Annotated in this window: 73 protein-coding genes and 1 pseudogene (1 of these 74 running past the window's edge); 48 read left to right on the top strand and 26 right to left on the bottom strand. The window is 57.8% G+C overall.

Going from position 1 to position 91,216, the window contains the following annotated elements:
- Positions 1-1,056 carry the 3' portion of a methyl-accepting chemotaxis protein gene (locus tag QPM17_RS20265; RefSeq protein WP_285393317.1) on the top strand. The gene continues 525 nt to the left of window position 1, outside the view, so the window shows 1,056 of its 1,581 coding nt (coding positions 526-1,581); its start codon lies beyond the left edge, outside the window; it ends in the stop codon at positions 1,054-1,056.
- Between the two features lie 27 nt (positions 1,057-1,083).
- Here QPM17_RS20265 and QPM17_RS20270 read toward each other — a convergent pair whose 3' ends face one another.
- The gene (locus tag QPM17_RS20270; protein WP_285393319.1) at positions 1,084-2,640 is read right to left on the bottom strand and encodes a sensor domain-containing diguanylate cyclase; all 1,557 of its coding nucleotides are present in this window, start codon (positions 2,638-2,640) and stop codon (positions 1,084-1,086) included.
- 462 nt (positions 2,641-3,102) lie between these two features.
- Here QPM17_RS20270 and QPM17_RS20275 point away from each other — a divergent pair, with 462 nt between their 5' ends.
- The 4 genes from QPM17_RS20275 to QPM17_RS20290 all read left to right on the top strand — a co-directional run bounded on the left by QPM17_RS20275 (position 3,103) and on the right by QPM17_RS20290 (position 8,453).
- A complete protein-coding gene (locus QPM17_RS20275; RefSeq protein WP_285393321.1) occupies positions 3,103-4,068 on the top strand; it encodes an ABC transporter substrate-binding protein in 966 nt (321 codons plus the stop codon).
- 75 nt (positions 4,069-4,143) lie between these two features.
- Positions 4,144-6,147, top strand: a complete 2,004-nt coding sequence (locus tag QPM17_RS20280; RefSeq protein ID WP_285393323.1) for a HAMP domain-containing methyl-accepting chemotaxis protein — start codon at positions 4,144-4,146, stop codon at positions 6,145-6,147.
- A 106-nt stretch (positions 6,148-6,253) separates the two neighbouring features.
- Complete coding sequence (locus QPM17_RS20285; protein ID WP_285393325.1) at positions 6,254-7,108, top strand: peptidoglycan-binding domain-containing protein; 855 nt, start codon at positions 6,254-6,256, stop codon at positions 7,106-7,108.
- Positions 7,109-7,232: 124 nt separating this feature from the next.
- Positions 7,233-8,453 (top strand): MFS transporter, encoded by a 1,221-nt coding sequence (locus QPM17_RS20290; protein WP_340367310.1) that lies wholly within the window; start codon positions 7,233-7,235, stop codon positions 8,451-8,453.
- Here the strand turns inward: QPM17_RS20290 and QPM17_RS20295 are convergent.
- Positions 8,450-9,379 carry a DMT family transporter gene (locus QPM17_RS20295; RefSeq protein WP_285393329.1) on the bottom strand — a complete coding sequence of 310 codons (930 nt, stop codon included), beginning with the start codon at positions 9,377-9,379 and terminating at the stop codon, positions 8,450-8,452. The genes QPM17_RS20290 and QPM17_RS20295 overlap by 4 nt on opposite strands.
- A 163-nt stretch (positions 9,380-9,542) precedes the next feature.
- Here QPM17_RS20295 and QPM17_RS20300 point away from each other — a divergent pair, with 163 nt between their 5' ends.
- The gene (locus QPM17_RS20300; protein WP_285393331.1) at positions 9,543-10,175 is read left to right on the top strand and encodes a nitroreductase family protein; all 633 of its coding nucleotides are present in this window, start codon (positions 9,543-9,545) and stop codon (positions 10,173-10,175) included.
- Between the two features lie 90 nt (positions 10,176-10,265).
- Positions 10,266-11,153: a LysR family transcriptional regulator gene (locus QPM17_RS20305; RefSeq protein WP_285393333.1), complete on the top strand. Its 888-nt coding sequence runs from the start codon at positions 10,266-10,268 to the stop codon at positions 11,151-11,153.
- 75 nt (positions 11,154-11,228) lie between these two features.
- Here the strand turns inward: QPM17_RS20305 and QPM17_RS20310 are convergent, their stop codons facing one another.
- The 3 genes from QPM17_RS20310 to QPM17_RS20320 all read right to left on the bottom strand — a co-directional run bounded on the left by QPM17_RS20310 (position 11,229) and on the right by QPM17_RS20320 (position 12,679).
- Complete coding sequence (locus tag QPM17_RS20310; RefSeq protein ID WP_285393335.1) at positions 11,229-11,357, bottom strand: hypothetical protein; 129 nt, start codon at positions 11,355-11,357, stop codon at positions 11,229-11,231.
- A 187-nt stretch (positions 11,358-11,544) separates the two neighbouring features.
- Positions 11,545-11,799: an HP1242/YdcH family protein gene (locus QPM17_RS20315; protein ID WP_285393337.1), complete on the bottom strand. Its 255-nt coding sequence runs from the start codon at positions 11,797-11,799 to the stop codon at positions 11,545-11,547.
- A 97-nt stretch (positions 11,800-11,896) separates the two neighbouring features.
- Positions 11,897-12,679: a hypothetical protein gene (locus QPM17_RS20320; RefSeq protein WP_285393339.1), complete on the bottom strand. Its 783-nt coding sequence runs from the start codon at positions 12,677-12,679 to the stop codon at positions 11,897-11,899.
- A 189-nt stretch (positions 12,680-12,868) separates the two neighbouring features.
- Here QPM17_RS20320 and QPM17_RS20325 point away from each other — a divergent pair, with 189 nt between their 5' ends.
- Positions 12,869-13,837, top strand: coding sequence for a beta-ketoacyl-ACP synthase III (locus tag QPM17_RS20325; RefSeq protein ID WP_285393341.1), 969 nt, complete (start codon positions 12,869-12,871; stop codon positions 13,835-13,837).
- Here QPM17_RS20325 and QPM17_RS20330 read toward each other — a convergent pair.
- Positions 13,806-16,289 (bottom strand): YbcC family protein, encoded by a 2,484-nt coding sequence (locus QPM17_RS20330; protein WP_285393343.1) that lies wholly within the window; start codon positions 16,287-16,289, stop codon positions 13,806-13,808. The genes QPM17_RS20325 and QPM17_RS20330 overlap by 32 nt on opposite strands.
- Positions 16,286-17,905: an NADH-quinone oxidoreductase subunit L gene (locus tag QPM17_RS20335; RefSeq protein ID WP_285393344.1), complete on the bottom strand. Its 1,620-nt coding sequence runs from the start codon at positions 17,903-17,905 to the stop codon at positions 16,286-16,288. Before QPM17_RS20335 ends, QPM17_RS20330 begins: the two co-directional genes overlap by 4 nt.
- 100 nt (positions 17,906-18,005) lie before the next feature.
- On the opposite strand from QPM17_RS20335, the gene QPM17_RS20340 reads away from it, so the two are divergent.
- The 4 genes from QPM17_RS20340 to QPM17_RS20355 all read left to right on the top strand — a co-directional run bounded on the left by QPM17_RS20340 (position 18,006) and on the right by QPM17_RS20355 (position 22,269).
- Positions 18,006-18,917 carry a LysR family transcriptional regulator gene (locus tag QPM17_RS20340; protein WP_285393346.1) on the top strand — a complete coding sequence of 304 codons (912 nt, stop codon included), beginning with the start codon at positions 18,006-18,008 and terminating at the stop codon, positions 18,915-18,917.
- An 86-nt stretch (positions 18,918-19,003) separates the two neighbouring features.
- Positions 19,004-20,485, top strand: a complete 1,482-nt coding sequence (locus tag QPM17_RS20345) for a flavin-containing monooxygenase (RefSeq protein WP_285393348.1) — start codon at positions 19,004-19,006, stop codon at positions 20,483-20,485.
- Between the two features lie 102 nt (positions 20,486-20,587).
- Positions 20,588-21,268, top strand: a complete 681-nt coding sequence (locus tag QPM17_RS20350) for a FadR/GntR family transcriptional regulator (protein ID WP_285393350.1) — start codon at positions 20,588-20,590, stop codon at positions 21,266-21,268.
- Complete coding sequence (locus tag QPM17_RS20355) at positions 21,265-22,269, top strand: bile acid:sodium symporter family protein (RefSeq protein WP_285393352.1); 1,005 nt, start codon at positions 21,265-21,267, stop codon at positions 22,267-22,269. The genes QPM17_RS20350 and QPM17_RS20355 overlap by 4 nt, the downstream gene beginning before the upstream one ends.
- Here QPM17_RS20355 and QPM17_RS20360 read toward each other — a convergent pair.
- Complete coding sequence (locus QPM17_RS20360) at positions 22,240-22,884, bottom strand: J domain-containing protein (RefSeq protein ID WP_285393354.1); 645 nt, start codon at positions 22,882-22,884, stop codon at positions 22,240-22,242. The two genes, QPM17_RS20355 and QPM17_RS20360, sit on opposite strands and share 30 nt — an antisense overlap.
- 130 nt (positions 22,885-23,014) lie before the next feature.
- Between QPM17_RS20360 and QPM17_RS20365 the strand changes: the two genes are divergently transcribed.
- From QPM17_RS20365 to QPM17_RS20375, 3 genes are read left to right on the top strand one after another with little or no spacing between them, the layout of a single operon-like run.
- Positions 23,015-25,210, top strand: a complete 2,196-nt coding sequence (locus QPM17_RS20365; protein WP_285393356.1) for a TonB-dependent receptor plug domain-containing protein — start codon at positions 23,015-23,017, stop codon at positions 25,208-25,210.
- A 32-nt stretch (positions 25,211-25,242) separates the two neighbouring features.
- Entirely contained in the window at positions 25,243-26,223 is a 981-nt protein-coding gene (locus QPM17_RS20370) for an ABC transporter substrate-binding protein (protein ID WP_285393357.1), read from the top strand.
- On the top strand, positions 26,216-28,159 hold the full coding sequence (locus QPM17_RS20375; RefSeq protein WP_285393359.1) for an ATP-binding protein: 1,944 nt from the start codon (positions 26,216-26,218) through the stop codon (positions 28,157-28,159). Before QPM17_RS20370 ends, QPM17_RS20375 begins: the two co-directional genes overlap by 8 nt.
- Positions 28,160-28,178: 19 nt before the next feature.
- On the opposite strand, the gene gorA is transcribed toward QPM17_RS20375, so the two are convergent.
- From gorA to gspE, 11 genes are all read right to left on the bottom strand, one after another.
- Positions 28,179-29,540, bottom strand: a complete 1,362-nt coding sequence (gorA, locus tag QPM17_RS20380) for a glutathione-disulfide reductase (RefSeq protein ID WP_285393361.1) — start codon at positions 29,538-29,540, stop codon at positions 28,179-28,181.
- Between the two features lie 32 nt (positions 29,541-29,572).
- Complete coding sequence (locus tag QPM17_RS20385) at positions 29,573-30,238, bottom strand: GNAT family N-acetyltransferase (RefSeq protein ID WP_285393363.1); 666 nt, start codon at positions 30,236-30,238, stop codon at positions 29,573-29,575.
- A 22-nt stretch (positions 30,239-30,260) separates the two neighbouring features.
- A complete protein-coding gene (gene gspM / locus QPM17_RS20390) occupies positions 30,261-30,791 on the bottom strand; it encodes a type II secretion system protein GspM (RefSeq protein WP_285393365.1) in 531 nt (176 codons plus the stop codon).
- A gap of 4 nt (positions 30,792-30,795) precedes the next feature.
- Positions 30,796-32,100 (bottom strand): type II secretion system protein GspL, encoded by a 1,305-nt coding sequence (gspL, locus tag QPM17_RS20395; RefSeq protein WP_285393367.1) that lies wholly within the window; start codon positions 32,098-32,100, stop codon positions 30,796-30,798.
- Positions 32,101-32,166: 66 nt separating this feature from the next.
- Positions 32,167-33,225: a type II secretion system minor pseudopilin GspK gene (gene gspK, locus QPM17_RS20400; protein ID WP_285393369.1), complete on the bottom strand. Its 1,059-nt coding sequence runs from the start codon at positions 33,223-33,225 to the stop codon at positions 32,167-32,169.
- The gene (gene gspJ / locus QPM17_RS20405) at positions 33,173-33,946 is read right to left on the bottom strand and encodes a type II secretion system minor pseudopilin GspJ (protein WP_285393371.1); all 774 of its coding nucleotides are present in this window, start codon (positions 33,944-33,946) and stop codon (positions 33,173-33,175) included. The genes gspK and gspJ overlap by 53 nt, the downstream gene beginning before the upstream one ends.
- Positions 33,946-34,320, bottom strand: a complete 375-nt coding sequence (gene gspI / locus QPM17_RS20410; RefSeq protein ID WP_285393373.1) for a type II secretion system minor pseudopilin GspI — start codon at positions 34,318-34,320, stop codon at positions 33,946-33,948. The genes gspJ and gspI overlap by 1 nt, the downstream gene beginning before the upstream one ends.
- Positions 34,317-34,850, bottom strand: a complete 534-nt coding sequence (gspH, locus tag QPM17_RS20415; RefSeq protein WP_285393454.1) for a type II secretion system minor pseudopilin GspH — start codon at positions 34,848-34,850, stop codon at positions 34,317-34,319. Before gspH ends, gspI begins: the two co-directional genes overlap by 4 nt.
- Positions 34,851-34,852: 2 nt before the next feature.
- Complete coding sequence (gspG, locus tag QPM17_RS20420) at positions 34,853-35,290, bottom strand: type II secretion system major pseudopilin GspG (protein ID WP_285393374.1); 438 nt, start codon at positions 35,288-35,290, stop codon at positions 34,853-34,855.
- 70 nt (positions 35,291-35,360) lie between these two features.
- The gene (gspF, locus tag QPM17_RS20425; RefSeq protein WP_285393376.1) at positions 35,361-36,572 is read right to left on the bottom strand and encodes a type II secretion system inner membrane protein GspF; all 1,212 of its coding nucleotides are present in this window, start codon (positions 36,570-36,572) and stop codon (positions 35,361-35,363) included.
- A 4-nt stretch (positions 36,573-36,576) separates the two neighbouring features.
- Positions 36,577-38,085 carry a type II secretion system ATPase GspE gene (gene gspE, locus QPM17_RS20430; protein ID WP_285393378.1) on the bottom strand — a complete coding sequence of 503 codons (1,509 nt, stop codon included), beginning with the start codon at positions 38,083-38,085 and terminating at the stop codon, positions 36,577-36,579.
- A gap of 195 nt (positions 38,086-38,280) precedes the next feature.
- On the opposite strand from gspE, the gene QPM17_RS20435 reads away from it, so the two are divergent.
- The 7 genes from QPM17_RS20435 to QPM17_RS20465 all read left to right on the top strand — a co-directional run bounded on the left by QPM17_RS20435 (position 38,281) and on the right by QPM17_RS20465 (position 46,094).
- The gene (locus tag QPM17_RS20435; RefSeq protein WP_285393380.1) at positions 38,281-38,937 is read left to right on the top strand and encodes a type II secretion system protein N; all 657 of its coding nucleotides are present in this window, start codon (positions 38,281-38,283) and stop codon (positions 38,935-38,937) included.
- A gap of 8 nt (positions 38,938-38,945) precedes the next feature.
- Positions 38,946-39,608: a transglutaminase-like cysteine peptidase gene (locus QPM17_RS20440; RefSeq protein WP_285393382.1), complete on the top strand. Its 663-nt coding sequence runs from the start codon at positions 38,946-38,948 to the stop codon at positions 39,606-39,608.
- A gap of 154 nt (positions 39,609-39,762) precedes the next feature.
- Entirely contained in the window at positions 39,763-41,355 is a 1,593-nt protein-coding gene (locus QPM17_RS20445) for an FAD-binding oxidoreductase (protein ID WP_285393384.1), read from the top strand.
- An 8-nt stretch (positions 41,356-41,363) separates the two neighbouring features.
- On the top strand, positions 41,364-42,962 hold the full coding sequence (locus QPM17_RS20450) for a glycerol-3-phosphate dehydrogenase/oxidase (RefSeq protein ID WP_285393386.1): 1,599 nt from the start codon (positions 41,364-41,366) through the stop codon (positions 42,960-42,962).
- A complete protein-coding gene (locus QPM17_RS20455; RefSeq protein ID WP_285393387.1) occupies positions 42,959-44,521 on the top strand; it encodes an FGGY-family carbohydrate kinase in 1,563 nt (520 codons plus the stop codon). Before QPM17_RS20450 ends, QPM17_RS20455 begins: the two co-directional genes overlap by 4 nt.
- Before the next feature lie 110 nt (positions 44,522-44,631).
- Positions 44,632-45,474, top strand: a complete 843-nt coding sequence (locus tag QPM17_RS20460; protein ID WP_285393388.1) for a cytochrome c oxidase assembly protein — start codon at positions 44,632-44,634, stop codon at positions 45,472-45,474.
- A complete protein-coding gene (locus tag QPM17_RS20465; protein WP_285393390.1) occupies positions 45,471-46,094 on the top strand; it encodes an SCO family protein in 624 nt (207 codons plus the stop codon). The genes QPM17_RS20460 and QPM17_RS20465 overlap by 4 nt, the downstream gene beginning before the upstream one ends.
- Positions 46,095-46,117: 23 nt before the next feature.
- Here QPM17_RS20465 and QPM17_RS20470 read toward each other — a convergent pair whose 3' ends face one another.
- Positions 46,118-48,043 carry an alpha/beta fold hydrolase gene (locus QPM17_RS20470; RefSeq protein ID WP_285393392.1) on the bottom strand — a complete coding sequence of 642 codons (1,926 nt, stop codon included), beginning with the start codon at positions 48,041-48,043 and terminating at the stop codon, positions 46,118-46,120.
- A 499-nt stretch (positions 48,044-48,542) separates the two neighbouring features.
- On the opposite strand from QPM17_RS20470, the gene QPM17_RS20475 reads away from it, so the two are divergent.
- From QPM17_RS20475 to QPM17_RS20570, 20 genes are read left to right on the top strand one after another with little or no spacing between them, the layout of a single operon-like run.
- Positions 48,543-50,705: a phage tail sheath family protein gene (locus tag QPM17_RS20475; RefSeq protein ID WP_285393394.1), complete on the top strand. Its 2,163-nt coding sequence runs from the start codon at positions 48,543-48,545 to the stop codon at positions 50,703-50,705.
- Between the two features lie 25 nt (positions 50,706-50,730).
- Complete coding sequence (locus QPM17_RS20480) at positions 50,731-51,186, top strand: phage tail protein (RefSeq protein WP_285393396.1); 456 nt, start codon at positions 50,731-50,733, stop codon at positions 51,184-51,186.
- A gap of 9 nt (positions 51,187-51,195) precedes the next feature.
- Positions 51,196-52,674: a hypothetical protein gene (locus tag QPM17_RS20485; RefSeq protein WP_285393398.1), complete on the top strand. Its 1,479-nt coding sequence runs from the start codon at positions 51,196-51,198 to the stop codon at positions 52,672-52,674.
- Positions 52,667-53,182 carry a phage tail protein gene (locus tag QPM17_RS20490; protein ID WP_285393400.1) on the top strand — a complete coding sequence of 172 codons (516 nt, stop codon included), beginning with the start codon at positions 52,667-52,669 and terminating at the stop codon, positions 53,180-53,182. Before QPM17_RS20485 ends, QPM17_RS20490 begins: the two co-directional genes overlap by 8 nt.
- On the top strand, positions 53,179-54,165 hold the full coding sequence (locus QPM17_RS20495; protein ID WP_285393402.1) for a CIS tube protein: 987 nt from the start codon (positions 53,179-53,181) through the stop codon (positions 54,163-54,165). The genes QPM17_RS20490 and QPM17_RS20495 overlap by 4 nt, the downstream gene beginning before the upstream one ends.
- A 20-nt stretch (positions 54,166-54,185) precedes the next feature.
- Positions 54,186-54,347 (top strand): hypothetical protein, encoded by a 162-nt coding sequence (locus QPM17_RS20500; RefSeq protein WP_285393403.1) that lies wholly within the window; start codon positions 54,186-54,188, stop codon positions 54,345-54,347.
- Between the two features lie 5 nt (positions 54,348-54,352).
- Positions 54,353-55,402 carry a phage late control D family protein gene (locus QPM17_RS20505; RefSeq protein ID WP_285393405.1) on the top strand — a complete coding sequence of 350 codons (1,050 nt, stop codon included), beginning with the start codon at positions 54,353-54,355 and terminating at the stop codon, positions 55,400-55,402.
- The gene (locus QPM17_RS20510) at positions 55,399-56,043 is read left to right on the top strand and encodes a phage baseplate assembly protein V (protein WP_285393408.1); all 645 of its coding nucleotides are present in this window, start codon (positions 55,399-55,401) and stop codon (positions 56,041-56,043) included. The genes QPM17_RS20505 and QPM17_RS20510 overlap by 4 nt, the downstream gene beginning before the upstream one ends.
- A gap of 10 nt (positions 56,044-56,053) precedes the next feature.
- Positions 56,054-57,688, top strand: coding sequence for a hypothetical protein (locus QPM17_RS20515; RefSeq protein WP_285393410.1), 1,635 nt, complete (start codon positions 56,054-56,056; stop codon positions 57,686-57,688).
- Positions 57,689-57,695: 7 nt separating this feature from the next.
- The gene (locus QPM17_RS20520; protein WP_285393412.1) at positions 57,696-58,085 is read left to right on the top strand and encodes a GPW/gp25 family protein; all 390 of its coding nucleotides are present in this window, start codon (positions 57,696-57,698) and stop codon (positions 58,083-58,085) included.
- Between the two features lie 12 nt (positions 58,086-58,097).
- On the top strand, positions 58,098-60,278 hold the full coding sequence (locus QPM17_RS20525) for a putative baseplate assembly protein (RefSeq protein ID WP_285393413.1): 2,181 nt from the start codon (positions 58,098-58,100) through the stop codon (positions 60,276-60,278).
- Between the two features lie 7 nt (positions 60,279-60,285).
- Entirely contained in the window at positions 60,286-62,634 is a 2,349-nt protein-coding gene (locus tag QPM17_RS20530; protein ID WP_285393415.1) for a phage tail protein, read from the top strand.
- A gap of 15 nt (positions 62,635-62,649) precedes the next feature.
- The gene (locus tag QPM17_RS20535; RefSeq protein WP_285393417.1) at positions 62,650-63,564 is read left to right on the top strand and encodes a hypothetical protein; all 915 of its coding nucleotides are present in this window, start codon (positions 62,650-62,652) and stop codon (positions 63,562-63,564) included.
- A gap of 20 nt (positions 63,565-63,584) precedes the next feature.
- Entirely contained in the window at positions 63,585-65,303 is a 1,719-nt protein-coding gene (locus tag QPM17_RS20540; RefSeq protein ID WP_285393419.1) for a hypothetical protein, read from the top strand.
- 10 nt (positions 65,304-65,313) lie between these two features.
- Positions 65,314-68,826, top strand: coding sequence for a hypothetical protein (locus QPM17_RS20545; RefSeq protein ID WP_285393422.1), 3,513 nt, complete (start codon positions 65,314-65,316; stop codon positions 68,824-68,826).
- Between the two features lie 12 nt (positions 68,827-68,838).
- Entirely contained in the window at positions 68,839-70,371 is a 1,533-nt protein-coding gene (locus QPM17_RS20550) for a hypothetical protein (protein WP_285393424.1), read from the top strand.
- Positions 70,368-70,958 (top strand): Pvc16 family protein, encoded by a 591-nt coding sequence (locus QPM17_RS20555; protein ID WP_285393425.1) that lies wholly within the window; start codon positions 70,368-70,370, stop codon positions 70,956-70,958. Before QPM17_RS20550 ends, QPM17_RS20555 begins: the two co-directional genes overlap by 4 nt.
- Positions 70,959-70,979: 21 nt before the next feature.
- Positions 70,980-71,657: a peptidase associated/transthyretin-like domain-containing protein gene (locus QPM17_RS20560; RefSeq protein ID WP_285393427.1), complete on the top strand. Its 678-nt coding sequence runs from the start codon at positions 70,980-70,982 to the stop codon at positions 71,655-71,657.
- A 13-nt stretch (positions 71,658-71,670) separates the two neighbouring features.
- Positions 71,671-73,776, top strand: coding sequence for an ATP-binding protein (locus QPM17_RS20565; RefSeq protein ID WP_285393429.1), 2,106 nt, complete (start codon positions 71,671-71,673; stop codon positions 73,774-73,776).
- 3 nt (positions 73,777-73,779) lie between these two features.
- The gene (locus QPM17_RS20570) at positions 73,780-77,496 is read left to right on the top strand and encodes a DNA/RNA non-specific endonuclease (protein ID WP_285393431.1); all 3,717 of its coding nucleotides are present in this window, start codon (positions 73,780-73,782) and stop codon (positions 77,494-77,496) included.
- Between the two features lie 383 nt (positions 77,497-77,879).
- Here the strand turns inward: QPM17_RS20570 and QPM17_RS20575 are convergent, their stop codons facing one another.
- Genes QPM17_RS20575 through QPM17_RS20590 form a run of 4 tightly spaced genes read right to left on the bottom strand, consistent with a single transcriptional unit; the run spans position 77,880 to position 83,576 of the window.
- The gene (locus QPM17_RS20575) at positions 77,880-78,449 is read right to left on the bottom strand and encodes a condensin complex protein MksE (RefSeq protein ID WP_285393433.1); all 570 of its coding nucleotides are present in this window, start codon (positions 78,447-78,449) and stop codon (positions 77,880-77,882) included.
- Positions 78,442-79,869, bottom strand: a complete 1,428-nt coding sequence (locus QPM17_RS20580) for a hypothetical protein (protein ID WP_285393435.1) — start codon at positions 79,867-79,869, stop codon at positions 78,442-78,444. Before QPM17_RS20580 ends, QPM17_RS20575 begins: the two co-directional genes overlap by 8 nt.
- On the bottom strand, positions 79,862-82,801 hold the full coding sequence (locus QPM17_RS20585) for a coiled-coil domain-containing protein (RefSeq protein ID WP_285393437.1): 2,940 nt from the start codon (positions 82,799-82,801) through the stop codon (positions 79,862-79,864). The genes QPM17_RS20580 and QPM17_RS20585 overlap by 8 nt, the downstream gene beginning before the upstream one ends.
- Positions 82,794-83,576, bottom strand: coding sequence for a Wadjet anti-phage system protein JetD domain-containing protein (locus QPM17_RS20590; RefSeq protein ID WP_285393439.1), 783 nt, complete (start codon positions 83,574-83,576; stop codon positions 82,794-82,796). Before QPM17_RS20590 ends, QPM17_RS20585 begins: the two co-directional genes overlap by 8 nt.
- Positions 83,577-83,688: 112 nt before the next feature.
- On the opposite strand from QPM17_RS20590, the gene QPM17_RS20595 reads away from it, so the two are divergent.
- The 4 genes from QPM17_RS20595 to QPM17_RS20610 all read left to right on the top strand — a co-directional run bounded on the left by QPM17_RS20595 (position 83,689) and on the right by QPM17_RS20610 (position 86,230).
- Positions 83,689-83,913 (top strand): addiction module protein, encoded by a 225-nt coding sequence (locus tag QPM17_RS20595; protein ID WP_285393441.1) that lies wholly within the window; start codon positions 83,689-83,691, stop codon positions 83,911-83,913.
- 142 nt (positions 83,914-84,055) lie between these two features.
- Positions 84,056-84,799, top strand: coding sequence for a ZIP family metal transporter (locus QPM17_RS20600; RefSeq protein ID WP_285393442.1), 744 nt, complete (start codon positions 84,056-84,058; stop codon positions 84,797-84,799).
- 49 nt (positions 84,800-84,848) lie between these two features.
- Positions 84,849-85,415 (top strand): CIA30 family protein, encoded by a 567-nt coding sequence (locus QPM17_RS20605; protein WP_285393444.1) that lies wholly within the window; start codon positions 84,849-84,851, stop codon positions 85,413-85,415.
- Complete coding sequence (locus QPM17_RS20610) at positions 85,412-86,230, top strand: SDR family NAD(P)-dependent oxidoreductase (RefSeq protein WP_285393446.1); 819 nt, start codon at positions 85,412-85,414, stop codon at positions 86,228-86,230. The genes QPM17_RS20605 and QPM17_RS20610 overlap by 4 nt, the downstream gene beginning before the upstream one ends.
- On the opposite strand, the gene QPM17_RS20615 is transcribed toward QPM17_RS20610, so the two are convergent.
- Both QPM17_RS20615 and QPM17_RS20620 read right to left on the bottom strand, forming a co-directional pair.
- Positions 86,217-86,378, bottom strand: coding sequence for a hypothetical protein (locus QPM17_RS20615; protein WP_285393448.1), 162 nt, complete (start codon positions 86,376-86,378; stop codon positions 86,217-86,219). The genes QPM17_RS20610 and QPM17_RS20615 overlap by 14 nt on opposite strands.
- 194 nt (positions 86,379-86,572) lie before the next feature.
- Positions 86,573-88,252, bottom strand: coding sequence for a class I SAM-dependent methyltransferase (locus tag QPM17_RS20620; protein WP_285393450.1), 1,680 nt, complete (start codon positions 88,250-88,252; stop codon positions 86,573-86,575).
- A gap of 254 nt (positions 88,253-88,506) precedes the next feature.
- Here QPM17_RS20620 and QPM17_RS20625 point away from each other — a divergent pair, with 254 nt between their 5' ends.
- Both QPM17_RS20625 and QPM17_RS20630 read left to right on the top strand, forming a co-directional pair.
- Positions 88,507-90,732 carry an AAA family ATPase gene (locus tag QPM17_RS20625; protein ID WP_285393452.1) on the top strand — a complete coding sequence of 742 codons (2,226 nt, stop codon included), beginning with the start codon at positions 88,507-88,509 and terminating at the stop codon, positions 90,730-90,732.
- Positions 90,733-90,829: 97 nt separating this feature from the next.
- Positions 90,830-91,140, top strand: a pseudogene (locus tag QPM17_RS20630) (transposase); the annotation flags it as partial.
- Positions 91,141-91,216 lie beyond the last annotated feature (76 nt).

Genomic DNA, 91,216 nt, shown 5'->3' on the forward strand with positions numbered 1-91,216 from the left:
CCATCCTTTGTTGCAATAGCGGGGGTGGCGGCGTTGATCGGGGCAGCCATTACATTTGCTGCCACCAGGCGCCTTGGGTATCTGACAGGCCTCGCACAGAACATCTTTGGTAACACTGTCGGTGAGTATACATATGGCGGTGGCCATGACATCCCGGCACAAGTGGAACTGGCAATTGCGATGCAGCGTGCCCAGATGGATGCCATGCAGACGCGGGTATATGATCTGGTCGAGAAACTCGGTACAGCTATTGTCGATACCGAACACGCTGCGCAGAGCAGCCAGGAAGCCATCGGTAAACAACGCGAAGATACCCAGGGCGTGGCCACGGCAATGAACGAGATGGCTACCACGGCCCAGGAAGTCTCACGCAACGCCAACGATGCCGCCACCTCAGCCGAGGAGGCATCGCGCCAGGCCAGTGAAGGCGGTCAGGTCATGGATGAAGCCAGCCGAGCCATGAAACAGCTTGCCAGTGAAATTCAGGAAGCCGCTGTGGCCGTCCAGCGACTTGAAAAAGACACCGAAGAAATCCGCAAGGTGATTGGTACAGTCCAGTCAATCTCCGAACAGACCAACCTGCTCGCCCTGAATGCTGCTATTGAGGCAGCGCGCGCCGGCGAAGCGGGACGAGGCTTTTCTGTGGTTGCGGACGAGGTACGCGCGCTTTCGGCTCGCGTGAATGATGCCACGGGTGAAATTTCTGATGCGATCGAGCGTCTTGAAGCGGGTGTGGGCAGGACCAGTGATGTCATGGGATCAGGCACCAAGGCGGCATCAGAGGTGGGCGAAAGAGCGGAAAAGGCTCACCAGACTACCCAGAACATCGTTGCGGCAGTAGCGACCATAACCGACATGAACACGCAGATCGCTTCTGCAGCAGAGGAACAGACCCAGGTAGCCGAAGAAGTAAGCCAGGCCATCACCAGCGTTAATGATGGCTTCGCCACAACAGACGCTGCAGCGCGAAAAACCCGGCAGGCCAGTGAGCAGCTGAGCATTCTCGTACAGCAACTCAGCGGCCTGATTCGCCAGTTTCGGGTACTGGGTAAATAACTCGCAAGGGTCTGTTTCTAGGGTGGATCAGCCCATAGGCTCCACCCGATCGCGACCATTCGCCTTGGCTCGTAGCAGTTTTTCGTCGGCTCGTTTCAGAACCGCCATTGGCATCTCATTGTTGCCTGCCTCTGCGACTCCCAGACTGATTGTGACACCGCCCACCAGGGGCAACGAAAAGTTCCTCACTCTTGTTCGCAGAATATTCGCGAGCCGAAGCGCGCCATCCAGCGAGGTTTGGGGCAGCAACAGGACGAACTCTTCTCCACCCCAGCGCGCCAGGCGATCCACCTGCCGCACACGCCTCACCATTTCTTCGGCTACCAACCGCAACGCGATATCGCCCGCATCGTGACCATAGCGATCATTGACCAGCTTGAAGTGATCAATGTCGATCATAATCAATGAATAAGGTTGGCCATACCTGACAGATTCCTCATGGATTTCAAACAATGATTGTTCAAATCGACGCCTGTTCCATAGACCTGTCAACGCATCATGGTTGGCGAAATGCTCCAGCCGTTCGGTATTGCGTTTCTGTTGTGTGATATCCCAGTATTGCCAGAGGTGCCCGAGGTAGATCTCTCCATGGAAGACGGGGACGTAGGTACGCTCAAGAGCGCGTCCATCAACCATCTCAAGCTCGTCGGTGACGGTCTGGCGCGCTTTGAGCGCAGCGTCGATGCCCTCGATAAAGGCGTCAGGTTCTGCAAACAGTTTCTTGCTATGCTCTGCGGCTTCCCCGCAGTCTGCCCCTTCAAGCGCCTCTGGCGGAGCATCAATACCAAACAGATTGCAGAAAGTCTGATTTGCCAGAACAACCCGGCGATTTTCATCTTCCACCACGATTCCGCCTCGCAGATTCCTGAGAAGCGCAGAGAGGCGTTCGCGCATATTTATCAGAGCAAGTTCGTTCTCCACCCGGGCATTGATATCAGTCTGGCTGACCAACACCACATGCTCGCCAGTGACTGGATCAGTCGTACGTTGAAGGTCAAGCCGGTGCCAACGTTCCCCGTATCGGGTAGTTACCGGCGCCTCGAGAGAGTAACTTTCATGATTACCGAGCACCCATTGGTACACACTCTCTTCGTCAACACTGCGCACGAAATACTCTCCAAAATGTCTGCCATCCGAGAGTGTCGCCCGAGCCGCCGGGTTCCGGGACAGCAGATGCCCCTGTGCATCGAACACTGACAGAAGCGTTGGTGTATGACGCAACGCCTCCTGAGCACGCAGGGCCTCGGCATCCCGCTCTACAACTGGTTGCGCTTCAACCAACATCGCCAGGCCATTCTCCAGGGGATATCCGGAACACAGGCATCGCAGAGTGGTGGGACGCCCCTGTGGGTAAAGAGTCCAGGTCTCTACGACTGCCTCGCCCCGTCCGAACCGCTCCAGGTAATCCTGTAACCGGGTAAGTACCGGGCCCGATATCTCGGCCCTGAAATCCCGTGAACGCAGTGCGTCCAGATCTTCAGCCTCCCATAACGCCAGTGCAGCCGCGTTGCCCCAAATCATAGCGACCCGCTCTATATCAAAAATCCACAGTGGCGTTTGCAGGCTGTCGAGCAACGTTGCCATATCAGGCACTGCCTGGCCTGTTTTTTTCCCGTTATCCTTCATTGGCCACCGAATCGACTGGGTACGGAAAAGAACAAGAAGATTGTTTGAAACTCAGTTTTCACAAGGAGTGCCTGTTTTTCGATCATTAATCAAAGAGTAGGCTTCACTAAAATAGGGGTCAACGAGCGCCCTCCCCATTTCCGACTGTGACTCCACTCTGCTGTCCGCTTTCCAGGACGCATCTGTCCGTACTTTCTGACACTAATGATTGCCAATCGATACCATTGTCCTGATCACCAGACAATCTGCGCTCAGTCAAATATTGCCACCACAATTTACAGACAAACAATGCTTTAAAACAAGGAGTTAGATAATTGGCATCGTTTGTGCCTCTGGCATTCTGACAATTATAAAAACTACGCATCATAGACAAGAAAGAACGAGTGTTTTCTGTCACTCTGATAACAATAAGGTACATCCATGCGCTTCCTCCTCTTGGCTCTTTTGCTGGCCAGCCCTCTGTGTTTTGCTAAAACCGTTGTCGTTATTCAAAGCTATCACCTTGATTACACATGGGATGCGGATTATATCGATGCCATCCGATCGGTACTTGGTAATGACCATGAGATCCATGTCTTCGAGCTCGACACCAAACGTTTACCGAAATCCCAGTGGCCAGATAAAGTAGCGAGCATTGAGCAATCCGTTTCCAGCATTAAGCCTGACATCGCCATTCTGGGTGATGATAACGCCTTTTCGCTGATGGCCAGCGGCCTGGTTGAGAAGCAGATACCCGTTGTGTTTCTGGGTGTTAACGGTGGCCCTGTGCAGCACCCCACCCTGAACCATGAGCTGGTCACCGGCATTCTTGAGCGTCCGTTTTTCGCCGAGAGCATTCGCCACCTGCAGAAGGTTCTCAGAGTGGATGAGCGCTTCCTTGTTCTCATGGATGATTCGCCTACCATGCGTAATGCGGTTAACGATTACTTTGGCGAAAAGAGAAGCGCCGAGGTATATGGTTCCCAACTGGACATTGTCCTTACCAACGACAAAGAGACCTGGTTGCAGTCTGTTTTCACAGCCCACGAACAGTACGACGCGATCATCGTAGGTACCCATCACACAATCCGTGATGCCCAGGAGACCTGGATCCCGCCCAAGGAACTGATGGCTGAGGCAACCAGCCGTACCCAGGTTCCCATATTCTCCTTCTGGGACATCTTTATCGGAAAGGGGCAAAGCATTGGTGGCTTTACAATTTCCGCCCACCAGGAAGGCATTACAGCGGCACGACTTGCATCCCTTGTACTGAATGGCGTCAAACCCGATCGCATTCCCCAGTTGAAATCACTGAGCGGTCACTATGTCTACAGCGAGAGTGGCATGAAGGAATGGAATCTGAAGCTTTCACCCATGATTGCCAGCCAATCAACTTTTGTTGAATAAAACCGGCGATCGGCTTCAGATTTACTTCAACACGTCGTTACCCAAGACATCGAGCACGCTCTGCGAGGAAGAAAAGTGGCTGTCAACAAATTCGAATCCATAGAACGTCGACTTGGCGTAAGAGGAAAGCTTCTGATCGCGCCGGTTTTCATTCTCCTGCTGTTTGCGCTGGTGACCTTCTACAGCATCAGGGAGTTTCAGAACCTCGACTCAAGAATGAACACCGTTGCGAGAGATCTGGCGCCGGAAACCGCCGTTGCGACAGGTGTTCTCATCAATCTTTACAGGATGAGGCTCTGGGTCTTTGATTTCTACTCCACTGGCGATGACGAAATTCTGACCCGTTTTGATCAGCTTGAATCGGACTTTTTCAGTGAACTGTCAGACGCAAGCCAGACTATTGGTGATCCGGAACGTGCTCAGCTCGTCAATAAGATTCAGCAATCCACACTGGAGTATGTTGATGCTTTCCGGAACGAGTTGGTGCCTGCCAAACAGCAGGTAAAGGATATTGTTGCCAACAGGATCGACAAGTACGGCCCCGTGGCATCCGAATCGTTGCGCCGTGCGATTGACGGTGTCACCAACCGGGACCCCGACAGCCGGTTGCGTGTTGTCCTGGAACAGTTGATTCACGACACCCTGCTGATGCGCATGGCAACTCAGCGGTTCTTTGTTGACGGCGATCAGTCTTCGGAAAAGGCCCTTTCCTATGCCATTGAGGACGTGTCGGATGGCCTTGAGTTCCTCGATATGGACTCGATTCCGGATTACGTCCGGCAGTACTTTGATACAGCCATAGAGGCACTGGAGAACTACCAGTCATCGGTCGATGAACTGTTGGTCCAGCAGAAGGCAATGATCCGCACAAAAGAAGACAAACTTGACGTATTGGGTCCCCGGATCACGGCTCTTGCACGTGATCTTGAGCAGAAGGTTTTCACCTCACTTGAAGCGGTCGCCGACGAGGCAGAAGCTGAAACCGAGACGTCACTCAACCTCATACTCGCCGCCTTCATCATATCCGTCGTCCTCGGTCTGCTGGTCGCGTTCATTATGAGCCGGCTGATGGGAACCAGTGTCAAACGAGCCAGGGCCGAAATTCTGGGCTATCTGGACAGCATCGGTAATAACCGGGGTGACATCTCTACCCGCCTGACCAAAGGACGCCCGGACGAAATCGGCGACTTCATCACAGCCGTTAATTCGTTTCTGGAAACCCTGGAAGACATTATTTCCCAAATCGTCACCTCATCGCGGCGGCTCAGTACCGAATCTGAATCTTTGTCCGGCATTACCGACAGCACCACCGCAAATGCCGAACAACAGAGAGATCAGGTTACCCAGGTGTCCGCGGCCATGCAGGAAATGGTTTCGACATCCGACGAAATTGCCTCCAATACGAATGACACGGATGAATCCTCGCGGCAGGCAGCTGACCTGGCGGTAACAGGGCAGGCAACCGTTGAAACCGCAGTCAGATCCGTGACCAGGCTTGCGGAACAGGTCGAAGAAGGTTCTAAACGTATTCAGCGCCTCGAGCAGGAATCGGGTGAAATCGGCAACGTACTGGAGGTTATTCAGGCCATCGCGGAGCAGACCAACCTGCTTGCCCTGAATGCTGCCATTGAGGCCGCCCGCGCGGGTGAGGCAGGCCGGGGCTTTTCGGTCGTTGCCGATGAGGTGCGCAGTCTCGCGAAGCGGGTTCAGGATTCCACCGTTGATATTGAGCGAATTGTGTCGAATCTGCAGAGTGGCGCGGCAGGTGCGGTGGTCGATATGAGCAAGGCAAAGCAGATGGCTGGAGAAGCCCGTGAGGAAGCCGAAAAGTCCGGTGTTGCCCTGTCTGAAATCATGGCTGCCGTGAACCGGATTGTGGACATGACAACACAGATCGCCAGCGCCACCGAACAGCAACGGGCGACAGCGGCTGAGATGACTCAGAACGTTGAGGCCAGCAGTAGTGCCATCGACAAACTGACAGATGACATCTCTCACGTGAACCAGTCCAGCAAATCCCTGGCGGACATGGCGGAAGATCTTAACAGCCTGGTACGCCGCTTCAGGACATCAACGTAACTTTCATTTCCCCTTGTGTTAACTACGTCATGGGCGATCTCTTGAATTACTGATACTTTCAATACTCAACAAAAAGTTACGAAGTACATCAGGGAGAGGTCCACCCATGAGCCATTCACGTTCTACCAGGACGCCGGCCGTTCTCGCGGCTACCATAGCGGCGTCCTTTTGTGCAGTTGCTCAAGCCGGCCCTGTGGAGACCATCTACTCCGCGGAAAACGCTCTTTATGGCGCAGGCTATGAGATCGGAAAGGCTGACGGGTGGATGGATAACACCCTGCGTTCCGCAATTCGGCAATATCAGTCCGGTAACGACGAGTTGCAGGCGACTGGCAATCTCGACCCTCAAACGTTATCCGCACTGGGGATCTCCCCGGAAGACAACAGCACCATCAGCGATAATGCCGTTCTTGATCGCCAGGCCGCCATGGCTGCTTTAGGTATGAGCGAAGAGCGTTTCGGTTCGGGCAGTGCCAGCCGCCGGATTGCAGCTGCACCCAAGCCGGAACCTAAACCTGAGCCCGAACCTGAGCCCGAACGGGTAGTACAGCCTGACCCAGAGCCCGAAGTACAACCAGAGCCGGAAATAGCCGTTCAGGAGAAGCCGGAACCAGAACCTGTGGCGTCCGCGCCGGCTGAACCCGAAGTGGTTCCACCCAGGGAACCCACCGCCGAGCCTGAGCTGGCCTCCCAGACCACCGAGCCTGTGGCTGAATCCATTCCTGAACCTGAACTGACAGTGGCAGAGCCTGAGACAAAGGCAGCCCCTGAGGCAGAGACAATGGTTGAAGTCTCAGCCGTTGAGGAATCGTCTGAGGCCGATGTTCAGTTGCCAGACGAACCAACGGCGGCGGGAAATCCTGAGATTTCAGAAGCACCGGACGAGTCCGAACCGCTGGTACAAAGCAGCGGCGGCTTTTTCAGTTCCGTGTTCGATTTCCTGTTTGGCTGGTTGATCTGACCTCTACCCTCTCAACCCCCGATTGATGAATCGGGGCATCCTCTTATTCCGAAACCTGTCGGAATAGCCCACAATGGGTGGCCTTGTTTCAAATCCGCTGAATTACGCCAAGGCCCCCTACTTGATGTCCTCTCAATCGCAGGAAGCGCCCTACTCGCCCGCCCGGATAACGCTGATCGTATTTTCCCTCGCCATGGGCGGCTTTGGTATTGGCACCGGAGAATTCGCCATCATGGGTCTGATGCCGGGTGTCGCACAGGACCTGGGGGTTTCCGAACCGCAGGTCGGTCACCTGATCAGTGCCTACGCGCTGGGCGTTGTGGTAGGGGCACCACTCCTGGCCATTAGCGGCGCCAGGTTATATCGCCGTCATTTGCTGATCATGCTGATGGGGGCCTACGCCGTCGGCAACATCGCCAGCGCCATGGCGCCCGGGTACGGCACGCTACTGGCATTCCGCTTTATTGCCGGCCTGCCCCATGGAGCCTATTTCGGTGTTGCAGCCCTGGTGGCGGCCTCTCTGGTGCCGGTAAACCGGCGTGCCAAGGTCGTCAGCCTGGTAATGATGGGCCTCACCCTCGCGTTATTGATTGGCAATCCACTCGCGACAATACTCGGCCAGAGTCTGGACTGGCGTTATGCGTTTGGCTTTGTCGGCACCATTGCCGCACTTACCGGCGTAATGATCATTGTTTTTCTGCCCCTCAATCGTGACGAGGTGCGGCAGAGCCCTTTTTCGGAAATACGCGCTTTCAACCGCCCGGCAATCTGGTACCCATTGGCTATCGGGTCCATCGGCTTTGCCGGTATGTTCTGTGTCTTCAGCTACATGGCGCCGACATTGCTGGAAGTTACCGGCGTTAGCCCTTACTGGATACCAATCGCGCTTGCAGTATTCGGCCTGGGCGGATTTGTCGGAAATATTCTGGGCGGATGGCTGTTCGACCGATTGGGGTTTCGCAGCATTGGCTTAATGCTGCTGTGGAGTATCGGCATGCTGCTTTTGTACCCCTACGCCACCGAAACCATCTGGACAATGCTTCTGACCTGCTTCCTGGTGGCATTGATGGTGGGCCTTGGCCCTGCCCTGCAAACCCACTTGATGGATGTGGCTCACGGCGCACAAACCCTGGCTGCGGCATCCCACCATGCTGCATTCAATGTTGCCAATGCGCTTGGGCCATGGCTCGGGGGCATGGCCATCAGCGCCGGGCTGGGGTGGCAGTCGACAGGTTATGTTGGTGCCACAACGGCTGTGGCAGGTCTGGCGATATTCATGCTGGCCTGGCGGCAGCAAGCGACAGCAGGCGGCGAAACCGAGGTTGCAGTCAGCCAGGAACGCTAATCGGCACTGCAGGTTTTGCGCTCGTGGCTGGGCAGGTTGGCAAGCACAACGCCAGTCAAAAGCAATACCACTCCACCCCACACGGCCCAGCCATAGGATTCACCATAAAATACGATGCCGAACAACATTCCTGCAGGCGTAATTACGAAGCCTAACTGGCTGAGGAATGTCGGCGATGTTTGTTGCTGTAGGTGGAAGAAGCCTCGATAGCCGATCGCCGTCAGAATAGACTGAACACCCAGTATTGCCCAGAGGCGGGCATCATCAATAACCAACGTCCTTACGTCCCCCAATATCAGCATGGCCATGAATATTAGAACAGCGCCGCCCAGGAGCATTCCAATGGCCAACTGCTCAGGTGTGGCACCTGTTGGCCAATGAGAAGTGCGATAGATGTTGCCGATAGCGAGGGATAGCGGAACCAGCAATCCGAGCAGGAGCCAGGGAAGCGAATCAGGGCTGATACCGGCGGGACTCGGCGACAGGATCCAGACACAACCGGCAACCCCGAAGCCAAGGCCAATCGCCTTCTTTGCACTCAGTGATTCCATACCCATTGTTACGGCGATGGCGTAAGTGGCGAGTGACGGCAGGGCGTAAAGTGTCGCTGTCAGGCCCGCTCCGATTTGGGAAACAACGGCAAACGCCAGGGCATTCGGGACGGCAATCGCGGTAAGCCCGCTGATTCCGAAGTAGCGGGTAAGTGCGCCGTCCAGACGGATCAGCGAGCGCCGGCGAAGCCACGCAGCCAGAATCACGCCGCCACCAAGCGCCTGCCAGAACGCATAGGCCAATGGCGTCATGCCGATGTCCATAGCGGCCCTGGACAGTGGCAGCATCAAGGCAATCACTACACCTACGCCCAGCAACAGAAATGCGGACCTGATCCCCGGCTGGCGGTAGCGAATGGAAGATTGGTTATTCATAACGGGTTCTCCATTGGATTTGGCTCCATCTTCCGGGAACCGCCGCCAGGGATCAGCACACGTTCCGTGAAAACTCCATTGCCGGATCGTGGGTCGATACCGGCGGCCACATCGTGCAGTCTTGCAGGCAAATCACTCACGCAAACACAGAAGGAAGATTTTTATGGATTTTCTGACAGCATTGGAGTGGCGTTACGCCGCAAAGCGAATGACAGGCGAATCGATTCCGGAACCGGTTCTGTCACGTATTCTGGAGGCTACGCGATTGGCGCCTTCTTCTTACGGGCTACAACCCTACACCATCAAGGTAATAAGCGACCGTTCAGTGCTTGCCCGTATCCACGAACAGGCGGCGCCGCAACCCCAGGTAAAGGAATGCTCCCATCTGCTGGTTTTTGCCACCATGTCCGATCTCGACGATTCAACGGTCGACCGATACATGCAATTGACTGCAGGCGAGCGGGGCCTTGAAACGACGGACCTGACCGGCTTCTCGGAAGCCATAAAGGGAACTATCAATAGCTTCCGGACACCCGCTGAGAAAAAGGCCTGGGCAGCCAGGCAAGCCTATATTGCCCTTGGCTTTACGCTGGCGTCCGCAGCCGTTGAGCGGATTGATGCGTCACCAATGGAAGGTTTTGATCCTGCCGCGCTGGATCGCACTCTGGGGCTGGACAAGGAGCATCTCGGCAGCGTGGTTATTGTGGCATTGGGCTATCGTGATGCCGCTCAGGACCCGATGTCGCAGATGGTAAAGGTTCGGAAGCCCCACTCCCAACTGATTCAGGCCTTGTGAACAAGGCGTGGCAGACATAATCCTGCCACGCCCCAGCCCGTGCCCTGTATAATGCGTTCATCAACCAAAGATGTGACGTGGGGAACAGGCATGGACCGCCTCAAAGGTGTCGAATATTTCAAGCGGATCTATGAGCTGGGCTCGTTTACGGCTGCCGCCAACGAGCTCCAGTGCTCGAGTGCGGTCATCTCTAAATACGTTCGGTTTCTGGAATCCTGGACAGGCGCCAAACTGATTAATCGCAACACACGCACAATCAGCTTTACCGACGAAGGTGAACGGTTCTACCGCTACTGTGTTTCAATCACCGGGCAGACAAACGAGTTGCTGGACGCCGTCACAGACACTGACAATCTCTCCGGTGAGCTGGTTGTTGCCAGTCCCGTATCCCTGTCTATTGCGGTTCTCGGCCCGATTTTTATCCGCTTCCAGAAAGAGAATCCCTCGCTGTCCATTCGTCTGCAGATGAGTGACCAGCTCACAGATCTTGTGGGCAGCGGAGTTGATCTGGCCATAAGAGGCATAGAAGCACCGGCCGACTCGTCCCTCATTGCAACCCGCCTGGGCGCCCTTGACCGCATTCTGGTGGCCTCCCCCGGCTATTTGCGCAATGCCGGGGAGCCCACTACTATTGAGCAACTGCGATCACACAAATGCCTGGTATATAGCCTCAGTTCGGACGCCAACCGATGGGAGTTCATGCCGCCAACCGGTTCAGAAGAACCGGTATCCATTGAGGTTACCGGCCCCCTGATAGCAGACAATTCCATGATACTGGTTGAGGCTGCAAAGGAAGATATGGGAATCGCAATGCTGCCCCGTGCGTATATCGAGAAGGAGCTCAGAAACGGTTCACTTCAACAGCTTACGTTGGACGCCTACCCGGTGCCTCGCTCAATTTATGCGATGTACTCAGACCGGCGTTACCTGCCAAGACGAGCCCGGAAATTCATCGATTTCATCAGGCAATCCCTGTAGCAAAGGCTTACTCTCTCAGCCGTGCAAGTATCATCTCCTGCGTTTTTTACAGGACTCCGTGTTGAACCGAAATCCTCAAGCCGTTGCCGAGAACTTCCAGAAAGGCGTCCTTAAACGCTCCTCAACAACTTCGGGCGGATAGCCAACGTCTTTCAGGAGTCGGGGTTCCATGGTCAGGACCAGGTGGAGGAAGTTACGCTTCATTCTCCACCCTTTGTATAGTGATGCTGCTCTGCTCATCTTGATCATCCATTTTTAGGTAACAACAAAAGGGGTAAACCGTAACCGGTCTTTGTTAGTTACCTATTTTATGGACGACCCTGGCCCTGCCCCATACTTGGAAACCACTATGCAGGCTGGTTTCAGGGCCGGGCGGACTAATGAATTATACCTATCCCCCGCCGTTGGACTTCTTCACGAGTGTTTTGTAGAGGTCGTCTTTCAATTGCAGGCGTTGCTGTTTCATCTGATGCAGTCTGTCGTCGCCAATCGGGGCATCCCGGCGCTCCAACCCTTCGATTTCCTGATCAAGCTCTGCGTACTGCCGATAACTTTCCTGAAACTTCGGGTCGTTTTCTCTCAACTCGTCGATCAGTTCGCCGAATTGCGGAAATTCGTTGTGAAGCTCGTGGTTGGAAATACCCATTACCTCATCTCCTTCTCGTCTCGTCGCAGAGTGATTGGTCAGCATGCCATTCCTATTCGGGATTTGTGAATAGCGAAATGGCTCATGGACAGGAAACCTACAAATCCGAATTCAGCGGCTCCAGCCCCAGGGATCTCTTGAACTCCCGGTATCTATCACGGTAAACGATGGCACCCAGTGCCATTGCGGCCTTGGTAGCCATACGATCAAAGCTATCACGAATCAGGCCCGGTATGTTTGTTTTCAGCCTTACACTGGACGTCTCGATCAGTACTGCGCCCATAACAAGCAGAGCATCAATCTGACGGTTCTCACGGTCCCCGTCCATTATGTGCCGGGCCAGAGTCTTTGCGTCATCCAGTATCACCTGTTCCTCCTCATTCAGGCTTTCACCCTCGAATGCCATAAAGGCCTGGAAGCGGCGCGCCCGTTTCAACATAAATGCCTCTTTCACTGCCGGGTCCGGTTCGTCGACTTCTGGTTGGGTGTTGAGCACGCCGTGCAGGCGGAAATCGATCTCACCGGCTGCCCGTTTTTTCTCAAAAACCTGCTGCAGGTCGGCGCGGGCAATGTTCGAAGTCGTTTCCATGGCCTCCGCAATAACCGCGTCAAACGTGGTTTTCTCCACCACATCCAGCACCCTTCGAATGGTGTGGATGGACTTCATGAGATCTGGCCAGAGCCTGGGATCGGCCTGCCAGGGTTCATCCGGCAATCGTGCTTCTATTGCCCGGGCGCTGAAAAAGGCCTTTTCCACATCGCGAAGAGCAATGCCCGGTTCGTTGGCTATCCATTTGACGCCGTAGTCATTGAGGTCTTCAATCAGGCTTGAGGTGAGGATAAGAAGGTAATACTTCATTCCGAGCGGAAGGTCTGTCACCAGCAACACTCCTTCACAACAGGGGGTATCTGTCTACAGGTATAGCTGATAATAGCCCGACTACCAATGTTGCGATCAATGCTGCAAACCTCACCTTTGACAAATCGCTAATAGCTGGGAGCGATCAATAGGGTATAGGATGATTGAAAGAACCTGAGTATTTACCTGTTTACCTGAGGAATAAGGCACATGACGTACGCGCGAATTGTCGGCACGGGCTCCTATCTGCCCGAGAATGTCATGACAAACGAAGACATGGAAAAGATTGTCGACACCAGCGACCAGTGGATTCGTGAGCGTACCGGAATTGAACAGCGGCATATTGCCGTGGAAGGTCAAACCACGGTCGATCTTGCGGAACAGGCCTCTCGCCTGGCCATTGAAGCCGCCGGCTTGCAGCCAACCGATATCGACCTGATCATTTTTGCCACCTCTACACCTGACAAGATTTTCCCGAGCTCTGCCTGCATCCTTCAGGCCCGGCTTGATATCCATGGCTGCCCGGCATTCGACATCCAGGCCGTATGCAGTGGTTTTGTGTATGCGCTATCGGTAGCCGACAAGTTCATCAAGACGGGCAGCAGCAAGCGCGTTCTGGTGGTAGGGGCGGAGCTGTTTTCCCGTATCCTGGACTGGCAGGACCGCGGCACCTGCGTGCTGTTTGGTGACGGCGCCGGCGCCGTGGTGCTGGAAGCCAGCGAGGAAACCGGGATTCTGTCCACCCACATTCATGCCGATGGCAAATATGAAGACCTGCTCCACGTACCCTGTGGCATTGGTGATGGTTTCGACCAGGTGCGCGCTGGCAAAGGCCACGTACACATGAAAGGTAATGAGGTGTTCAAGGTTGCCGTGAATACCCTCGGCAGGATTGTCGACGAGACACTCGAGGCCAACCAGATGCAGAAGTCTGACGTGGACTGGCTGGTACCACACCAGGCAAACCTGAGGATTATCGCCGCTACTGCCCGCAAGCTGAATATGTCCATGGACCAGGTGGTGGTAACGGTCAACAAGCATGGCAATACCTCTGCTGCCTCGATTCCTCTGGCACTCGACGTGGCGGTTCGCGACGGCCGCATCCAGAAGAATGAAATCATCCTTCTGGAAGCTTTTGGTGGTGGCTTTACCTGGGGCTCGGCGCTGATCCGTTTCTGAAGGCTTGCCAGGTTCCGTTGACATAACGCTCTCCGCCCTCATCCGTCAGGCGATGGAGCCAGACCCATTGATTCTCCACCAGCGCCTCCACGTCCGGATTCTGCCGCATAACGGCTTCAATCCGCTCGGCAGGCGCATCGATCACCACGGCAAGCCGGACCGGTTCGTGCCGCCAGTAGGTGCCGTCATGGACAGACTGGAGCGGCAGCCCGATACGCAGATCGGTTCCGTTACCCTCAATCACACCGACGTTGCCGCCAACCACTGAGTGCAACAGCTTGTTACCGGCACCATACACATCCAGCATGGTGACTGAGCCGAAATACTGCATGTTGATCCAGTTCGCGACGATCATGGGCGCCGATAACAGTGCCGCCAGTACCTCGCCATTGCTGTCCTGGTCCGGATCATAGTCATGGAGGAAGACGCGCCCACCCAGGTTTTTTCCGCGGGTACGGGACCGCTTTGCAAAAATAATGGCTGCATTATTGGCAAGCCCCCATTCCGGCCTGACTTCAGTCCAATCCGAGGTTCTGCTCCTAACCTTCTGATGTAACGCGGAATCATCATAACCATTTAGCTTCAGAGCCGTCGCTCTTTCCCGCCGTGTGCGGTTGCCCGCTTCGGCAAACCGACGCTCAAGATCCGCCAGGGCCGGCCTGTGGGAGGCCGGCAGACTGTCGCAATCAAACAGGGTTACCTCATCAGTCACCGTGCAGTGCTCGGCGGCAACAGCCCAGCTGTCGAGGGGGATGGAAATCCCCTCTTCCGCAAGCGCCACGCGCACCTGGGGATCATTGAATAACTGGGCCGCGAGCCGGGCGTTCATACCACCGTTCTGACCACCACAGGCGCCACAGGCGAGGCCGGCGTTGTGAGGGTTATTCTCCGTGTGAGTACCATGGCCGGTAAAAACCAGCAGCGGCGCAAAATTATCAGTTAACGCCATGCCGCGCAGAAATCCGGCCACGAGTTCGACCTTTGTGGTTTCGAAAAGCGGATCTCCGCCGTGAAGGTACACCAGTCGCCCCGCCACCGTGTCCTGACCAGCGGCCTTGCCCTTGCGAGCTGTCAGGTTGAGGGAATCCTTGACCAGCTTCCACGCCCAGGCCAGCCCGGTAGTTTCCACCAGCGTAAAAGTCGACAGGCTGCCATACTTGGCCTTGCGCACGGATTCACGGGTCATTTCCCGTTGATCCAGGGCCCTGTTCAGGGCAGCGTCACTCTCGTTGCTGCCCTGGGTATCGACGACCCGATAAGCAGGCGCCAGCAGACCGGGCAGCTTCGCCATCGGCCGGTAGGGACCGTGGTTCTGGTGAACAATGGGCAGGCCGAAAAAGCCCGCAAAACCGATGGTCTGGACGCCAGGATGCACCTCTTCCAGGTGCCTGCGCATGATTTCTGAGCGAACATCGATACAGAATACAGCCTGGACTTCAGGCCGCTCAGGGGGAGCGTTTTTGCGCTCCTGAGCGCCTTCAGGGTTGCCCAGCGTGCACCATAAAGAGCGCTGATATCCAATTTCGAACGCCCTGTGCCACACCCAGAGCCATTCAGTACCTGCTCCCGATCCGGTCTCGACAAGCGCATGGCGCCGGTTTGCTGCCATATTTTTCTGTTCAGGGCTGGCATGGGCAAATGCGGCCCACTCCCAGACCAGCAGTATGGATACCAGTTCTTCACAAACGCTGGAACTATCCCCCTGCAATCCGGCACGCCAGTCCACACCGCGGCACCAGGCAGCCCATCCGGGAATACGCATCAGCAGGCCGTGGGCGAGCGCCTCCAGAATATCCGCATCGATACCAAGGGCATCGATCGCCTCCCTGGTAGCCTCCAGCCGGTACGCAGGCACTGTTCCGAACCAGCGTCTTACGCCCCGGATTCCGGTGCGGTAGTCCAGCGACACATCTGCCCTCGCTGATTCCAGCCAGAAATCGAACAGGCCTTCCCCGTCGGAACGGGTCGACCAGCGGGACTGCCTGCGGTCAAAAAACGCACCGCATGTGCGGCCGATCTGGTCAACCACAACGGCTGTCGGCGGCTCTCCCTCAACAGCGCCGGGGAGAATGTCCAGAACGGAATAGTCTGGCCGGTTTTCAACGCGCTCAGTGCGGTAAAGCCGTTCGCCAAAGAGCTCTGGCGTGTCGTTGATTCCCGCTTCTTTCAGGCTGGCCAGAAGGTCATCCCGGCTTATCCTTCCGCCTTCCCAGGCTTCGCGATAGAACGCCAGTGGCATCAGCATGGATTCGCCGCGCCGCTGCCTCAACAGGCTGTCCACCCGGGGCGCTTTCAGGTTCCGCAACCCCCAGAACGGGTTGACGGCAATCCACTGATCCAGAGGCCAGACCGGGGCGACCATTTCACAGGCCCTGGATATCGATGCCTGCCAATGACCAGTGGACCTGTCAAAAGAGGCATCGGGCGTAGAACACTGAGCAATACCGTTCATGCTTTCTCTTCCATGGTAAATGGATGGTGAGGAACCCGATTCAGAGTGGCGGGCACATTGAGCGCCTGGGATGCCAGACGTCGGGTGAGCTGATCGAATGGCAGATCAAGATACAGACCCTGGCTGAAATGCCGGTAGAGGGAGGCCATAGCGCGGGAACGCGGGGCCAGCGATACCATGAGCGACAGCAGGGCCAGGGCAGACAGCAACGCAAATCCAACACCCCAGGCAACAGCCGACAGCGCAAAAGTTGCGTGTTCCGGCACGGCGGTTCCCAGCAAGGCGTGAAGAATCGAGTAAACAGGAACAAGAAGCAGTGCAAGGCCTGCAATGCGCACCCTCACCCTGAAGCCTGTTCCCCGTGGCATACCCATGGCGGCACTGGCTACTGCCAGCACAAGCAGTATTCCAAAGACGGGGTTACCCTCAACCAGCCAGGGTTGCCAGGCAAGCATCAATGCGGCCAGTGTCCCGGTTGCACCAGCCCATATCAGTCGACTGCGGATCGGCAACTCAGGAAATATCTCGGCAGCAGACACCCGGACAGTCCGGCCGGCCGCGAGAAACGAATGAGCCTTGTAAACGGAATGAGCCAGAAGGTGCAGCAACGCCAGGGTGTAGGCTCCCATCCCGATCTCGAACAGCATGAAGCCCATCTGGGCGCACGTGGACCAGGCCAGCGCATGCTTCACCGAATAATGGGTCATCATGGTGATGACGGCTATAACGGCCGTGGTTCCACCCACCACCAACAGGATCATGTGTCCGGCGGTAAAACCGTCAAAGACCGGAAACAGGCGCAGCCACAGGAAGCCACCAAGGTTTATGACGCCCGCGTGCAATAGCGCCGACACTGGCGTTGGCGCTTCCATGACCCTGAGCAACCAGCCATGGAAAGGTATCTGTGCACATTTGAGAACTGCGGCCAGTGCAAGCAGGATGGCGGCTGCCGTGAGTGCTGTGGAACCCGAAGGGTTGACCGCCTGCATGGCTGACATCTCCGGCAACCGGAAAGTGCCGTAATGGTGGTACAGCAACATAACGCCACCAATTACAAGGGCATCGCCGGTCCGGCTGACTATGAATTTCTGCACAGCCGCAATTCGTGCCTGGGGACGATCAGGGTAGAGTGTCAGCAGATTGTGCAGCGCCAGGCTCACACCAACCCATGCGCCCGCCAACACCAGCAGATTGTTGGTGAATGCAAGCACCAGGACACAGGTAATAGTAGTGAGAAACCACGGCAGGAATCGATCGCGGCCGGGGTCTCCCCGCAAATAGTTATCGGCAAATCGAAGAATAGCCCAACCAATAAAGGCAACCATCAGCGCCATCCAGATCGCTATTCCATCTGTATAGAGCCCGAACCTCAGGGCAGCCTCCGCCAGGCCAAAGCCGACATCCGGCAATCTCGTATCCACCGCCATCTGCAGTCCAATGATTACCGTGATGAACATTGAAGCAGTCAGTAACCGACTTGCGAGGCGCCAGCAATGGTTGAGTTTCAGGGCATCGCGAGACCGGGCGCTGAACAGGGCAACAGCAAACAGGCAGACCGGAACGGTCAGCCACAGGCCCAATGAAAGAGCAGCCAGTGCAGGCATAAAAGTGTTCATTAGGAGTCCCTCCAGGTTTTCTCCTACTTTGCCCTTTCATGATCGTTATATAAAATAGATATTATTGAACAGTTCATTCTCTTTATGAGAACCTTATGCCATGAAACTGAACTATCACCACCTGTACTACTTCTGGATGGTTGCGCGAACAGGTCATTTGACCCGCGCTGCCAAAATGCTTCACGTCTCCCAGTCCGCACTGTCAGGTCAGATCCGCAAGCTTGAAGACAGTCTCGGTCATGACCTGTTTATCCGGGAAAGCCGGAAGCTGACACTGTCGGAAGCAGGACGAATGGCCTTTTCCTACGCAGAAGAGATATTCCGTCATGGCGAGGAACTCACTGCCCTGTTTGCATCCGGGGCACAACCAAATCGGGAGGTCATGCGGATTGGGGCCGTCGCGACGCTGTCGAGAAACTTCCAGGAGGCCTTCCTGCAACCGCTGCTGGGGCGGGATGATCTTGAACTGTGCCTGCAGAGCGGTCACATTGACGAGCTGTTGCGGCGGCTGTCGGCCCACAGGCTCGACATTGTTCTGTCCAACCAGTCGGTGAGAGGTAGCGAGCAGAACCCCTGGCGCTCACGCCTGATTGCGCGTCAGCCGGTCAGCATCATCGGCCCACCCGGAGCGGATAGCGAAACAGGCTTCCCCGATTTTCTGACAGGCAAGCATCTGATCGTACCCGGCCCTGAAAGCAACATTCGCCAGGGATTCGACCAGCTCTGCGAATACCACAGGATATACCCGTCGATATCGGCTGAAGTCGACGATATGGCCATGATGAGGCTGCTCACAAGGGACAGTGGATACTACGCCGTGTTACCGCCGGTGGTGGTACGTGACGAACTGAAATCAGGCGCTCTGAAAGACTACGGCGTTTTACCCGGTATTTTCGAAGAATTCTACGCCATCAGTATACGGCGCCGCTTCGAAAAACCTGCGCTTCAGGAAATACTGGCGCAACCGGCTGAGAATTTCCTTACAAGCCCCGTGATTGATCATTCTGACTAGCCGGCCTGTCCGAAAAAGTCATCCATTGCATCGCTGTTGGCCCGTATACTGACTGCCAAATCCTCAATCAGCCAGGCGAATTTGCCATGAAACAGTCTCCAGATGCGGCCTACCCCTCCATAGTGATCATTGGTACCGGGTTTGGTGGGCTTGGCATGGCGATACAGCTCAAAACCGCCGGCATAGGCTCGTTTGTCATGCTGGAGAAGGCACAAGGGGTCGGTGGCACCTGGCGGGACAACACCTACCCTGGCGCCGCCTGCGATGTTCAGTCCCACTTCTACTCGTATTCCTTTGAGCCCAAGCACGACTGGTCCAGGAAGTTCGGATTGCAGCCAGAAATTCTCGGCTATATGCAGCACTGCGTTGAAAAGTACGATCTGGCTGACCACATTCGCTTCAACAAGGAAGTTGCCAATGCGGTGTTTGACGACGCCACCAACACCTGGACCGTCACAACCGCCGACGGCGACTCATTTACCGCGGACATGGTGATCACTGCCACCGGCCAGCTAAACCAGCCGGCCTGGCCCAGTATCCCCGGCATGGAGACTTTTGCCGGCAAGATGTTCCACTCGGCCCGCTGGGACCATGACCATGATCTTAACGGCAAAAACGTTGCGGTGATCGGCACCGGCGCCAGTGCTATCCAGTTTGTGCCGGAAATTGTACCCAGGGTGAAATCCCTCACCCTGTTCCAGCGTTCCGCTGCCTGGGTACTGCCCAAGCCGGACCGGCCCTTTTACCCCTGGGAGCAGACACTATTCCAGAGGATTCCGGCTTGGGACCGCCTGTACCGTTACCTGATCTACTGGAAGAACGAGAGTCGGGCCCTGGCATTCACCCGCTTCAACAGCCTGCTGGAAATCTTTGCCTGGCAGGCCAGACGGTTCGCCAAGAGCGAGGTTCGGAACCCCGACAAGCTCAGGCAACTGATACCGGACTACAAAATTGGCTGTAAAAGAATCCTGATATCCAACGACTGGTATTCCGCCGTGGATCAGCCTCACGTGAATCTGGTAACGACAGGCATCGAGCGCATCGTCGAAGATGGTGTTATTACCACTGATGGTGCCGTACACAAGGTGGACACCATAATCGTTGGTACCGGTTTTGCCGCTTCCGAATTCCTCTCTCCCATGAAAATCACCGGCCGCAACGGCGTGTCGCTGAACCAGGCCTGGGCCAACGGGTCCGAAGCCTACAAAGGCATTACGGTGTCCGGGTTTCCAAACCTGTTCATGCTGTATGGCCCCAATACCAACCTCGCCCACAACAGCATTGTCTACATGCTGGAATCCCAGTTCCGGTACATACTCAGTTGTATCAGGACGCTACAGCAAAAACCGGGCGTTGCCATGGAGGTAAAACCAGAGCGATTACGGGATTTTTCCGCCACCATCCAGCAAAAACTGCAAACCAGCGTCTGGGAGTCCGGCTGCCACTCCTGGTACCTGGACAGCAACGGCAAGAACACCGTGAACTGGCCAGGCTTTACGTTCACATACCGCAAGGCCACCCGCCAGGTGGACACTCACGACTACAAGTTTCTCCAGCCCTCCGGATGACTTTCCCGGAAAACCACCCCCTGGGGCGCTCTGGAGGCCGATGGTTGACAGCCTGAATGAATTCATAGGATGATTGGGTCATCTGCTGTCAGGATCTTAAACATGCAACTCGCAAGAATCACCAAAGGTTCCCTGGTGGAAACCGCCATCGAAAGCCTGCGCCACGCTATTGAACAGGGCCACTGGGCTATTGGAGATCGCCTCCCCGTGGAAGCAGATCTGTCTGAATCCCTGGGGATCAGCCGCAACACGGTTCGGGAGGCAGTTCGGGTACTGGTTCATGTGGGCATGCTTGAGACCCGGCAGGGTGACGGTACTTACGTCCGTGCCACCAGGGATGCAGGGGAAACATTGCGCCGGATCGCCCGCTCACAGCTCCGGGACAAGCTCGAAGTGCGCATCATGCTGGAAACCGAGGCCGCCAGGCTGGCGGCGAAAAGGCGCGACACAAAGGATATGGAGAGGATGACCCTTGCCCTGGACAAACGCGGACAGGCCGGCGATTCCATCAAGGAAAGAATCCGTCACGACCAGGACTTCCATGCAGCGCTGGTAGCGGCGTCCCACAACCCTGCCCTCACGGAGCTATACGACTATTTCGCCCATGCAGTGGCGCTGACCATAGAACAGACGGAACTGGATTCTGAGCTACCGGAGCCGTCACAGGAGGACCACGAACTGTTGCTGGCGGCTATCCGCCGACAGGACCAGGCAAAAGCTGAAACTCTGGCAAAATCCCTTCTGCAACCAAGTCTGGATGCCCTGGCAGGCAGGCTTTCATGAAGTTCAGACTCGATACCTTCACGCTTCTGTTACTGGGCGCCATTGTCCTTGCCACTTTCCTGCCTGTGCGGGGCGAGGCCGCTGACATCCTGGCAACTGCAGGCACAGTCGCAGTTGCGCTGCTGTTTTTCCTGCATGGCGCCGCGCTGTCCCGGGAACAGATCATCGCCGGCGCCACCCATTGGCGACTGCACATCATTATTACGGCATTCACATTTGTCTTTTTTCCGCTGGTGGCGCTGCCGATCAACGAGATTAATCGTTTTGCACCCCAGTGGATGCCAGCCGATCTCGGACTGGGTTTTCTCTATCTGGGAGTGCTGCCTTCTGCTGTTTCTTCTTCCATCGCCTACACCGCCATGGCCCGGGGTAACGTACCCGCTGCAATCTGCAGTGCAGCCGCTTCCAACGTGTTCGGCATGATGCTCACCCCCTTCCTGCTGCTGTTACTGGTGAGCACGTCCGGTGATGGCAGCTTCTCGGTGGCGGAGGCGTTACGGGACATCATGCTCCAGTTATTGCTGCCTTTCGCCGTGGGCCATGGTCTGCGGCCCTGGCTTGGCGGTTTTCTGGCAAGGCACGAGACGCTCGCATCCCGATACGACCAGTGCGTTATCTGGTTGATTGTCTATTCCGCCTTTTCTCACTCGGTGGCGAGCGGTCTTTGGCAGAACCTGCCTTTGAATGCAATCTTCCTGACCATAGCGCTGTGTTTCGCGCTGCTGGGATTCTTTATGGTGATGGCAATGTTTGTGGTTCGCAGGCTCGGGTTCAGCCTGGAAGATGAAGCTGCGGTTGTATTCTGCGGCTCCAAGAAAAGCCTGGCGTCAGGGCTGCCCATGGCCAAGGTGTTGTTCTCCGGGCATCCCGGATTCGGCATGATCGTCCTGCCCATCATGTGCTACAACCAGATTCAGGTAATTGTCGGAGCCATGCTGGCGCAGAAGTACCGCAGCAGGATTGAGGCGGCGTCAGCCACCACCTCCCATCCCGCTGAATAGGGTGGCCAGGATAGCCAGCCCGACGATCCAGCCGACAACCGCCGGCCAGAAGTTGACCATCTGCGGTGGTGATTCTTCCTGGGAGGGCTGGTCAACTGCAGCTCTGTCGGCCTGATCCTCATCGTCAGCCTGTTGTTCCGGCGCATCCCGTAGGCCGTACCAGTCGAACCAGCCGGCGAGAAACTGCACGACTGGCGGAGGAAAACTGCCATTTTCAGCCATCGGCCTGATCTGTGGCTCCAGCGCCCTGCCAATTTCCCTGCGCACATGCGGCTGGTCCGCTGGCGGCTCACCAAGTATCGCTTTCCAGATCTGTACGTCCTTGCTGTGGCCAGAGTCGTTGAGGAGAGCGCGGACCTGGATCACCACCTCACGGACAACCTGCTGTTCTGAGGCATCCAGCGACGCTGATTCAGCCTGTGGATTCGGCGCCTTGCGCTGAACCTCAGGCTGCTCCTGTGCCGCCATCGGTTCACCACCGGCTGCCTCCCGGAAGGCCTCACGCAAGCGCTCAAGTTCCTCACCGGAGGCGAACTTTTCCTGCCGTTCATAAGCAGCCTTTATGCGAGCATGGTCGCGGGTAGGCTCTATACCCAATACTTCCCAACAGTTCATAGAGTTACAACTCTTTCATCGGATAAACATTACATTTTTGAGAGACAAACGTAATCTGGTCACTTAGGATAAGAGGTAGGCAGTCACTATAAAAAAACCCCTACACTCGGCAAAGTATAAAACGACACCCATGTCCGTTACGAACTATCCCGTTAAATCTCCGGTGTTTCCCGGAAACGACAGGCTCCCCTCACGCCCGGTTGTTGCCATTCTGGCTGGTGTACTTTTCACCCTTCCAATGGCCAGTGAAGCTCAGGAGGAGGACGCCGGCGTCTACGACCTGGCAGCCCTCGGCAACGTTCCCGAAGCCTTCAACATGGACTCCTCCATTCCCGAGGTGCTGACCACCACCCGGCTGAGGCAACCCAAATCCCGCGTTCCGGGTACGACCACAATCATCACCGGTGACATGATCCGGGACCTGGGAATCATGAAACTGGTTGAGGTTTTTCGCCTGGTGCCGGGCATGACAGTCAATGCCGTTGGCAGCAACCAGCCTGTAACCAGTTACCATGGCACAGTGCACTACGAACAGCGCAGGCTTCAGGTGCTGGTTGATGGCCGCACCTCCTACCGCCCCAACCTGTCAGACATGGACTGGAACTCCATGCCGGTGCCTCTGGACCTGATTGAACGAATCGAAATCAGCCGCGGCCCGAACAGTGCAGCCTATGGCATCAACGCCTTCCTGGGAACCATCAACATCATTACACGCCCGCCGGAAGATACCGCAGGCATTGAGCTAAGGGGCATTTCCGGTTCCCGTGGCTACGGTAGGGCCTTCGGCTCAGTTGGCGACACCAGTGAAACCTACAAGTGGCGACTGGCCTATGAAAAACGCAAATCAGACGGGTTCGACGAGCAGGAAGATGACGGCGTCATCTATCCGTTTCATGATGGTTATGACATCAATACGTTCAACTATGACAGTAACATAGCGCTCAATAACAATTATGACCTCGATCTGCGAGCCGGCGTGGTCGACGGCGTGGATGAGGAAGATTCACGTAAAAACGGCAAGTTCGGCGCGAATGAGCACCCTGATATCATTGTTGATGACTACTACCTGCAGACACGCCTCAATGTCACCACGTCTGAACGCCACTTCTATCATGTTCAGGCATCATTCCAGAATTATGATCGCAGGCAAAGATGGACAGTCTGTATTCCCCAGGACCAGTTCATTGACATTCTCGACCCCGACGTCCCGACTCCAGACCTGCGGCCCTGTACCCCGGAAGATGCCAATCCATTCCTGGCCAATCTGAACGAGGACATCGAAGAGTCCCGCCTGGAGCTGGAGATTCAGGATACCATTCTGTTCAATCCGGACCTCAAACTCGTATCCGGGCTCGGCTACCGCAAGGACACCTATCGCTCCGAAACGTTTTTTAATGGTCGCGGCAACAACTACCAGTCGCGGGTTTTCGGGAATCTTGAATACTCCCCCTTCCGCTGGCTGACGCTGAACTCCGGCGGCAACTGGGAAAAAACAACCACAACGGATGAAGGCTATTTCTCACCAAGGCTTGCTGCTAACTTTATTCTCTCCAACAACCACACCCTGCGGTTTGTCTATTCTCGTGCCGTGAGAACACCCGATGCCTTCGAGCAGAATCCGGACTGGTCCTACCGTCCGAGAAACGTGGCTCCACCCTTTGACTTTCTTGAAGGAGAAAGGGTCCTGGTGGAGAATCTGGTTGATCCCACTACATCCACCTTCGGGAAAGAGCTTGAAGAAGAGCGCATAACATCCCGGGAAATAAGTTATTTTGGACAGTACTACCTGGACTCATCCACCCTTTCTCTGGAAGTCCGGTACTTCAATGACCAACTCCGCGACATGATCAGTGGCATTATCAATGAAGAGCAATGGACCATTGATAACAACGTTGCTCTGGATCAGGAGGGCTTCGAGGTGGAAGCATCCGTGGATTTTCCGGGTACCAGCCTGCGGGTCAGCTATGCTTATCTTGATCAGGACGGTCGTTATACCGGAGCGGATGATCGCGACGCCGGAGACAAACAATACGCCATCGATTTGCTGGGGCGCCTCTCGGTCAGGCACTCGGGGAGTTTTGCGTGGATTCAGGATTTGCCGTTTGATCTGACGTCCTCTGCCGCTTTCTATTTTGCCGACGAGTTCCGCCGTTCCCACTTCGAGCGGGCAGATTTCAGACTTGCCCGGCGCGTGTTTGCGTCCGGCTACAGTTACGAACTTGCCCTGACCATGCAACACTACCTGGACAGGGATCCGACCCTAAGTCCAGACAATACAATCAAAGATCATAACCAGTTCTTTGTTGAAGCTGGCGTAAGATTCTGAAACGACACGGACGACACCAGACCCCGGATGGTATGAACACGACAGAGAATCCGAACATTGCTGCGAAAACAGGTTCGCTTGTAGCCAGCTGGCGTCTGGTTATCCTGGCCCTGTTTCTGATCGTGACCCCAATATCGAATCCTGTCGCTGCCCAACCCACCGAGGGTTCACTGGTCTATCTTGCGGGTTCCGAGAATTCCGCGCTGAACCGCCGAATGCTCTCCCTTCTCCAGGAGGCGCTGGGCAGTCGGACCATTATCAGGACCTTCAGTCCCGGCCAGACATCCCAGGACAGTACAACGCCGGTTATCGCGCTGGGGCCGAGTGCCTTTACCCGTGTCCGCCAGGAAAACAGAAACGTTCCAATTCTTGCGTTGCTCGTTGAACAGTCATTTATTGATGGTTATGTCGAGCAGGCCGGCGGTTCGGTTTCCGGCATCCTTTACAATCCGCCCCTTATCCGGCAGGCGATTACAGGCAAGGTTATTCTGCCCCAGGCTACACGGGTAGCGATGCTGGCCCATCCTGACAAGGTAGAGAGTTATGAACCAACCATTGAACGGCTTCCCGAATACGGGATGGAAGGCAAGATCTTTGTGGTTGCGTCTGATGGAGAACTGATACCGACTCTCATCCGCGCACTTAACTATGGAGACTTTATCCTTGCCGCACCAGACAGCAGCATCTACAACCCAAGAACCATCAAACACATCCTGCTGACAGCCTATCGTCGTAACCGTATTGTCATCGGACCAAGCCAGGCTTACGTGAAAGCGGGCTCACTGGCATCCACCTACACGCCATTGACTGAAATAGCGGAACTGGCCGCAGAGTATATTCAGGACTACCGGGTCAAGGGCCGGTTTCCCCCACCAGCCTATCCCGAAGCATTCGGTATCGAGGTTAACAAACAGGTTGCGCGCTCACTGAACATTCCACTGCCCGACAGAAAAGACATCATCACGTCCGTACAGGAGCAGCTCAGAGAGACCGGGGAGGTTGCCGATGAATAAGCACATTGGCCACCAGACGTCGCTCTCCAGAAAACTCCTGTTACTCGGCGCTGCCCCGGCGATTGTCATGTTCGTGGTGTTGATGGTGTTCTTTACCTCGGCCCGTCTGGATGACGCCCGCAAAGAGCTGGCGGAGAGCAGCCAGATGCTGGCAGACAGCCTTGCTCCGGCTGTGGAGTATGCGGTTGTATCCGGAAACACCGAGACCCTCGAACAGATCCTTTCCCAATCACTCCGACGTAGCCGTGCAGACTGGATCCGCGTATCCAATCTTATGGGTGATGAAGTCGGTTTTGTGACTGGCGGCGGCGAGCCCGTGGCCCCTGATTCGGAGGGAGTGTTCGATGTATTTGAATCGGAAATCCTGCAACAACCGCTGAACCTGAGCGAGGACCGCCAGACCGAGTGGTTTGAACCCGATTATGGCTTCGGCTCCGGCGCCCTGCGTGTGGGCACTGTTGAGGTAGGCGTCAGCAAGGAACAGTTGGCGGCACGGCGCCAGGACATTCTCTGGACATCGCTCGCCGTGGGTTTTTCGCTGCTGATATTCACCCTTCTGATCGTCAATCATTCCCTCAACAGCATCATTTCGCCCATTCGGGGTCTTTCAAGGAGGGTAGCGAAACTGACCAGCAGGGAATATGAAGAAGTTCCGCTCAGCCGGACAGGCACTACCCGTGAAATCAGGGAACTGGAAGAAAGTCTCAACTCGCTGGCGGCACACCTCAGGTCACTGGAACAATCACGGGATGACACCCTGGCATCTTCGGAGAAGGCGCGAGAACGGGCTGAACGCGCTAACCGGGCAAAATCGGAATTCCTGGCAACCATGAGCCATGAGCTGCGCACGCCACTCAATGGTGTGCTGGGGATGATCGAACTTGTCACAGAAGAACCATTGAGTCCCAGGCAAAAAGATTATCTGCAGACAGCTCGTCAATCGACAGAGGACTTGCTCACCGTCATTAATGACATTCTGGACTACTCTCACATCGATCGCGGCACGCTGGAACTGGAAAGTCAGTCCTTTGATCTGAGACAGCTGATTACCAACTGCACAGCAAGCTATCGGCACGTCGCTGAACAGCAGGGGCTGTCTCTTACGACGAAATTTTCTGGACAATGGCCGGATCAGCCCCAGGTAGTTGGTGACGCCACCAGGCTTCGACAGATCCTGTCCGGGCTGATTGATAATGCCATCAAGTTCACGGGCGACGGTTCCATCAATGTTCAGGCCGGCTGGTCCCCGCTGGAAGAAAACTGCATCTTGCTGAACTGCACCGTCAGCGACTCGGGTTGCGGCATTCCCATCGAACGGCTTCATGATATTTTTAACACTTTCGAGCAGCTGGAAACCGGTAATTCCAGGCGCTACGGTGGAACCGGAATGGGGCTTTCACTGGTGCAACGGCTGGTTGAGCATATGGGCGGCCACGTAAACGTGGAGTCCGATCCCGGCAAGGGGTCCTCCTTCCAGTTCGAGTTGCCCTTCGAGCTGGCAACAGCCCCGCCCACGAATGTTGCCAGTAATCCACCGCCGGTGAATGGCAATGGCACAGGAAGGGCACTGGTGGTCGAGGACAACATGGTCAATCAGAGAGTTGCTACTGCCCTGCTCAAACGTCTCGGATTCGAAACGGATGCTGCGGCCAATGGCGAGGAGGCCATGGAACTGGTACAGACCAATCACGCCGGCTACGACGTCATCCTGATGGACTGCCAGATGCCGGTTATGGATGGGTACGAGACTACTCGCTGCATCCGTGAGTGGGAAAAGAGTAATGGCCAGGGGGGTACCCCGATCATTGCGCTTACCGCTGACGCACTACCGGGAACGGAAGCCAGTTGCCGTGACGCAGGCATGAACGACTATCTGGCAAAGCCGGTCAGAAAGGAGAATCTGAGGAAAGTACTCAGCCGCTGGATACAGGTGTGACCAGCGGCCGCAAATCCGTTCACGTCACCGGATCACGCATGGTAACGAATTCCTCCGCAGAGGTCGGATGAATACCTACGGTGCTGTCGAATTGCGCCTTGGTAGCGCCGGCCTTGATAGCAACGGCTATTCCCTGGGTAATCTCGCCGGCGTCCGGTCCCACCATGTGAGCACCAAGCACCCGGTCTGATTCATCATCCACAACCAGCTTCATCAGCGCACGCTCATCCCGACCGCTGAGGGTGTGCTTCATGGGTTTGAATTCGGACCGGTAAATTCGCAGCTTATGGCCGGCCTCCCGGGCTTCCGCTTCGGTCAGGCCCACGGTACCGATGTTGGGCTGACAGAACACCGCCGTGGGAATACTGCTGTAATCCATTTCACCCCCGCCATCACCGAACAGGCGACGCGAAAGGACCATCCCCTGCGCCAGGGCCACCGGTGTAAGCTGTGGTGTGCCGATAACGTCTCCCAGAGCCGTAATGGATGGGACCGCTGTCTGAAAATATTCATCGACAACGACGTGTCCGGAAGCGCTGAGCTGAACTCCAAGTTCTTCCAGACCAAGACCATCCACCAGGGCTCTGCGACCGGTGGCTGCCATAACCAGCCCTGTATTCAGGTGTGAGCCATCTGTCAGGTTGACGACATAATGTGCGTTATCGCTCTCAATGGATTCGATGTTAACGCCAAAGCGAAGGTCTACCCCCTTCTTGCGCATTTCTGCGGCGGTAAACTCGCGAATGTCATCGTCAAAGCCTCGCAGGAAGAGTTCGCCGCGGTAAAGCAACGTCGTCTCCACACCAAGGCCGGCAAGAATGCCGGCGAACTCCACCGCAATGTACCCGCCTCCCCATACAACTGCCTGCCTCGGTAGTTGAGGCAGATAGAACATTTCATTGGAGGTCAGCACGCATTCCTTGCCCGGCACATCAGGAACCACCGGCCAGCTGCCAGTCGCAACCGTAATATGTTTACTGGTGAAAGTCCGATCTCCGACAACAACGGTATGGGCATCCGCCAGCGATGCGGTACCTTCGATAACGGTTACCCCGGCATTCTCCAGCATACGGCCGTAAATACCGTTGAGCCGTTCAATCTCTGCATTCTTGTTAGCCACCAGCCGCGTCCAGTCGAAACTGACCTGGTCGCCCGGGACACTCCAGCCGTAGCCGGCGGCATCCTCTATGTCTTCGCCGGCATGGGAGCCATAGACAAATAGCTTCTTCGGCACGCAACCCACGTTAACGCAGGTGCCGCCAAGGTAGCGCGATTCTACTACCGCTACACGGGCGCCCTTGGCAGCAGACATCCGCGCCAGCCGGACACCACCGGAACCGGCACCAATGATAATCAGATCGTAATCCTGTTGTTCAGACACATCGTCTCCTGGGACAGCAAAAACCTGTCAGTTTATCCCGGGGCCACTGCCGACTCTCCGGCGTGAACCTCCCGATACAATACGTGATCCTCAAAATCTCCCAGCCGGATTGTTCCAAGGCTGCGAAACCCTTCCGATTCGTAGAACGGCAGATAGCGGCTGTTACCGGTGTCTAGCACGAGACCGCTACCCCGGGGATTTTCCGCACACAGTTTTTCCACGGTAGACAGCAAAAGCCGACCATAACCCTTGTGCTGGTATTTGGGATTGACTCCCATCAATGGCAATTGATGGGTCAGAGGCTGCGGCAGCATTGCCTTGATTTTCTCGTGATAGTCGAGATACCGGCGAGTACAGGCAAAGCCGGCAGTGAGCACCATCCGGATGCGCCAGCTTATCTGCTCAGCCAGGTTAAGCCTGAGTTCCGGCTCACCAATAAACGCAACCGCCACAAGCGTATTATCAGTCATTACACCGATGGCATCCTGATCCAGCTCGAAATAGAGATCAATCAGTTCCCTCACGGTGGCCCGAACCCGCTGTTGATATCCCGGCCGGCGATGATCGAACAGGTACTGGAACGTGGGTTCGTTCCGGTAGGCGCTCACCAGTATCGATATCGCTTCGTTGCGGGCACTTGCATCGAGACGGACAATAACCGGCTCCTGACTGTTATTGTCGTCTGTGCCGTCAGTCATCGTGTGTTCTCCAGCGTTGGTCTCAGATTGTTAAAGTCAGGCGTACGGATACCATGCCCGGATCGCTCTGTCGATCCATGGAGGCCTGGTCTATCTGAACACCGTGCCCGACATTTAGCTGTTCCAGCCAGCTTGCCACTTCGGTAAAAGGAGCTCCCTCAAGCCAGACACGTATGGCATTGTTGCCACTCGGTTCGAAACGCTGCAGCGAAAGACCTGCTTCTGAAGCGGTCCGGGTTACCAGCGACATCAGCGCACGGCCATCCTCCGGAGAACTTACCGGGGCACCCCCCTGCTCACCCCGGGCACCGGACAGCCGGTCCAGGGATTCCCTGTTTGCTTCCAGCCAGGCCAGGAGCTCCGCCGAACGTTCCCGCTCGCTGAGCGCCTCGTCATGGAAGTTCACAGCGGGCGCCCAGACTGCAAAGTAGAGAATACCCAGAAACACGGCAATCGCCAAAACCGTCAGCGCCTGCTGGTCCCTGCGCGGCAACTGGTCATATTGGGCGATCAGTTTGCCAACAGCCGGCTGTTCCTTGATTCTGTTCAACATCGCCTTATCCTCCTGAAACCGTCAAACGACCGCGGGCACCGTCCGGTTCGTTGACCACCGAGCCGATCTCGGCTTTCAGCCCCCGATCCATCAGGCCGTTTCGCAGGGTGCTCAGTTTGTTGTAACTGTCGGCCCGAACATCCACCACCAGTTCGCCACGGTTCCTGCTGTAATTGACAGAGTTGAACATAATGGAGCTGGCATCCGGTATTTTCGAATACTGTTCTCCAGTAAACTTCATCAGGCTGATAAATCCGGCGTCAGGCCCCTCTGCCTGCAATTGACGCAACTGCCCCTCAACAACCCGACGGACATTGCCCGCGTGGGTTCTTGAATCATTCGGGAACGCCTGTCGATAGATAGCCATGGCTTCTTCACGGGCCTGGTCGGCCTTTTGCTGGTGGTAAAAGCCCATTCCGACTTCCACCCCGATCTGGATGACAAACCAGACGCTGGCAACCGCGATCAGCGGCTTCCACGGCCCCAGAAAACTGCGCCTGCGGGAGCGGACAGTATATTCGCCCTGGCAAAGGTTTATTGGCTGGCACAGATGGTGATGATGAGCATGCGCCAGCAGCTCCAGGGGCATCAGTTCCAGGATCTCTTCCCTGACCCTCAGGCGTCCCGAAGACTTGAGCTGGCTCAGGTCAGCCTGCTGATGCTCAAATTCAGTCTGGGTACCGTAAACCGTCACCGGCACTTCCGCCACCACGTCGTCGGAAGGCGGCAGGGCCAGCGTCTGGGCAAACATGGCGAGGTTTCGGGCCTGAACGCTGAGCCATTCGCCCTGATCACTCGCCAGCATTGCGGTCTCGCCATCAAGGCAGATGGACCAGCCACCCTCTGTAATCGGAAGCAGACCAGCATCCGGGTAAATCGCTTCAAGCTTCAGGTGTGCCCACCCGCTGAACATCGCAACCCAGTCCGCCATCTGGCCATGGTCCACAGCCGCCACACGGAACCCTTTTTCCGTCCGGTTTCCAAGGGCAAGATGAACCCCCTCAATGTCCTGGGCAATCTGCTCCTCCACGGCATAAGGCAGCGCCTGATGGACAAATCTTGTCTGCCTGGCCGGTATGTCAGCCATACAGAACAACGCCTCCTCGCCCGGGATCAGACCTACGAGCAGTACATTATCGAGATCATTCTGTGCCAGTGTCTGTTCAATTTCCTCCTTCGGGTCCGACGTGCCGCGGGCCTGGGCATCTCCGCTGGCGTCGAGCAGAACCCAGCTGTACAACTGGGCCTCCGGGTTAACATCGGGGGCCGCAAATGGTGGCTGGGGCCTGACATAAAGGCGGTATGACATTCTGAACAGTTTCCTTTTCAACCCTTCGGGGTCTTCGTGATCGGTCTCAGTGACATCAGCCCGCATCTACTCTTGGGAGATGCTGAATGGCTCTTTTGTTATCCGGTTTTTCTGGCCGGTATCCCGGTGCACTGTCTGCATCTCACCTTCCGGACTCCGGTAGACGGTGCTCACCAGATTGGCAACCCGGTCATCGTAGGTAATCCTGGACACCACTTCAAAAAATCGTGTCTGCAGCCCCAACCCGGTGGACTTTAGCCCCAGGCCCGAAAACTCAGGCAGTGCCAGAAAATCCCCGATGTTCTCAAAACGCTCTTCCTGGCGCTTCTCAAGAATAGCGTCTGCCTGGGCCTGTGTCAGTTCCTCATGCAGGGATCGCAACACCGCTGCAGACGCGGTGTTGACATTAATACCCAGACCCGCAACCGGCAAGGCTGTTACATGAGGCTGCAAGGCCTGATAAGCCTCTTCGGTCATGCCATCAATCAGGCGCAGCTCTGAAACCGTGACGAATGGCTGATTGCCTGCCCGGTAGGCTGGCTCCTGCATCAGGTACTGGCCATCTTCGGCGCCATAGGCGCTGACCGTCTGATCGTTCGGATCAATCCAGTCAATCAGGGCGTCGACACTGACGGTGGTTATCTCCAGCACCTGGAGCAGCCGGGTCAACCGGTCTCTGGTCACCTGATCAACCTGGCCGTTACCACGCACCAGATCATTGAGATTGATCCTTCCGCCCAGGCCATCGATCTGAACTTCCGCCACACCGTTGTCGTCAATCGGCAGTATTGCCGCGTTCTGGGCCCAGAACTCGTCAAGACTGTCCACCATGGCGTTGTTTTCCTTGTCTTCCTCGAAATCCCTGACCAGAATCTGGCGTGCAAACGCTTCTGCCCCCAGGGCAACGCTGTGGCCCTGCTGCTGGGCGAGGTAGTGGCTGGCACGAAACACCCGCACGCTTTGCTGCTGGGTCATACCCGCAGCGAGCATGACCACCAGCGCCATTGCCAGCAGCACCATAATCAGGGCCACGCCACCCTGGCGACTGGCCGGCGCACGGAGCATCAGGGGATTAGCCGCCGGCATCACTGCCCCCGCTTTCACCGTTGCCCGGCTGCTCGGCATCGTCCTGTTCGTTTTGCGACTCATTCGCCGCATTGATGGTGCCCTGAGCCTGACTATGGTCGAAATCAGGCAAAGCGAAGGTGCGTACAAGCTCGCCAAAGCGCTCATGTTTCAGGGTTACTTCAATACCCAGCGGTAACGGGATATCAGGACGGGTGCCAGGGTTCATGTCTGCCATGCTGGTGTCGTCGGGCCAGTTGTCGCGCCAGTTACGCTCGCCGTCCAGGAACCGGATCGCAAAATCGGTAACGTCCGATAACAGCACCAGATCCCGGCTGTTGTCCTCCTGCCCCTGGTCAACAGAAACCCAGTAGCGACGACGCAGTTCATCCCCGGTGTATTCCCAGCCAACCCGTTGCAGCGTACTGCGGCGGGTGCCAAGGGGGTTTCGCCACCCCTGGCGGGTGAGCTTCAGAGCAAAGTCATCCTCACGGCTGGTCAGAGCCGGATCAAAGTCCCCATAGATGTTACGTCCGGGCCGGTTAACCACCTGTGAGATATCACGCTCCAATAGCAGCATAGTGCGCTGGATGGCATCAAACTGATCGGCCACCTCGTTTACCCGATCTCTGGAGGTCACCACATTCCCCAGCACCTGCCAGACTCCCAGACCAATAACGGCCGTGATTGTGACCGCAATCAGCATTTCCATCAGCGTAAAGCCGTTGCGGACAACCGGTGGCATTGTACTGGGTTGCGCCAATGCTGAATGGGCTACCATCAGTTTTCACCAATGAACGCAGACAATGTATGTATGGGTGCCGGATCCGCTTCATTACCGCGAAAACGTGCAACAGTGACCTCGACCCGCAGTATGGAGGGCTCCTCGGTACCCAATACTGCGGTTGTAACCCGCCAGCGGAAGGGACCGTAGTCAATGTCATCCGTATTTTCGGAGATCTCCGGGAGGTTTTCCCGCAGTCGGAGTTCATTGATGCGATTATCGGCAACCCAACCTGCCAGGGTTTTATCCCGTATGCGTTCGTAACTGGAGATATACTGGCTGCCAACTTCGGCTGCGGCCGTCGCAATCAGGCCGAACACCAGCAGCGCGACCAGAACCTCGATCAGTGTGAAGCCGCGCTGGCGATTCATGCGTCGTCGTTCCCTTCACTTCCCGGGTAGCGCCACTCCATTGGTGAAAAACCGTCCGAAGCAATGGTGTGCATCCTGGAATCGTCCCTGCCAAGGGTGAACTCCAGCTCAAACGGCGTTGTTTCCCCACTGGAGAAGAACACAACGTCCGGCCGCAGGCGGTCTTCGTCCGAGGCCAGCCTGGGGGTGTCGTTTTCAATATACTCTGTGACCGTTATCCACTCCGGAAGCCCGCGCCGTCGGAACATTGGTTCTGCCGGCACTTTCCACTCCCCGCTGCGGTCTTCCCAGGCCACAAAACGATAGCCATCGTCGTCCAGAACCAGGCCGAGTTCGGTGTTATTGAGCACCGCCTGTTCCGATGCAGTCTGCATCAGGAGATACAGCTCACGCACTTCGTTCTGCATTTCCCGGTCCCGGGAACTGCCACCCATGGTCATGACGGCCAGAGCCGCAAGCAGACCCACTACCACCAGGACAACGAGAATTTCTATCAGCGTAAAGCCTAAATGTTGCGCCCTGGTTTGCACATTCAATCCCTGACATTCCACACGCTGATGTCGGCGTCATCGCCCTCACCACCTTCACGGCCATCGGCGCCATAGGAATAGAGATCATAAGGGCCCTCAGTGCCCGGGCTGATATATTGGTACTCGTTACCCCAGGGGTCCTCGGGAACACTGTTGAGGTAACCCTCGGGGTTCCAGTTCTTCGGCTCAGGGCTGCCACTGGGCTTGGAAACCAGTGCTTCCAGACCCTGCTGGGTGGACGGGTAATGGCTGTTGTCGAGTCGGTAGAGGTCAAGGGCATTGGCAATATTGCTCAGCTGTGTTTCTGCAACTGTCACCCTCGCCTGGTCACTGCGTCCCATGATATTCGGGGCAACGATGGCAACCAGCAGGCCCAGAATGACCATTACCACCATGATCTCGATCAGGGTAAAGCCCCGTTGTGCGGTCTGATATTTCATTGTCTTACTCTTCATCTTTCCATGTCTCTGGGTTTGAAAGTGGGCCGGAGGACAATAGCCGGAACGGAGGCTATCCAACCAGGTTACTCATATTGAGGATCGGGAGCATGATTGCCAGCACAATAATGAGGACAACCACGCCCATTAACAGCAACATCATGGGTTCGAACAGACCCACGATTGCCGCTATCTTCGACTGCAGGGTGTTCTCCTGCATGGATGCTGTCCGCTCCAGCATGCTGTCCAGTTCGCCGCTGGCTTCACCACTGGCGATCATATGCAGCATCATGGGCGGGAAATAGCCGGTCTGGTCCAGCGACCGGTGCAGTGAACCACCCTCACTGACCTTCCTGGCGGCAATTTTCAGCTCCTGGCGCAGGTAGTCATTGGATAATACCTCGCCGGCAATCCTCATGGCATCCACCAGAGGGACACCGCTGGTGGTCAGGATGCTGAGTGTACTGGCATAACGTGCGGTATTGACACCACGAACCATCCCCGCCATCAGAGGCATATTCAGCAGGCCTTTATGGACTTTCAGCCGGAATGCGGGCTTGCGCAGGGACCACCGGAACGCCGCGATACCGGCGATGATCAGTATCAACAGGTAGACGCCGTAGCTGCCCAGAAAATCCGACACCACCAGCATGGCCGACGTCAGCGCCGGTAGTTCCTGCCCCTGCTTCACAAACACCTCGATGATGTCAGGCACCACGTAGGTCAGCAGGAAAACCACAATGGAGATGGCGACAACGCTGAGAATTATGGGGTAGATCGCGGCAAGCTGGATCTTCTGGCGAGACTCCTGCCGGGCCTCGGTGTAATCGGCAAGGCGGTTAAGCACCAGGTCAAGGTGCCCCGCGTGCTCTCCTGCAGCGACCGTGGAGCGGTATAGCCGCGGGAACGCCCGTGGAAACTCCCCGAGGCTGTCGGCGAAGCTGTAACCCTCCATGACCTTGGCCCGGATGGCAATCAACATGCTACGAACCCGGGGACTGGACGATTGCTGGGCCGCCGCCGACAAAGACTGCTCTATGGGAATGCCCGACTGTATCAGCGTCGCCAGTTGCCGGGTGACCAGCGCCAGATCCGCCGTGGCAAGACCACCCCGGCTGCTCAGGGGATTACTGCGGGTCTGTTTTTCGGTGGCAGGCTCAACCGCCAGTGGCGTCAGGCCCCTTTCGCGCAGTTGCTGACGGACGGCCCTTGGCGCGTCCGCCTCAACGACGCCCTGCTTCTGCTTGCCGCGGCTATCAAGAGCTTTGTACTCAAACGCTGGCATGAATCTACCTGCTCCGGTGGGTCACACGAAGGACCTCTTCAACCGTGGTCACCCCATCCAGAATTTTCTGAACGCCATCGGCATGGATACTGGGGCCATGGAGCCGGGCTTCGTGCTCAAGATCCAGCTCCCCTGCCCGTTTGTGGATCAGGGAACTGATCTCCTCATTCACTTCAACCACTTCATAGATACCTATACGGCCCCGGTAGCCCAACTGGTTGCAGTGCTCGCAACCGATTGCGCGATAGATGGTAGGCGGACTGGAGGGGTCCTGCTGCAGGAATTCGCAATGCTCCTCACTGGGTTCATAGGGCTCGCGGCAATCCTTGCAAAGTACCCGCACCAGGCGCTGGGCGACAATACCCACAAGACTTGAGGAGATCAGGAAAGGCTCAATGCCCATGTCCATCAATCGGGTGATGGCACCCACCGCTGTGTTGGTGTGCAGGGTGGAAAGCACGAGGTGGCCTGTCAGGCTGGCCTGAACCGCAATTTCCGCGGTTTCAAGGTCCCGGATCTCACCGATCATCACCACATCCGGATCCTGACGCAGGATCGCCCGAAGCCCCCGGGCAAAGGTCATGTCCACCTTGGTATTGACCTGTGTCTGTCCGATCCCGGGCAGGTTGTACTCAATGGGATCCTCAACGGTCAGGATGTTGCGACTGCGGTCGTTTATTTCCTGCAGCGATGCATAAAGCGTTGTCGATTTACCGGAGCCGGTCGGCCCGGTTACCAGCAGGATACCGTAAGGCCGGTAGATAAGCCGGCGCAGTATTTTAAGATCTCCACCGGCCATCCCCAGGGATTCAAGACGAATGTTGCCAGCCTGTTTGTCCAGCAAGCGCAGCACCACCCGCTCACCACTGGAGGACGGCATGGTGGAAACCCGGATATCGACTTCCCGGCCCGCCACCCGCAGCGCAATACGACCGTCCTGGGGAACCCGCTTTTCAGCAATATCCAGTTTCGCCATCACTTTGATACGGGAAACCAGCAGCGGCGCCAGTGCACGTTTGGGCTGAACCACTTCCCGCAGCACGCCGTCCACACGGAAGCGGACCACCAGGCGGGTTTCGTAGGTTTCAATGTGCACATCCGAGGCACTACTCTTTACAGCCTCTGTCAGGATGGCGTTAATCAGTCGGATAATGGGGGCGTCGTCTTCCTGCTCCAGCAGATCCTCGGTTTCCGGAACCGAATCCGCCAGCGAGGCCAGATCCATGTCGTCGCCAATACCTTCAACCATCTGCATGGCTTCAGCGGAATCATTCTGATAGGCCGCATTCAGGGCGGCATCAAACCTGGCAGGCTCAATGGTGGAAAACCTGGCCCGACCACCACTGATGCGGTTTGCCTCCGCCAGCGCGGAGTGGCCGGCCCCTGGGCGTACCAGGATGACGGGCTCGCCATCGTCGTCACGGGTCAGAATCACGCCGTTGCGTTTTGCGAACGTGAAGGGAAGACGGCCGACCGGAGCATCCTGCGGCTGAAGTTCTGTGTCTGTGTCCACGATCGTCCTCGTTTTGTTGCCGGGGGCCGGAAGGCGAGAGTTCCAGAATCCCTTTTTATTCAATTAATTCAGAAAGGCTACCATAGGATATGGAACCGCTGAATAACTCTATACACTATACTGCCAATAAAACGTTGCAGTCTGATAACCTGTGGGCCTTTTGCCGGCTCTCACCAGCTCTCTTCGGGACAATCAATGCTTTTAACCAGCTCGAGGTTACCACTGTTACTTGCCGCCGTCGCAGGCCTTTCCATGATCACTGTGACAGCCTGGCAGGCATATCGTTTCTGGCAGAACGAAATCGGTGCAACAACAGTCACTGCTTCAGGTACCACTCAGACATCAACAGATGTCCCCTCGGAACCAGACGTCAATCTGGCCTCTCTTGACCTGTTTGGAAAGCCCGGCGCGGTCCAGGGTCAGGCAGAGCCAGACACCGAGAATCTGCCGGAAACCAACCTTCGGCTTTTTCTGAGAGGCGTGCTGGCAGCCTCCGGCGATTTCCCCGGCAGTGCGCTGATTGAAGACGATAAAAGCAGAACCGAAGCCTATCTCGTCGGTGACGAACTCCCGGGCGATGCCACACTTCGATCAGTACGGGCCAACCGGGTCATCATTGAAAGAGGCGGCAAACTCGAGAATCTCTATTTTCCTGAGGATGAAGACCGCTCGGGGGTCTCCCTGGCATCCAGCCAGACATCCGGGGACGATGAAGAACCGGACCAGTCCCGGGTCCAGCCAGCCACCACAGGCCAGTCATCGCAGGGCGCCAGCGGAAACAGCGAACAACGCAGGGAGGAGATTCGCCAGCGGCTGGAGCAGCTTCGAGAACGCCTGAGAAACAACAACTGAGGAACCCCATGGAGACGGCCGCACTGATGCCCCGAAGCCGATGCTCCCTGCTCTCCATGGTCCTGATGGTTACCACGCTGACAGTGGCGGCCCTTGAGCTCAGTGAACGCCTGATGGACTACGTCCAGTCCGAGTTCGGCGACGAAGCCCGCAGCCGCCTGGAAACCTGGCAAAACCTGCACAACATGGCCTCGAACGCAGCCGTCGACCGGCAGCTGAGGCTGGTCAATTCCTTCTTTAACCGCGCCCGCTTCGTGACCGACATGGAACATTGGGGCCAAGAAGACTACTGGGCCACACCGGTTGAGTTGCTGACCACCAACGGTGGAGATTGCGAGGACTATTCCATTGCCAAGTACCTGACACTGAAGTCCATGGGCGTGCCGGATGAACAACTGCGCATTGTCTATGTCAAGGCTCTGGAACTCAACCAGGCCCACATGGTGCTCGCCTGGTACCCGGAGCCGGACGCAGATCCCCTGATACTCGATAACCTGATCAACGACATAAGGCCTGCCTCTCAACGTACGGACCTGGAACCGGTATACAGTTTCAATGGCGACGGCCTGTGGCTCAATCGGTCCGGTGATGACAACAAGCGTATCGGGGATGCCGAGAGGCTCTCTCACTGGCAGGATCTGAACAGCCGGCTCATTGATAGCCTTCGGTGAAACCCGGGATGGCGGCATAAGACACAACAGTTGTCGCCAGGTGACAGTCCGGCCCGGGCGATTGCCGGTACAATCGTCAGCCAATACCGATCACAGAACCCGACTGCCTGCCCCCACCCGGGGACACAGGCGGCACAACGGAGGAATTGCCAACATGCGACGATGGAATGGCTGGGGCGACGACCAGTTCAACCTTGAACTACCCGATGGCGGGCGCCAATTCCTGGAGGAACGCATAGGCAGGGCCGCACCTCTTGATGACAGCTCCCTGGAGTCAGCCTGTGCACAGGTGCCGGCAAGCCGGCTACCGGAACACCCCGCCGTAGTTACCGACGCCGAGGACCGGGTGCGCCATGCCCGTGGCCAGAGCCTGGCTGACTGGCTTGCCATGCGCAGCGGTGATTTCGGTGTCTTCCCTGATGGCGTGGCCTACCCGGAATCGTCAAAGGATGTTGAAGACCTGCTGAGCTACGCCGCAGACCATGGCGTTTCACTGATCCCCTACGGCGGCGGCACCAGTGTTGCGGGGCACATCAACCCGGTAGCCAGCGAACAACCCGTATTGACTGTCGACATGGGGCGCATGAACCGGCTGATCGACCTCGACAGGGAAAGCCAGATTGCTACCTTCGGTGCCGGCACCCCGGGGCCTCTGGTGGAATCCCAGTTGCGTGCGCTGGGTTACACACTGGGCCACTTCCCCCAGTCGTTCGAGCTTTCCACCATCGGTGGCTGGGTAGCGAGCCGCTCCAGTGGCCAGCAATCACTGCGCTACGGTCGCATCGAGCAGTTATTTGCCGGCGGCCGTATTGAGACACTCCAGGGTACGCTGGAGATTCCCACCATCCCCGCGTCCAGCGCCGGCCCCGATATCCGCGAGATGATTCTGGGTTCCGAAGGCCGCATCGGCCTGATTACGGAAGTCAAGGTGCGGGTTACCGCCCTCCCCGCCCATGAAAGCTTTCACGTGGTGTTCTTTCCTTCCTGGGACAAGGCCCGGACCGCCTGCCGCAAGCTGGTGCAGAACCGCACGCAGCTTTCCATGCTGCGTCTGAGCAATGCCACCGAAACCGAGACCCAGCTTGCCCTGGCCGGCCATCCCGGACTGATTGCCATGCTGGAATCCTATCTGTCATTGCGGGGGGCAAAAACCGGCAAATGCATGATGACCTTCGGCATCACAGGCAGCAAGCGCCAGTGCAGCAACGCGCTCAAAGAAACCCGGGCCATCTGCGGCGAGTACGATGGCCTGTATACCGGCAGAAAACTGGGTGACAAGTGGGCCGCCAAACGCTTTACCATGCCCTACCTGAGAGAGGCGCTCTGGAAGCTTGGCTACGCGGTCGACACCCTCGAAACCGCAACTGACTGGGATAACGTGGACAATCTCTTAAAGCTGATTGAAGAAAACCTTCGCAACCAGCTGAATACAAAGAATGAATCGGTTCATGTATTCACCCATCTTTCACATTTTTACACCCAGGGATGCAGCATTTACACCACCTATGTATTCCGTGTAGCCGACAGCTACGAGGAAACTCTGGCGCGCTGGAAAGTACTGAAAGACTCCACCTCCGCCGTCATCGTCAACAATCGCGGCACCATCAGCCACCAGCATGGCGTCGGCAAGGACCACGCTCCCTTCCTGCCGGTTGAGAAAGGCGAACTGGGGATGCTGGCCATTGGTTCGTTGTGCCATGCCTTCGATCCGGCAGGCCTGCTAAACCCAAAAACTCTGGTTGAATAATAATGTCCATGAGCCGAGCACAAAAACTGGAGCAGATCCGCACTGCCCCTGACTTTGACCTGGTGGTGGTCGGCGGAGGCATCACTGGCGCCGGAGTTGCAAGGGAAGCGGCAGGCAGCGGCATGCGCACACTGCTGGTGGAACAGAACGACTTTTCCTGGGGAACCTCCAGCCGTTCTTCAAAAATGGTTCATGGTGGGCTGCGTTACCTGGGGAGCGGCCACTTCAGCCTGACAAGGGACGCCGTTCAGGAGCGGGAAAGACTGATGGCAGAGGCGCCCGGGTTGATCGACCCACTGCGTTTTATCATGCCCCATTTCCGCAAACAGTTTCCCGGCCCACGGTTGTTCCAGATCCTGTTGCGAGTCTATGACCGTATTGCCCACAATCCTTCGCGGCAGCGGCTGTCGCCCACTGAGACCCTGCAGTGGGTGCCGGGACTGGCCACCGGAAACCTGGTCGCAGCAAGCGGGTTCACCGATGCGGTGACTGACGATTCCCGCCTGGTTCAGCGAATCATTGAGGAAGCCGAAGCCGACGGTGCACTCTGTCTGAATTACCTGCAGGCCGACGAAGTCCTTCGTGATGGGGAAAGTTCTGCCGTAACGGGCATTCGTCTCCACGATACCATTTCCAGGGGCCAGCCCCTCACTGTCAACGCATCCCTGGTGATCAATGCCACCGGCGCATGGGCGCGACAGCTGCAGCAGACTGACGATGGCAAAACCCGTATACGGCCACTCAGGGGCAGCCACCTGGTGCTTCCCTACAACCGCCTGCCGGTTTCCTGCTCGGTATCCCTGTTTCATCCAAAGGACCGGCGCCCGGTATTCGCATTTCCATGGCAAGGCACCACGGTGCTGGGCACCACCGACCTGGATCACCACGACAACCTTTCACGGGAGCCTGCCATTACCCGGGAAGAGCTGGATTACCTTCTAGAGATATCGGATACGCTGTTTCCGGCCAGCGCCATTACCGAGAAAGATATCATTGCCACCTGGGCCGGAGTGCGGCCGGTGGTCAGTGAAAAAACCGGAGATACAAAGGGCATCAAGCCCTCGAAGGAAAACCGCGAACACGTGATCTGGTCCGACAACGGACTGATCAGTATTGCCGGCGGCAAACTCACCACCTTCCGGCTGATCGCACGGGAAGTGCTTGAACGGGCGCGTGACCTGATGCCGGGCCTGTCGCTGCGAGATGACTCCGCCCCGGTTTTCTCCCCGCCGCCGCCTCTCCTGCGGCCGACAGACATCACCCACAGAAACTGGGAGCGCCTTCAGGGCTTTTACGGCCCTGCGCTGGAACAGGTTCTGAATGCCGGTTCTCACCAGACCATTGCCCCTTCGGACACGCTCTGGGCGGAACTGGCGTGGGCCGCAGCCAATACCGATGTCGTACATCTGGATGATCTGCTGCTGCGCCGCACCCGGTTGGGGCTGATACTGCCCTCCGGCGGCGAAGCCCTGCTGCCGGAAATACGCAGGGTATGCCAGCCTGTAATGGGGTGGGATAACGATACCTGGAACCGGGAGCAGACCCGCTATCTCGACATCTGGCGGGCCAGCTATTCGCTTCCTGCGGTTAATGGCGAGCAGGCATGAAACCGACCGAGCCGCTGATACTGGCCATCGACAACGGCACCCAGAGTGTTCGCGCGCTGCTGTTCGATACCCGCGGAAACCTGGCAGGCAAGGGCAAGCAGGATATCGAGCCTTACTTTTCCGAACAGCCTGGCTGGGCCGAGCAACACCCGGAATACTTCTGGGAGGCCCTGGGGAAGGCATGTGACCTGCTCTGGCAGAACACCACGGCGGATCCGGGCCAGGTCGCCGGCGTTACCGTAACCACCCAGCGCGGTACCGTGATCAACCTGGACAGGAACGGCGAACCACTGAGACCCGCCATTATCTGGCTGGACCAGCGCCACGCCAGGGTAGACGGCCCCGTAACAGGCCCCTGGGGCTTGCTGTTCAAACTGCTGCGCCTGGAACCCACCGTCGACCGTTTCCGTGAGAAAACCCAGGCTAACTGGATCGCCCAGAACCAGCCGGAAATCTGGTCTGAAACACGCCATTTCCTGTTGCTTTCCGGGTACCTGAATTACCGGCTGACTGGCCAGTTCCGTGATTCGGTGGGCAGCCAGGTAGGCTATATACCCTTTGACTACAAGCGCCACCGGTGGGCAGGCAAACACGATTTCAAGTGGCGGACAATGCCGGTCACACCGGACATGCTGCCGGAACTGGTAAAGCCCGGCGAGCGGGTGGGCGAACTGACTGCCGAGGCAGCCGCCCATCTTGGGCTTCCGGAAGCATTGCCGGTTATTGCCGCGGCCTCGGACAAAGCCTGCGAGATACTGGGATCTGGCGGCCTGAGCCCGGAGATCGGCTGCATGAGTTACGGCACCACGGCTACGATCAACACCACCAGCAGGCGCTACATTGAGCCGGTACGTATGATGCCGCCCTACCCGTCCGCCCTGCCCGGCAACTATTCAACGGAAGTCATGATCTACCGTGGCTTCTGGATGGTGAGCTGGTTCAAACGGGAATTCGGCCTGCGGGAGCAGAAACTGGCAGAGCAGAAAGGCATTGAGCCGGAAGCACTGTTCGACGAGTTGGTCCGCGCCGTTCCCCCGGGTTCCATGGGCCTGATGCTGCAGCCCTACTGGTCCCCCGGCGTACGCCAGCCCGGCCCAGAGGCCAAGGGATCAATCATCGGCTTCGGGGACGTTCACACCCGCTCCCACATCTATCGCGCCATTCTGGAAGGGCTGGCCTATGCATTGCGGGAGGGTAAGGAGCGCATCGAGAAACGCAGCGGCATTCCCATACGCAAACTGCGGGTGGCCGGGGGTGGCTCCCAGAGCGACGCGGCCATGCAACTGACCGCCGATGTGTTCGGGCTGCCCGCTGAACGCCCCCATACCTACGAGACATCCGGCCTGGGCGCTGCCATTGATGCCGCCGTGGGACTGGGCCTGCACCCGGATTTTGAAACTGCCGTCAGCGCCATGACCCGCGTCGGGGATGTTTTTCATCCACACGAGGATGCCCGGCAGTTATACGATCGGCTTTATCGCGAGGTGTACCTCAAGATGTATCCGCAACTGCAACCCCTGTATCGGAAAATACGGGACATCACCGGCTACCCTCAATAACATCCATAAGCCAACATTCTCTTGAATTTAATGCCCAGTCCGGTAAAACTCAGGAGCTTCCACAGAACAATAATTTCCTGGTTCCGACCAAGAGCATTAAGGCACGCCCGATGTCCGTTGCAGACTACCTGATACCTTACGACTTCTCGCCGGTGACAATACTGGGCTTTGTGCTTGTACTGGGATTCTACGGCTACGGACTGCTGAAAATGCCCGAGGAAAACCGGCCCGGCAGCGGGCGGATACTGGTCTTCGTGGTCGGTGTGATGATGTGTTACGCGGTCATGCAGACCCGATTTGATTACTACTCCCAGTATATGTTCTTCGTTCATCGGGGCCAGCACCTGATTCTTCACCACCTGGGACCTTTCCTGATAGCGCTCTCCAACCCCCTGCCGGTGATGCGTTTTCTCTACAGCCGGATCAGCCCCGGAACAAGACGGGCCCTGAAACCGCTAGGGTGGATATACCGGTTCCTGCAGCATCCCGCCATTGCGTCCTTCCTGTTCGTTGGCCTGATCTACTTCTGGTTGTGGCCGCCGATTCATTTTGACGCCATGCTCAGCCGTGACCTTTACTGGATCATGAACTGGAGCATGCTGCTGGATGGCCTGTTGTTCTGGTGGCTGATCTTTGACTCCCGTTCGCCCGTCAACAGCAATGCCCTGGGCTATGGCAAGCGCATCCTGCTGCTGGCCCTGGTGGCGATTCCGCAGATGATCCTGGGTGCCACTATCGTATTTTCCCGGGGCATGGTCTACGACGTCTATGAGGTGTGCGGCCGCGCCTGGCCTATGCCGCCAGAGACTGACCAGTTGCTGGGCGGACTGCTCACCTGGATTCCACCGGCGATGATGAGCATTCTCGGCATATTGATCATCCTGCGCCGCGCCATGCGCGAGGATGGCAAGGTGTCCCCCTATTCCGAAGAACTGAAGGCAAGCCACTCATGACAATCCAGTCTCATTCACGCCTGCTCAGAATGCTGTCAGTAACGGCCATGACTGTGGCAACGGTGATACTGGCCGGCTGCCTTGGCGACGACGAGTCCTGGCGAGGCAAGGACATCAGCGGCCTGATGCCGGAGCTGGCCTTTGAGTTGACAGACACGTCAGGTAACACCATCACCGCCAGTGAAACGAACGGCGAAATCCGGATGCTGTTCTTCGGCTTTACCTCCTGCCCTGACGTTTGCCCCGCCACGCTCCAGAAGCTGGCCCGTGCAGTGAACGATATGCCTGACAATCTGCAGAAGGACACCCGCATCGTCTTCGTCAGCGTAGACCCGCGCAGAGACACGCCGGATCGGATTGAAAGTTACGTCGATTTCTTCAGCGAAAGAGCCATCGGCCTCACCGGTGAAGAAAAGGCGCTGCGGGAACTGAGTAAACGCTACCGTACCACCTTCGGCTACGATGACCCGGATGCGGAAGGCAACTACAACGTCTCCCACAGCGGCGCCGTCTACGTGTTCGACCGCGAGGGAGACGCCCGCCTTCTGTTCAGGCCCGACCTGAGTGTCGAAGACATCCGGGCGGACCTGGTTGCGCTGGCACAGGAAAACAATTCCTGATGCGAATCCCCCGCCATCCGGAGTTATCCTTCGCCTGACAGTTCACCCGCAAGGATCGGCAACTGCACCGAGCCTTCCAGATTCACGAAGGGTATCAGAGCGTCCCTTGACCAGCTTGCGGGATACTGCGGGTGAAACCCGTACACCAATAATGCCAGCTCGTCACCCGGAGCCAGTGCCTCGGCAACGCCGACCAGCTCGATGACCGCCTGATTCTTCAGCCCCCTCACCGGCTTGATCTGATCGTCGATCAGCTGCCAGCGACTGTCGCCCTCGGCGCGCTTACCGAGACCCACAAACACGATGGGGTCGCAACCGGGCGCATAGGGATCCAACTCCAGTTCACATGAGGATCGACCGGCCAGATCCGAGATGGTAAGTCTTGCCGTGGGAATACCACCGAGTATCGCACCGGCCCCTCCTGCCTGACCCAACGGCAACGCTGCAGGCGGCTGGGTCGCCGCTGCGACGGCCTCGTACCCATTGGGAATTGGCAGGTCCGTGACAACCGTTCGCTCCACGACCGCGTCACCCTCCAGAACGCCACCGGCAAGTGCCGGCGCAGGAAATGAATCAGCCGGTACACTGACAGACTCACCGGTATCCAGAGAGAGACAGACCGCCGAATCGGTGCCTTCGAAATAGCCCGCCAGGGGCTTGCCCTGCAGATGGTGCTGCAGCCAGTTCAACGTTGCATCGGAAATCGAGACATCGCCACAGGCAAACTCACCCGCCGCGCCCTGGAAGCCGGGGATCTCCAGCAAACCCGCGGTGGGATCCAGGAACTCACCGGGCTGGGACTCCTCTGGCGCTTCCACTGGCAGAATGTGCCCCGTCTGGTGCGTCAGCAGGCGAACATCACCGCCGCGGGATTTCAGGCACTCGTAATTGCGCCAGGCGTCGTTGAAGTTGAACAGCGTGTCCTTCATCCCCTGGGTGAGCAGTACATCCACTTCCGGATAGGGAGTAGGCACCACGTCGAACGCGGGCGGATTGATCTGGTAATTCAGCAGATCCGGCGTATCGGACACGGACACCGGTTCACCAGAGCAGCGATAGGCCGGGCTGTGATAGTAGAAGAAGTCCAGCCCTGCTTCCGGGAAGCGATTCAGCGTTGCACCCTGCGCAAGAATCTCCCGAATAATCGGGTCGAGGCCGTCATTACCATTCCCGCTGGAGCCGGCTTCTCCTCCGGCCACCAGAACCAGATCCCATCCGGTCTTGATGACATTGCCGGGGTTGAGGCTATAGCGCAGGTCGTACCAGGTAATGTCAGGCACGAGGGCATCCATCCTCTGCTTGGGATCCTGGCCGTGCAGGAGCAGTTGATAACCACCCCCATAGCTGCCACCAATCGCGCCAACCACCAGGTTAGGATTAAGCTCTTTTGGCAGTGAGGGTTCATTTCGGCGCTGAAGGTAGCCCAGATTCTCTTCAGCCCAATCCAGAATCTGCACCAGATCACGCCCCTCGAACTCGGGGTCCATCACCCTGACCGTCCCTGTGCTTTCACCAAACCCACGCTGGTCAATTGAAATAACCGCGAATCCGGATTCCCGGTAGTTTTCGAAACCTTCTGTAGCGCGGGACCCACCGAAACCATGGCCATGCAGCACCAGGGGATGGCCGCGCGCACAGTCGATTCCGCCGATGGGTTCAAGCACCTGGAAAGCAATGGTTTCACCACTCCCGGACTCCAGCTTGACCGGGTAGCTGGCCCCGCCTTCGGCGGTCGTATCTTCCGAGCAGGACACCGGTGCTTCGCAGCGAGGGGGCATACCGCTGCCCGGATTCTCACAGGCCTGCTCCGGGAGCCTACTGTTACTTTGCGCCGCCTGACTGGATCCCTGACTGTCACCACCCAGATCGACGCACCCGGCAACAGTCACAGTCAGAAAAAAAGCAATCAGGGGCAACCCCCATCGACCCGGACGTAAGGTATGAAACATCACTTGCTCTCCTTGTTATTTGTTATAGGCAATTCAAGGAAAACGACGGGATGAAATAAGAATCTGTTCCATTCGTTGCACTAACAGGCCCGAAAAGACAATAAATGGGGAGAATTGGACGGGTTGCGGCTGCGGGCACATCAATATGTATGCAAATATGACCTATACAGACTGAGTCATAGTTAGGTACATTTACTTACAAGGTGAAGGTCAGGGATAGAACAGAAGTCATCACCTGCACCAGGAGTGAACCTGTGGAATGGCTGAATCAAATCCAGCCTGGGGTTTCGCTTAACAAAGGACTGCCCTCTATGACTTCATGCATGGGTCTTGCCCCTGCTTCCTGCTGGCGCTCGTCCGCCCCGTTCTGCATTACTTCTGTTTTTCCTTCATTGTCCATCGGTTTGTTTGCTGTACCCGGTGATTGGTTGTTCCGGGCCTCTGGCTTCGGAGCGTTATCGCTATGCATCCATGCTGACGCACTGTCAAGGAGAAGATCATGTCGAACTATCTGGCGCCGGGTGTCTTTGTAGAGGAAGTCAGTTTTCGTTCCCGTTCCATCGAAGGTGTAAGCACCAGCGTTGCCGCCATTGTCGGACCTACCCGGTTCGGGCCCATGCAGGGCCGACCAGAAGTTGTCACAAGCTTTGCCGACTTCCGCCGGATATACGGCGATATCCAGGACCTGAACCTGGATGGTAACGAGGTGCTGAACCACACCACCATTGCTGCAAAGGCCTTTTTCGACAATGGTGGCAAACAGCTTTACGTATCCCGGGTGGGCAACTTCCCGGATCCTGACAACAGCTTTGGTACGGCCAGCGATGGCGACAATCATGTCATTTTCCGCAGCCGCTTTCCCGGAGCCATGGGCAACTTCACCCTGGAGTTCGACTGGCGCGATAGCGAGAACCTGCTTCACCTGCAGCCGGTCTCCAGCCCCGCAGTCGATGAGGTTCTGTTCCTCGAAGCAACCGGTGTGACCAATGCCGTCAAATCCGGAGATGGCCCCGATGATGGCGTCTTCCCTCTGACCATCCGCGCCCTGGTGCGCCGTATATCGGATACAGCCTACGCCGTTCACCAGAATCTGGGCCAGATTACAGATACCAATGAAGACCCCGTTGACCCCGCCAGTTTCGAAACCAACGGCGACGGCGAAGGCTTGCTGGAAGCCGCCGGCCTGACAAGGGATAACACAGCATCGCTGCGGTTCACCCGGGTCAGTGTCCGGCAGCCGGCATCCGGCAATCTGAGTGGCGGTGCCTTCGGGTCGCTCAGTTTTTCCGCCCCGACGGATCTTTCCGGCTTCTTTGATGGCGATCACTGGGGTGACCGGACAACCCTGCTGGGGACTATCAATGCCGAAGGGACAGAGTTTCAGATCAACAGCGACCTGAACGAGGATGTGGACAGCAACATCGACCTTCCCCTGGCTGCCCTGGCCGCCTCGCCGGATACCGTCAGAGCAGTCATGGTCCAGAGAACCTTCGATATTTCTGTGCTTAACGGCGGGCCGGACGGCGCAGTCATACACACCTACAGCGACATTTCCACCGCCCACGATGCCAACAACAGTCTTGGCGAGCGGCTACCGCAGGAGCCGGACTCGCGTAATGACCAACTGACCAGCCCGGTCGCCTGCCAATTCGCTGAAGACATTGCCGAAGGCGAAGTATTGGCAGCCCTCTACAGCATGTTCGATGATGACGCCATGAACCCCGAAGGTCTATCGGTTGAAGGTCCCCGATACCTGATCAACCTTGAGGGCGGCTCTGACGGCGAGCTGCCCCAGGCACTTCACTATGGCGGCGTGACTGACGAAGTAAACGGCAGTACAGGGTTTGCTGCCCTTGAAGACATTGAAGACATATCCATCGTCATGACTCCCGCAGCGGCTGCCGATCCTGACCAACACCAGGCCGTGGTGGCGGAAATGCAGAAGCATTGCCGTCGTATGCGCTACCGCATTGGTATTGTCGACAGCCAGGAAGCCATGGCGTTGTCTGAAGTTCGGGGCTTCCGCTCCAACTTCAATGACTCGCGGCTGGCACTTTACTACCCCTGGGTGACGATTTCTGACCCCAGGGGCATACGCAAGACCATCAACGTGCCGCCCGCAGGATTCATCGCCGGTATCTATGCCCATACGGATGTCCAGCGTGGTGTTCACAAAACACCGGCCAACACCCCGGTTCTGGGTGCCCTGCACTTCGCCCAGGAGATCAACCAGTTCCAGCAGGAACTTCTGAACCCTATGGGTATTAACTGCCTGCGCTCTTTTCCGGGACGTGGCCATCAGGTCTGGGGTGGGCGAACCCTCTCGGACGACCCCGAATGGAAATACGTCAACGTTCGCCGTTACTTTCTCTATCTGGAACGTTCCATCGAAAAGTCCACTCAGTGGGCGGTTTTCGAGCCCAACGGTGAACGGCTCTGGGAAAACGTCCGCAACACAGTGGATGCCTTCCTCTTTAATGAGTGGCGTAACGGTCGACTGCTGGGCTCCGAGAAAACCGCCTGGTTCGTACGCTGCGACCGCAGCACCATGACCCAGAACGATCTGGACAACGGCCGCCTGATTTGTGAGGTCGGCGTTGCAGCACTCAAGCCCGCGGAATTCGTTGTCTTCCGGATCGGACAGAAGACCGCTGACAGCTGATTGAACCCTCAAGAAGGATCGTGATATGGCACAGTTCAGAGAAACCCCCTACGGCGTGTTCAACTATCTGGTTGATCTGTCGGATGGCAGCGAAACCGATGTGGCCGGCGGATTTTCCGAAATCTCCGGTCTGAATGCCGAGGTAACAGTAGCGGAATATCGGGCCGGTAATCAGAAAACCAATTACGTCACCAAAGTGCCGGCCATTCACAAATCCGGGGACATCACCCTCAAGCGCGGCGTGATCGGGGCAGAAAACCTTTACAACTGGCTTGATCAGGTGCGCTCGGGCGATATCACCGCCAAACGCAACGTCGTCGTCAAACTGATGAGCGAGAACCACTCGGAGTCGGTGGTCCAGTGGAAGCTGGTCAACGCCATGCCGATCAAATGGACCGGGCCGACCCTGACGGCAAAAGGTGGCAGTGACGTCGCCATCGAAGAACTGGTGCTCGCGGTGGAACACATCACCCAGGAATAACATACGTTTATGGAAACCCTGCTGGCATCACGGATTGAGCTTACCCCCCGCCCCTTCCAGAATCGTGCTCCGGTTCTGGTCTGCGGCATGGTGGGTCATTGCCCCGGAAGAGTTCGGAAAGAGCGGCTATTCACCCTTCCTGAAGCAGTCGATGCCATCCGGGCAGCGGGGTTCGGGGACAGGCTCGAGGCGCTGAAGTCGACGGATGAGGCCATTTTCCACCTGCCAGTTCCACTCAATTCCAGCGCAGAGTTCCACGACATATTCCCGGATGCCGCATCCGCAAGTACCGGCTACCACAGCACTCTGGCCGGATCGAACGCCTGGCTTCCGGGCTGTGTGGACGACTTTTTTGCTAATGGCGGCTCGCGTTTATGGGTTGTGGCTGTGCCCGAAGACGGCGGTCATGAAGCATTCCTGCCTCGCACGGACACCGTACTGCACAACATCTCCACGCTACAGGGCGTTGCATCACTGCTGGTGATACCCACAATCGGGCTGCTCGCCCTACCCGACCTGGAACGATTGCAAATCCCGGCACAACTGTCCGGCATACCGGAACCAGACCACGGCGCGGGCGCACCGCAGTTCATGCCCTGCTCCGAACCACCACCCGAGGAAGACACAGCTCCCGAACCGGCGTCCCCGGCCCCTGTGACGCCATTGGCAACAGAGGATCTGCTCAGGCAGATCCTGCCGTGGCTGTACCAGCACCGCCCCGACATACAGTGTCTGTGGTCAGTGCCGTTGACCTATGATCGGGATCGCCAGATTCCCGCTGTCAGCAACGTGGCGCTGGACGCAATTGATGGCATCGCCGCCACCGACAGCGGCCATCGGCTGCGTCAGGTTCAGTTTGTTTTCCCATACCTGAGCAGTGCCAGTGGAAGGCCCGTCAGCCCCTGCGGTGTGCTCGCCGGTGCGCAGTCCAGTGTGGCGCAGGCCCATGGGCCATGGCGATCCATTGCCGGCAGGGCTCTGGTCACGCGGGGTGATCCTTTCCCGCTTCAGTCCATCCCGGCGCAACAGTCACTGCGGGAACGCCCAGGCATCAGTGTGATAACCCGGAGGCCCCGCGGAGTGATGCTGGATGATGAACGACTGGTTGTACCCGCCCTGCACCCGGATGACTACGCCCACTCCCGTTTACGCAGCCGCTTCGACGCATTCCGAAGTGCGGAGGTGATGCGTTTTCTCGGTTATCTGCGTCGTCAGCTTCAACAGCTCGGGGAACGCCTGGTCTTCAAGACCGACTACCGGGACCCCACCCCCAGGCTGGCGCTGGAGAATTTTCTGGGACAACTTCACCGCCTGGGAGCCCTGCGGGGGAAGCTGCCTGAAGATGCTTTCCGGGTAAAACAGCTACAGGTCCAGGAAGGCGCAGCCGTTTTCGAGATCATGCTGGCGCCAGCGCTGCCAATCGACCACATCCGCCTGACATTCACCAATCGCCACGGCGAGTGGCAGGGGGAACTGCAGGATGAGTGAATTCGTCCCCTTCCGATTCCGCGTCAACCTTCATGACAGTCGCTCCGGGGACCTGTTGTGCAGCGGTGCTTTCAGTGAGGTCACCGGCTTTGAACTGACCATGGAGCCACGCAGCATTGCAGAAGGAGGCCGGAACTGGGGAGAGCACCAGAGAAGTGGTGTTACCCGATTCTCCCCGATGGTCCTGAAACGGGGCGTCACCCACGTCAATGACCTGTGGAGCTGGTTCGACGTTACCACCAGGGGTGCCAACTATGGTTACCGGATGCACGGTGAAATTGTGTTGCTTGGAAACCCCCGGAAATCAGGTGACGAATACCAGGACAACCCTGTGATGACATGGAAACTCACCGGCGTGCTTGCAACGCGATTCAAGGGGCCGGACCTGAACTCTACAGCCAGCCAGGTGGCGATCGAGGAACTGCACCTGGTCCATGAGGGGCTGGAGCTTGAGAGACGATCGTCGGACACCGACCCCACCACCGGCCCGGAGGAGTCAGCATCATGAAACAGCCGGAGCGAGGCAAGCTGATACCGGTTTCCGGCAAGGAAAACACGCCGGACCTGGATAACGCCGTAGACGTACAGTTCAACCCGACCAGTCTGAGGGTCGGGCTGTCCAACTCGCTGAACAGCGGTGATCAGCGGGATTCGGAAAAAGCAGCCCAGTATGTGTCTTCCAGCTCCTCCAGCCTGAGTATCGAGCTGATCTTCGACACCACCCTTCCGGACAGCTATGTGGACGAGGAGGACAGCCCGGATGTGCGACTGCTGACCCGCAGGATTGCAGAACGGTTCCTGAAACCCGGCGATCCCGTCGAAGAAGGCTCTGAAGACAGACAGATACCCAGCCGTTGCCTGTTCCAGTGGGGCGCATTCGAGTTTGTGGGGCTGATGGAGAAATTCGACGAAACGCTGGATTTCTTCTCCCCCGAGGGGACGCCGCTGAGAGCAACGGTTTCTCTCAGCCTCAAGGAAGACAGCTTCCAGTTCCGCAACCGGGATGCGGCCCGGGCAGAACGCGATATGCCCACACTGACCGGCACCGGCAATGGCAGCCAGCCAGGATCAGAGGCCAGCACCCGTCCGGTTCCCGGGGCCAGTGACGGGAGCAAGGGTAACTGGCGGGATACCGCTCTGTATAACGGGGTGGAAAATCCGCGGCTGCCAACGGGCAATGAAATTGCAAATCCTGCGCAGCCCCCAGCCAGGCAACTGGGGCTGGACCAGAAACCGGTCAGCTCGGCCGTTGCAGATGCAATGGATTCTGCGTCCCCTGCCTTCCGCTATGGCAACTCATCCAGTGTGGGCAGCACCATTGAAGGAGCATTTGGCCACCGCCTGGGAGGGAGCGCCGCTGGAGGGCTCAGCGCCGAGTCTTTGCGGGAAACCAGAGACCAAAGGGTGAGCGAGCTTCAGAAGCGGGCAGACCAACCCTGGCTGGAAAGGGCACACCGGGCTGCGCAGGATTCCGGCGTTGGATTTGATTGAACAACCTGAGGGAAGCAGACATGCCATTACTCATTGACGAGGTGATTGCCGAGGTAGAGGAATCGCCCACCACGACTACCGAGACGTCTTCAATGCACCCGGATAGTGGAACCTATCAGGCGCCCCTGTTCGAGCAGCTTGAGAAACTTCGCGAGCGTCAGCAGCGACTCGAGGTGGATTGAGCATCATGAACGATCAGCCGCTGATCAGCGCCCGGCCAGAGATATCGGTGGATGGAGAATCCCGCCTCGACCTGGCAGCCCAACTGGATTCGCTGATGATCCAGCTGCCCTGGCACGGGTGTGCCAGCGCGGAGCTGTCGGTAACAAACTGGGGTCTTACGGATAACCGTTCGCGCCCTTCGTATTTGTTCAGTGATATCGGGATGGGTGCGCAGGTAAGAATCACCCATGGCAGCTCGCCCGTTACCCTGTTTTCTGGCGAGGTAACCGGTATCGAGGAACAGTATGGCGAATCGGCCCCCGGTCTCACCCTGTTGCTTCAGGACCGCCTGCACCACCTCGCACGCCGGCGCCAGAGCGTGTGTCACGAGGACCAGAGCCCCGACGAGGTGCTGCGGGCAATGGCCAGCGATGCGGGACTGGAATCGAACCTGACGGTGTCCGGTCTGACCGCCAACTGGCACCAGCTAAACGAGAGCGATCTGGCTTTCGCGTTAAGACTCTGCGAGCGCTTCGATATCGGGCTGCGCATGGATCAGGGGGCATTAAGGGCCATGCCGGAAGAACCCGACCCCGAGCCGGTCATTCTCGGCCCCGGTAACGGAGCCCTGAGCCTCCGCGTCCTGGCTGACCTGAACCACCAGTATCAGTCTTCAGAGGTAACGGGATATAACCCGGGCACGGCAGAGTCGGTCAACGCGTCTGAAAACCAGCCCGGTGACCCCGGCTCCGGCAGGACAGCCCGCGATACGCTCTCGGAGCTGGGCTGGGACAGCAGCGACACCCTGCCCCATCCCCTGGCCCGCAGCCAGTCTGAAGCAGACGCCTATGCAACCGCCGGTTTCCGGAGACAGGCCCGCCGGTTTCTGCGCGGCGACCTTGCCTGCATGGGAGAAGCCGGTCTGAAACCCGGCAGGGAGATCCGGCTTGAGGGAGTCTCACCTCGGCTGGCGGGGGTCTGGCAGGTCGGTCTTTGCCGGCACGTTTTTGACAACCGCAACGGTTTTCGCACCCACGTAAAAATTCACCGAGCTCACTGGAGCCAGGAATCATGAACAGCCACATTCCAGGCAACCTCCAAAGCCTGCAGCTGGCAGAGGTGACTGATAACGCCGACCCGGAAAACCGGGGTCGTATCCGGATCCGCTTTCAATCCACCGGGCTCGAATGCTGGGCAAGTGTCATTGCCCCCTCCGCTGGAGACGGCTATGGCGCAAGCTTCATACCCCGGGAAGGAGAAATCGTGGTGGCGGCTTTTGCGTCTCCGGATATGCCGCTGGTACTGGGCAGCATATGGACCGGCAGGGAGAGCCGGCCGGAAGAGGCTGATCCGCAGGAGGAACATTATGTGGTGCGAACACCGTCCGGCACGGTCATGGAGTTTGACGACAGCTCATCCGGCCCGTCGTTCGAAGTTCACACCCGCTCCGGGTACAGCATTCGCATTACCGAGAGTGGCGGTGGCGAAATCAATATTGAACGGGGCAGCCAGAGGGTGACACTGACGTCCTCCTCCATTCAGGTCAACAGTGCAGGCCCCGTTGAGATCAACGCCTCCAATGTCAACGTTTCCGCCGGCATGGTTCAGGTGGATGCCGGCATGTCCCGGTTCAGTGGAGTCGTCCAGGCAGACACTGTCATTGCCAACTCGGTGGTGGGAACCAGTTACACCCCCGGCGCCGGAAACATCTGGTAGGAACACCGCCATGAACATGCAACAGAAACTGCACCCGGTAAAACTGAAATCTCCCTTCTACCAGCCCCAGGGCGGCGCGGGGCTGCATCGCTATCTGGAGGCGGACTTTATTAACCGTTTCCGCCAGGATGTGGCTTCCGGCCACTTGAACACCAGCCATGGCAGCAATTGGCAGAACGAAGAGCGCCACAGCCAGTGGGACACGCTGCCGGTTCTACGCCTGCCTACCCACCGCACATTTCACCTGGTCTGTTGCGAGGCAGTCTGTGATCAACTGGGACAGCCCGCCCTGGACCCGCAGAAGATCACCTCGGCGGGTTTTGTCATTCGCCGCATCACCCCGGAAGGCCAGCAGGCGTGGATGCTGGAAGGCGGAGACGCCCTGGGCTGGAAACCGGCCCCCACCCATTCCGGAGATCCGGATCTCGACCGGCGTCTGTGTGCCAGCGGCGTACTCGGAAAACGTACCGGGAACCCCTCCTATACCGGCGAACAGACCCATCCCCTGCACACCCTGGCCACCCGTGACCCTGAGGGCAGGAGCCGTACACTGTTGTTCGGCTACCTGCCGCTGGGCGGCTTCCGTTATCACCAGGACACAACAGCAGCGGTGGCTCCGGAATCACTCGCACAGGCCCGCGAGTTCGACGCACAGTCACTGCGCTGGCCGTTCGGCTTCCGGGACCGGGCCGACCGGCAGTGGCGGGACCAGGACGCCCTTCAGGTTTCATCCGGCCAGCCCAACCTCGCCTTTCTGGATCTGATCCGTGTCCTGACGGACCGCTACCGGGTAGGGGCATCCGGCACGACCGAGAACAGGCATCTGGAGGAACTGTGTGCGGACATCTGGTTTCACAGCACGCCCCATTACCTTGTTTCCCAACTTGTGAAACAGGAGGTGGAAGTAGACGACCTGCCCAAGCACTACCGGAAACAGACGTTACTGGACTACCTGGGGCGCTGTTTCCAACAACCGGAGAATCCGCTGGTGGCCTGGCTGGACCAGCAGGAGCAACTGATCGAGTCCGGAGCAGAACCGCAATTGCTTCCCGACTCCGACGGTTCCGGCTCCCTGTCCTGGCACCTGACACTGTCAGAGGAGCAGGCCTACGCTTTCCGCCATCTGCTCGGCCAGCGCTACCAGCAACTGGTACTGGATCAGGCCCGGGAAATACCGGTGCCCAAGTTCGGAGATGGGGAGAACGATATCTACCGGGTGGTTCCGTTCCTGAGGGTCCGCAATGACCAGGGCAGAGAGCAGATTGTCTGGGCCGACGAAAGCAGCCAGAGCATCAGGTTCCGTGTGGCCAGCCCGCTGGATCCGGAAGCCAGCCGGCCGTCACTCATACCGGTTCCGGGCATGCGTGACCTCAAGCGGGGCATGGCAAAGGGAGCCAGCCTGCTCACCCCTTCAGACACCTTTGCCATGCTCAAGCGGCTGAGGCCGAAGAAGGGCATCGGTAAAGACCTGATGGGGGATGAAGTACCCCAGACCGGCATGCAGTGGATACTGGTTTTCAGCCTGCCGGTGATCACTCTGGTGGCGATGATTCTGCTGATGGTGATGGTGTCGCTTCTGAACATCATCTTCTTCTGGCTGCCCTGGGTGAAAATCTATCTGCCATTCCCGAAGATCAACAGGTAAACGGACCATGCAGGCACCTACACCGAACATACTGAGCTGGCCACTGGGTGGCATCGATGAGTCAGGATCGCTGGACTGGGCCAGGAATGATCTCAGCATCCGGGAAGTGATGCTGAATATCCTGCTGACACGCCAGGGGGAAAGGATACAGCGGCCCGGCTTCGGGGCCGGGCTGCCCGACTTCATCCACCAGCCGAACAATGAGACCACCCGCAACCTGATCGCCGGTGTCGTGCGCAAGAACCTGGCCCTGCTGGAACCCAGGGTGATTGTGGAGCAGGTCACTGTGCAGCCGGGTACAGCGCAGCTTTCAGATGTTCATATCAACATCCGCTACCGGCTGAAACACCGCCTCGAAACGGCAGAGCTGGGTTTTACACTCAACCTGGGAGCATAACGAGGACTTTCTATGCCATTACCTGTTCCCAACCTGGACGACAGACGCTTTGATGATCTGGTTAAGGAAGCCAGGGAGCGGCTGAGTGCTCACCTGCCGGAACTGACCCAGGTAGCTCCCGGCGACCCGGTGCATACGATCACCGATCTGTTTGCCTGGTTTACGGAAACCATTCTTTACCGGGCCAACCTGATCCCCGAGCGCCAGCGGCGGGCTTTTCTCAATCTGCTACAGATACCCGTGCGCCCCGCCCGGGCAGCAAGAGGTATTGTCTGTATCGACGCGGCTCCTGGCAGCACAACGCTCGCTCCGCTGGTCAGGGATGGCAGCCAACTGCGGGGCGGCAAGCATAATCTGACAACACTTGGAGAATTGCAGCCAACGAATCTGAATAGCCGGATTCTGATCAAGGAGACGATTGGCCCCGAGGCGCTGAAGGATATGGGTATCACACCCCGCGACCTCAAAGAACAGTTCGGGCTCGCGGACGGGGAAGATCCCACACCGTTCCTTCCCCGCCAGTTCAGCCCCGGACAGGAAGCCCTGACGCTGGAGGGAAGCCTTGACCAGGCCTTTTATCTGGCCTGTGTTGCCCCAAAGCAGCTTGCAGGCCAGCTCAAGCCGCTGCGGGAGAGCCTCGCCGGCATTGTGCTGAACGTTGCTGTTGCGCCTGCCGACAGGCAGCCGGAGGATCAGGTGGACGATATCGCCCCCCGGGTTCTGGTATGGGAGTTGGTCAACCAGAGCGATGACGGCACCGTGCGCTTCCTTCCCCTTGATGTTATCGACGACAGCTCCAACGGCGGTCGACAGGCCGGAGTCGCCCGCATAAGAATCCCCCGCAATCCCCGGCTGCTTCAGGACTTTTCCAGCACCGACCCGATGTTCAACGGGATCCAGGACCTGCCCCCTGCGCTGGAAGACCCCGAGGAAGCAGCGCGGACGGCGTTCTGGCTGCGGCTGCGATGTCCGGATGAGCCGGGGCTGACACTGGGATACCTTGACCTTAACGGCATCGACGTTGTCGCCCAGGGACAGCGGACCAACCAGATCGTCGGCATGGGAACCGGCATGCCGGATCAGGTTATCGCCCTGCCCGACAACCAGATCGAAGCAACCTCGCTGCATGTGCAGATAGAGGAAAACGGCCAATGGCGGACCTGGACACGACAGGACTTTCTCGCCGGTCAGTCCCCGGAGGCCCGGGTATACCGGCTCGATGCACAAACGGGCTACCTCTATTTCGGTGATGGCATTTCCGCCGGGCGAAGAGTGCCCTCGGGAGCCAGAATCCGTGCCCGGGAATACCGGTATGGAGGAGGCGCCGACACCAGCCTTCCGCCGGAGACCATCAAGGAAATCATCGGTGCCGGCAACAACCTCCGGCTGCGGCATCTCTGGCCACTAACCGGAGGGCTGGACGCGGAAACCGTCGAGCAGGCCGAGAAACGCATTCCGAAGTTCCTGACTCATCGCAATCGGGCCGTAACCGCTACGGACTTCAAGGTGATTACCGAGGGCAACCCGGTCAATCCGGTCGCCCGCGCCGAAGTCAGTCCGGGGTTTCTTCCAGGCAACAGCATTCACGCCGTGCGCAGAAACGTACCCGGTGCCGTCAGCGTGTTTGTGCTGCCACCCGCCGCTCCTGCGATCGGAGCTGGACCAAAACCCAGCCGCGGCCTGCTGAAAGACGTGTTCAGGTACCTGCTTCAGCGCATCACGATCGGGACAGAGCTGCACGTGCTCAGTCCGGAATTTGTCCCTGTAGCGATCTCGGTGCGGGTGGAAGTCAAAGACCCGCAGACCGAACAGCAGACCCTGCAGAATGTCCGCACGGCACTTGTCCATTACCTGTGGTCGCTTCCGCCTGGCGGAGCAGATGGCGAGGGGTGGCCCATGGGGCGTGCGGTCAGCGCCAACGAGTTGGCCACCCAGGTTGCCAGGGTCAGCGGGGTTCAGTCCTGGCATGGTCTGGCCCTGTTCACCCGGGCGGATGAAAACGCAGCGTGGCAATCCCTGGCAGATGGTGACCAGCTGTCACTGCAGGATTACCAACTGCCGGAACTGCTTGGTGTACGGATCGAGAGCGGACCGGGTCCGCTGACACTTCCAGACGGTATAGGCCCGGGGTCCGGCGGACCGCCGAAACCGGGTCCGGGCATTGCCGTCCCGGTCATTCCGGATCTCTGTTAGGTGGTTTATGGACGTCAATAGTACCCGCTATTTCCTGCTCCGCACCGCCGATGAATTTGCGAACGCCTCCACGCGATTGCAATGGCACCCTCTGCGTCAGGCGCTCACCCTGGCCCAGAACCAGGATTTGCGCCTGCCCGCCAGCCAGCCGGAAGAAGCAATGGAGCAATGGCGAACGGCCACCCCGATGGCCATGGACAGCTTCGGGCAGATTGCCCGCCTGTCAGATGACCTCAGACAGGTACTGTTCAACAGTGGACGCGGTGAGATGCCACTGGAGGATGGAATGCTGGAGGAGCTTGCCCCGCCAGATGATTGCCGGTATCTGGACATGAACCTCAACCGGGATGGCCTGCTGGCATTGGCCTGGAGTGACGGGGAAAACCAGCATGGACTGACCCTGTTCCACCTTGGCCACCGTTGGCAGGCCAGCTGCTCCCTGCCGGAGCGGGTACACCGGGTCTGGCTGGACCGGCAAAACCGTGTCTGGTGCCTGGGGGCCAGTCTGCTGATGTTGTGCGAGGGCGAGCCGCTGCCGCTGCCCTACCAACCGGATCAGAGTCGCTTCGAACCGGTGACAGTCAACCCCGGGCAACTGGCAAAGACCTGGCAGCATCCCCTGCCGGAACTGCAGCAATCCCTGGCTTTGTGTGGCGACGAAGAGCACCTCTATCTGCTGGCCGTTGAGGAGTCCGGTCAGCAGGCGGTGTTCGCCCGCCCACAGACCATGGACCCGGAAAAGGAGTGGACCCGTTACCCATTTCAAGAAGACATTCCTTTCTCAATTGACCTCGGTGTGACCGCTTCCGGCAGACTGGCAGCACTGGCGCCGAAGGAAGAAGGCGACACGGAATTCGTGCGCAGGGACTGCCCGGTAATGACCCTCTACCGGGATGACGAGGAGGGAGACCACCAGTCGCGCCTGGTGCGGGAGCGCTATCCGATGCTCTCACTGTCGGTCCCCCGGTTTGTGTCCAGTGCCGATGGCCAGCTCCGTTACCAGGCCGACGCAGGGCCGGAATTCGCCGGCACGCCCATTCGCCCCCGTGAGCTCCACCCCCTGCGCCAGGTCCGCTACCACCAGGAATCCAGCGCCCTGTTGAGCCACACTATGGACTCCGGACATCCGGATACACTGTGGCATCGCGTCTATCTGGATGCGTGCATTCCGGCTGGCTGCAGCCTCACACTCTCCGCCCGGGTCTATGACCATCCGGACAATCGCACGTCTGCGCCGCTGCTCGATCAGCCAGTGCCGGTCTGGAATCACCTGCCTTCCGAGCTGCCATTCGGATCGTCGCTGTCCGGTTACGAACCGGGGCAGCGAGGCCTGTTTGAGCTACTGCTGCAGGCCCCGGATGGAGAGGTCCGGGACATTCGCGGTCGATACCTGCAGTTACAGGTGCATTTCCGGGGAACACTGCGGCAGTCACCCGCGCTGCATGCCCTGAGGGTCTACCATCCCCGCTTTTCCTATCAGCAGCGTTACTTCCCGGAACTCTACCAGCAGGAAAAACGACGCAGCGATGGGGAAAACAGCGGACCCGCCAACGGTGCCGATGTGCGGGAACGACTGCTCGCCAGTTTCGAGGGCATGCTGACACCCCTGGAGGGCCGCATTGCGGCCAGCGACCAACTGGTGCATCCGGATTCAGCACCCACGGAACATCTGCATTGGCTCGCCAGCGCCATCGGTACCGATCTACCCACACACTGGCCGGAAGAACGTCAGCGTCGCTGGCTGAAACACGCCACTGCGATCCAGCAATACAAGGGAACCCTGCCGGCAACCAATCTGGCACTGGACATTGCCTGCGACGGTGCGGTAACGCGGGGAGAAGTGGTGCTGGTGGAAAACTTCCGGCTGCGCCGCACCATGGCCACCATCCTTGGCCGCTACATGGATGACCGGGATCACCCGCTGACCCTTGGGACCGGCATGAGTGGCAACAGCATTATCGGCGACAGCCTGATTCTGGCAGACATCAATGCCCGGGAATTTCTTGCCCTGTTCGCGCCGGAACTGGCGGATGAAGAGGAGAACGAAGCGGTAGAGGCCTTTTTCGACAACCACGGACACAAAGTCAGCGTGGTGCTGAACGGCCCGGGCATACAGCTCCGGAACCGTGTCAGCGAAATTCTGGCGGATGCCATGCCCGCGCATATCCAGTGGCAGTTTGTCGAGAGTGAACAGCCTTTTGTTCTGGGTACCGCGCCACTGCTGGAAGTAGACACTTTTATGGAAACCCGGCCTGCAGTTCGACCGGTTGTACTGGACAACACCTGGCTCGGACAGGAAGGCGTGCTGCGCAACCCCGCGGCCTTCTCGCCTTCCGATGTCCATGCCAGGACCTGATACCAAGGAGGCCACATGAGTAGTGCTGAGGACTTGCCCACGCTGGAGCAGGACGATCAACTGGCAGAGCCCCTGCGCCGTGTCGCCTATGAAGCCGGCATGATGCTGGGGCTGGAAGCCACGCGGGATGAACAGGCCTACCACCGCCGCCGGCTTACCCGCCATCAGTACTGGCTACACGGCTTCGGAACTCTGGCCGGGATGCGGGTCAGCATGAACCCGGAAACCCACGAAAACAGCAGCGACCACCTGGAGGATCTGCAGCTGCGCGTGGGGCCAGGCGTTGGCATTGACGGCCTGGGGCGGGAAGTCATGGTCCATGAGAGTCATTGTATCCGTCTGGCCCAGTGGCTTGCTGCCCAACCCGAAGGAAAGCTACTGGAAGGTTTTGACAGCGACGCAGGGGAGCTCTGGCTGAAGGTGACAGTGCGCCACAAGGACTGCCCCATCGCACGGCAACCGGTTCTGACCCGCAAACTCAATGCGGGAACCGACGCCGTTCAGCCCAGCCGCACTGCAGATAGTGTTCATCTGGAGTTGATCCCCGAATTGCCTCCCGGTTCACCGGAAGAGGGTTTCACCCCCTGGGCCAGCCACAATCCGGTGGACGATGACATGCCCTCTCTGTCTGCCGATGAACAACAGACCCTGAATGACCTGGAAGACAGCAACCCGGAGGCCGGACGCCAACTTGCGCTGCATGCGCGACTGCTCCACGCCCTGGAAAGCAATGGCCTGTCCACCCACAACCTGGCCCATGAACTGGAAGACGGTGCGCGGTTGCTGCTGGCGCGAATCCGGATCGAAACTTCCGACCCGTCCGGCACCGTCCTCAACCCGGGTCTGATTCACATTAACAATCTAGTCCGTCCGTTTCTGGCAACTGCCAGCCAGCTCGCCTGGCTTGCAAGACATAACGGCAACGGGTAACGGCTGAACAAGGAACGGTTATGAGCGACATACTCTTCCAGCCTCTCGGCGACCCCATCGCCGGTGGCGACAACCTGGAAAAGCTCGCGGATATTGATCCGCGCATGACACGAACCCATTACTTTGACGGCCGCCTGTTGACCGCCGAAGATCTGGAACGCGACCAGATCTATCTGGACCAGCGCTTGCGGGAGGTTGGCAAGGCTCTGGGCAGCGGCATCATCGACGGGCTTGAGCTGAGCTTCAGCACCGATCCCTACCGGTTGATCGTCGAACCGGGCAAGGCCATGACGCCAGCCGGGCGGGTATTGCATCTGGGCACCCGAATGACTGTAAACCCCGGCGACAAAGCCCTGATCTCGCAGCTCAACGATGGCAGATACCGCCACTTCAATCGCGGGCTCTACGCAGTGGTGCTGCGTTATGTGGACGTGCCGACCGACATAGCCGAGGTGTTTCCCACTGACCTGAAAGATCGCCGGGGTTCTGATTATGCCCTGGTGACGGAATCGGTCCAGTTGGGACTGGTTCCCCTTCCGGTCGCTTTGCCCGCGCTGGATGTTCTGCGACTGCGAGCGCGGCTGATGGCGGAGCTGCTGGACAGCAGACTGGCCAGCAGCGTGGTGCCCGAAGATTCTGTGGCGCTGGGCGTGCTGGCCATCGCCCAGGATACTCCGCAGTGGGTCGACAACGAACTTCTGAGGCATCCGATTCGCCCGGTATCAGACCATGATGACCTGCAAGAGGATCTCCACCGTCAGTACCAGTCCCTGCTTGACGATATCATCGGACATCGTGCCGCAGGCGGACTCGACCAGCCATTTGCCGCTGCCGATTATTTCCCGGTCATCCCGCCGGTCGGCGGTTTGCCCAAAATTTCCGTGGATCCGGAGAAAGGCTTTCAGAGCTATTTCCCGGCGTCTTTTGACATCGCTATTGCACCGATTCGCCAGGCAGACCTGGAGCTTGTCCGCCGCGAGTCCATGGGGCTTCCGGCCATTGACCTGAATCGGGACCGCGATATCAGCATTATGGTGCTGGCCCCGCTCTCAGACAGGGACTACGGTACCTTGTCGAAGCAACTGGTGGCCGATAATCCCCAGAACGAACGGGACTTTCTGTACCCGGATCCTCTGGCACTGCGGCTTTACAGGAAATCACCGTCCCACAGCCTGGATACCGATGCCAGCGTCTGGGGAGAAATCTGGAAGCGGATCGAAAGTGACAGGCTGGTCTATGTGAGACGCCCGGTCCGGGCCGCGGAAACTGGCATCAGCAGCATTATCCTTGCGAAAGGATCCAGCGTTCCGGATTCGCAACCCGATGACGACGTTGACACCGACACACCGCCAGAGGTGGCAACCGGGATCGAGGATGAGCACACCATCTTCCTACGCATGGTCAATGTGCAGTCACTTGCGAAAATCCGGCCCGCAGCCAGTCAGGAAGGCGAAGAATCCATCGCGGCGCTGACCGAAAACCTTCCCCGGGAGCCCCGCGCCATCCGTGCTGTACTCGATACCCTGTTGAGGGTTGAGCGGCACTACGACGCGGTCATCTGGCAAACCCTTGAACAGGCGCAGCAACAGGACAATCTGCTGAGACTTCGTGATCTCCTCATGGAAGCGGAACCTGATATCAGAAGCACAGCCAGGCATGTCATCCGGGCGGGGACGGATCTGGGCCTTGCGGAAAGCCTGCTACAGCAATGGAAAGAGCAACTGGACGCCCTTCGCTGAGGAACCTGCCATGACACTGATAGCACTGAACCGCCCCGTTCGCAGCGACTACCGCCTGGAGCGGGTACACATGTTCCCGGGCAGGCATCTGGGCGAACAGGAACTGGACCGACAGCAGGCCTGGGCCGATGCCAGATTGTCTCCCCTGCTCCTGCACCGCCACCCGGGCATTGTTCACGGCCTGACACTGGCAGATGAGTCGCTGGACAGTGTCACGGTGACACCCGGTCTGGCTGTCGCGGCAAACGGCAGAACCATCCACCTGTTCTCTGAACTGAAAACCGGTTGGCAGGCGCTGATCGAACAATACCTGGAGTCAGTGGCCAGCGATGATGCCACCGGCATTTACTACCTGACTCTGAGCCAGGACCTTCGCCATGTGGACAGCCCCCGGGTGGAACCCTGTCAGCGGGCCGAGTTTGATCCGACCCGTGATTCCCAACTGGTCACCGTTACCACGGTCTCCCTGCGTCGGCTGGCCATTGCCGGCACTGCTGCCAGCGATCTGGATCGCTCGCTGATCGAAAACCGGATAGCGGCGGCGGGTGTCAGTGGCGAGTTGTTGGAAAACCACCCGGACTCCGTACCGGTGGCACTGGTGTGCGTGGCGCCGGGGGACGGCGATGCGCCCGAAGTAAAATGGGTTTCACCCGAAGCCGGGCGCTATATGGCCACTGCGGACAGCGGCTATCAGGTGTTACTGGCCCAGACCAAAACCGCCATCAATCGGGTCATGGAGAAGCTCCGGAGCAGCGGAGCGTCAGGCCCAACGGAACAGCACCTGTTTCTGAGGTCGAACCTTGGGCTGGACTACCTGCCGGCAGCGGGACAGTTGCCGGTCAGCTGGCTGCACAGCCCCGACTCTGCCGAAGTAAAGATGACCGGACTTCCCGAACACATTGGCCTGGATATGATTCCGGTTCCGGAAGACCGGATACCCGACCTGATTCACCGACACCTCCCTTCCCGGCCGGTTAACCTGACCCGTCCTGGCGGCGAACGCCTGAGGTTACTGCTTGCACTCAACCCGGTCGACTATCGCCCGGACCTCCTGGATATACCGCCAACGGACAGACGGCTTGAGGACGACCTTTACCGGTACCAGATGCGAGCCCATCGGGCTTGGATGCGCTGGAAATCCCAGTTCTACCACCTCTACCACATTGTGCCCAGCCATGAACCACCGGTTGGCAGAACGGAGGAAGAACGGGCGCTGGAACGAATCATCCACGATCCTGACAGGCTGGGCGATCTGGGCCTGCCCAAGGCGGAGAATGCGCCGGTCACACCGGACACCTTCTTCACGGAACTGAAACAGAACCAGGATGGCGGTTCTGAGACGCCGGCCTACCCCTACAACCAGCCGCAACCGGAACCACCGGAAGACTACAGGGCCTGGCTTGCGGGGCAACCGAACGACGCCAGCCAGTCACCCGATGCGCAGGAACCGGATGAGGACGGCCTGGTGGTCCGTTATGCAGCTTTGCTGGTGAACATCGAAGAAACCCGCAACCAGATCCGCAACCTGACCAGCCGCGGAGGTCGCCTGAGAGACTTCCTGCTGTTGCAGCGTCAGCAACTGGACGTGCAATCGGCCTCCCTTTCTGCCCTGGCCCGCGGAGTGGCTTCCGGTACCAACGCGGCCAAGGGTAAAGGGGCGCTTCAGTACAGCTACGCGCTCAGTCCGGATGCCTACAATGTTACCGGCACCCGGGAGAGCGAGCGGTCCTATGGGGGGATTTCGAAAGCATTACTGGGCAGTGGTGTCCGCAAGCGCAGCTCAATGGAGTTATTGGAAAAGAGCGCCGTCAAACGGGCTTCGGTTCAGGGTGACACCCTGCTCAGGAGGAACCCGGACAACACCTCTGCGATCGAGATCATGGCACAGACCCATGGGCAGGCGCTTGCGCCTCTCGACGGCAACACACCCGTAATGAAGCAGTCTTTCACGCCGTTTGTCTCCGGTTTCACGGTGATGGAAGATGCCAGCCCTGCCGCCGCCCAGTACCAGAAGAACCACGCAAAGCTCCTGGAACTGAACACACTTGCGGACCAGCAACTGGATAAGGGGGACAGTAAGAGCCTGAATAAACTGTTCAAACCGGAGCAACTTGTGGATCCGGGCAAACTGAACACCGAGAAGGACGATACCAACACGATCATCAAAGACCAGTACGATGCCCTCCTGGACGCTGGCAAAGCCCTGACCCGCTGGATCAAGGGCACCGAATCCCGGTTCAATCGCCTGGAACGGAAACGGGAAGCAAAGATCAGTCAGCTCAACCGTCTTGAAGCCGAGGCGGAGAAACTCTCTGCCAGTATCCGCATTGCCAGGGAGAAACTGGACAGTCTTGCCCAGGTGATGGACGAGCGAAAAGGTGACTACACGCTTGCCCAACAGCTACTGATGGAAGACTGGCAGCGGGTACAAAAACGGAATGAAGAACGCTCACGCATACTCACCACGGGTATCCGGGGGCTCTGGTATATAAGGGTGCGCAGCGCAGAGGCCTCGCTGCCAGCGGCAGATCCGTTGGCACTCCGCTTCCGGCAGGGCAATGACGAAATGCCCGCCTGTGACCCGGACAGAACGGTTGAGTTACCCGAATCCCTGGCCGGCTTCCTGGACACCGTAGCGGAAATTCCGGTTTCGGACTGGGTAGCCCTCCAGCCAGTGATTCCCCGGGTTCCACTGAACCTCAATACCTCGGTTCTCCAGCAGTATCGCAAGATCCGACTGCAGGAAAAGCAACAGAAACAGGAGGTTGGTCAGATATCCACGGCCCTCCAGGGGCGGTTAAAGACGCTCAGACTGAATAACCGGGCGCTGTTGACCGGCATGACGCAAAAAGTCTTCCCGGCAAAGTCGGACAGTATGCGGCAGACCCAGCAGGAGAGCGCACGGGTGCTGACCCTGGAAGATGCAATCAGCTCGAAATCCGTCCTGCTGCGGAAAAAGGCCCAGGAGCTGCTCAACAACCTGGAACTGGCGCAAAGCTGTCTGCTGCAGCACCTTCGCGGCCTGTCCGGGTCCCTGCGGCTGACCTGGGGACAGTTGGCCGAAGATGACCGGCTGCGGGTCGCTGACGTAAGCCGCTGGCCGGGACTGGAACGGGCAGAAAAGGAAGACTTCAACCGGGTACGCACCCTCTCCGAACTGGTGGACTGGTGGTTCAGACAGCTTGATGACCAGCCCGCCAGCGAGAGCCGGCAGGCCATGGAAAACATGATCCGCGCCACCCTGATTGTAGCCTCCCTGGGAGATCCGGAAGACATTGTCCGGGGCCAGGTGACCGCACCGCCACGGCTGATCAAGCCTGGTGAGCGACTCAGCGTCCGGCTCAATCGATTTCCACTGCCGGGCACCGAACTCCAGCTGCTGGATGAGCTTCAGAGGGTGTCAGCGGTGCTCGCCGTGGAAGACCAGGTTGCCGACAGCACCGAGGTAACAATCACCCGGGTATTACAGAAAAATATCCGGATCAGCAGCCAGTCCACGGTTATTGGCAAGTTACGGAGGTAACCCGGAGTGACCTTGCTGCAGCAAACAGACACAACCCGGATCCACAGGCTGACTGTGCGCGGCCCTTCTGGTACTCGCCAACGCCTGCTGCCACAGCTGGAGTCCAGCCACTGGCCAGCACCCGCGGATGGCAGTTGGGTACTGGTCCGTCGGGTTGCCGCCTCTGCCGGCAAAAGCCGGCTGGCCAGCGAACTGCTGGAAAAGGCGCGCCAACAGATCGACAGCGGGGATCCCTCCGAGGTAGTCCGCTTCCCCAGCCTGGCGGCATTGGTTGCTGCCCTCGTCACCGATATATCCAGAGGCGTCGCCTCCCAACACTGGTACTGGCAGCGCTGGTCCCGCCTCTGGCCGCTTCCGGCCGGCGATGCCATACAGCAGCTGATGCAGGAGCATCCGCGCCAGTTAGTGCCCATCTGTCATATCCTGGCATCTGAGGGAAACCTGATTGACGTCTGGCGGTGTCTCTCTGCAGACAATGGCGCGGCTGTGATGTCTGCTCTGTGTTACGAGCTCGGACTGGCGCAGCACACGCTTGACCCGGCCCCTGCAGCCACAATAACTGACAGACCCGGCATGGTGATTTCCTTCGACCAGAGTCATTCCTGGCAGCCGATATTCGCATCGTTGCCGGATACTGACGCTCGCTCAAGACTGGCGGCGCTGATTGTCGCAACCGACTCTGCCGCACTGGCGCTGCGTGCAGCGCCCGCCCGGACCCTGGCAACGGTCCAACAGAGAATGGCACAGACCAGACGGGACCGTGCCGCAACAAGCACCTCAACCCCGGACACCCCACCACAGCCTGATGCGGGCAGGTTTGAGGAATCTGCGCCGCAGACCGGCCTCGGGACAGGTCACTCCCAGGTAACCGGCCGGGGCAATGAGTCACTGCCTCAAGCCGCCAGTGATTCGGGGGCACTGCACACCGGCCCTGGTTCCCCGAAAACGGTTGAACGCGCCGGACCCGGCACCGTCCACAGAAGCGCCAGTCCAGAGCCGGTGGAAACTGCAGCGGTAGACCCGTACCCACCGGGTCAGGAGGCGAATAGCCGCTCTGGCAGATTACGCACAAATATGGGCGGAGTGCTCTACCTGCTCAATGTCCTGAACCGTCCGCCCATACAGGCCATCATGGAACAGGCCTGGCAGTTACTTCCCAATGGCTGGGCCTGGCTCTACCGGCTGGCACGGGAACTGGACCTGGATCCGGACGATGCGTTGTGTGACTTTCTGGCGCAACGGCTCGGCCTGGAGTCCGTGGCCGAGCTGGAATCATTACCACAACTGCCGGAACGGCAGACCTTGGTGTCACTGGCCGCGCAGTGGTTCAGTCACGCGGAGCTCTGGACCCCGACGCTGATCCGGGTTCCCGCGGAACTGGTCCACACACCCGGACACCTGGATATGTACATGGATAACAGTCAGGTAAGACTCGAGTTGCGCCTGGCGGGGCTGGATCTGAACCCGGGTTGGCTCCCCTGGCTTGGCACCGTCGTGACCTTTCATTTTGATCATTTCCCGCACCTTCAGGGGACAACGTCGTGAGCAACTACACCATTATCGAACGGGTCAGCGAGGAACTGCGGCGACAGATTTTTTCCGCCCTGGACGAGGCACCGGACACCGAGTTCTCCGTCACCGATGCAGCCACCAATATTGCCCTGGAACCGCCGGGGGAAAACCTCAACAACCAGGTGGTGGTCAGCCTTTACCTCTACCACATCAGTCAGCAACAGCGGCCCCGTAACCCCATGCCCCTGCGGTCCGGAGCCGGTGAGGAAAAACACCCGCCACTGCCGCTGCAACTGAAATACCTGCTGCTTCCGGTAGACAATGAAACCAACAATCAGCTGATGCTGGGGCGCATTCTTCAACATTTCCATGACCACCCGGTGCTGGAGTCCATAGCCGGAGAAGCCCTGGACAGCAGTTTCGGGCGCGAGCAGGACCAGATCCGGGTGATAGCGGAAGACATTCCCCTGGAACAGCTCACCCAGTTATGGAATGCCTTCAGCCAGCCCATGCGGCTGGCCACCATGCTGCGGGTGGACGGCGTCGCCATTGACTCCTATCGCAGCCCGCAGCAGTACGGTCCGGTTCGCGAGGCTTATACCGTGTTAGGCCAGAAATAACCCGAGGCGGAGGACAGACCCATGAGCAACAACCCGGTTATCGTCGCGCAAGCTCTGATCAGTGGCCGTGTACTGGACCAGGTGCAGAACCTGCCTGTCTCACGGGGACTCACCCTCAGCCTCTGGTACCGGCCGGCGCCGGAAGGGGATGCCGAAGCCGGTGAGTACCTGCCTGCCAGTTTCTACAAAAAGGTCACCAGTGACGGCTACTTCTGTTTTTCCGCCAGTGGCGGCTCGGTTTTCGGCGATCGCTCCCCGATGCCGGACATGCAGTTCCGGCTGGACATCAAAGCCCCCGGGTATCAACCGTTAAGCCATGACTTCGAGCTGGCCTCGGGACGGCTGGTCAGCACCGAGTCCGATCTCGAGCTGGCAGGCCAGAGCCGGGAAGTCACACGTATCACCGGCCCGTTTGACGACCTCACCCTGGAGCTGTCTCCCACTCCGTTGCGCCTTACCGGGCAGATATTGCGGGATGGTGATCCGGAAGCCCCGCTGGCCAATGCCGAGGTAACGGTATCCGCCCCCGAGACACGCCCGGCGGTCACCACCGACGAGCGGGGTTTTTTCGCCATCGACAACCTGCCCCTGGCGCGGGAAATCACCCTGACTCTGAGCGACGGCAGCGACGACCAGAGCCAGACCGTCCGACTCGACTACCGGCAGCCAGTGAACAACCGCCGGTTCATTTTCCGGTAAACCGGTGATCGCCATGACCCAACAAGAAACACTGGACGGCTATCAGAACGATCAGGACTACCTGACCGACGTTCTGCAACTGATTACCCTGCAGATGGAACAGGCAGTGGCGCGTTTCCGGGCAGTGCGCGGCGACCATAACCGTGAGGGCTTCCTGGGGCTGTTTCTGAATGACGAGGACATCGACCGGAACCTGGCACAACTCAGAGAGACCGGCAATTCCCCTGCCACGCCGGAAAGCATTCGCCAGCTACGCCAGCAGATCATTCTGCAAACCCGCGCCACCCCGCGCAAATTGCTGCCCCAGCGTCTGGCCGAAGCCCTCGGCCTGGGCCAGCAGGAAACAGATCTGGTGCTGTACCTGCTGGCCGGAGAGGCAGACCCCCGCTTTGCCCGGGTGTGGGCTTTCCTGCAGGATGATGTTCAGCGCCGCTACCTGACCCCCGGGCTGGTGGAGCAACTTTCCGACCTGCCCCGTTCGGACAGCTCAGCAACGGGCATCCGGGCCATGCTGTCCCCTGACGCGCCATTGATACGACACCGGGTCATATCCGTGTCGGAACCCCGGCGTCCGTTGCTGGAGCGTCCCCTGAAGCTGGATGACCGCGTTGTTGATTTTCTGCTGGGCCGGGACGCCCTTGACCATCGACTGGCAGGGTATCTGGAGTTATTACCCTACCCACAGCCCCGCCTTCGCCCCACACTGACTGAAGCCCTGAAGTGTCTGGCAGGGAATCCGGGCAGCACCCAATCCCTGCCCCCGCTGCAACTGACTGGCGAACCGGGACAGGATCACGACCTATGGCTGGCCCGCAAGCGCGGCCAGAACCTGCTCCGGGTGCGGACAGAAAAATGGATTGAAACATCCGAATGGCAGGAGAGCCTCTACGTCCTCCGCCGGGAGCAACGGCTGCACAACGCACTGGTCAGTGTGCCCCGGTCGGAACAGGCCTCGCCGGAGCAACTTTCCGCCCTGCTTGAAGCGCTTCCGGACGACCTCATACTGCAGACGGAAACCCCGGGCGCGCCCTCGCCGGTGGTGGAAATTCTGCTTCCCGGTCCGTCACCGGAAATACGTGAGCTGGCCTGGAAGCAGCACCTGCCAGGGCACTGGCTGGCCCTGCAACCCGCCGGGCTGATTCCGGAACTTGCCCAGAGGTACAGACTGACACCGGCCAGGATTGCCGGAATCAGCCAGCGCCTGAGCCATCACCTGCAACTCAACCCGGACTTCCATGGCGAAGACCTCAAGGCACTGTGCAAATCCGCCGCGGCGGAATCCATGACCAGTGGCGCCCAACGGATGAAGTCCGGACAGGGGTGGAGCCAGTTGGTGCTGCCAAAAGCCAGCAAGGGTTTGCTGGAAGAACTGATCCTGCGGGCCAGTCATCAGCAGCAGGTGCTCAGAAACTGGGGAATGGACCAGCTGTTCGGGCAGCAACCCGGGCTGAGCGCCCTGTTCGTAGGGCCTTCCGGTACCGGCAAGACCCTGGCCGCAGGCGTTGTGGCCAGGGAACTGGGCCTGGAGCTATACCGTATTGACCTGGCCACCGTAGTCAGCAAGTACATCGGGGAAACCGAGAAAAACCTGCAAAGCATTTTTGACCATGCCGCCAGGGCGGATGTGGTGCTGTTTTTCGATGAAGCCGATGCCCTGTTCGGAAAACGCTCCGAAGTCAGGGATGCCCACGACCGTTACGCCAACATCGAGACCAGCTACCTGCTGCAGAAGATCGAGGCCCATACCGGCGTCTGCATACTCGCCTCGAACCTGGCCCAGAACATTGACGACGCCTTTATGCGCCGAATACAGGTAGTGGTGGAATTTCCCTTCCCCGGCCCGAAAGAACGGGAAAGGATCTGGCACCAGTTGCTCACCACCTCGGCCCCCATCCGGGAGGATCTGGACCTGCCGTTCCTGGCGCGGCAGTTCGAGCTGACCGGTGCCAACATCAAAAGCATTCTGCTTCTGGCCGGTTGCTACGCCGCCGGCGAACAGCAATCCATCGGCATGGAGCACCTGGTGAGGGCCATCGCCCGGGAATACAACAAACTGGGCAAACCCCTGAGCAAGAGTCTGTTTGGCCCCTACTACAACCGCCTGCGGCAGTGGGAGTAAACCATGAGCCAGACCACCGCTACAGCCTCACCCCGAAGCCAGTCACAGACCACGGAGCCGGCACCCCGGCCAGCTCCGGCGGCCCAGCAGCCACAAAATGGTGAAGCGGGCGCCAGCAATACGGCCGTTACCGGCCTGATGGAAGACGGCAGCTTTGTGGTGGGCCTGGGAAGCGGTGTTCGTATCAGTGCCGAGAATATTGAAGGGGAGAACCAGCTCAGCGCCGATCTTTCTGCACTCAATCTTGGCATTCCCGGGCTTCGCCTGACCCGTTTCCGCTATAACACCAACCGCAACCGCGGTCGTCTCAATGCCGAACTCGCCGTGCCGTACCTGGAATCCGCCCAGGCCACCCTGTCACTGGATAACAGCGGCCTTGCAAGCCTGAACGGCGAGCTCACTGCCACGGCGCAGTTGCCTGCTCTCAATAATCCGGACCTGACCCTGTCCCTGGACGAAAATCGCGAGCTCTCCGCCGCCGTAGACATCGAAGGCGCGGACCTGGTGCCGGCACGAATGAGGAAGCTTTCCGTCACCGGAAGCGGCCGCATCGCACTGACCCGGGGAAAGCTCAACGGCAACCTCAGCTTTGACCTGGCCTACGAGGGACTGGCTTCCGGGCAGGTTTCCATGCGCTTTACCGAGGAGGGGAACTTTGCCGGCAATGGCCATGCGCTGGTTACCCAGCCACTGCTCTCGGGAATCCGGGCGGAACTGGGTATCGACGAAGCGGGTGACCTCGCCGGCAGTGTATCGCTGCCGGCCTCGCGACTGGAGCCGCCGGTCCCCGGTCTGTCCATGAGCGAAGGCACTGTCACCTTTGCCTACCGTAACCAACGACTATCCGGCGATATAGAGGGCGTTAACCTCACTTATCGTGAACTGGGGGACGCCACCCTCAACGGCAGTTTCCGTGACGATCGCGCCCATGGCAGCGGCGAATTCAACCTGTCTCTGCCGGGATTCTCCGAAGTAAGCGGCGACGTGGGCTTCAACGAACAGGGACAGTTCTTCGGCGGCTTCCGGCTCACCGCAAACGACTTCCCCGAGGGCTTGCCGGTGGAGTCCGGGCGCATTACCGGCCGTCTGGATGAGTCCGCCAATGTCAGTTTCAGCGGTACCGTGGCCATTACCCTGGCCAGTGTGGGTCGCGGTGAATTCTCTGCAGCCTATGAAAACGCGGCGACCAGCGTCACCGCAAACGTGGAACTGACCGACCTGCCCGGCCTTGAATCCGCCAACGTGCTGATTACGCTGACCGATGGTGACCTGGAGGGCGAGGCCGACATTGGCGTGGACAGCGACACCCTGCCCGGCATCGGCGCCCGGCTGCACGTCACCTACCGGGAAGGCCTCTGGTCTGCAGAGCAACAGGTGGACTTCAGCGTCGACGATGGCCGACTGCACGGAACCGTCACCCTGGCACTGGCGCAAGAGGAGGATGGCGGCCTGAACCTGCATGGTGGCGGGGATGTCACCGCCGAAATTGCCCCTAACCTTGAAGGCACCCTGGCCCTTACCATCAACCCCGACGGTACGGTTGATACCAGTGGCGAGATCCGTGTTCCGGAGCCCATCGAGCTGTTCCCGGAAAAGCGCATGGAGCGGGAACTGTTCAGTCACAGCCAGAACATTCCCTTGTGGGCCATCCTGGTGGCCGTTATACGGATCCGCGCCGGCCTGAGGGCCGGAATCGGTCCGGGGCAGCTGCGCGATATTACAGTGGCGGGAGAATACACCATCGGCGCAGAGGAACTGCCCTCGTTCTCGGTAACTGGCGAGCTGTACATTCCGGCGTTTGCAGAGGCCTATCTGGGCATCGGGGCCGGGCTGGGGCTGGATGTGGCCCTGGGCTCACTCACCGGGGGCATCGAAGGCATGGCCACAGCCGGCATCTACGGAGCCATCTCGGTGATACCGGAACTGGCCTACGAGGACGGGGATTACATGATCAACGGCACCGCCACCCTGGCCGGTGCCGCCAAGTTCAAGCTGGGCCTGAACGCCTGGGCGGAGATAGAAGCGCTCTGGGTCACGGTCTGGGAAAAGGAATGGGAACTGGCAGAGTGGGTATGGGATCTTGGCCCCACCCTCGCTCTGCAGGCGCGGCTCAGTTACAACTTCTCCAACCCGGAGCCCCCAAGCCTGGAAGTGGAAAGTGGCGATATACCGGACGCAGAACAGCTGATTCAGGATGCCATACCCAAGGATGGCCCGCCCTCCTCGGGTACGCGGGAGACGCTGGAGAATCGTGCAGAGTGGAGCGGCCCCACCCGCCAGCCGGGAAGCGACAACGAAGTACCCGAGCAACTTGCAAGCCAGGCTGAACAGCCCCCGGAGACCGGAGGACGGCCCTCGGCGGGAAGTGGCGGCGGTCGCTCACAGGCAGAGCAGCGCAGAAGTCAGGAAACAGGAAGCCAGCCTCAACGCGGAGGCCGGTCAGATCAAGTTGATCAGGCTACGGAGAACACCCGGAATGCGGGCCAGCCTGCACGCACGGAAAGCACCGTTCCCGAGGAAGAAGCACCACCGCAACAGGGGCCCAGACACCCCAGCTCGCCCTCCCTCGCGAGCCTGGACGAACCACCGGTCCCCATGCCTCGCACCTCGGCACAACAGCAGGAAGACCTGAAAGCTGCCGAGAAAGTACTGAAACAGGCCTTCCGGCAGTCCGAGGATTCTGAAGATCTGGAAAACCGCTACTTTGCCAAAATCCGGCAGCGTTACCAGTTGAACCAGATCCGGTTTGTCCAGAAAGGTGACAAGACCGCGGTGGAGCTGGCCATCAACCCCAAACTGGAAGTGCTGGATTCCATTGAGGCCTCCGGCACCGGCCTGGCTGGCAAGCAAACTCAGATTTCCTATGGAACAGGTTCTGTGGGTGGCCATACGGTTGGTGTCGCCATGGAGGCCGAGCTCGGGCCGGACCATCCGTCCGGCAGCGATGCCAATGGTATCCACTCGCTGATGGACAAGCTCACCACAACACCCACCAACCTGTCCGGCGACCGTCGCTACATTCGCGGCCACCTTCTCAATGGCCAGCTCGGGGGTGAAGGCTCGGACATGAACCTGTTCCCCATCACCCATCAGGCCAATATGGCGCATCGGGACCAGATCGAAAATAAAGTGAAAGACTGGGTCAACGTCAAACGCTTGTGGGTGGATTACCAGGTACGAATGGAACTGGATGGAAACCCCGTCCTCAGTCACCCGGAAAGCAACAAGGGCTTCAATTACATCAACAGCCGAATGATCTGCGAGGCCGCCATCATCACTCTGGACGCCAAACGGGTTAACAGGGTGCAAACCACTATTTTTTCCGAATACACCCTGCCCAGCGAGAGCGATAAAGACAACCGCAATTCGATGGATAACGTTGAGTCAAATGCGGAATATACCGAGGTAGCCCCCAGGCAAAGCGATCTGGACGCCACCATCAATGAGCAGACGGGCAGCCGCACCTACCGGCTCAACCGGGCTATTACCGGAGCTATTCGTGAGGCACTCTCAAGAGGAGCCACGGAGCAGCAGGTCAAACAGGCAGTGCAACGTGTGAGCGGCGTTGGCGAATCCAGGGCCGCGACGCTACTTCGCATCTACAACCGCTTTGGTTCAGACGTGGCAACCGGCCTGGGCGAAGCCGACAAGAGCGCACTGACAACTATAAACCGACTCGCCGATAACGTGGTCGCAACAATCGACGCCCTTGAACCGTAAAAACCGTTCATTTTCGCAACACTTCTCCGGGCATGGGGGACGTGCTAGATTAAAAATTGCAATGCTGCGGTGCGCGATGACGGCAGGATCAGCAACGAGCTGATTCCGTTCCCCGCGTTGGTCGGTGATGAGGCGTACCAAGCAGTCCCCGGGCAGAATGCCGGGCAAGTACGAGAGTCCAGCGGTGCGTCATGCGCTGTGCAGTCATGAGACTGGGCAATTGGCGCGCCCATAGCGGCTTTTCAGAACGCTTGCAGGAAGCCCATAGTGGATTTGTGCCTCACTGGTAAAGTCACTGACTGACAAGGGTCAATACCGTTAACGACACAGGCGGTTGGCCGGTGGTTTCCACCGGCCTGCTCCTCTACTGAACAGACTCCCCCCTACCCCTGCTCGTACTCCCTGACCAGCTCCTGCAGGAAATAAAGCCCCGCGGAACTCAAAAAGCAGCGGCCGGCACCGGCGCGAAACATGAGGTTGCGTTTATCCAGGTAATCCAGGGCTTCCGGCACCCCTTTTTCAAAACGTGCGGCCCTGAGAATCTCCTGATACTCCTCATCGCCCGCAAGAGCGGCAAGATCCTGCTCATTCAACCCGGCATCCGGGCGTCCCAGGTATTCCAGGTCCCGACCACTGCGCGCGAAATAACGCCCGATAATCAGCAGTATCACCTGCACCCGGAAGGCGTTTTCATCGTGTTCCTCGCCCTCATCATCACTGCTTTCCCTGAGAAAGAAAAACGCGCCGGTTTCGTTGAACACCAGCTCGCTGCCGAGATGCTCATAGAAGGTCCGGAAATGAGACAGGTGGTTGTACAGCAGATTGTAGAGCGGATTGGCCCGCAGCTCAGAGCGATTGCTGTCCCACACATCCCGTACGATCACCCGTCCGGTCTGGAATTCACGGTAGATAGCGGCGCTGTGGGCCGGGAGGATATCGTCGAAATCAGACATGGTGTTGCTCTTCCTGATTGACCGGCTCGTCTGTCTCCAGACGACGCCTGCGGTAAACAAACTGCTCACTGGCAGGTGGCTGCTCCAGGATTCGGAAACGGTTGGTGGTGACCACCTGCAGGCCCTCCGGTGGCGAATTTACCAGCCGGTTCAGGGCCGCCAGCAGATCGGGGAAGCGGTAGCCGGGGATAAAGCCGTCCAGGCGACCGTGCAGCTCCCGCACCAGATCCGTGGTGGGCCGCAGCTCCAGGGTTTCCAGCCATTGATAGAGCTGGTTGATACGCTGAACATCAATGCGGGTGTGGCGGCCGCTGCCATCAACTTCCTGCAGAACAGGCACCTGGGCTTTACGGCGAAGATCGCTCAGCCGCAGTTCCAGTTCACTGAACAGCAACTGGTAATAGCTGGACGAGTTTCCGAAAGCATAGTGTTTCGGGCGCTGCTGGGCCCGAAGGCCCACCAGGAAGCCGGTGCCGCGGGCAAAGTCACCACCTTCCAGCCATTTCCGTTTAAGGCTGAGGGTCTCGGTTTCAGACTTGAGGTCCCGCAATTTGCCGTAGAAATGTTCCATGGCGTTGTACTGGACCATGCCCTGGCGGGTCTTGCGCAGAAAGTGCTCCACCTCCTGTGCTACCGCCAGAATGGGCTTGTACAGGGCATTCAGGCTGATGGAGGAACGGAACAACTGGTCGGCCAGGTTATCGTCGCCGTGGCTCTCAAGCAGCCGGACCATCGCTTCCAGCGTATCAAACAGGTTGCTGCCATCGGGCAGCCTGGTGTCCGGATTCAGGAACACCAGGGTCGGTTTGATGTGGCGCTCGTACAGCGTAACGATCTGCTCAAACAGATTCTGACGGAATTCCAGAAACTTCTCCGGCGCCCGACTGGCATCACCAGAGAGGTCTGCAAGCTGGGCGCTGATGGTCTGCATGCGCAGGACATTCTGGCGAAGCAGACCAATAAGCTGGCTGACCCGCTCATTCAGATCATCCCTCAGTTCGGTGTAGTCCAGGTCGGCATCGCTGAAAGTGCTGGTTTCCAGCCGATTGCGCACATCCCGCAGGGTCACCAGATGGCCCCGCAGACGGGCATCGGTCAGTTCCTGGTAAAGCGACGCGTTGCAGGCCCGCATCAGGTTGATCAGGGCATCCTGGAACACCAGCCGCCGCTCACCCTCGGCCTTGATAATGTCGATCACCAGGCCGCTGCGGAACAGATTGTCGGTGTTCAGGGCCAGCCGTACCCGGTCCCGGTCGGCGTTACCGAGGGTGCGGGTGTAGTCCATCACCTCGGCCACCAGATCGCTTTCGCGGATATACCGGTTCTCGTGCCGGTCCATCCGCTCGATCATCCGGAACAGGATTTTCGGGTGCTCGAACAGCAGCCGGGTGGTGTCCAGGGTGCTGAAGCGTTTACTCATCCGCCGGCTCCAGCAGACTGTTCTGGGTCTGATCGCCCCAATGGCTCACGGGTTCACCGTTGGTAAAACCCTCGGCACCGCCCCAGAACACCAGGGTGCGCTGCGGGCTGTAGGGGCGCGCCGTGCGCATCTGCCCCACTTCCAGATGCCGGCCGATCAGGTAGATCACTTCCGCGCTGGCGCTGTGAGTGGCGGCGGAGAACAGGTTGAAGCCCTGCCTGCGCAGCCGTTCCAGCAGCGAGGGCATCTGGCTGATGTCCACGCTGGCCAGCTCGTCCAGCACCATGGGGAACGACAGCTGCACGCCGGGGTACAGCACCCGTTTCAGCAGCCGGTACACCAGTTCCAGATTGATGAGTGCCGTGGTGGAGGTGGACTGGCCTTTCTTGTCCAGGTTAGCGGTGTTTTCCTTACGGGTGCGGTAGGAAATGCCGGTGATCACCTTGTCCATGGTCAGGCGCTTGCTACCGCCCTCCCCGAAAAAGTCCGCCACGAACACCCGCAGACGGTCATAGAACGCGTCCGACTGCAGCTGGTTGCCATAAGGGTCGATGTTGTTGGCTTCTTCCACCAGATTGCGGAATTTCGGATCGGTGTGGATGTCCACACGGATCTCCACCAGGTCGTTGATGCGCACCCCTTCCAGCTCGCGATTGAGCTGCGCTTCAAACCGGGCAATATGCTCATGGTTGGATTTCAGGGCCTGCCGGTAGCTGGCCACGGTTTCATTGTGAATACCAACCTGCTGCTCCAGCACATTCCAGCGCTCGACCATGCCGGCAAACAGATCCGACAGGCTTTTGAACGTCTCCCGGATAACGGATGACGCCGGGCTGTCTTTCTGCAGCTCGCCCTCGGCATCTTCATGGATGCCCAGATAGACAAACTGTCGCAAGTGATCAAGGATACTGCGGCGGCGCTCTTCCAGATCGTCCAGCTGGGTTTGCAGGTCATCGAAAGCTGCAACAGAAACCTGTTCAATGGCCAGCGGCTGCTCGGCGTCCACGGCTTTCAGATGTGGAAAGCGGTGCTCCACGGTCCCCACGCTCCGGCTGAGGCCCGCCAGTTCACGTTCCCTTTCTTCGATGCGATCTTTCTCGGCCCTGGCTTTAGCGGCCTTCTGCTGAACGGCATCCTGCTTTTCCTGCTCCAGCCGGGCCTGTTCTTCCAGTTTGGCCAGCTGCTCCTCCGCCGCCTGTTTTTCCTCTGTGGCGTCCCTCAGTGTGGTGGCCGCCGCCGGGTAACGGCTCAGGGTATCCAGATCCTTTTCGATGGCGCGGATCTCTTTTTCGGTGCGCTCGATCAGCCGGGGTCGGTCATGTTCCTGGTTGGCGGTGTCCGCCAGCTCGGCACGTTCCTTTTCCAGGCCATTGAGCTCGCCTTCCATATGCCGCCGCTGCTCTGCAAAGTCTGTCTGCCGGGCTGGCTGGGCCGGGTATTCGGTATCAAACCAGTCAAAGCCTTTATCACCGGGTACGAACAGCCGGGCAAAGGCTTCGATGGCAGCCTTGCTGCCGGCGTCCAGATCCTGGCCAGGACTGGCCATGACCAAACGTGGATCCACCGATCGCAGTGGCGCAGCAGTGGCCTCATCCAGCTGGTTCTGCAACTGCCATTGCTGCTTGCTCTCCCGATCCTTCAGGGATTCCAGCTTGCGCTCCAGTTCCTGCTTCTTTTTCTGGATCTGCTCCAGGCGGATCTCCGCCTGGGCGGCACTTTTCAATGCGGCCAGATGCCCTTTCTTGCCCTCAAGTTCCTCTTTCTGAATGTCCTCGATTTCCTGCAGGGTATTGTCACCATACTGGGACACCAGCAGATCGCCATCTTTCTGATTCTGCTCCGCCTGTTTGATCCGACGGTCGGCGGAACGGATCTCGCCTTTCAGACCGCTGGCGTCCTGCTCGAGCTTTTTCAGGGTCTGCAGGACATGGCGCAGTGTGTCGTTCTGCTCATTGAACGCCTCCACCGCGGCCTTGCGCCTGGCCCCAATGTCCTGCAAGGCACTGGTCACACCATCCCGAAAAGCAGCAAAGTCATGCTGGCTGCGAAGTAACGTCTGGTAAGACTGGTAATCCCTTTGCAGCTTTTCAAACCGTGAGCGCTCTTTCTCGATTCGTGTCAGTTGGGCCTGTTGCTGCTTCAACTGGTCATGCCGGCTGAGGAAGTCGTCGATGTTAAAATCGAAGGCATCGTCGGCAAACTTCTTGTCCGCCTCGATGATGCTGGCCACCGCATTGGCCATGGCCTGATCATCCGCCTTCATTTCAAACAGCAGCAGGATCAGCGTGCGCAGCGACTGCACCCGACGCTCATCGGACTCCCCCAGGGGCAGCACGGAATAGCGCACGGCATCGGCGTTCATCAACTCGCTGCTGTACAGCATCTGTTTGAGTCTGGCCGGGTCGCTCACCAGCCGGGTATCTTTGGAGAACTTTTTCAGGGCCTCCGACAAACGGCTGAACGACAGTTCTGGCACCGCCTGGCCAATACCGTCCTCATCATCCCCATTCCAGAACAGGTGCCGCAGCTGGTCGTACCCAACCGGCACGAAAGCCCGGCCATAGCTGAGCTGACTGGCGCTGTCCCGGTACAGGATCTGGCAATGCACCCCGGCCGGGTTCTCCGCCTCCATGATCAGAAAGCTGAACTGGCTGGGAAAATAATGCTGGTAGCTTTCCTCGTTGGTGTAAAAGCTGCCGGCACTGGCATTGCGAAACGCGAATTTCTTGCGGCTGTTCTTGAAGTTGTTTTCTGGCAGCAGAAACAGACGCAGGCTGTTTAATAGGCTGGACTTGCCCAGATTGCCCGGGCCCAGGATCAGGCCGTGGTTGTCCACCGGAATTTCCACGTAACAGAAGCCGGCGGAGTCCACCAGCACCAGACGGCGGATGCCAAAATTGAAATTGCCTGGGCTCCCCTGGGAGTCACTCATCCAGAATCATCTCCTGTTCCATGAATTTGCCGGTCGTACGAAAAGTCTCTGCCAGGGACATGAATCCCAGCCCCTCCGCCAGCGAAACTGCTTTTGTGAAACGTTCCGTGCTGTCCGGCACCCTGCAAAACCGGGTGCGCCACGGTTGCCAGTTGCTCGGCTGCACAAACGTGGCTTTGTCACCGAGAGAGGCCGCCACCGTCGAGAACATCTGCAGACCACCGGCATCATAATCGAATGCGCAGAATACGTCTTCGTAGCCCTTCAACCAATCGAGAGTTGCGCCACGGGTAATACGGTTGCCGCCGCCTAATACCACATCACAGTCCGCCAGATGCAGAGCCCTACCCAGCGCCTCACCGGCAAACTGAAGCATCTGTGGATATTGGTAGAAGTTACGTTCGTTCTCGACAACCAGTACGGAGCCTGCGCGCTGAAAACCGATATCAACAGAATCGCTTTCGATAACCACCACATCCGGCCGGCTGGATGCCAACCCCCGATGGTAAACCAGAAGAAAACTGACCTCAGTACCATGGCGATGGGAGTCACCTTTTTTAGCCGCGTCGATCCTGCTTACCGGAGCCTCCGCAACGTTCTGCAACTCCGCGAAAGCGGCTTCATCCAGCACCCTGACCATCCACCGGTTGGTTTGCACCTTTTCTGTCGCAAAGACCTCCCTATGGTGGCGCCGAAACGCCTCCGGCAGTTTCTTCAGGAAAGCTTCATAGTTAATGGGTTGGCCGCGCAGGATTTTCTCGAGGTAGTCGTTCAAGGGCGCACCACAGTTAATCTTGGAGTTGCTTATGGGCTGGGAAGCAAAATAACTCATAAAGCGTTAATATGGATACCATACATGGCCCCTCACCACTCTTGGAGCAAACACTATGCGCCTTCAGGATTTAATTGACGAGGCTAGCGCTCTCCCTGTCGACGAACGAGCGCTGGTCGTAGAGTCATTATTGAAAAGCCTAAACCCAATCGAAGCCAGTATTGACGAAAAATGGGTAGAAGTTGCCGAGAGCCGCCTGGACGAACTGGATTCCGGCAGGGTAGAACCAGTGCCCGGCGATGAGGTTTTCAGAAAGATTCGGAGCAGGCTGCAAAATTAATGGATTATTCCTTTCACCCCGCAGCGGAAGCGGAATTGAATGATGCAATCAATTACTACGAATAAATCCAAACAGGCCCAGAAGTTTATCTCGCCGATCCAGCCGCCAGTGTGACTCACCCACACCGGTCTAAAGAGTCAGAATGGTTCTCGAAGTCACCCTCACAACGGTTTTCATAGCAGCACTAATCACCGCCCTGACCACGGGGCTGGGTGCGCTGCCACTGGCCATTAGTGAAAAAGTCGATCAAAAGTGGCTCAGCATCGGTGCTGCGATCGCAGCCGGCCTGATGCTTGCGGCAAGCCATAGTCTCATCGAAGAAGGCCTGACAAAGCAGGAATGGCTCACACTCGCTGGCATGGTTTCGGGCCTGGTGCTGGTCTACCTGGCCTACCGATGGATCGAGAAACAGGGAGCCCCGGACGTCAGTGCGTTACAGGGTGCTGACGCTAAAAAGGCATTGCTCATCGTTGGCGTTATGACTGCCCATTCCTTCGCAGAGGGCATCGGCGTCGGCGTTTCCTACGGTGGCAGTCGGGATCTCGGCGTTTTTATCACCGCCGCCATCGCCGTTCACAACATTCCGGAAGGTCTTGCCATTGCACTTATACTGGTACCAAGAGGCATGTCGGTCACAAAAGCGGCTGGCTGGAGTATTTTCAGCAGCTTGCCGCAACCGCTGATGGCCATTCCGGCCTACCTGTTCGTAAGTATCTTCAAACCCGTGCTTCCCTTCGGCCTCGGTCTGGCCGCAGGCGCCATGATCTGGATGGTGTTTGCCGAGCTTTTACCAGATGCCAATAAAAGGCTGGAGCCGGCTTCCGTTGGTGTGGTCATTGTATTGGCGTTTCTGGCAATGATGGCTTTTCAGGTGGCCATCCGATGACAACGGGAATACTGGCTGGCGAAGACGTTATTGTGGACAGCAGTACTTCATGAATTTTCTATCTTTCGAAGGCAACTCCATGAAGGAAAACAATCTTTCCGGGAACACCAGTAAATCCCCAACACTAGTCTCGTTCATTCCGAACGTAGGCCAGTTAACCTGGATGCCCCTCGGTGACCGAGTGATGGGTGGGCAATCTGACGGAACCGTTGCTCGCACTGACGACGGCGTTGGTATCTTCCACGGCACTGTGCGACTGGATAACGGCGGCGGATTTGCCTCCGTTAAAGCGGACCTGCCGGAACCTTTCGATGCCTCTCACTACACCGGCATCGAACTTCTTGCCCGGGGCGACGGCAAAACCTACAAGATCGGGCTTCGCAACAGCACCGACCGGCGCAGCATTGTGTACCAGCATGCGTTCACACCGGATACGGAAGACTGGAGCCGCATACAACTACCGTTCAGTGATTTCGTTCCTACCTGGCGCGGCAAGACAATTACCGATGCGGAACCAATGGATCTTGAACACCTGGCCTCAGTCAGCCTGTTCGTTTCCGGGCGACAGGTCGGTGAATTTCGACTGAGGATGCAGGATTGGAGGTTAATCCGATGACCAAACTCGCCCTGGTAACCGGTGCCAGCGCCGGCATAGGCAATGAGACCTGTGCCCTGTTTGCTCAGAAAGGCTACAGGGTAATCGCCCTGTCCCGTCAGCCAGCAGGCGTCGAGTCAGCCGATCTGGAGCTAGCGCTGGACCTTGAATCCTTTGAGCAGATTGAAGGGCTTGCAGGCGCTCTTGACACCGAAATCGCGGGCGCCAACCGAGTTATTTTGGTTAATAACTCGGGTTACGGGCAATTCGGTGCGCTTCGTGACCTGTCCGAATCCATGTGGCAAAAGCAGTTCAGCACCCACGTATTCGGCCCCATCAAGCTGGCTGCTGTCTGCCTGAGACTCTGCGAACAACACGGCATACCCTTGCGGGTCATTGCGGTCAGCTCTGTGCTCTCCATCGCGCCCCAGAAAATGAAAGGCGCTTACTGTGCCGCCAAAGCCGCGATGAACACTGCCCATGAAAGCTTCTGGTTTGATGAACAGGGCAGCAAAAGCCTGGAAAGTGTCTCGCTTGTGCTCCCTGGCCCCGTGGTGACCCGGTTCAGAGAACATGCCCTGGCCGCTTTGCAGCCTTTGCTTGGCCGGACAAGCGCCGTGCACCGGGAAAAGTACAAAGCAATGGAAGCAGCGCTCGCGCCAGGCGCCAGAATCAAGCCCTTTACAGCCAGTGCGTCGGACGTCGCGAAAAAGATTGTCAGGGCTGCAGAAGCGGGACGTCCCAAGCCTCGATATCTGGTTACACCCCAGACCTACGCTGCCGAATTTATCACCCGGTTTATTCCCCGGTCGATCCAGAGAATCATCTTGCAATAAGGCGGGCACGTCGGGTGAGGAAGGCCCGGCTCAGTTCATCCTTCACATATGCCCCGACGGCTTTGAGGATACCCAGGTCCGGATCAGCCTCTTCGTCACCCGCCAGCCGGATAATCTGCTGGTAGTACCAGGCCTGCCCGCCCAACACGTTTTTTTGGCGTATAGCTGATCGTCTGCCAGCCCCTCGGTCATCGCGGCCTTGGCAATACGGTTAGGCAGGACTGCTCCGCAGGGGAGTTTCAGGGGTTGGGCGAGGGGCGATCGGGGCATGGAGAATACCTGCTGTTTTGTCATAAGGTTTCTTTTCAACTTTTCCTTAAAGGCCAATCTCGCCCATGTAATTTACACGCCCAACCATTCTGCCAGCTGAAGATTGGTCTTCAGTCTCAATCGCTGCTGAAGCATTCCCTCAAACACGCCTTCCAGGGTTCGTTCTTGCCCAAGCAATGGTAGCGAGGCTTCGGCCTCGGAGAAGAATTGCTCTTCGCGAGACGTGCCCACAATGGCTTGCTCCCACCAGTTCACCACTCGAGGGTGCGCCTCCTTGAGCAGCAGGTCCCCGGGCAGCTTTTCGGACTTAGAGGCATTCGCCCTATGAGTCGCTGGCATCAGATTCCAGAGATCGTTGTTGTTCCATCGTGACCATGGAAAACAGTGGTCGACGTCAAACCGCGTCGCTTTGAGATTTTGGGCTGTCCATACGCACTCGACCCGACCAGTCTCAAGCTGCTGGTTAATCAGTTGACGGACAGCTGACGTATCGCGCCGACCTTCCACCCACTGTAAACCACGATGATAGTCATCCATGCGGTAACGCAGATCCCAGCTACCCATCAAATCAATCCATTCATTAACAATCGCTGGCTCAATCCAGCACGCATAGCGACTGAATGCATCCCAGAGAAATGAAGGAACACGGAAGGTACCGAACCGGGAAAGCGTTGCTTTGTCCAAACGCACGGGTGCCTTCTTGATAATCATCCTGGCCGAACCACCCTCGAAGATCGGGCGGTTACTCCCAGGCCATGTCGTGAAATGAGCAGGGTTCTTGAGAATGGTCGAGCAGGCGTCCCGGATAGCGCGCAGGACGACCGGAGCAACATCCGCCGACAGCGACATTCCCACTCTGAAATCCAGGGGCGTGAAACTCTGCAGCTTGAAGAAATCCTCCGTGGCAAAGCCATAGCCGCGGCTACCTGGCGCTTGCCTCAGTTGATGCCGGAGAACCAGAGGGTGATAAAGCATAATCCAGAACAGCCCGACCGCACCAAGCGGGATATCCACCCAGTCATCGGTACGTTTAAGCGCCAAGCCGGGTGCACTGTCAGCAATCCGGACTAGGGTTCTCAGCAAACCCAACTTGTAAGTTGAGGACTTATTATCATTGACGATAATGTGACGAACTGTCGGCAATGCGCCAGTACCATCGTCCGCCAATCGAAAAGCCAGGGTCTCCCAGGAAACTTCGTTCCTCTGGAGCTCATCCTTATTGCGCCCAACCGGCAAAGGAAGCGGGATCAGTGCCCGGCGTTTGGCAAAAACCTCCAGTTCTTCCCTACTGACATCGTAAAAAAGCCGTTCGCCATCACCAGGCCCATGCCGAAGCGTAATCACCAGCATCCCACCGGGCGCCAGAAGCTCAGTCAGGATTCGAAAGGCACGTTCACGATCGGAGGGTGGAATATGCATCCAGACAGCGGAAACAAGAATTAGATCGAAGCGATAGCTCAGCTTCCGAATCTTACCTAGATCGGGTAATTGATCGTCTATCCAGTGAATGCTCTGATTGCGAGTAGCGCCCTGCCCCAACTCTCGTAGGCCAGCTGCGGGCTCTACCGCGACAACATCCCAGCCCTGCGCTGCAAGAGCGCTGGCATCGCGACCGCTGCCTGCGCCGACATCCAGAGCAAGGCCTGATTTATCGCCAAGGAACGAGAGCCAGTCCTGATGAACCTGCTCAAAGGTAAGTGACTGGTACTGGTCATAGAAAGCCTTAGCCTTCTGGCTGTATACGTCAGTCACGAGTATCTATTCCACCACGGGATAAAGGCATCAACTCAAAGCTCTCCTAAATTGTCGATCAGCTTATCAAGGAAAAGGCATTCGGACGAATGCTGTGCCCTGAATTCAGCCTACAGAGCATATGCAAAAGACACGAAGAACAATCGCTTCAAACGCATGACACGGTCGCCGCCCCTGCTCGCAATCCTCGAATATGCGGTTTAAAGTGAGGACCATCAAATAATCAATCCATTTCAGCAATTCGGAGTCCATTTGTGAGCAGGTTTTGTGGTACCAAGGATTCAGAAGCGATTTTGCAAGCGTCTGAAATATGGAAAAAAGACTCACTTCTCAAAGGCGAATCTGTATTTGGTTTTGGCAAAATTTGGACGCCGGAAAGTATCGAAGAGCTGATAACTCACTACGTAGACAACCTAGACTACGGCAGTGGCAACTTCCTTGAAAAGCTAGAAAAGCAACTCGAGCCAGTCAGCGATGATGCGAAGATTCTTTGCGCCGAAATCTTGTGGGTGATGCTCTTGTGTCCCAGCAACATTGGTCCGGCTAAAAAGCGCGACAACGTAGAGATTATTTTATCCTGGGCAGGCAGGTCATTGCCGGAAAATGCCTCGTTAATTGGCGAAGAAGCTCTAGCCGGGATCGGCAGTGGAGGGACAGCATATAGCCACCTTCGTTGGAAGGAGCTCGTTTACGCTGTTCTTTTGTTCAAGCAGTTTTTGACCGAGGATCAAAATAAACGTTTAGAGCTGCTATCCAATGGAGAAGCCTTTGCAGGCTTCTGCGAGCAGATCCCAGAAAATGACAAACGACAGTTTCGCCATATGATTCTGTTTCTGTTATTTCCCGATTCTCACGAGAGAATCTTTGGTAATCGAGATCGATTAAAAATACTGCAGAATTTTGCGCTCATCGAACCAAAAGACGCTCGTAAGATGTCGGCATTTCAAGTTGACCAGAAATTAGCGGAAATTCGAGCCGAACAGCAAACACAATATCCCAACACGGAACTTGACTGGTACGTCCCACCCCTGAAAGCCCTGTGGCAGAACACGACGAATTCCGAGGCATCTACGGACCAAACAATCTATCCCACCTTGCTAACCTTTCTCGAACAAGCTCACACGGACGATTTGAGAACGAAAGATTACCCCGGAAAACATGCAGGACTAACGATGCGGGTGAGCTTTGGTGCAGGCAACCAAGCTCACGTTCCCTGGATCGCCCTGCTGGGTCCTGGCCAGCGCCCCATGAAAGGGATTAATCCCGTTTATCTGTATTTCCGCGCAGAAAAGGTTTTAATTCTTGCCAAGGGCGTCAGTGCCGCAAATCCCCCTGCGATCAATTGGGAAGTCGGAGAAGAAACGCAGACAGTCGATGAGTTTTTTCAAACTGAATATCACAAACCTGCCATCCGTTATGGCGGTTCCTACGTGCATGCCGTTTATGATCTCTCAGAACCGCTTGATCAAGAACAAGTCGATTCAGACTTGGCCGAACTCATCGAAGAGTACACCGAAGTTTTAGGATTGAATCGGCAAGAAGAAACGACAAACGTAATAGGCGAACCCTCGCCGGCGGGATATGAACCCGAAGAAGAGACAGCCCAAACGGTGAGCACTGAGACCGCAATGGCCGATGTGTTCATGAGTCGAGAGAGAATCGATCAGGTTTTAGCGTTGCTGCACCGCAAGAAAAACATCGTACTCCAAGGCCCGCCAGGTGTCGGCAAATCCTTCATCGCAAAGCGCTTCGCCTATGCATTAATGAAGTCGAAGGATCTCAACCGGATCGAAATGATCCAATTTCATCAGTCCTATTCCTATGAAGACTTCGTACAGGGTTATCGCCCCAGTGATGCGGGCTTTGAGCTTGAAAATGGACTCTTTCACCAATTTTGCACAAAAGCAGCGGCCGACCCGGAGCGCCCTTACGTCTTCATCATTGATGAAATCAACCGAGGCAATTTAAGCAAAATCTTTGGCGAGCTTTTGCTTCTGATTGAGTCTGACAAGCGAGGGAGAGACTGGCAGGTTCCTCTTACTTACAGCAAAAATCTTAGTGAACGCTTTTTCATACCTGAAAACCTCTACTTGATCGGACTAATGAATACGGCTGACCGATCTCTCGCAATCGTCGATTATGCACTGCGCCGCCGGTTCGCGTTTGTGGACCTGCTTCCAGAATACCGAAGCGAAGAATTTGCGCGGGAGTTGAAAGATGCGGGCGCTGACGACCGCATGATTACAAAAATTACGACCCGCATGATGGCGTTGAATCAAAGGATCTCTCGCGATACCGCCAATTTAGGTCCTGGCTTTTGCATCGGCCACAGTTTCTTCTGCGGTGCGCCGGCAAACGGCATTTATGATGATGCGTGGTTCGAGGAAATTATTCGGTTTGAGATCGCACCCTTGATTTGGGAGTACTGGTTTGACGATCCTGCAACCGCTCAAAACATCGTGGATGAGTTGTTGGCCTAGCGATGCCTACGACAATCCCCATACAAAATTGACCTGCACCCAACTTTCTAATCCATCCTGATCTTAGTAATGTTCATCACCAGAGAGGACGATGAACATGAAAAAGCGATTCACCGAAGAACAGATCATTCCCATTCTGAAGGAAGCCGAGGCTGGCCTGCCGGTCAAAGAGCTGTGCCGGAAGTACAACATTTCGGACGCAACCTTCTACACCTGGCGCAAGAAATACGGTGGCCTGGAGGTCTCTGAGGCCCGTCGTTTGAAGGCCCTGGAGGAAGAGAATGCCCGGCTCAAGAAATTGCTGGCCGAGTCCATGCTGGACACCGAAGCTCTGAAGGCTGCTCTCAACCGAAAGTACTGACCGTCGGGAACAAGCGCGAGGCTGTGCGCACCATGCTGTCGGAGACGTGCATATTCCGGCCCATCATGAACACCCATTCCGGACGAACGTGAACACCTATTCTGGTTCAACGTGAACAGCCAT

The sequence above is a fragment of the Marinobacter azerbaijanicus genome (genome assembly GCF_030250645.1).
GTDB lineage: Bacteria > Pseudomonadota > Gammaproteobacteria > Pseudomonadales > Oleiphilaceae > Marinobacter > Marinobacter azerbaijanicus.

What these genes read in the sequence shown, in the direction of transcription:
- QPM17_RS20435 (WP_285393380.1), top strand. Translation starts at nt 38,281, where the DNA reads ATGCTTTTAACCAGCTCGAGGTTACCACTGTTACTTGCCGCCGTCGCA.
- QPM17_RS20595 (WP_285393441.1), top strand. Translation starts at nt 83,689, where the DNA reads ATGCGCCTTCAGGATTTAATTGACGAGGCTAGCGCTCTCCCTGTCGAC.
- QPM17_RS20475 (WP_285393394.1), top strand. Translation starts at nt 48,543, where the DNA reads ATGTCGAACTATCTGGCGCCGGGTGTCTTTGTAGAGGAAGTCAGTTTT.
- QPM17_RS20360 (WP_285393354.1), bottom strand. Translation starts at nt 22,884, where the DNA reads ATGAACTGTTGGGAAGTATTGGGTATAGAGCCTACCCGCGACCATGCT.
- QPM17_RS20285 (WP_285393325.1), top strand. Translation starts at nt 6,254, where the DNA reads ATGAGCCATTCACGTTCTACCAGGACGCCGGCCGTTCTCGCGGCTACC.
- QPM17_RS20300 (WP_285393331.1), top strand. Translation starts at nt 9,543, where the DNA reads ATGGATTTTCTGACAGCATTGGAGTGGCGTTACGCCGCAAAGCGAATG.
- QPM17_RS20520 (WP_285393412.1), top strand. Translation starts at nt 57,696, where the DNA reads ATGCAGGCACCTACACCGAACATACTGAGCTGGCCACTGGGTGGCATC.
- gspF (WP_285393376.1), bottom strand. Translation starts at nt 36,572, where the DNA reads ATGCCAGCGTTTGAGTACAAAGCTCTTGATAGCCGCGGCAAGCAGAAG.
- QPM17_RS20540 (WP_285393419.1), top strand. Translation starts at nt 63,585, where the DNA reads ATGAGCGACATACTCTTCCAGCCTCTCGGCGACCCCATCGCCGGTGGC.
- gspL (WP_285393367.1), bottom strand. Translation starts at nt 32,100, where the DNA reads ATGTCATACCGCCTTTATGTCAGGCCCCAGCCACCATTTGCGGCCCCC.
- QPM17_RS20515 (WP_285393410.1), top strand. Translation starts at nt 56,054, where the DNA reads ATGAACATGCAACAGAAACTGCACCCGGTAAAACTGAAATCTCCCTTC.
- QPM17_RS20470 (WP_285393392.1), bottom strand. Translation starts at nt 48,043, where the DNA reads ATGTTTCATACCTTACGTCCGGGTCGATGGGGGTTGCCCCTGATTGCT.
- QPM17_RS20305 (WP_285393333.1), top strand. Translation starts at nt 10,266, where the DNA reads ATGGACCGCCTCAAAGGTGTCGAATATTTCAAGCGGATCTATGAGCTG.
- QPM17_RS20335 (WP_285393344.1), bottom strand. Translation starts at nt 17,905, where the DNA reads ATGAACACTTTTATGCCTGCACTGGCTGCTCTTTCATTGGGCCTGTGG.
- QPM17_RS20375 (WP_285393359.1), top strand. Translation starts at nt 26,216, where the DNA reads ATGAATAAGCACATTGGCCACCAGACGTCGCTCTCCAGAAAACTCCTG.
- QPM17_RS20545 (WP_285393422.1), top strand. Translation starts at nt 65,314, where the DNA reads ATGACACTGATAGCACTGAACCGCCCCGTTCGCAGCGACTACCGCCTG.
- QPM17_RS20325 (WP_285393341.1), top strand. Translation starts at nt 12,869, where the DNA reads ATGACGTACGCGCGAATTGTCGGCACGGGCTCCTATCTGCCCGAGAAT.
- QPM17_RS20510 (WP_285393408.1), top strand. Translation starts at nt 55,399, where the DNA reads ATGAACAGCCACATTCCAGGCAACCTCCAAAGCCTGCAGCTGGCAGAG.
- QPM17_RS20385 (WP_285393363.1), bottom strand. Translation starts at nt 30,238, where the DNA reads ATGACTGACGGCACAGACGACAATAACAGTCAGGAGCCGGTTATTGTC.
- QPM17_RS20585 (WP_285393437.1), bottom strand. Translation starts at nt 82,801, where the DNA reads ATGAGTGACTCCCAGGGGAGCCCAGGCAATTTCAATTTTGGCATCCGC.
- QPM17_RS20290 (WP_340367310.1), top strand. Translation starts at nt 7,233, where the DNA reads ATGTCCTCTCAATCGCAGGAAGCGCCCTACTCGCCCGCCCGGATAACG.
- QPM17_RS20445 (WP_285393384.1), top strand. Translation starts at nt 39,763, where the DNA reads ATGCGACGATGGAATGGCTGGGGCGACGACCAGTTCAACCTTGAACTA.
- QPM17_RS20485 (WP_285393398.1), top strand. Translation starts at nt 51,196, where the DNA reads ATGGAAACCCTGCTGGCATCACGGATTGAGCTTACCCCCCGCCCCTTC.
- gspJ (WP_285393371.1), bottom strand. Translation starts at nt 33,946, where the DNA reads ATGGTAGCCCATTCAGCATTGGCGCAACCCAGTACAATGCCACCGGTT.
- QPM17_RS20275 (WP_285393321.1), top strand. Translation starts at nt 3,103, where the DNA reads ATGCGCTTCCTCCTCTTGGCTCTTTTGCTGGCCAGCCCTCTGTGTTTT.
- QPM17_RS20480 (WP_285393396.1), top strand. Translation starts at nt 50,731, where the DNA reads ATGGCACAGTTCAGAGAAACCCCCTACGGCGTGTTCAACTATCTGGTT.
- QPM17_RS20605 (WP_285393444.1), top strand. Translation starts at nt 84,849, where the DNA reads ATGAATTTTCTATCTTTCGAAGGCAACTCCATGAAGGAAAACAATCTT.
- QPM17_RS20460 (WP_285393388.1), top strand. Translation starts at nt 44,632, where the DNA reads ATGTCCGTTGCAGACTACCTGATACCTTACGACTTCTCGCCGGTGACA.
- gspI (WP_285393373.1), bottom strand. Translation starts at nt 34,320, where the DNA reads ATGAATCGCCAGCGCGGCTTCACACTGATCGAGGTTCTGGTCGCGCTG.
- QPM17_RS20365 (WP_285393356.1), top strand. Translation starts at nt 23,015, where the DNA reads ATGTCCGTTACGAACTATCCCGTTAAATCTCCGGTGTTTCCCGGAAAC.
- QPM17_RS20570 (WP_285393431.1), top strand. Translation starts at nt 73,780, where the DNA reads ATGAGCCAGACCACCGCTACAGCCTCACCCCGAAGCCAGTCACAGACC.
- QPM17_RS20270 (WP_285393319.1), bottom strand. Translation starts at nt 2,640, where the DNA reads ATGGCAACGTTGCTCGACAGCCTGCAAACGCCACTGTGGATTTTTGAT.
- QPM17_RS20355 (WP_285393352.1), top strand. Translation starts at nt 21,265, where the DNA reads ATGAAGTTCAGACTCGATACCTTCACGCTTCTGTTACTGGGCGCCATT.
- QPM17_RS20575 (WP_285393433.1), bottom strand. Translation starts at nt 78,449, where the DNA reads ATGTCTGATTTCGACGATATCCTCCCGGCCCACAGCGCCGCTATCTAC.
- QPM17_RS20535 (WP_285393417.1), top strand. Translation starts at nt 62,650, where the DNA reads ATGAGTAGTGCTGAGGACTTGCCCACGCTGGAGCAGGACGATCAACTG.
- QPM17_RS20310 (WP_285393335.1), bottom strand. Translation starts at nt 11,357, where the DNA reads ATGAAGCGTAACTTCCTCCACCTGGTCCTGACCATGGAACCCCGACTC.
- QPM17_RS20600 (WP_285393442.1), top strand. Translation starts at nt 84,056, where the DNA reads ATGGTTCTCGAAGTCACCCTCACAACGGTTTTCATAGCAGCACTAATC.
- QPM17_RS20330 (WP_285393343.1), bottom strand. Translation starts at nt 16,289, where the DNA reads ATGAACGGTATTGCTCAGTGTTCTACGCCCGATGCCTCTTTTGACAGG.
- QPM17_RS20580 (WP_285393435.1), bottom strand. Translation starts at nt 79,869, where the DNA reads ATGAGTAAACGCTTCAGCACCCTGGACACCACCCGGCTGCTGTTCGAG.
- QPM17_RS20560 (WP_285393427.1), top strand. Translation starts at nt 70,980, where the DNA reads ATGAGCAACAACCCGGTTATCGTCGCGCAAGCTCTGATCAGTGGCCGT.
- QPM17_RS20465 (WP_285393390.1), top strand. Translation starts at nt 45,471, where the DNA reads ATGACAATCCAGTCTCATTCACGCCTGCTCAGAATGCTGTCAGTAACG.
- QPM17_RS20565 (WP_285393429.1), top strand. Translation starts at nt 71,671, where the DNA reads ATGACCCAACAAGAAACACTGGACGGCTATCAGAACGATCAGGACTAC.
- QPM17_RS20450 (WP_285393386.1), top strand. Translation starts at nt 41,364, where the DNA reads ATGAGCCGAGCACAAAAACTGGAGCAGATCCGCACTGCCCCTGACTTT.
- gspK (WP_285393369.1), bottom strand. Translation starts at nt 33,225, where the DNA reads ATGCCGAGCAGCCGGGCAACGGTGAAAGCGGGGGCAGTGATGCCGGCG.
- QPM17_RS20525 (WP_285393413.1), top strand. Translation starts at nt 58,098, where the DNA reads ATGCCATTACCTGTTCCCAACCTGGACGACAGACGCTTTGATGATCTG.
- QPM17_RS20315 (WP_285393337.1), bottom strand. Translation starts at nt 11,799, where the DNA reads ATGGGTATTTCCAACCACGAGCTTCACAACGAATTTCCGCAATTCGGC.
- QPM17_RS20500 (WP_285393403.1), top strand. Translation starts at nt 54,186, where the DNA reads ATGCCATTACTCATTGACGAGGTGATTGCCGAGGTAGAGGAATCGCCC.
- QPM17_RS20530 (WP_285393415.1), top strand. Translation starts at nt 60,286, where the DNA reads ATGGACGTCAATAGTACCCGCTATTTCCTGCTCCGCACCGCCGATGAA.
- QPM17_RS20295 (WP_285393329.1), bottom strand. Translation starts at nt 9,379, where the DNA reads ATGAATAACCAATCTTCCATTCGCTACCGCCAGCCGGGGATCAGGTCC.
- QPM17_RS20345 (WP_285393348.1), top strand. Translation starts at nt 19,004, where the DNA reads ATGAAACAGTCTCCAGATGCGGCCTACCCCTCCATAGTGATCATTGGT.
- QPM17_RS20340 (WP_285393346.1), top strand. Translation starts at nt 18,006, where the DNA reads ATGAAACTGAACTATCACCACCTGTACTACTTCTGGATGGTTGCGCGA.
- QPM17_RS20455 (WP_285393387.1), top strand. Translation starts at nt 42,959, where the DNA reads ATGAAACCGACCGAGCCGCTGATACTGGCCATCGACAACGGCACCCAG.
- QPM17_RS20370 (WP_285393357.1), top strand. Translation starts at nt 25,243, where the DNA reads ATGAACACGACAGAGAATCCGAACATTGCTGCGAAAACAGGTTCGCTT.
- QPM17_RS20350 (WP_285393350.1), top strand. Translation starts at nt 20,588, where the DNA reads ATGCAACTCGCAAGAATCACCAAAGGTTCCCTGGTGGAAACCGCCATC.
- QPM17_RS20495 (WP_285393402.1), top strand. Translation starts at nt 53,179, where the DNA reads ATGAAACAGCCGGAGCGAGGCAAGCTGATACCGGTTTCCGGCAAGGAA.
- QPM17_RS20440 (WP_285393382.1), top strand. Translation starts at nt 38,946, where the DNA reads ATGGAGACGGCCGCACTGATGCCCCGAAGCCGATGCTCCCTGCTCTCC.
- QPM17_RS20505 (WP_285393405.1), top strand. Translation starts at nt 54,353, where the DNA reads ATGAACGATCAGCCGCTGATCAGCGCCCGGCCAGAGATATCGGTGGAT.
- QPM17_RS20490 (WP_285393400.1), top strand. Translation starts at nt 52,667, where the DNA reads ATGAGTGAATTCGTCCCCTTCCGATTCCGCGTCAACCTTCATGACAGT.
- QPM17_RS20610 (WP_285393446.1), top strand. Translation starts at nt 85,412, where the DNA reads ATGACCAAACTCGCCCTGGTAACCGGTGCCAGCGCCGGCATAGGCAAT.
- gspM (WP_285393365.1), bottom strand. Translation starts at nt 30,791, where the DNA reads ATGTTGAACAGAATCAAGGAACAGCCGGCTGTTGGCAAACTGATCGCC.
- gspG (WP_285393374.1), bottom strand. Translation starts at nt 35,290, where the DNA reads ATGAAATATCAGACCGCACAACGGGGCTTTACCCTGATCGAGATCATG.